Annotated in this window: 59 protein-coding genes and 2 pseudogenes (1 of these 61 only partly in view); 5 read left to right on the top strand and 56 right to left on the bottom strand. The window is 42.2% G+C overall.

Annotation, left to right across the window (positions count from 1 at the left end; translation table 11 throughout):
- Positions 1–445: 445 nt before the first annotated feature.
- The 6 genes from radA to purM form a co-directional block, all read right to left on the bottom strand.
- Complete coding sequence (radA, locus tag DXD11_RS10245; protein WP_022216879.1) at positions 446–1,807, bottom strand: DNA repair protein RadA; 1,362 nt, start codon at positions 1,805–1,807, stop codon at positions 446–448.
- 23 nt (positions 1,808–1,830) lie between these two features.
- Positions 1,831–2,247, bottom strand: a complete 417-nt coding sequence (locus tag DXD11_RS10240) for a hypothetical protein (RefSeq protein WP_022216880.1) — start codon at positions 2,245–2,247, stop codon at positions 1,831–1,833.
- Positions 2,248–2,482: 235 nt separating this feature from the next.
- Positions 2,483–4,966: an ATP-dependent Clp protease ATP-binding subunit gene (locus tag DXD11_RS10235; RefSeq protein WP_118758335.1), complete on the bottom strand. Its 2,484-nt coding sequence runs from the start codon at positions 4,964–4,966 to the stop codon at positions 2,483–2,485.
- Positions 4,967–5,154: 188 nt separating this feature from the next.
- Positions 5,155–6,426 (bottom strand): phosphoribosylamine--glycine ligase, encoded by a 1,272-nt coding sequence (gene purD, locus DXD11_RS10230; protein WP_022216882.1) that lies wholly within the window; start codon positions 6,424–6,426, stop codon positions 5,155–5,157.
- 11 nt (positions 6,427–6,437) lie between these two features.
- Positions 6,438–7,064, bottom strand: coding sequence for a phosphoribosylglycinamide formyltransferase (gene purN, locus DXD11_RS10225; protein ID WP_118758334.1), 627 nt, complete (start codon positions 7,062–7,064; stop codon positions 6,438–6,440).
- Positions 7,058–8,083 (bottom strand): phosphoribosylformylglycinamidine cyclo-ligase, encoded by a 1,026-nt coding sequence (gene purM, locus DXD11_RS10220; RefSeq protein WP_118758333.1) that lies wholly within the window; start codon positions 8,081–8,083, stop codon positions 7,058–7,060. Before purM ends, purN begins: the two co-directional genes overlap by 7 nt.
- A gap of 225 nt (positions 8,084–8,308) precedes the next feature.
- Between purM and DXD11_RS10215 the strand changes: the two genes are divergently transcribed.
- On the top strand, positions 8,309–10,618 hold the full coding sequence (locus DXD11_RS10215; RefSeq protein WP_118758332.1) for a diguanylate cyclase: 2,310 nt from the start codon (positions 8,309–8,311) through the stop codon (positions 10,616–10,618).
- 91 nt (positions 10,619–10,709) lie between these two features.
- Here DXD11_RS10215 and DXD11_RS10210 read toward each other — a convergent pair whose 3' ends face one another.
- The 14 genes from DXD11_RS10210 to DXD11_RS10145 form a co-directional block, all read right to left on the bottom strand.
- Positions 10,710–12,815, bottom strand: a complete 2,106-nt coding sequence (locus tag DXD11_RS10210; protein ID WP_055273409.1) for an aminopeptidase — start codon at positions 12,813–12,815, stop codon at positions 10,710–10,712.
- A gap of 12 nt (positions 12,816–12,827) precedes the next feature.
- Complete coding sequence (locus DXD11_RS10205) at positions 12,828–13,142, bottom strand: hypothetical protein (RefSeq protein WP_015535076.1); 315 nt, start codon at positions 13,140–13,142, stop codon at positions 12,828–12,830.
- Complete coding sequence (locus tag DXD11_RS10200; protein ID WP_118758331.1) at positions 13,129–13,593, bottom strand: VanZ family protein; 465 nt, start codon at positions 13,591–13,593, stop codon at positions 13,129–13,131. The genes DXD11_RS10205 and DXD11_RS10200 overlap by 14 nt, the downstream gene beginning before the upstream one ends.
- 13 nt (positions 13,594–13,606) lie before the next feature.
- On the bottom strand, positions 13,607–14,827 hold the full coding sequence (coaBC, locus tag DXD11_RS10195; protein ID WP_015535077.1) for a bifunctional phosphopantothenoylcysteine decarboxylase/phosphopantothenate--cysteine ligase CoaBC: 1,221 nt from the start codon (positions 14,825–14,827) through the stop codon (positions 13,607–13,609).
- 35 nt (positions 14,828–14,862) lie between these two features.
- Entirely contained in the window at positions 14,863–15,708 is an 846-nt protein-coding gene (panC, locus tag DXD11_RS10190) for a pantoate--beta-alanine ligase (protein WP_015535078.1), read from the bottom strand.
- A gap of 14 nt (positions 15,709–15,722) precedes the next feature.
- The gene (gene panB / locus DXD11_RS10185) at positions 15,723–16,550 is read right to left on the bottom strand and encodes a 3-methyl-2-oxobutanoate hydroxymethyltransferase (protein ID WP_015535079.1); all 828 of its coding nucleotides are present in this window, start codon (positions 16,548–16,550) and stop codon (positions 15,723–15,725) included.
- Positions 16,477–17,442: a Rossmann-like and DUF2520 domain-containing protein gene (locus DXD11_RS10180; RefSeq protein ID WP_118758330.1), complete on the bottom strand. Its 966-nt coding sequence runs from the start codon at positions 17,440–17,442 to the stop codon at positions 16,477–16,479. The genes panB and DXD11_RS10180 overlap by 74 nt, the downstream gene beginning before the upstream one ends.
- A 127-nt stretch (positions 17,443–17,569) precedes the next feature.
- Complete coding sequence (purE, locus tag DXD11_RS10175) at positions 17,570–18,061, bottom strand: 5-(carboxyamino)imidazole ribonucleotide mutase (RefSeq protein WP_015535082.1); 492 nt, start codon at positions 18,059–18,061, stop codon at positions 17,570–17,572.
- A gap of 72 nt (positions 18,062–18,133) precedes the next feature.
- The gene (locus DXD11_RS10170) at positions 18,134–22,444 is read right to left on the bottom strand and encodes a hybrid sensor histidine kinase/response regulator (protein ID WP_022216892.1); all 4,311 of its coding nucleotides are present in this window, start codon (positions 22,442–22,444) and stop codon (positions 18,134–18,136) included.
- A 26-nt stretch (positions 22,445–22,470) separates the two neighbouring features.
- The gene (locus DXD11_RS10165) at positions 22,471–23,850 is read right to left on the bottom strand and encodes an aminopeptidase (protein WP_022216893.1); all 1,380 of its coding nucleotides are present in this window, start codon (positions 23,848–23,850) and stop codon (positions 22,471–22,473) included.
- Positions 23,851–23,865: 15 nt separating this feature from the next.
- Positions 23,866–25,536, bottom strand: coding sequence for a hypothetical protein (locus DXD11_RS10160; RefSeq protein ID WP_118758329.1), 1,671 nt, complete (start codon positions 25,534–25,536; stop codon positions 23,866–23,868).
- Positions 25,523–26,248 (bottom strand): ABC transporter ATP-binding protein, encoded by a 726-nt coding sequence (locus tag DXD11_RS10155; protein ID WP_022216895.1) that lies wholly within the window; start codon positions 26,246–26,248, stop codon positions 25,523–25,525. Before DXD11_RS10155 ends, DXD11_RS10160 begins: the two co-directional genes overlap by 14 nt.
- A 68-nt stretch (positions 26,249–26,316) precedes the next feature.
- Positions 26,317–30,159 carry a helicase-exonuclease AddAB subunit AddA gene (gene addA / locus DXD11_RS10150; RefSeq protein ID WP_118758338.1) on the bottom strand — a complete coding sequence of 1,281 codons (3,843 nt, stop codon included), beginning with the start codon at positions 30,157–30,159 and terminating at the stop codon, positions 26,317–26,319.
- 4 nt (positions 30,160–30,163) lie between these two features.
- The gene (locus tag DXD11_RS10145) at positions 30,164–33,868 is read right to left on the bottom strand and encodes a PD-(D/E)XK nuclease family protein (RefSeq protein ID WP_118758328.1); all 3,705 of its coding nucleotides are present in this window, start codon (positions 33,866–33,868) and stop codon (positions 30,164–30,166) included.
- Between the two features lie 119 nt (positions 33,869–33,987).
- On the opposite strand from DXD11_RS10145, the gene DXD11_RS10140 reads away from it, so the two are divergent.
- Complete coding sequence (locus DXD11_RS10140) at positions 33,988–34,470, top strand: hypothetical protein (protein WP_055146811.1); 483 nt, start codon at positions 33,988–33,990, stop codon at positions 34,468–34,470.
- Between the two features lie 103 nt (positions 34,471–34,573).
- Here DXD11_RS10140 and DXD11_RS10135 read toward each other — a convergent pair whose 3' ends face one another.
- The 11 genes and pseudogenes from DXD11_RS10135 to DXD11_RS10090 all read right to left on the bottom strand — a co-directional run bounded on the left by DXD11_RS10135 (position 34,574) and on the right by DXD11_RS10090 (position 46,447).
- Positions 34,574–35,263 carry a hypothetical protein gene (locus DXD11_RS10135; RefSeq protein WP_015535088.1) on the bottom strand — a complete coding sequence of 230 codons (690 nt, stop codon included), beginning with the start codon at positions 35,261–35,263 and terminating at the stop codon, positions 34,574–34,576.
- A 73-nt stretch (positions 35,264–35,336) separates the two neighbouring features.
- Positions 35,337–37,385: a DNA topoisomerase gene (locus DXD11_RS10130; protein ID WP_118758327.1), complete on the bottom strand. Its 2,049-nt coding sequence runs from the start codon at positions 37,383–37,385 to the stop codon at positions 35,337–35,339.
- Between the two features lie 463 nt (positions 37,386–37,848).
- On the bottom strand, positions 37,849–39,957 hold the full coding sequence (locus DXD11_RS10125; RefSeq protein WP_117549155.1) for a glutamine synthetase III family protein: 2,109 nt from the start codon (positions 39,955–39,957) through the stop codon (positions 37,849–37,851).
- A 168-nt stretch (positions 39,958–40,125) separates the two neighbouring features.
- Positions 40,126–40,809: a metallophosphoesterase family protein gene (locus DXD11_RS10120; RefSeq protein WP_243105850.1), complete on the bottom strand. Its 684-nt coding sequence runs from the start codon at positions 40,807–40,809 to the stop codon at positions 40,126–40,128.
- Between the two features lie 62 nt (positions 40,810–40,871).
- The gene (locus DXD11_RS10115; protein ID WP_118758325.1) at positions 40,872–41,381 is read right to left on the bottom strand and encodes a CinA family protein; all 510 of its coding nucleotides are present in this window, start codon (positions 41,379–41,381) and stop codon (positions 40,872–40,874) included.
- Between the two features lie 249 nt (positions 41,382–41,630).
- Positions 41,631–42,581: a DUF3137 domain-containing protein gene (locus DXD11_RS10110; protein ID WP_055146829.1), complete on the bottom strand. Its 951-nt coding sequence runs from the start codon at positions 42,579–42,581 to the stop codon at positions 41,631–41,633.
- A 58-nt stretch (positions 42,582–42,639) separates the two neighbouring features.
- A complete protein-coding gene (locus DXD11_RS10105; RefSeq protein WP_118758324.1) occupies positions 42,640–43,761 on the bottom strand; it encodes a hypothetical protein in 1,122 nt (373 codons plus the stop codon).
- Between the two features lie 108 nt (positions 43,762–43,869).
- Positions 43,870–44,004: pseudogene (locus tag DXD11_RS14875) on the bottom strand (AAA family ATPase); the annotation flags it as partial.
- A 23-nt stretch (positions 44,005–44,027) separates the two neighbouring features.
- The gene (locus tag DXD11_RS10095; protein WP_199688734.1) at positions 44,028–44,555 is read right to left on the bottom strand and encodes a CinA family protein; all 528 of its coding nucleotides are present in this window, start codon (positions 44,553–44,555) and stop codon (positions 44,028–44,030) included.
- Positions 44,556–44,641: 86 nt separating this feature from the next.
- Positions 44,642–44,764 carry a hypothetical protein gene (locus DXD11_RS14720; protein ID WP_278321131.1) on the bottom strand — a complete coding sequence of 41 codons (123 nt, stop codon included), beginning with the start codon at positions 44,762–44,764 and terminating at the stop codon, positions 44,642–44,644.
- 39 nt (positions 44,765–44,803) lie between these two features.
- Positions 44,804–46,447: a hypothetical protein gene (locus tag DXD11_RS10090; RefSeq protein WP_118758323.1), complete on the bottom strand. Its 1,644-nt coding sequence runs from the start codon at positions 46,445–46,447 to the stop codon at positions 44,804–44,806.
- A 338-nt stretch (positions 46,448–46,785) separates the two neighbouring features.
- Here DXD11_RS10090 and DXD11_RS10085 point away from each other — a divergent pair, with 338 nt between their 5' ends.
- Entirely contained in the window at positions 46,786–47,472 is a 687-nt protein-coding gene (locus DXD11_RS10085) for a hypothetical protein (RefSeq protein ID WP_118758322.1), read from the top strand.
- Between the two features lie 117 nt (positions 47,473–47,589).
- Positions 47,590–48,808 (top strand): annotated as a pseudogene (locus DXD11_RS10080) (IS256 family transposase).
- A gap of 256 nt (positions 48,809–49,064) precedes the next feature.
- Here the strand turns inward: DXD11_RS10080 and DXD11_RS10075 are convergent.
- The 20 genes from DXD11_RS10075 to DXD11_RS09985 form a co-directional block, all read right to left on the bottom strand.
- Positions 49,065–49,859, bottom strand: a complete 795-nt coding sequence (locus tag DXD11_RS10075) for a hypothetical protein (RefSeq protein ID WP_118758321.1) — start codon at positions 49,857–49,859, stop codon at positions 49,065–49,067.
- A gap of 48 nt (positions 49,860–49,907) precedes the next feature.
- Entirely contained in the window at positions 49,908–50,039 is a 132-nt protein-coding gene (locus tag DXD11_RS14715; RefSeq protein WP_279220454.1) for a hypothetical protein, read from the bottom strand.
- 29 nt (positions 50,040–50,068) lie between these two features.
- Positions 50,069–50,986 carry a hypothetical protein gene (locus DXD11_RS10070; protein WP_118758320.1) on the bottom strand — a complete coding sequence of 306 codons (918 nt, stop codon included), beginning with the start codon at positions 50,984–50,986 and terminating at the stop codon, positions 50,069–50,071.
- 182 nt (positions 50,987–51,168) lie between these two features.
- A complete protein-coding gene (locus DXD11_RS10065) occupies positions 51,169–52,524 on the bottom strand; it encodes a hypothetical protein (RefSeq protein ID WP_055146842.1) in 1,356 nt (451 codons plus the stop codon).
- A 197-nt stretch (positions 52,525–52,721) separates the two neighbouring features.
- The gene (locus tag DXD11_RS10060) at positions 52,722–53,711 is read right to left on the bottom strand and encodes a hypothetical protein (RefSeq protein WP_147360978.1); all 990 of its coding nucleotides are present in this window, start codon (positions 53,709–53,711) and stop codon (positions 52,722–52,724) included.
- A 103-nt stretch (positions 53,712–53,814) separates the two neighbouring features.
- Positions 53,815–56,043, bottom strand: coding sequence for a leucine-rich repeat domain-containing protein (locus DXD11_RS10055; protein WP_158579437.1), 2,229 nt, complete (start codon positions 56,041–56,043; stop codon positions 53,815–53,817).
- Positions 56,044–56,091: 48 nt separating this feature from the next.
- Positions 56,092–58,866 carry a leucine-rich repeat domain-containing protein gene (locus DXD11_RS10050; protein WP_118758317.1) on the bottom strand — a complete coding sequence of 925 codons (2,775 nt, stop codon included), beginning with the start codon at positions 58,864–58,866 and terminating at the stop codon, positions 56,092–56,094.
- 109 nt (positions 58,867–58,975) lie between these two features.
- A complete protein-coding gene (locus DXD11_RS10045) occupies positions 58,976–59,917 on the bottom strand; it encodes an FHA domain-containing protein (RefSeq protein ID WP_118758316.1) in 942 nt (313 codons plus the stop codon).
- 26 nt (positions 59,918–59,943) lie between these two features.
- Positions 59,944–60,852 (bottom strand): FHA domain-containing protein, encoded by a 909-nt coding sequence (locus DXD11_RS10040; RefSeq protein WP_118758315.1) that lies wholly within the window; start codon positions 60,850–60,852, stop codon positions 59,944–59,946.
- A gap of 2 nt (positions 60,853–60,854) precedes the next feature.
- Complete coding sequence (locus tag DXD11_RS10035; RefSeq protein ID WP_118758314.1) at positions 60,855–61,508, bottom strand: FHA domain-containing protein; 654 nt, start codon at positions 61,506–61,508, stop codon at positions 60,855–60,857.
- 50 nt (positions 61,509–61,558) lie between these two features.
- Entirely contained in the window at positions 61,559–62,407 is an 849-nt protein-coding gene (locus DXD11_RS10030; protein ID WP_022216232.1) for a PP2C family protein-serine/threonine phosphatase, read from the bottom strand.
- Entirely contained in the window at positions 62,404–63,720 is a 1,317-nt protein-coding gene (locus tag DXD11_RS10025; RefSeq protein ID WP_055273376.1) for an FHA domain-containing serine/threonine-protein kinase, read from the bottom strand. Before DXD11_RS10025 ends, DXD11_RS10030 begins: the two co-directional genes overlap by 4 nt.
- A 5-nt stretch (positions 63,721–63,725) precedes the next feature.
- Positions 63,726–65,180, bottom strand: coding sequence for an FHA domain-containing protein (locus DXD11_RS10020; RefSeq protein WP_055273373.1), 1,455 nt, complete (start codon positions 65,178–65,180; stop codon positions 63,726–63,728).
- A 26-nt stretch (positions 65,181–65,206) separates the two neighbouring features.
- Positions 65,207–65,575 carry an FHA domain-containing protein gene (locus DXD11_RS10015; protein ID WP_055273371.1) on the bottom strand — a complete coding sequence of 123 codons (369 nt, stop codon included), beginning with the start codon at positions 65,573–65,575 and terminating at the stop codon, positions 65,207–65,209.
- A gap of 15 nt (positions 65,576–65,590) precedes the next feature.
- On the bottom strand, positions 65,591–67,927 hold the full coding sequence (locus DXD11_RS10010; RefSeq protein ID WP_118758313.1) for a PASTA domain-containing protein: 2,337 nt from the start codon (positions 67,925–67,927) through the stop codon (positions 65,591–65,593).
- A gap of 23 nt (positions 67,928–67,950) precedes the next feature.
- The gene (locus DXD11_RS10005; RefSeq protein WP_118758312.1) at positions 67,951–70,917 is read right to left on the bottom strand and encodes a PASTA domain-containing protein; all 2,967 of its coding nucleotides are present in this window, start codon (positions 70,915–70,917) and stop codon (positions 67,951–67,953) included.
- A 21-nt stretch (positions 70,918–70,938) separates the two neighbouring features.
- Positions 70,939–73,035, bottom strand: a complete 2,097-nt coding sequence (locus DXD11_RS10000; protein ID WP_055273366.1) for a serine/threonine-protein kinase — start codon at positions 73,033–73,035, stop codon at positions 70,939–70,941.
- A 26-nt stretch (positions 73,036–73,061) separates the two neighbouring features.
- Complete coding sequence (locus tag DXD11_RS09995; RefSeq protein ID WP_158565891.1) at positions 73,062–73,787, bottom strand: PP2C family protein-serine/threonine phosphatase; 726 nt, start codon at positions 73,785–73,787, stop codon at positions 73,062–73,064.
- 125 nt (positions 73,788–73,912) lie between these two features.
- Positions 73,913–74,881 carry a DUF5050 domain-containing protein gene (locus DXD11_RS09990; protein ID WP_055273363.1) on the bottom strand — a complete coding sequence of 323 codons (969 nt, stop codon included), beginning with the start codon at positions 74,879–74,881 and terminating at the stop codon, positions 73,913–73,915.
- On the bottom strand, positions 74,878–75,612 hold the full coding sequence (locus DXD11_RS09985) for a LytR/AlgR family response regulator transcription factor (RefSeq protein WP_158579436.1): 735 nt from the start codon (positions 75,610–75,612) through the stop codon (positions 74,878–74,880). Before DXD11_RS09985 ends, DXD11_RS09990 begins: the two co-directional genes overlap by 4 nt.
- Positions 75,613–75,955: 343 nt before the next feature.
- Between DXD11_RS09985 and DXD11_RS09980 the strand changes: the two genes are divergently transcribed.
- Positions 75,956–77,986 (top strand): hypothetical protein, encoded by a 2,031-nt coding sequence (locus DXD11_RS09980; RefSeq protein ID WP_118758309.1) that lies wholly within the window; start codon positions 75,956–75,958, stop codon positions 77,984–77,986.
- A gap of 4 nt (positions 77,987–77,990) precedes the next feature.
- On the opposite strand, the gene DXD11_RS09975 is transcribed toward DXD11_RS09980, so the two are convergent.
- From DXD11_RS09975 to DXD11_RS09955, 5 genes are all read right to left on the bottom strand, one after another.
- Complete coding sequence (locus DXD11_RS09975) at positions 77,991–79,313, bottom strand: MFS transporter (RefSeq protein ID WP_118758308.1); 1,323 nt, start codon at positions 79,311–79,313, stop codon at positions 77,991–77,993.
- Between the two features lie 107 nt (positions 79,314–79,420).
- Positions 79,421–80,641 carry a tyrosine--tRNA ligase gene (gene tyrS / locus DXD11_RS09970; RefSeq protein WP_022216244.1) on the bottom strand — a complete coding sequence of 407 codons (1,221 nt, stop codon included), beginning with the start codon at positions 80,639–80,641 and terminating at the stop codon, positions 79,421–79,423.
- Positions 80,642–80,787: 146 nt separating this feature from the next.
- Positions 80,788–82,581 carry an O-antigen ligase family protein gene (locus DXD11_RS09965; RefSeq protein ID WP_118758307.1) on the bottom strand — a complete coding sequence of 598 codons (1,794 nt, stop codon included), beginning with the start codon at positions 82,579–82,581 and terminating at the stop codon, positions 80,788–80,790.
- Between the two features lie 15 nt (positions 82,582–82,596).
- On the bottom strand, positions 82,597–84,129 hold the full coding sequence (cls, locus tag DXD11_RS09960; protein ID WP_118758306.1) for a cardiolipin synthase: 1,533 nt from the start codon (positions 84,127–84,129) through the stop codon (positions 82,597–82,599).
- A 13-nt stretch (positions 84,130–84,142) separates the two neighbouring features.
- Positions 84,143–85,630, bottom strand: partial view of a heavy metal translocating P-type ATPase gene (locus DXD11_RS09955; protein WP_118758305.1) — the 3' portion only. Its footprint extends 1,065 nt past the window's final position; 1,488 of the gene's 2,553 nt are visible here — the last part of the coding sequence; its start codon lies off the right edge, out of view — the gene reads right to left on this strand; the stop codon is at positions 84,143–84,145.

Genomic DNA, 85,630 nt, shown 5'->3' with positions numbered 1-85,630 from the left:
CTGTTATTGGTTTGTTAGATCTTTGATATCATCTCTGATCCGACGTTCTTGAAATTCTTTTTTGGAATTTCAGGGTTGTCATGTTGTTAATTTTTCAAGGTTCTTTATGTTCTCGCCTCTCAGCGACAACTTCTAAATACTATCACATTCATTTCTTAATGTCAACAACTTTTTTCATCTTTTTTCAAGTCATTTCGTCAGCTCTTATGAACTGATTTCGTATCATAATCGGGAGATTATATAACGAATAAATCTCAAAATCCGATGTTTTACAGATGTTTCTGACACCGTCTCACGCGACAGCTTTTATAAGATACCACCATCATTTGGCAAAGTCAAGCACTTTTATTGAATTTTACACGAAATAATTTTGGCCACAATACCAAATGATACTGTGGCCATGCTCACCGCTATTATCGTGCTTTATATGATTGAATATTTTCTTCTATATATACTCCAGTGCCTGCTGTATATTTGCGACACCTACCACCTTCATGTCTCCAAGGTCTTTCATCTTCTTCACATTGTCCAGATTGGATCTCGGTATGATACAGGTCTTAAATCCCATCTTTGCGGCCTCGCGTACTCTCTGCTCAGCACCTGACACTCCACGCACTTCGCCTGAAAGTCCCATCTCTCCGAACATGACCATATCAGAAGGTATGGCACGGTTCTTGAAGCTTGATACAAGAGCAAATACTATTCCCAGATCTGCCGACGGATCATCAAGGCGCATACCTCCGGCTATATTCACATATGCATCACAGCCCGCCATAACTATGCCGCCTCTCTTCTCGAGAACAGCAAGCAAGAGATTTACCCTGTTGTAGTCGAGTCCCACACTTGTTCTTCTTGGCAGATTGAAGCTTGACTGGCACACCAGAGCCTGGATCTCAAGCAATATCGGTCTTGTTCCTTCCATTGTACATACTACTACAGACCCGGATGTGTCATCAGGTCTTCCATCCAGCATAAGCTGTGACGGATTCTTCACCTCTGCAAGTCCGGTTCCCTTCATCTCAAATACACCGATCTCATTTGTCGAGCCAAATCTGTTCTTTACTGCACGAAGGACTCTAAACCCGGCATTACGCTCGCCCTCGAAATAGAGAACTGTATCTACCATATGTTCAAGGGTTCTTGGGCCTGCCACGGTTCCCTCTTTGGTAACATGTCCTACTATGAATATGGCGATCCCTGTCTGCTTCGCCATCCTCATGAGTCTGGCTGTAACTTCCTTTACCTGGGATACACTTCCCGGTGCAGACTCCACGTCATCCGTAACTATGGTCTGTATGGAATCTATAACAATGACCTTTGGAGTGTCCTTCTTGACATACTCCTCCACATCCTCGAGATTGTTGACACAGAGAAGCAGCATATCCTTTGTAAAATTTCCGATACGCTCTGCCCTCATCTTTATCTGTGAAAGAGACTCCTCACCTGACACATAAAGTATCTTCTGTCCCATCTCTGACATATTCCTGCACATCTGCAGCAATATGGTGGATTTACCTATACCCGGATCTCCTCCCACCAGCACAAGGGATCCGCTCACTATCCCGCCGCCTAATACTCTGTTTAATTCGCCTATTCCTGTGGTAAAACGCGTCTCGTCGGTGGTCTCCACCTCCAAAATGCTTGTAGGCGCCACGACAGCCCTTCTACCGGACTGGCTCTTGGCGCCTACTGTCACTTTCTCCTCGCAAAATGAATTCCACGCTTTACAGCCGGGACACTGCCCCATCCATTTTGTCGATTCGAATCCACATTCCTGGCAAAAAAACACCTGTTTTCCTTTTGCCATAAATATCTCCTGTGTATGCTATATTAGTCAAATGCTCTCTTAACATCAACCTTGACTGGTCTGCCCTCTTCAAGATCTACGCTTATGCTCATCTTGCCACCGAGGTTGGTCTTGTTCTTGCCGACATATACATCGTCTACGTGAACCTTGTACTCTGTCTCAGGCTCAAGCTCAAGTGTGATGGACGCATTCTCTGGTCCCTCAACTACAAATGTAACATCGTTCTCATCAGCCTTGAAACCATGTACTGCTGTTCCCGGTACTGACTCATATACGAACATTCCGTTCTTCTCAAGCTTTGTGATCTCGTTGAAAGTCTTTATCTTGTAGATATCTCCCTGGAACTCAAAACCGTCCTTCTTGGTCTTTGCTCCAAGCTCATAATTACCGAATTCCAATGACTCCCCCTGTGCATTTATCAATTCATTTACTACTGACATTGATCTTATCCTCCTGTTGTTTTTGTATGATCTGAACTCTATCGCAATAATATCCTGATATATATCAATAATCTCTGTATACTATCCGTTAGTGATTTTCATTATACAGTAATGCATCCTTTTTTTCTACAAAATTATGCATTTTCACCAATATTTCATATTAATTTCTACTGCTATTTTTCCGCACTTGGCACTACTGTATATCATGCTCACATCACAAATATCTAATCCGACATCATTCCTCTGTCTTTTGTTTCGCTGTAAGTGATATTTTCTCAGTGGTTTTTCCGTCGGCTTCCTTCTTTTTCTTCGTTGACACTGTGACTGTATCACCTTTTTTGACATCACCTCTAAGCATCGCCTCCGCAAGCACATCCTCCACATATGTCTGGATAGCCCTTTTGAGTGGTCTTGCTCCATACTTCTTGTCATAGCCTTTTCCAAAGATATATTTCTTTGCATGGTCGGTGAACTTAAGCTCAATATCCATCTGTGTCTGGACACGGTTCTTAAGTTCCTTTAACATAAGCCCGGTTATATCCTTTACATTTGCCTCGCTCAGGGCATGGAACACGATTATGTCGTCTATTCTGTTCAAAAACTCCGGCTTGAAGGTTCTCTTGAGCTCATCCATTACATTGCTCTTCATCTTCTCATGTTCCTTTGTCTCATCGCTTACCGTGACAAATCCAAGCTGCTTAGGGTCAACTATCCCCTGTGCCCCTGTATTGGAGGTCATGATTATGATGGTGTTCTTGAAATCTACCTTTCTTCCCTGGGAATCCGTTATATGTCCGTCATCAAGTACCTGAAGGAGAATGTTGAACACATCGCTGTGAGCCTTCTCTATCTCGTCAAACAGCACAACAGAATACGGATTGGTCCTGACCTTCTCACTGAGCTGTCCGCCCTCCTCAAATCCCACATAACCCGGAGGTGAACCTATCATCTTGGACACGCTGTGCTTCTCCATGTACTCCGACATGTCAACTCTTATCAGGGCATCCTCACTTCCAAATACTATATCTGCAAGAGCCTTGGAAAGCTCTGTCTTACCGACACCTGTAGGTCCGAGGAACAGAAATGATCCCATCGGTCTCTTCGGATCCTTAAGTCCGACTCTGCTTCTCTTGATAGCACGTGATACGGCTGTAACAGCCTCCTCCTGGCCAACTACCCTCTTGTGAAGTTCACTCTCAAGGCGTTCAAGCTTCTTTGACTCCTTCTCCGTGAGCTTGCTCACAGGGATCTTGGTCCACACGGACACAACATCCGCAATATCGTTCTCCTGAACTGTGATATTTCTCCGGCTGGAAGACTGCTTTCTTGCATTCTTCTTTGCAATCTCCTTCTGTCTCGCGCTCACCTCTGCCGCCGCCTCTATATTGCCAGCCATGAGTGCCTTCTCCAGATCGTCGTTGAGCGTTGTAAGCTCAGCCTCCACAGCCTTTTTCTTCTCATAATTATGTCTGTCCGATGAGAATCCGAGCCTTTTTCTGGAGCATGCCTCATCCATAAGATCTATGGCTTTGTCCGGCAGGAATCTGTCTGTTATATATCTGATGGACAGATCCACCGCAGCTTCAACCGCATCATCGCTTATATCGACATTGTGATGCTGCTCATAGCATGGTCTGAGTCCCTTGAGTATCTCCACTGCCTCATCCCTTGTAGGCTCATCCACGTACACCGGCTGGAATCTTCTCTCAAGGGCCGCATCCTTCTCTATATACTTCCGATATTCGTTCAGAGTCGTAGCACCTATCATCTGGATCTCCCCGCGTGACAGGGACGGCTTCAGTATATTGGACGCATCTATTGCACCCTCGGCACCGCCTGCCCCTATGAGTGTGTGAAGTTCATCCACAAACAATATGATATTGCCATCCGATATGACCTCTCCGATGACCTTCTTTATCCTGTCCTCAAACTCTCCTCTGTACTTGGAACCGGCAACCATGCTTGAAAGGTCAAGCGAAAGGAGCCTTTTACCCTTTACAGTATCCGGCACTTCATCGTGGGCTATGAGATATGCTATGCCCTCCACAACAGCAGTCTTTCCAACACCCGGCTCTCCGACCATACATGGATTGTTCTTCATTCGTCTGCTGAGTATCTGCATGACTCTCTCTATCTCTTTTGTACGTCCGATGACCGGATCCATATTGCCCATCCGTGCTTCCTGTGTCAGATCTCTGGAATACTGATCCAGTGTAGGTGTGGATGTCTTGCTCTTATTTCTCGACTTTTTCAGTGCTGCATATTCTCTCTTTGCCGTATTCGCATCGCTTCCACAGGCCAGAAGTATGTCTGTGTACACCTTCTGGATATTTACATTCTCTGATGCCATAAGCTTTACAGCTACACAGTCTGTCTCCTTTATAAGTGCCAGAAGGATATGCTCTGTTCCCACCTCCTGGGAATTGAGTCTTCTCGCCTCATACTGTGAGTCATCGAGAATCCTTCTTGCGCTCATCGTATATTTGTCTCTCTCCCCTGTGACTACTCCACCGGGTTCCAATGTATACTTCAACGCATCTATGATCTTAACTATATCCAGACCATTCTCGTTCAGAATACTGTACGCTGTTGTATCTGCTACGGATGCCAGTGCAACGATAAAATGCTCGCTTCCGACAAAATTCTGTCCAAGCTTCCTCGCCACCCTGTTTGCCTCTTTTATAACTATGTCAGATTCTTTGCTGTACGGTAATTTCATTCAGTCCACCTCAAATCTAAATAATCTAGGATTTTATGCGCTTCATTATAGCATATGTCGTCGTGCGTAAGCGCGATGACCTACGCACGCATCAGCGTGCTTCATTATAACATATATATTACAGGAATACAAAAGAGGTTTTGAGACAAATTCTCTCAAAACCTCTTCCGTAAATATATATCTATAGATTACTGCTCGTCTATAGCCTTACCTATATCATGTCTCATGTACTTGTTGTCAAATGTGATCCACTCTGTCGCAGCATATGCATTCGCACGAGCCTCGAAAAGATCCTTGCCCTTTGCTGTAACACCGAGTACACGGCCGCCATTTGTCACGATCTGATCACCGTCAAACTTTGTGCCGGCATGGAATACAAAGTAGTCATCCTTACCGTCAAACTTCTCAAGTCCATGTATAGGATAGCCCTTCTCATATGATACAGGGTATCCGTCTGATGCAAGAACTACGCACACTGCCGCATTGTCCTCAAACTGAAGATCAACTTTATCAAGTGTTCCGTCGATACATGCCTCCATGACATCGATAATATCATTCTTCATACGAGGAAGAACTACCTGAGCCTCAGGATCGCCAAATCTTGCATTGTACTCGAGAACCTTAACACCATTTGGTGTCATCATGAGTCCGCAGAACAGAACTCCCTTGAACTCTCTGCCCTCTGCCTTCATGGCAGCCATGGTTGGCTTGTAGATGTTCTCCATGCAATACTCGTCTATCTCTTTTGTATAGAAAGGACTTGGGGAGAATGTTCCCATTCCGCCTGTGTTGAGTCCCTGATCTCCATCCTTTGCTCTCTTGTGATCCTGTGCTGAAGTCATAGGCTTGATCGTTGTTCCATCACAGAAGCAAAGGACTGATACCTCACGTCCTGTCATGAACTCCTCTATTACCATGGTATTTCCGGCTGAACCAAAGTGCTTGTCAAGCATGATCTCCTTGACGCCTGCCTTTGCCTCCTCAAGGTCATTACATATGAGAACACCCTTGCCGAGTGCAAGTCCGTCAGCCTTTAAAACTATAGGGAATGTGGCTGTCTCAAGGTACTTGAGCGCTGAATCGGCATCTGTAAAGTTCTCATAAGCCGCTGTAGGTATGCCATACTTCTTCATGAGATCCTTGGAGAACGCCTTTGAGCCCTCTATGATCGCTGCATTTGCACGAGGTCCGAATGCTCTGATACCGGCTGCCTCAAATGCATCGACCGCACCTGCAACAAGCGGATCATCCGGCGCAACAACAACCAGATCGACTGCCTTATCCTTTGCAAATGCAACCAGCTTGTCAAAATCCATCACACCTATATCAACGCACTCTGCAAGTGCTGCGATACCTGCGTTGCCAGGTGCACAATATATCTTGGATACTTTATCACTCTTTGAAATACTTGTAACTATAGCATGCTCTCTTCCGCCGCTTCCTACTACCAATACTTTCATGGATATTCCTCCTAATCTTCTACAACTGCAATTCCATCTTCAACATGTACTTTGCCATGGGCGATCTTGTCTATAACCGCAGGCAGAAGCTTCCACTCAGCCTGTTCCATCACACGCTGCTGCAGAGCTTTCGGTGTATCACCATTCTGTACTGCAACTGCCTTCTGCATGATGATCGGACCTGTGTCAGTGCCTTTATCTACAAAATGGACCGTAGCTCCCACTACCTTGACACCTCTTGCAAGGGCTGCCTCATGAACTTTAAGTCCATAGTAGCCTGTTCCGCAGAATGCCGGTATGAGTGATGGGTGTATGTTGACTATCTTATTCGGATATGCATCTATCACTATCTCAGGTATGACCACAAGATATCCTGCGAGAACTATAAGATCCGCTCCGGTCTCCTGAAGCTTTGCGAGAAGTGCTTCGTTGAATCGAGCTCTGTCCGCGTAATCCTTAGGGCTTACGACCTCCGCTGCTATCCCCGCCTTCTTCGCCCTCTCAAGAGCAAATGCATTCTTATTGTTGCTTATGACCGCAACTATCTCCGTATCTGTTATGACTTTATTATCTATGGCATCTATGATGGCCTGGAGATTGGTTCCGCCGCCTGATACCAGAACTGCAACCTTTAGCATAAGTCTACTCCCTTTTCACCAGCTACAACTGTACCGAGAACAAATGCCTTGTCGCCGGCAGCTTCTATAGCTGCAATAGTCTTATCTGCGTCTGCAGGGTCTATAGCAAGACACATACCAACTCCCATGTTGTATGTGTTGTACATCATATGCTCATCTATATCGCCTTTCTTTGCGAGAAGCTTGAATATAGCCGGTACCTCATATGAATCCTTCTTAACCTGAGCACGAACTCCGTCTGGAAGCATTCTTGGGATATTCTCATAGAATCCACCACCTGTGATGTGACTGCATCCCTTGATCGTAATGCCTGCATCCTTCACTGACTTGAGAGCCTTTACATAGATTCTTGTAGGCTCAATAAGTGCCTCACCGAGTGTCTTGCCAAGCTCGTCGTAATATGTATCAAGAGATTCCTTTGTCATCTCGAAAACCTTTCTTACAAGTGAGAAACCGTTGCTGTGCACTCCACTTGAAGCGATACCTATAAGTGTATCTCCAGGCTTAATGCTCTCTCCTGTAATAAGCTCCTTCTTCTCAACAACACCTACTGCAAATCCTGCAAGGTCGTACTCATCCTCAGGCATAAGTCCCGGATGTTCTGCTGTCTCACCACCTACGAGGGCAGCTCCTGACTGGTTGCATCCCTCTGCAACGCCGCTTACTATAGTTGCAATCTTCTCAGGATAGTTCTTGCCACATGCTATATAGTCAAGGAAGAAAAGTGGCTCTCCACCAGAGCATGCGATATCATTCACACACATTGCCACTGCGTCGATTCCGATGGTGTCATGCTTATCCATAATATAAGCGAGCTGAACCTTTGTTCCGCATCCATCTGTTCCTGACAGAAGTATAGGCTCTTCCATATCCTTGATCTTAGCGAGACTGAAAGCTCCTGCGAATCCACCAATTCCGCCAAGTACCTCGGGTCTCATGGTTGTCTTGATGTGCTTCTTCATAAGCTCCACAGACTTGTATCCAGCTTCAATATCTACTCCGGCATTCTTGTAATCCAATTTCTTATCCTCCTGTTATCTGTTTTGTACAAGGCGCACCGGCACCTTTTCAAATATTCCAATAAATTATAGATTATATCGAATACTTTGTAAAGATTGAGATGATTACAAATTGATAATGTGGTGAACGTGTGGTATAATCACAATATATTGTGATTATAGCTATCCGCAATATATAACAGTCGATTATACTACAGCAAAAGCAGTTACTAAAGGAGCACCCGCATGACCAACAACAGATTGAACATCGGTATTTTTACATGTCATATTGATAACGATTACGCAACAGAGGTTTGCAAAGGAGCTGAATACGCAGCAAAGGAACTTGACTGCAATCTCATCGTATTTCCGGGCATGTTTCTGAATGCCTCCTTTTATGATCCTGCCAATCAACTGTATGATTACCAGTATAATTCGATTTTCTACTATGCACATCCTGAGTGTCTGGACGCACTTATCATCTCCGTCGGAGCTATATCATCTCTGTTATCGGAGAAGGACATGAATTCTTTCCTTTCCCATTTTGATGGAATACCTATCCTCACACTGGAGGAGAAGCTTCCGGGATATCCATGCATCAGAACAGACAATTCAAGAGGAATGAGGGATGCCATAGAACATCTCATAAAAGAACACAAGAGAAAGCATATATGCTTTGTTGCAGGCAAGGATGACAACACCGACAGCAATCTCAGACTCAAGATATACAGAGAGGTTCTCTCTGAGAACGGACTCAGCGTTGAGGACCGCATGATAATACACGGCGACTTCGCAGAATACTGTCAGGAGGAGACTGCACAGCTTCTGGATGTCAACCCGGATGCCGATGCCATCGTATTTGCAAATGATCGCATGGCAATAGGCGGTTACGCAGAGCTCAAAGCCAGAGGAATACGCATAGGAGAAACCATGTCAGTCATCGGTTTTGACGATTCACCATCTTCCGTCAACATGGATCCCCCCCTCACCACAGTCAATATCAATTCCTGTGAACTCGGTTTCCGTGCAGTGTATGCGGCGGTGAGACTTGCCCAGACCGGCAACATGAAATCCGAGACTCTGGATTCCAGACTTATAAACAGACTGTCCTGTTGCTGTCACCTGTGCACAGAGAGTGACCTGATAGATGCCGGCAGACATTTACTGGATCTTGACATACCGGACATCATCGATATTCTCGACGGACGACTCTTCGGAGAGATCGCAGATTCTTTCTTTGCCTCCAAGGTCATGTCCGCATACAACAGGATACTCATTGATATAGTATCCGTGATCAAGAGCGACATTGATACGGAGTATCCACAGAACAAGATCATCGATGAACTCAAATGTATTCTCGAATCTGACCTGACCGATTTTTATTCTGTCCAGAAAACAGCATACATGTTCCGTGAACTGGCTTCCATCTTCTCAAGCTGTAAATTGTCTGCAGCCAAGAGTCTCCAGTTCAACAGACTTAACACGACCATAACCAACACCATATCACTCTTCATCTCGAATCAGCTTTACAACACGATATACGAGAACAAGATGATGGGCTGGTCATCAATATACATAACCCGTGACACCCTGACATACGGCGAGGATCTTGGCAAGACATACACATCCATCCTCCACAAGCTTCAGGGGCTGAATTACGAAGGAGCTTACATCTACACATACGACGATCCTGTGCGCATCACAGACACGGGAAGCTGGATCGTTCCAAAGTCAGTCTTCCTTCAGGCTTTCTTCAACCCGAACAATTGTCAGGTGCTTTTCGGAGAGTCCAGAAGGGTTCCTTCTGTAGAAATTTTTGACAACGAATATACATACTATGACAAGCGTTTTACATCCGTCATAGTTCCTATATTTACAAACGAGGATCACCACGGAGTGTTCATATGCAACACAGATGTGGCTCACTTCAGTTCCATATATTCCACCAGCCTGCAGCTCGGTGCAGCACTGAAATATATGTCGTTGCTCCGTGAGCAGAACATCACGCAGGAACAGCTCAGGATGTCTCTGAACGAGATCCACGAGAAGAACGAGCTTCTGAACCACCTGTCGACATCAGATGAGCTGACGGGTATATATAACAGACGTGGATTTATGGAGCGGGTTGAATACTATATCAACATTCCGTCAAACTGTGGAATGAAGGCCATACTTCTCTTCGCTGATATGGATTCACTGAAAGTTGTAAATGACAAATTTGGACACAAGGACGGTGACTTCGCCCTCAAGAACATCGCGAACATCCTGTCCCAGAGCTTCGGTCCACATGATGTCATCGGTAGAATAGGCGGCGATGAGTTCGTATGCTTTGCATTTATAGACAACTCCGATTACGTCACCGAAGTGCAGCGCAAGATCAAGGATTTCTCAGCCGAGCTGAACGCAACCTGTGGCAAGCCATACTTCATAGAGATGAGCGTTGGTGTTACTGAATTTGTCTGTGATGGAGAACAGACCATCGAGGATCTACTCTCACAGGCAGACACGGCACTTTACTCAAACAAGAGATACAAGAGAATGTCCATACTGAAGTAATCTTCAGTACCAGAACAGAGATATATACATAAAGAGAGACAGATATTTATTTCGACTGAAATAGATATCTGTCTCTTTTTGTCCTATAGGTCTACTTTGCCTGATCCAGCGCTTCATTGAGCTTCTCTGTTCCCGGCAGGACAAATCTGCCCTTCTCGATGATCGGAACTTCAGTTCCATCCGGATGAACGGAATATATTCCTCCTATCTCATCGTAAGGTATTGTTATGTCTGTATGGCAGTTGAAATACGCCTTTGACACATCTGTTTTTCTCAGAATAGAACACTCATTGTCCTTTGCCACGATCTCCTTGCCATCAGGATTGTGGAGCACATTTTCCTCACTCCAGCTATAGCATGTATCTCCCACAGCAAAATGCGGTCCCATCTTCTCAACTATGAGGATAGGCAGTTTATACACTATGTCATATTTGTTTGCCATGACGTATGCTGTCGTATTTGTTCCTATTGCAAACTCTCCTATAGGAAGTGTATCCCTTCCGCCCAGAAGATTCTCCTTTATATACGCCTTATTCTTCTCCGTATCCGGATAGTTGTCACATGTATAGTCCGCTATTTTTCCATCCTCAAATGTAAGCTTGAGATTCACATATTTCAGGCCGTCCAGGAATACTTCACTTACGTTTAATATTCCGTGGGTTCCGGTGAGCTTCGGTGAAGTGAACACCTCTCCAACAGGTATATTCACATCGGCTACGCAGTTCTCAAAGTTGGTCTCCTTCGATGGATCTGTCATCTCGTGCATCATAACGGTCATATCAGTCACATTTGCTCCCTGACCGACAACCCTCACGTGTTCAGCCTTATCAAGCTCATCTATCATACTCTGATGGATCGCCCTGAACAGATCATTGTCCAGTGTGTTGATCCTGACAGTATCCCTGAATATATCTCTGTATCTATCTCCGATCTCCGGCACAGGGTATGCTATTATAGTGAAGCTGCACTGATCCTGGGCTATATATTCATTTACGATCTGTGAACTCATTGTGCGGTATGAGATCGCAGCCTCCTGCTGTTTCTTGTCGAGCACAGGATTCAGTTCACTGTTCTCCGGCTCAAATGGGTTCTCGCCGAACACCTCGACCACCGCAGGGCCCGCATATACTGAAGCCTCATAGGCCATATTCTTGTATGCCTGTCTAAGCACCTCCAGCTTTCTCTCCATGAGCTTCTTGTCCATGAAGAGTGCCTCATCCATCCTGTGATCGTACTCGAGCTGTCTGTTAGGAACGCTTGACGAATAACCTATCCTGTGTATAAGTCTCCTGTTGATCCTGTTTGCCGCATATCGGTAGCATATCGGCCTCAGACCCATCTGCTCAAACTGCAGTATCGCGGCTCTTATCATCCTCTCCTGTCCAAGGAAATATCGGATATTTACAGTTTTCTTCTTCGAGAGATCTATTCCGGCAGCCTCGAATCCCAGTCTGTAGCCCTCGGTGAATGTTTTTGCCATGGCCTCTATCTCTGAATCCGGCAGGGTACTCATGAAAATCGCCGTGTCGATCTCATTTTTTCCAACATACTCTCCATATCTGTACAGATACGTGACATCGCCCAAATCGCTGTTCATAATGATATCCGTCGCAAATGTGAGATCAGGGTCAAGCTGCTCTCTTATCCTGTACGTGATCCAGAACTCGGCATAATCGTTCTCAAAATAATACACAGCGGATTCCAGATCCTTCACGGAAAAATCATCCTGAAACATGAAATATATCTGGACAAACAGCTCCGCAAACAAAGTTATGTCAACCACTCTGCCCTCAAACGCGTACACTGTCATTCCTCTTATCTCGTTGTACACAAATCCCAGAAGCTGGGCGATACGCTTTATCTCCTCTTTGTCACGGGTGTAATCCTTTGAAAACTCACCCATGATATATCTGTAATTTGCATAGCTTCTATTGTAGTTGTCTCCCAGTATGTCATTGTACAGCCCATGGTTCATCGCCTGAAGCTGATCAAGGCTCCTGTCTGGCAGTGCGTCATTTTTTACCAGTTCCAGAACATCTCCTATTCTAGCTATAAATCCGGCAACATGACTGAAATAATCTCTGTACGGCTCCTTTACCAGTGATTCATGGATTATCTGTCTCACACGTTCCATGATAAGCTCATAGCGCTCTTCTATATCATCATATTCTTCTGTAAGATTCTTATAATAATTCATCGCATGCCCTTTCTATAATCCCATCAATAAAAATATAACAGACGCTCCAAGAACTATAACATTAAGTATGATCGCCATCTTCTTGTTTGTTATACCTCCGTTGTCCGCCCTGTAGCCTATGGCCGAGAATACCAGGCCTGTAAATGCCATCAGCATCGCGCTGACCATGAGGACTCCGTACACCCTCTGTACCTTTCCCTGGGTAAGTATGGATTTTATGATGGATATGACCACAAACACTCCGCCAAATCCGCCCAGAAAGTATCCAATTATGGTGTCCGTCGGCAGACCCGGTGTCGAAACTTTGAATTCCTTACTTCTTTGCATGATATCTCCTGATAAGTTTTGCTATAACGTAATATATACAATATCCTATGACTCCACCAAGCGTATTCATGATGATGTCATCGATATCGAACACACCCAGTTTGGTTATGTACTGCACCGTCTCTATGACAAGTGTAAATCCCAGAGAGTACAGCAGAGCCTGTACAAATGTCGTGTTCTTATTTCTCGCCCATCTGAGCAGCATACCAAACGGTATAAATGCGATTATATTGCCATAAAGATTCAGAAATACACTCATTGGCGACATCTGATCACCGTATGTGATAAATCGCTGTATTTCCTGCAGAGGGTGAAGATTGTATCTGCGTTCATCATATCCCCCTCTGCCAAACATATCGCTGAAAATAAGAAAGTAAACGATACAGATTATATAAAGCACAAACAACACAGAGCACACAGCCCTGAGTTTTTTTCTATCTATCTGCTTCAAAATATTACTCCTGTCAGGACAGGTCTGCAGCTTTACGCATCTCCATTATTCTGTCAAGAAGCATGTCTGCACACTCTTCCTTTGACATCATCGGAAGTTCACTGATACTGTCCCTTGTAATGAGAGTGAGAACATTGGTGTCAACACCAAATCCCGCCCCTGCGACCTTTAAATTATTTGCCGCAATAAGATCTATATGCTTTGAATCTATCTTCTTCCTTGAATTCTCTATGAGATCCCTCGTCTCCATGGAGAATCCGCAGATGATCTGATCCTGTATCCCCTTTTCAATTCTCTGATTTCCAAGTGCAAGCAGAATATCCTTCGTTCTCGAAAGCTTGATGCTCATGTCTCCGTCAGCCTTCTTGATCTTGTGTTCTGCCACCTCTGCAGGTCTGTAATCAGCCACCGCAGCTGCCTTGATGATCACGTCCTGCTCTGTACTTCTGTCCATGACAGCCTCGTACATATCCTGAGCCGATGTTATGTCAACCACATTGACAAATCTCGGCGGTTCTATCTCCACCTTGCCTGTGACCAGGGTGACGTCCGCCCCTCTGAGCATGGCCTGTCTGGCAATGGCATATCCCATCTTGCCTGTGGAGTGATTCGTTATATATCTGACCGGGTCTATGGCCTCACGGGTAGGGCCTGCCGTAACCAGAAGTCTCACCCCGGCCATATCCTTTTCTTTCGCTATGGCCTTAAGGATATAATCCTGAAGAACCTCCGCATCAGGGAGCTTGCCCTTGCCTGTGTCTCCACATGCAAGGTATCCAGTTGCGGATTCCACTATCTCATATCCATATGACTCAAGCTTCTTTATATTGTCCTGTACTATAGGATTCTCTATCATTCCGGTATTCATGGCCGGTGCTATGATCTTAGGACATTTTGCCGGCATGATCGTTGTGCTGAGCATATCGTCTGCTATTCCCCCCGCTATCTTGCCGATTATATTGGCCGACGCAGGTGCCACCATGAACACATCCGCCCTCTTTGCCAGTGCTACGTGCTCCACGTTGAACTGGAAATTCCTGTCAAATGTATCGACCAGGCATTTGTTGCCTGTGAGCGTCTCAAATGTGATCGGATTGATAAAGTTTGTTGCGTTCTCCGTCATGATGACATGCACATCCGCATGCTTTTTCACCAGCATACTTGCCAGATTGGCTATCTTATATGCCGCAATGCTTCCTGTGACTCCGAGAACTACTGTCTTTCCTTTTAACATACTGTGTATTTTATCCTTTCTTCAAAGGCTGTATTCTATAACTCAGCTATAAAGTTGTCAATCAGTCTCGCCTTGCCGAACTTGACTGCCATTGCACAGAGTACATGTCCTTCTGCCTTCTCTATGGACTGCATGGTATCCATGTTGACCATCTCTACATAGTCGATAGTTGCAAGCGGTTCAGCAGAGATGAGCTTCTTCATCTCACCAACGATCTTCGCTGCGTCTCTCTCTCCGTCAGCTATCATGTCCTGACCAAGCTTTACGGCCTTGCTGAGAACTACTGCAGCCTTTCTCTCCTCTGGTGTGAGGTAGATGTTTCTTGAGCTCTTTGCCAGTCCGTCCGCCTCTCTTATGATCGGACAGCCGACTATCTCTATATCAAAGTTCAGATCCTTGACCATTCTCATGATGATGGCAAGCTGCTGGGCATCCTTCTGTCCAAAGTATGCTCTGTCAGGTGTAACTATATTGAAGAGCTTTCCTACAACTGTACATACACCCTTGAAATGTATTGGACGTGTAAGTCCGCAGAGTGCATTTGGAAGTCCTGTCATGTTGATGAATGACACGAAGCCGTCTGCGTACATCTCCTCAGGCTCCGGATTGAATATGATGTCTGCACCTGTGCTCTCACAGAGCTTTGCATCAGCCTCAAGATCTCTTGGATAGCTCTCAAGATCCTCGTTTGGTCCAAACTGTATAGGATTTACAAATACGCTTACAACTGTTCTGTCGTTCTGCTCCACTGACTTCTTGATAAGACTCTGATGTCCCTCGTGAAGATAACCCATTGTAGGAACAAGACCAACTGTAAGTCCCTGCTTCTTCCACTCTTTAACCTGCGCTCTTACCTCATCTATCTTCTTTAAAATTACCATGATCGTTTTCTCCTTTAGTATAACTTCTCTATTACTTCATCGTCTATCTTGTATGTGTGCTCAGGGCCCGGGAATGTTCCGGCATTTATCTCATCGATATAAGCCTTAACCGCACCTCTCATAACATCGCCCACATTTGCAAACTGCTTTACGAACTTTGGAACAAAGTCTGAATACATGCCAAACATATCCTGATTTACAAGCACCTGTCCATCGCAGTAACGGCCTGCGCCTATTCCTATGGTAGGGATGCTTACTGTCTCTGTGACTATCTTCGCAAGCTTCTCCGGTACGCACTCCATTACGAGCATGAATGCGCCTGCCTCCTCAACAGCCTTTGCATCCTCTATGAGCTTCTTAGCTGCAGCCTCTGTCTTGCCCTGCACCTTGAATCCGCCAAATGCGTTGATGGACTGTGGTGTGAGTCCAAGATGTGCACATACAGGTATGCTCGCCTTGACTATGGCGCTTATCTGCGGACACATGTCCTGACCGCCCTCAAGCTTCACCGCTCCGGCACGTCCTTCCTTCATGATCCTTCCGGCATTGACAACCGCGTCATACACGCTTGTCTGATAGGACATAAATGGCATATCTGTGATAACAAGAGCATTCTTTGCGCCCCTTGCCACCGCTGCACTGTGATGTATCATATCATCAACAGTTACAGAGATCGTGTCCTCATATCCGAGGATAGTGTTGCCCAGGGAATCTCCAACAAGAATAGTGTTGACTCCTGACTCATCCACGATCTTCGCCATGGTGTAATCATACGCTGTGATCATGGATATCTTCTTGTCCGTTCCCTTCATCTGCCTGAGTGTTGCCGTCGTGTTCTTCATAATTAAATTCTCCTATTCCGTTCAGTAGACGTATCAAACCGCTATAATCTCTGTCCGGGTGCTTTCTCTCTGCCACCGGCACAAGGCATCTGGACACCGCAGCATATGCGCTCCGTTCATCTCCGCTCAATGCATTCAGATGCTTTCTCACAGTTTCTGTATCGCATCTCTCAACAGGCCCTGTCAGGCTGTCAACCGTTCCCCTGTCAGCCGCAGCTTTCGCATTGCCGAGGAACAAAGGCACTATAGCCCTCTGTGCCTCCTCCGCCGAGAAGCCGCACTGTGTCAGAAGCTCCTGTGAAACCGCCAGCAGCCCTGTTACCAGATTGCTTGCAAACACCGCAGCGCCGTGATACTTCACCTTGTCGGTACCATCAATGCGCACACAGCTATTGCCGAGGGCTCTTATGACAGAACATACCTTATCGACATATCTGTCATCTCCCTCAACTGTAAAAAATGAATTGTCCAGTTCTTTATAGGATTCGTACTTTGAACTTATTGCATACATAGGATGAATCGAATAACCAAAGGCTCCCGCCTCTGTTATACCTGAGAAAATATCTGATGTCATCGCCCCACTGGCGTGACAAATGATCCTGCCACGAATGTCAAGATCCTTTATACTCTTCCACACCTCTCCTATCTGTCCGTCAGGAACGGTGAGAAAAATAATTTCACTATACTCACACAGCTGCTCCAGGCTGTCGTACACACAGGTCTCGGTAAACTCTGCTGCAAGCTCCGCACTCTGTCTGCTGGCGCTAAAATATCCACCAACCTCCAGGCACAATGCTCCATCCGTTTTCTCTCTGACAAGCTCTCTCTTCTCTGCGATATACCTGCCAAATGTGAATCCGACTTTTCCAGCTCCAATAAATCCAATCCTCATACAATCACCTGCTTAAATCTGTTGTCAGTATCCGTGTATGCGCTTCCTGTGGAAGCATGATTCAGGTACAGCTTCTTTCGAATACCATCCATCCAACATACTAACATTCCACTTTTTAATTGTAAAGTTAGTACTTAAACTTTTCTATTACTTCTTCGTTAGCTTTCATGGCAGCCTTTTCCATGTCTCTACGCTCATCCTGAAGCTTTAATCTGACTGCCTCGTTGTTGACACCGATTATCTGAAGGGCAAGATATGCAGCATTCTTGCTTCCGTTTATCGCAACTGTTGCAACAGGGATTCCTGAAGGCATCTGAACGATAGAAAGAAGTGCATCCATTCCATCAAGAGTTGCGCCTGAGAGAGGTACTCCAATAACAGGGAGAACTGTCTGTGATGCCACAACTCCAGGGAGTGCTGCCGCCATTCCTGCAGCCGCGATTATGACCTCTGTTCCGTTATTGTTAGCTTCCTCGATGAATTCTGAAAGTCCTGCGTGTGCTCTGTGTGCTGAAAGGCATCTCACATCGACCTCCACACCGTAATTCTTAAGAATTGATACTGCCGGCTCAACCTTTGGCAGATCACTTGTTGATCCCATGATAATTGCTACTCTCATTTTTCATTTCCTCTTTTCTTGTTTATTTATATTGCAGCGCAGGCTTATTTTGCCTGCGCACTTTATATAATGTTAGATACTGTTGAGATACTGGTCTATCATCTCACTGGAGGTCTGGTAATCTCCGGTTCCCACATACTCCTTAAGTGCAGTGAAGAACTCTGTGTCTATATCTCCGTAGGAGTACCTGTCAATATCACGTATAAGGTCCTCCACAGGTTCGCGGTCCCCCGCTCTCAAGAATGCCCTGAGCTCCTTGAGCTTGCTCTTGTTTATTCCATCCCGGACTTCCTTCTCAGCAGGCTCCTCCACATGATTTATCTTTGACATGTACTTGTCTATCTGCTTGAAGAAGTCGTTCATCATAGCTATAAAATCGCGGGTATTATCGCGGGCATACTGCTGGTTTCCGATATTTATCGCAGACTCCAGGTTGGCCGCCTTGCGCTCGATTCCGTAAGCCCCGATATTTGCACTGCTGCTCTTGATGTCATGGATTATATTTTTGTACTTTCTCACATCGTCGTCTATATATTTTCTGAGCTGCTGTACCTCTTCCCGGTACTCATCCCTGTAATTTCTGACAAATGTGTTAAAGGTTCTGAAGCTTCCACCCATGGCTTTGACGGAATCTTCCACGGACACAAATCTTCCAAGCAGGACTGCATCCTCCATATAGTTGATGTCATCATCGGACTGGGAAAGCTCTGTGTCTCTCTCCTTTATCTTGTCCTCCGATATATAAGTCCTCAGCATGGATTCTGCCTGATCGAGCTCTATCGGCTTAACTATGACATCGTTGAAGCCCGATGTGAGTATCTCCTCTCTGGATGTCTCGACCGTATTGGCGGACAGCGCAATGATAGGCATCTTCTTGTACTCCTCACCGTCAAGATTTCTCATCTCCCTGACGGTATCCAGTCCATCCATGACAGGCATAACGGTGTCGATAAATACCATATCGTAATTCTCCACCATGACCTTATCAAGTGCATCAAATCCCGATGTGGCTGTGTCGCACGCCAGACCATATGTATCAAATATGGTCTTCTCCACCTGTAATGCAAGCTCTGAGTCGTCCACTATAAGTATGCGGGCATCCGGCAGCCACAGATGTGAATTGGCATTTCTTCTCGCCATCTCCTTGCGCTTTCTCTCATTGTAGTTGACATAACTATAATCAAACACTGACTGCTTGATGCTGAAGCGTATGGTCGTTCCTGCGCCATATATGCTCTCTGCGCTGATGCTTCCATCCAGCATACGCACAAGCTCCTTGGCTATGGCAAGGCCAAGACTGACTCTGAACATTCCTATATCTGATCTCTCATAGGAGTCATCCAGCTCAAACAATGTTCCAAGTCTCTCTTCCTTAACTCCAAGTCCTGTATCCGATATCTTGAAGTCCAGATATATCTCATCGTGATCCCTGTCAAATATTCGGGATATCTCAGTCTCCGGTTCCTCTATGAGCTCCGAGAATTCACTGACTGTGTAATCCTCGGCCTCCGCCTCATCTACATCCTCGTCAGCTCTTCTGGCTATACGCCAGTCAATGTCTATGCTTATATAGCCCTCTTTTGTAGTATTTGCGGACCATGCAAATATGTTCTCAAGAATCTCTCTCACCGCCGTCATATCTCCTATGAGTCCGTTCGGTATCTTGTCCTCAATGCTGACCTTGAGATCGATGAGATCACTGTTCACCATTGACTTGAATTCGTCGGAGAGCTCATCTATGAGATCCGAGGCAAAATACTGCTTGTACTCCGGCTCTATGATGTCGTCCTTGAGGTTTGAAAGCTTCGATATTCCATCGGACATATCGAGTATCTCTCTTCCCGCAGCATACATGGCACCGTACTGTGCATACTCATCACTCTGGGTATCCTGACAGTTTCTCATGGCAAGCTCTGAGATGGCGATTATGTTATTGAGTGGAGTCCTTATCTCATGATTAAGATAGTTTACATAATCATTCTTTGCCTGATTTGACTTCTCCGCCTCCTCACTCTTCTTGCTGAGCTCTTCCACCTGCTCGTTCTGTCTTCTGAGAAGCTTGAAGATACTTCTCGCAACAGCTATTCCCACTAAGATAAGAAGAACTATAAATATCACAAGGAGCATCTTTGCCAGATTCGTCTCGAAAAAACCAAGTTCCTTGTCTATGACAAATGTAAGCGGCTGTTCACACTCCACGCCGTCCGCATTTTTTGCAGTTAACATAAAACGGTAAGTACCTCCCTCAAGATTGGTGTACTCGACCTCCATCTTGTCAGTTCCCGTGAGTGTTCTCTTCTCGCTCTCAAAGCCCTCAAGGTAATACTCCACTGATATGTCAGCACGGTTTACATAACTAAGGACTGAGAACTTGATAGTTATTCTGTTGGTGTTCTTCGGCACATCTATCTGTCCGTCCAGATCTGAGAACTGATGCTCAGTTCCATCCACCTCTATGGAGGCAATACGAACCCTAGGAGCTACCTCGTTCACATACTCTGAATTGAGATTTATCCTGCACAGCCCTTCATCGCAGCACACATACACAACGCCTGTCTTTGACACATAGTTGGTTGATTTCTCTGTTATGTTGGATATTATTCCGTCGTTCTTCGTAAAGCTTATATATTCAGGTGAGGCATTGCTCAGTATATCCTTCTCATAATATCTGTATAAACCTCTGGAACCAAACATCCACAGGTATCCCTGATCGTCCATTATGAGATCGTATATACCGTTGGTGTTATCCACGGTGGTGACCTGTCTGACGGTTCCCTCCTGATAATACAGACCATTGTCCGTTCCTATCCACAAACCGCTGCTTCCGCGGACCATACTTGACACAACGCTCATCTTCTGGGTATCATCCAGCTTCATCTTGCCGACAGTATAATCCGTGTCAACTATAAACACGCCAGCGCCGTTGGAACCGGCATACAGCTCGCCGGTCTCGTCTGCGTACAGGCTGATTATGTCAGGGTTATCAAGTCCATCCAGTCTCGATATGCTCTTTACGACATCATCGCCCTCTATCACAGATATACCGTTCTCTGTTCCAACCGCCACCGTTCCCGGCTTTATCTCAGTTATACAGTTCACGGCATTGCTTATGAGTGATGACTCTCCACGGCTGTAGCTCTTGTACTGCCAGTTTCGGCTCACCTTTATTACACCATATATCTTATATGTAGCTATCCACAGATGATCGTCCGAATCCACATACAGATCTCGTATACTTATACCGCTGAGCTTTGATACGAGCTCATTGTCCGCACTCATCACAAGCTTGCCATTTGAATCTACGATATACAGACCTTCATCAGTTCCTATAAACGTGTTGCCATTGTAGCTCGTCACACAGTTCACGATGGAGCTGTCTATGCCGTACTTCATGGTGACATTCTGGAACTTGCTCCTCTCCAACTGAAGAATACCTTTTCTGTATGACGTAAACCAGTAATTGCCCTCAAAGTCTATGATCATATCGCTCATCGACTCGTTAAAGCTCAGTCCCCCGATGGCTGTCACATTACCCTTTGATGAGATATATCCAACACCGTCATCGGCAAGCGCCCAGATGTTGTCGCCATCCGAATATATCTTGTTGATTCCGTGAAGGTTGCCCGTGTTGATGATCTCATTCTTGCCGTCTGTTCCTATCTTAAGGATGCTGTATCCGGCGGATCCATAATACCTGTTGCCATTCTCGTCAACATACAGTGAGTTTATATCGTCGACCCTGTACTCTGACTTGTTGGTTATGGAGACATGTCTTTCAGGATCAACGGTTATCAAAATATCATTATTGGCTATTGCATACACATAGTCCCCATGTCCTGATATATTTCCCACGCTGAGTCCTGACACGACATCATCAGCCAGAGCTTCCGCACCGTCAGATGACAGACGAAATATTCCCGACGAGGCCGCTATCCACAGATTCTTGTTATCGTCCTCGTACATGGCGTTGATGGTCGACACACCCAGATTGTACATCTCGGAAACTCTCTGAAAGGTTCCGTTATCATACATGTAGAGTCCATAGTTGTCCGTTCCAACATACAGCTTCTCATCACTTGTGAGATAAATACAGTTGATCGAATATTTCGTGGCATCCTCGTCACCGTCCAGTGAGAACAGTGTAAATTCACTTCCGTCATACCTGTAAAGTCCGTTGTCCGTACCTATCCATATGTATCCACTCACAGACTGGCACACACAATTTGCCTCTCCACTGTCAAACCCATCGGTATCGGAGAATGTCCTCTGGTTATAATTTGATGTAAAATCCTCATCTGCAAACACACTAAGCCGTGGCCACATCACTGTCGCCACGGCAAGTATTATCACGTATATGATAAGTTTCTTTTGATGATCTCTCATTTTTTCCTCCGAAGATATGTCCGCTCCTACGCCTCTTTGAGGAATGCAACATATCCTTTCTTGGTCTCATATATATCTGCCTTGGATGTCACTTCCCATGGTGCATGCATGTTGAGTACAGCCACGCCACAGTCTATTACCTCCATACCATACAGTGAAAGTATATATGCGATGGTTCCGCCGCCACCGACATCTACCTTGCCGAGCTCGGCTGTCTGGTATGTGATCTCCGCATCATCCATGATCTTTCTTATAGCCGCCATGTATTCTGCATTTGCGTCATTTGATCCTGACTTTCCTCTTGATCCTGTGAACTTGTTAAATACCATTCCTTCACCGAAGATAGCCGCATTCTTCTTGTCAAATGCTGACTCAAATGTAGGATCAAAGCCCGCAGATACATCCGATGACAGCATCCTTGACGATGCAAGACATCTTCTGAGTGAGATCTCTGAGAAGCCACCCATGGCGTTCATGATCTCAGCTACAGTATTCTCAAAGAAGTGTGACTGCATTCCTGTTGCTCCAACACTTCCTATCTCCTCCTTGTCAGTGAGCAGACAGCAGGTCGTCTTCTCCGGATCGTCAGCCTCAAGCATGGCGACAAGGGATGTGTATGCACACACTCTGTCGTCCTGGCCATATGCCATGATCATACTCTCGTCTATACCGCAGTTCCTTGCCTTTCCTGCAGGAACGATCTCGAGCTCTGCTGAGAGGAAATCCTCCTCCTTCATATCGTACTTCTTCTCAAGGAGCGCAAGTACAGCTTCCTTTACAGCCTCCTTCTCCTTGCCCTCAAGCGGTCTGCTTGCAAACAGTATGTCAAGCTGCTCTCCCTCTATCACTGAATCCGCTCTCTTCTTGAGCTGCTCCTGAGAGAGATGTATGAGAAGATCTGTAACACAGAATACCGGATCATTCTTGTCCTCTCCTATGTTCACTGTCATAACGTCACCATTTGTCTTTGCAACAACACCGTGTATGGCAAGTGGGAGTGTTACCCACTGATACTTCTTGATTCCGCCGTAATAGTGAGTGTCGAGATATGCAAATCCGCCCTTCTCATAAAGCGGATTCTGCTTCACATCCATTCGAGGGGAATCAATGTGTGCACCGAGTATGTTCATGCCCTTCTCAAGCTTCTTCTTTCCTATATTGAACATGGCGACCGTCTTGTTCATCCACACGGCATACACTTTATCTCCAGCTGCAAGGCTCTCCTTGTTCTTAATGATCTTCTTCAGATCTCTGTAGCCGTGATCCTCTGCCTGTCTGACGATCTCTTTAACGCATTCTCTCTCTGTCTTGCCATTGTCAAGGAATTCCCTGTAGTCCTTACACAGGCTCTCCAGCTCCTTTATCTCATCCTTCTTGTATTTGTTCCACGCATTTTTCTGTGCCATTTTCATTGCCTCCTGTTAATAACTGTACACATCAGTGTCTATATTCCACGCACTCCTGCGCATAGTAATACTGCGCAGGATAACGAGTATAGCTCCCATTATTATAAAGAAAATAATATATACTGCATATGACGGGATCATTGTAAACTTGAAAACAAGATATCCTGCCACACACAAAACAATTGCTATAACAATTGCAATAGCCATATTAAAGAATGCATTCAGATTGCCTCTGAGCGCACCGTATTCATCCTCCCAGTCAAGCTTCGGATGTGTTGAATCGAGAAGCACACCTGTGTATGTGCAAATGCCCGAGCCGAGGATTCCCAGCACAACATAATACACACTGTCTATAACACTACACTCCATATATATGCAGAGGATAACCGTGGTAACCGCGATCGTAACTCCGCTGAACAGCATGCTAACCCAGACCTTTGCGCGGATCTGGAGATCATATGTCATCGGGATGTGCTTTATAAATGATATATGGCTTCCCTCTCTGGTGAACGCCGTGGATGCGATACTGTTCATCGCTGTTGCAAAGAATGCCAGGGCGATGACCGCAACCAGCATGACCATGTCAGCCAGGAAAAGCCCTCTTCCAAATGTGTCTCTGAATGCCCTGATCGAATCCGCAGTTGCAGGTATATTGAACAATGCCACAACGAGTATCGGCCATATCAGGTTGACCACAACGCAATACTTCCTGTATGCCGGAGTCCTCACCAGTGTCTTTATCTCCTTTGCCATATATGATCTGAACGGTGTCTTTATGGCAAAGTTCTGCAGCCCGACAACATCCTTCTGGCGGCGTCCCGACCTTCCGGTGGATGACACAAGGTATACGCCCCTGAGGTACAGCAGATTTCCAAGGAAAAACAGAAGTGCCACACAGGAAGCGTTCACAAGCACAAAGAGCAACATATACACGATGTTGTTACTGCCCAATGCCTTCAGGAACAGCGGAACCGTGAAAAATATATTGTTCATTACCTTTATGAATATATTGTCACCATTTTTAAGACTGTCTATGTAATTATTTATATTCACAGAGTCCATCTGTGCAAATGACCATATGAAAAGGCCTGCAAACACTACAACCGCAAGTCCCACCATGAAGTCCACATTTCTGAGCAGTTTGAGTCTGCTGAAAAACGCCATGACTATCAGTGCAAATATACCACAGTACACCAGCGGCAGAACCGGAAGTAAAAATACTCCAAGTAATGAGGTTATCACGGATACCGGCTTTATCTCTGCGGCTACAAAGTAACCGATAAATCCACAGAAGAGAACCATAAACTCCATGACGCTCTCGGCAAAATATGCGTGTGTAAACTTGGCGGCCACAAGCTCTGCCGGTTTCACAGGCAGCGGCAGTAAATGATCAAGATCAGATGAAAAATAAAGCAGATTGAATATGACCATTATACTGAATATAACGCCGAACACCGACATGAGCTGGATAACGAGGTTGAGTCCCTCTGTACAGCCTCCCGCCTCCATGAGTGCGGCAGTCATTATGTAAACTATAAATCCCACAACAATACAGCACGGGATCATGATACAGCACATGGCGATGATTCCCATGACCTTATATGCCTTTGCCTTGTCCCCGTGCTCCGGCATCTCCATATCATTATTCCTGCTTATCATACTGAGCAATATCCTAAAATTCTTCATGCGTCATCTCCACAAATATCTCTTCAAGAGATTTGTTCCTGTGCTGTGTCTCAAGCTCATCCAGAGTTCCCTGGTATATATCCTTTCCCTTTCTTATCATGATTATCTTGTCGCAGAGCTTCTCTGCAACCTCGAGAACATGTGTTGAAAAGAATACACAGTTTCCTGCGTCGGCATGTTCACGCATCATCTTCTTGAGCTCATATGCCGCATTCGGATCAAGTCCCGTCATAGGCTCGTCGAGTATCCATACAGGTGGATTGTGCACAAGCGCAGCTATGACCATCATCTTCTGGCGCATACCGTGGGAATAGCTGACCATCTGTCTGTTCAGGCTGTCCTCCATACCAAAGCGCTCAGCCATCTGCTCTATCCTCTGCTTTCTCTCGGTGGTCGATACTCCATATATATCAGCGATGAAATTGACATACTCAAGTCCCGTAAGTCTGAGAAATATATCAGGATTGTCGGCTATATAACCCATGGACTGCTTGGCCTCCATTGGCTTTTCTCTCATATCGAAACCATTTATCTTTACTCTGCCCTCCGTCGGCATAAGTATACCTGTCAGCATCTTGATGGTAGTTGTCTTACCCGCACCATTCTGTCCAACAAATCCTACTATCTCACCCTTGTGTATATGGAAACTGAGATCATCAACTGATACAATGTCTCCGCCATACACCTTCTTAAGATTCTCCGCTATTATCATGCGCATGTCCTTTCATCACTATATCGTTTTTGCATACCCGGTCTTATTATATCAATTCAGCGTACGGTTTACAAGTTTACCGTTGTATCAAGACAGAATGAATATATGACCTTCTCCTTAACCTTCATGCCGGTGAGCTGTTCAAGCACATCGGCGTATTTGTCGAGCTGGACATGGTATCTCTTAACCAGCTCCGACGCATCATTCACGCTGTCTGTCTTGTAATCCAGAAGAACTATGCCGCCATCCTCCTCGAAGTAGGCATCTATGATTCCCTGTACAACTATCGTCTCGTCTCCGCAGTCCTTAAGTGAGCTCATTATTTCTCCGGGCTCCATCATCATGTAGAACTGTCTCTCACGGTACAGTCTGTCCGACTTGCCCGCAGCCGCCATGCGCTGTCCTATCTCACTGTGTATCATCTTATATATCTTCTTTGGTCTTATCCGCTCTCTGTACAGCTCATCAAATAACCCAAGCTCAAACACTCTGTCGACATCCTTCTCCGCATCCGCAATAGTTTTCCCTGAGAAGTCTGCAAGCTCCATGATCTTGTGATAAATGTTTCCTATCTCATTTCCATGGACTATCCTCTCCTCACTCATGAATGCTGGGATTGGGACCTCACTTCTGGCACTGTACTCCCTGCTGGTTAGGATATCCGGTGTAATGGCATCCTCACCGTGCGCCTGAAGTCTTTTTATCTCGGTTATGGACATCTTACTCTTAAGCCCCGAATGTCTGTAGCCATACCTGAATTCCAGTCCGTTCTTCACATGGTCATACAGTTCTTTGTCGAGCTTCGCTTCAGAGGCTTCCACTGTCATATTTTCTGCTTCATCCTGATCAGTCTCAGAAGACATAAAGCTGTCGGCCTCCACCTCGATGCTCTTCACATGATCGCACTCTCCCACATACCTGAGCGCGGTATATATCCAGGCGGCATAGCCATTTGCTTTCATGATAGATGCATAATTCATCCTGTCTCCGATTATATACATATCACAGGCTGCCTTGAATTTATCTGCATCCTTCACGCACCCGGTCATGTACAACTTTTCCTTTGCCCTGGTTAACGCCACATACAGTACTCTCATCTCCTCGGCATAGGTCTCCGCAACGATATTCTTACTCATTATCCGCTTGAAAAATGTCATTCTTCTGGCTCTTGTTCTGAGGTCGACCTGGTCGCACGCCAGATAATGATCCTGGTGGACAAGCACATTTGATCTGGTGTCCATCAGATTAAACTCCTTGCCGAGCCCAGACACAAATACAACAGGGAACTCCAGTCCCTTGCTCTTGTGCATGGTCATGACTCGGACGACGTCCTCATTCTCACTGACCACATCAGCCTCTGCAAAATCCAGATCATTTGTCTTGAGCTCATCAACATATCGGATGAAGTTGAACACGCCCTTGCTGTTCTCCTCGAAATCATCCGCCTTCTTGATGAGCATGTCGATATTCGCCTGGCGTCTTCTTCCCATCGGTCTGGCACCGACAAACCAGTAAAATCCGGTGGTGTCCAGCACGTATCTTATTATGTCGCTTATGGACATATAATTTTTATTCTTCTTGAGATAGTCAAGCATGCGGAGGAATTCCCACAGTCTGTCCACAGCGTGTTTTTTCTCGCCCACATGGGTGTCCATATAATCTATGACCTTGTCATAAAGTCTGGCGTTCCAGTCCGTGCCGTTCTTCTCGTATCTGCTGCGGTATTCACCCACTATAACCGCAAGCTCCTCCTCATCAAGGCCCACCAGTGGCGACCTTAAGACAGCAGCCAGGTCGTAATCCACGTAGCTGTTATCAACTATGGAGAGCATGCTGACCAGTGTCCGTATCTCAGCAGCATCAAAGTAGCCACTCTCACTCTCAATATACAGAGGTATGCCCTTCTCCTGAAATACCCTGTCAAATATGGTGGATGCTGTGGACACACTTCTAAGCAGTATGACGATATCCTTATATCTGACAGGTCTCCTGTCAGCACCACTTCCAACATACAGAGGTTCACTTCCGTCAACAATATCACGTATCTTACCGGCGATATAATTCGCCTCAACCTCAGGATTGCCATACTCCTCAGATACATCCGCTTCTCTCATATTGTTGTCTATGAGTATGAACTCTGATACAGGGCCATGATCCACGTCATCCGGCTCCGTCATCCCTTCTCCGTCACTTATGGCAAATCTGGAATTGAGCTTTGCGCCCTCATCGTACTCTATGTCTCCTATCTCTCGCCTCATGAGCTGGGCAAATATTGAGTTCACCGTCTTTAACACATTTATCTCACTTCGAAAGTTTCTGGTCAGCAGTATGCTGTTGCCATCTATGTCCGGGTCCGCTATGTCAGCATCACCCAGCCTGCGGTAGCTGTCATACTTCTCTATGAACAGATCCGGTCTCGCCATTCTGAATCTGTATATGCTCTGCTTAACATCGCCGACCATGAATGTGTTGTGGATATCCTCACCGTGTCCCGACACACTTGCCAGAATATATTCCTGCAGAAAGTTACTGTCCTGATACTCATCTATAAGTATCTCCCTGTACCGCCTTGAGACTTCCTTTCCAATCTCTGAAGGGACAGCCCTGTCATCCTCTATTCCATCGCAAAGTATCCTGAACGCGAACTCCTCTATGTCGTGGAACTCGAACATATTCTTGTCCATCTTGACCTTCATCAGCTCATCCATATAAAGCTCAGTGAGCTTCAAAAGTGATGATATCACTGGCTCAGTCATGGCTGCCTGCCTCAGAATGTCATCCACATCCAGGACGACCGAAACTATGTCGTCTATGATCGACTTATACACATCCCGCCTTGATTTGACAAATTCCTTCTTCTCCGGGTCAGCTCCACCGCCCGGGTTCACAAATCTGTCAAATGCATAGCATATACTCCGGCCCTGGGCATCCTTCTCCATCTTGAGTCCCTCCGGTCTCAATGACGATCTGTATATATCTCTGAGTTCAAACAGGTCAACATGCAGGTCGTCTTCCCCGCCACAGCTTCTGAGCATGTGTGTTATCAGCTCAACATCCTTATCCACACGGAGTCCGTACGCCTCAAGGCCATACGCCTCCGTTGCATATTTCTGGCACTCCCTGACCATATCATCCGCAGTTCTGAGCATCATGTACACCCTGTCCGCAAATGTTCTGACCATCGGAAGCCCCATGACTTCTCTTCTCTTCTCCTCCTCAGTGGATGATGTATCCACGGCAAATTTCATGGCATCCGCCGCCTGCGCAAGCCATTTCTTCGGCTCCGGATAGCTGGATATAACCTTTATTATCCTCTCAACGATATCCGGCACGGCACTGTCACTCTCATTTCTCGCAAACGTCATTATCAGCCTGTCGAAACCGGGCACGACCGATTCATCCTCATAGCACATCTCCATGACCTGATCCATCACGTCGTGCTTTATGATCTTCATCTCCGTGTCGTCCGCTATGCCAAATGCACAGTCGAGCTCCACCCTCGCAAAGTATTCCTTCACTATCCTAAGGCAAAAGCTGTCTATGGTGCAGATGTCAGCATGGTTGATCAATGTCATCTGCTTTATAAGATGCTCGTCATATTCGCCCTTCGCCATCATCTCATCTATCTTTTTCTGCAGTGCCTGTCCTATCTTCTCCTTCATCTGGGCCGCTGCCGCATTTGTAAATGTAACGACAAGAAGCTCATCCACAGATACCGGCTCGCTTCCCTCTATTCTGTCACCACGCGAATTTCTTCCGGCCACCATCTCTATGATACGCTCCACGAGCACCGCCGTCTTACCTGACCCCGCCGCTGCAGATACAAGAAGATTGCCATGCCTTGTGTCGATGACATGCGCCTGCTGGTCTGTCCACTTTATTCCATTGTCAGTCTTCATATCTTTTCCCATGTCATCATTCCTCACTTATCTCTATATCGAACTCAGCAGCTCTCTTCACTATCTGTTCAGACAGTTCCCTCAGCTCCTCAAGATGCACCCTCTCCTCCGCAAGCTTCCTGCCGGTGCTCTCGAGAGTATCCCTCATCTTCTGTGTTGCCTTATCGCCGCGGTCATCTACCTTCTTCTTTGCATCCTCATACTTTTTCCGGGCGCTGTCACATGACTTAACGGCCTTCTCCATATCGCCCCTGACCTTCTTGTATTCAGTCTTGATATTCTTTATATCCTCAGCTTTGCGGTTGTAATTTTCCGCCTCGCCCCTATAGATCCTGGAGTATGAATTGCCTGAATACTTGCTGTCAAATGCACATATGCCCTTAAAATCACAGTATTTGCACGCATTTGCCTTGCCCTCATTGACCGGATTTATCTCGATGCTTCCCTCGGCTATACTGCCGGCAAGCCTCTCTATGTTCCTGCGGTTCGCCTCCATGAGATCTGTTATAAGAGTCTCCTCAAGGCTCTGTCCGTTCTTGAGTGTCGCTGAGCTGTTGTCCATGACCTTCAGCGCCCTGTTATCTCCATTGTACAGGCCTGAATATCTGGACTCCTCAAGTATCTTCTTCTCGAAGGTGTCCACAAGCACTCCCCCGAACACCTCGTCATCGGCCGCAAATCCCATGCCGTCATCGGTGTATCTGATCTTATCTCCCATTGCCGTCACGTCACATGCCGGATTGTCAAAGGTATAATACAGAAGTCCGCCCACATGTATACCACCAGGTCTTCCAAGCTGTGCCATCCTGCGCTTTTCAAGCTCGCAGGCTATGGCGCCGTATGTCACGAGCTGCATCTGGAGTCCTCCGAGCACCTTGTCTATATCCAGCTTCTTATCAGATGACTTGTAATCTATGATCTTGAAATAAGCATCCCTGTCATCCGTAAATTCATCTATTCTGTCTATAACTCCCTTGAGGCTCATCGTGAGTCCATTTGGAAGATTGAATATATATCTGTCTATGTTGTCTGCATTTTCCGATGTGTTGAACCGCCGCTCAAAATTCTCCGGGTCCATCTCCCCACATCTGATAAATGTGCGGAGCGTCCTGGCTGTCCTCGACGCAACATCCGCCAGAAGCTTTTTCATGTATGCCGCTCTTGAAGAATCCTCAAAGTACAGCCCGGCTTCATCCTCCGCAGATTCATTTGCAAATTCCACCGCCTTCTGTTCCAGCTCCGCCTCGTCCAGATGTACCCAGTCGTTGTCCCTGAACATCCTGACAAATGAGAATATCTTCTCCATGGTTCTGTGAAGTATATTACCAACATTTGCAGCGCCTATCCTGTATGTCTCCCTCTCTCTGAGCGAAAGTCCGTATGTCAGGAAATACTTGAACTGGCACTCAGCATACCGCTCAAGCTTGGACACACTCTCCACCAGATTCTCTCCATATATAAGGCGTACAGTATCTGGAGACAGATTTTTTGACGAGTTAACATAATTCTGCCCGAAATTGATCGATCTGAGCTGTCTGCCATATCCCATCTTCGAAAGCAGTTTTCTGACAGCGTCCAGCGTCTCCCCTGCTTCAACGTCATCAGAATGTCTGATGATGTATCTGAGCGCTCCCGCCGCAGTCTCCGGCATCTGACCGTCCACATCATACTCCTCCGTCCGTATATCCGGGAATATATTCTTTATCCTGTCTATCAGGTATGACGGCTTCATGGACTTGAGATCCTCTCCGATCTTTCGGCACAGCACATAGATCATATCCGACGCCTTGGTGAGCGTGGTGTATATATAGAACTGTTCTATATACGCATTTGTCTTATCTGATGGAGCCAGCTCTATACCGTAGTCCTCAAGACTCTGGCGGTCTGCACCGGAGAGTATCCTGCCCTTCTTGGCCGGTTTCGGAATTATGCCTTCGTTCACTCCCGCCATGAACAGCACCTTTATATGGTTGAGCCTTGATCTCGTCATATCGCCGACCACCACGCGGTCTATAGTCGGAGGCACTATACCGATCTCCATATCCGCTATGCCTGCATCCAGGATTCCCGCATATTCTTTTACGGTAAGCTTCTCATCGCCGATTATAGCCTCCATCTTCTCAAACAGGGCAACAACCTTGTCAAATATCCTTCCGTATGCATCTCCCTCATCCCATCTCTCCTGCTCATACAGCACTTTCTTATGAGCCTCAAGCTTACCGCACACATCAAGCTGCGCAAGGAAGCTGTAAAGAGATTCCGTATATGTTCTCACTGTGTTCTTAGAGCCAGGGCTTGCCGGCTTCCACACATCGATACATTTGTCCGGGAAAAGCTCCATGATCTGGGCTCTTATAGACTCCATGTCTGCCGCATAGTCAGGATTCCTGTCATCGGTTATCTCCTTCGTCCAGCTCCTGTAACCCCTGAGATTCCTGAGAAGCACATAGTTCTCCATCCTCTCAATGTCGTCCTGATCCACACCGGTCATTCCTGACTTTAACAGTCTGAACACGCTGTCAAATGAGAAGTTCTCCGTCATCACACCGAGGAAAGCCCTTATGGTGTCTGAGCACGGATCTCCCTTAAGAGATATATTTGCATCTATGAACACAGGGATTTCGTATTCCTCCATCGCCTGACGGTAATACCTTGCCACATCCTGCAGATCACCCGCAACCACGGCTATATCCTTATAACGGTATCCCTTGTCCCTGACAAGCTCTCGTATTCTTCCCGCTATATACTCAGCCTCGTCTGCCGCCCTGTCCACAGCGACCACATGTATGTCTCCGTCATCGCCTGTGACTCTGCCATGGGGGTATCTGAACAGATTGGCCTCAAGTCCGGCAAGCTCCTTGCTTTTCTCGAATCTGTACGGTCTGCGATCCTGACACATAACGACATTATCCAGTATGTCCACCTGCTCATCACCCGCCATTCTCACAAGCGCCTGCACAGTCTCCTTGGTGAGTCTGAACAGCTCGTACTCCTTCGGCTTTGTGAAGCCTATCTGCGACGCATCTATCGTAAATACAAATATCATGCTCTCAACGCGTGTCATGAGCTTCCTGATAAGATCCATCTGTACCGGTGTAAATCCTGTGAATCCGTCAAGATACAGATGGCTGTGTGCCAGCATATCCGACCTGTCCACGCATTCAGCCAGCAATTCAATGAGCTGCTCCGCAACTATATAGCTGCCATCCCTGTTGTACTCCTCAAATCTCTTATATATAAGCCTGATGTCATGCATTTTTCTGTATACCAGACTGTCCTTATCCAGCTTGTCCATGACTGCGTCGATCGAATCCCTGTCAACCGCATACTGGAACAGCTCAGACATCATGGATTTCATCTCATCTATAAAACCCATCTTGTTGATATAGCTTCCATAAACAAGGAGCTCGTCCTGTGACTCTATAAGTATCTTCTTGATGAGCATGCTCTTTCCAAAGTCCTCCAGAACCCTTCCCGGATTCACTGACAGCTCATCGAATACCCGGTACGCAAGCCTGTTGAAGCCTATGGCATCTATGTTCATTGTTCCATGCCTCGGATGCATGGTCACTATATCTCTCTGCGCCTCCATGGAGAACTGCTCTGGAACCACGTACAAATAATTCAGGTCTCCGTGAGCCATCGACTCCTCTATCAGCTTCTTTATCACATATTCTGTTTTTCCTGAACCGGCGGGTCCCAGTACAAACTGTATTGCCATCTGTATTCTCCTTACACCTCAATATACTGTTATCTATGCTGTTTTTTCATCTGCTAATAATTTTCTCATAAAATCGCTCTCTTGTGAATAAAATATATAAAAAACAGGGAGAGCAAATAATGTCATCAACTAAACTTATCGTATTAAAATCAAAAGAACTCATATACACCGCCATACTGCTGGCACTTGTGATCGTATTTGTCATTATACTTATCACCATGTTCCGCGGCAAAGATTCAGATGACACCAGTGGTTCAGCCAGGAGCATCGCAACCTCAGCCCAGACTGATCCGTCTCCTAAGCTCGACGAGATACATTACACACCGGGGACATACTCATCTTCCCTTGTTCTGGGAGAAAACACTCTGTCCGTCATGGTCACTGTGGATGAGGACTACATCACAGATGTGTCATTCAAACAGGTGGATGAGACTGTGACCACCATGTACCCACTTCTTGAAACGGCACTCGAGGATATCAATACTCAGCTTCACTACATATCTTCCGTGGACGATATAACACCTTCCGGAGACAGCACATACACTACCAGACTTATCATAGATTCCATACGAAATGCCCTGAAGGATGCCGTGATCAACTAGCTGTCACGGTGCTTTCTGCCAAAACAAAAGGACATATGACCGTATATATCTTGTATTATATACGGTCATATGTCCTTTATTTATCCCACCGTTTATACGGTCGTTACTGCTTTGCAACTATGTTATCCTTATCCTTGAAAATACTGCCTCCCGGCACATATCCCCTGACTCTTGATACAGGATAGATGTTGCTGAATCTTCCTATTACGGTTCCAGGATTGAGGACGCTGTTGCAGCCAACCTCAACATTATCTCCGAGCATTGCACCAAACTTCTTAAGTCCTGTTGCAATGTCAAAGCTCTGTCCGTCCACATTTCCCTTAACGTGAACCAGAGTCTTGTCAGACTTCACATTGGACGTGATGCTTCCGGCACCCATATGTGACTTGAAGCCGAGGACTGAATCTCCCACATAGTTGTAATGAGGAACCTGAACGTTGTTGAATATGATGACATTCTTGAGCTCTGTTGAATTACCTATCACACAATTCTCTCCGACCAGTACGCTTCCTCTGATGAACGCACCCGGGCGAACCTCTGTGCCTGCACCTATGATTGTCGGTCCAAGGATGGTTGCTGTTCCATACACCTTACAGCTCTTGTGGATCCACACATGCTCATCCACCTCATTGTACTCATCCTTGTCCAGGCTCTTTCCAAGCTCAAGCACAAAATCCTTGATAAGTGGAAGCGCCTCCCATGGATAGGTAAGCTTCTCAAGAAGAGGCTTTGCCATGGTCTGATCCAGGCTGTAGAGCTCCTTTATTGTTACAACTGACTGTATATCTTCCATAATAATAGTCTCCTTTTCTATCACATATAACTGATACATACTATGTTATACACCTTTGAATCAGTATGTGCAATCACTGTGTATCCGCATTCTTCTCCGCCTTTGCGCCTGTTCTGGCTGTGGCTCTTGTCTCCTTCTTCTGAGCACCTCCGCCCTTGGCGTAGAACACCTTCGTTTTGTCGAATACCCCTGTTATTCCATTCTGGTTCTGTATCTGCTTCACAAGGTTTGTGTATTTGGTGACAAATGTAGTCATCTTATCCGTGTATTCCTGCTTGGATATCTGACCTTCAGCGACACCCTCAAGCCCCTTTTCCCAGCTCGCCGTCAGGTCCGCTCTCAGCAGACCGTTGATGGAATAATATACTATATCGTATATTATCTCCCCAAGGAATGTCGGGTTCACTATCTGTGTCTTCTTGTTCAGCGATATATATTTGTTCTTCTCCAGCTTGGTGATGATCCCGTCTCTTGTGGCACTTGTTCCGATTCCAGCTCCCTTGATCTGCTCTCTGAGCGCCTCATCCTCTATGAACTGTCCGGCATTCTCCATGGTCAGGATCAGTGATCCTGAGTTGTATCTCTTAGGTGGGGATGTCTCACCCTCCTTTATGTCGATTCCCTGGACGCTCAGCTTGTCACCCTTCTTTATCTTCGCAAGCCTTGATATGAATTCAGGGCTGTACTTCACATCGTCCTTCTTCTTGGAAAAGCTGTTGGCCGCCACCTTAAGATAGCCATCGTTTATCAGATATTTGAAGTTGGCAAACAACTTCTCTCCGTTCTTGGAGAGTGTCATTGCAACCTTCTGGTATTCCGCAGCAGGGTAAAATATGCTGAGGAATCTCCTGCATATGATCTCATATACCTTGAGAGCTGTAGGTGCCAGACTTCTAAGTGCTCCAAAGCCCTGTCCGGTAGGTATGATGGCGTAGTGGTCGGTGATCTGCTTATCGTTCACATATTTCGTCTTTGCGATTCCCTTATATGTGCCGCTCTCCATGGCCCCCTGTGCAAATTCTGCCACAGGCTGGAAATTCTTAAGTCCCGATATGTTCCGTCCTATCTCCTTTGCCACGGCCGTTGACAGCACTCTGGCATCTGTTCTCGGATAGGTTACCAGCTTCTTCTCGTAGAGCTCCTGGACTATCTTAAGAGTATCAGACGGACTGATCTTGAAAAGTGATGAACAGTCATTCTGAAGCTCCGCCAGATTGTACAGCATCGGAGGCTGTTTCTTCTCTTTCTTGCGCTCCACAGCCTGGGCCACAGCCTCGGGCTCCCCTGCCTTCAGCTCCGCCAGAAGCTGCTCCGCTGCGGGTCTCTCTTTAAATCCATTCTCCTTATACAGAAGAGGCGACTCGAAATACTTTGTGCCCTTCACTGCCTTCCATTCTGCATCAAATGTCTGTCCTTCCTCGCCCACATTTGCAACGAGTCTGTAGAACGGAGTCTTTACAAACTCCCTGATCTCACGCTCTCTCTTCACTATTATACCGAGGACACAGGTCATGACACGGCCGACGGCTATGACACATCTGTCCATGCCGAGATACCTCTGGACTACATTTGAAAACTTCAGCGACAGCGCCCTTGAAAAGTTGATACCCATAAGGTAGTCCTCCTGGGCCCTAAGGTACGCTGCGTCGCTGAGACTGTCGTACTCTGAGAGCGGCTTCGCCTCACGGATTCCCCTGAGGATCTCCTCCTCGGTCTGTGAATCGATCCACACACGGCGTTTCTCCTTGCCGGTTACGTGAGCCATTGAATCCACAAGCCTGTATATGTATTCTCCCTCTCGTCCTGAATCCGTTGCCACATAGATACAGCCTATGTCATCGCGGGTAAGCAATCCCGCAACGATATTGAACTGTTTCTTTGTGTCAGGAAGAACTTCATATTTGTATTCAGTTGGAATAAATGGAATAGTTGAAAGGCTCCACTTCTTAAGATTCGGATCGTAGACCTCTGGGTAGCTCATGGTGACCAGATGTCCGACACACCATGTGACAACCGCTGTATCCGACTCCAGGTAACCATTTCCCGCATTGCCCTTCACCCCCAGCACGTCGGCAAACTGCCTCGCCACGCTTGGCTTCTCTGCTATATATAAATTCTTCAAATTATGCTCCTATTCTTTCAGCATCCGCCACACACATGATCCTGTTTATGCCGTGGCCGGTGCAAAAATACATCACAACACATCTGTATATAATAGCAGAATTTGTGGAGGGGGGCAAGTGGGGACGGAGGTGCCTGCTCCTCCGCTTCGCACTTCTCCACCGCATTGCGCGTTAATACAGAATTGCTTCGCACTTCTCTCGCGCTTTGCGCGTTATTCCAGAATTGCTTCGCACTTCGTGCTCCCGCAATTCTACGCGGCATTCACACTCCGGCCTATCGGCCTTCGTGTTCATGTCGCGTCATCCCGTCAAATGCGCTACATGCCGCGAGCAAGCTCTCGCATGTGCGCGCTTGACGGGATTATAACGCGCAAAAAGCACCCCGCCTGCGATACCGCAGACAGGATGCCTCTAAGCTATTTTATATAGAATTTAGTAGGATTAGCAAACTCAATCTATGTTTTACTGCTCGAATAACAGCTGCTCGTATGTTGGGAATGGCCAAGCTGTCTTTGGAAGTTCCTTCTCAAGCTCATCAGCTGGCTTTCTCACTGTGTCAAATGCTGCAAATACTGTGTTGTGGAAGTACTTAGCCCAAGCCTCTGTATCTCCCTCGTAATCTGCTGCCTTTGCAACCAGCTCCTCAAGGGCTACTGTAGCGCTCTTGAGCTCTGTGAGCTTCTCTGAGATGGTGTTCAAAAGTGATACCTGAACTGTAGGATCAATTCCAAGAGCCTTGATCTCAGCTGCACCCTTTGCAAGCTCTGCCTGATATTCCATAACTGCAGGAATGATCTCCTCATTAGACATCTCTATCATAGTGAGTGCCTCGATGTTGATCTTCTTTGCATAGTTCTCAAGCATTACATCAGCTCTCGCCTCAAGCTCTGCCTTATCCATAACTCCAAGGTTCTCGAAGATCTTAACGCTCTTATCTGCTGCAAGATAAGGAACAGCATCAACCATGCACTTAATATTTGGAAGACCACGCTTTGCTGCCTCCTCAACCCACTCATCTGAGTAACCATTGCCATTGAAGATTATTCTCTGATGTGCTGTGAGTTCTCTTCTGATGAGTGCCTTGCAGGCTGTCTCGAAATCGTCAGCGCCCTCAAGTTCATCTGTCATCTTCTTGATCTGATCTGCAACTATTGTATTAAGTACCATCATTGGGAATGCGATGGACTGTGTTGAACCAACCATTCTGAACTCGAACTTGTTACCTGTGAATGCAAATGGTGATGTTCTGTTTCTATCTGTGGCATCCATTGTAAATGTAGGAAGTGTTGATGCACCTGATACATATGTCTTGCCCTTTGGGGACTCTGTAGCCTCACCCTTCTCGATGATCTGCTCAACGATCGACTGGAGCTGCTCTCCAAGGAATGCTGAGATGATTGCTGGAGGTGCCTCGTTAGCTCCAAGTCTGTGATCATTTCCTGCTGATGATGCTGAAAGTCTTAGGAGCTCAGCGTTGTTGTCTACTGCTGCCAGAACTGCTGCCAGGAAGAACTGGAACTGGAGATTTGTCTCAGGATGCTTGCCTGGATCGATGAGGTTCTCGCCCTCGTCTGTTGAGATCGACCAGTTGTTGTGCTTACCTGAACCATTTACACCGGCAAATGGCTTCTCATGGAGTACGCACTCAAGGTCATGCTTTGCAGCGATCTTCTTCATGGTTGCCATAACCAGATGGTTCTGATCTGTGGCGATGTTGGTTGTTGAGAAGATTGGTGCAAGCTCATGCTGTGCAGGTGCAACCTCATTGTGCTGTGTCTTTGCAAGGATGCCGTATTTCCACAGCTCCTCGTTCAACTCTGTCATGTATGATGCGATCTTATCCTTGATCGCTGCGAAATACTGATCATCAAGCTCCTGTCCCTTTGGAGGCATTGCTCCGAAAAGTGTACGTCCGCAGAGCTTAAGATCTGTTCTCTTTGCAAATTTCTTCTTATCTATCAGGAAGTACTCCTGCTCAGGACCAACTGATGAAGTAACCTTCTTGGCTGTTGTATTGCCGAACATTGCAAGAGCCTTAAGGGCTTCCTTGCTGATGGCATCCATTGAACGGAGAAGAGGTGTCTTGTAGTCAAGTGACTCTCCTGTATATGATGTGAATGCTGCTGGGATACAGAGGATGCATGTTCCCTCATCTGTTGTCTTTACAAATGCAGGTGATGTACAATCCCATGCTGTATATCCTCTTGCTGCGCATGTCTCACGAAGACCGCCTGAAGGGAATGATGAAGCATCCGGCTCTGACTTGATGAGCTCCTTGCCTGTGAACTGGAGGATAACACCGCCATCACCGACTGTGCTTACGAATGAGTCGTGCTTCTCTGCTGTTGTCTCTGTAAGTGGCTGGAACCAATGTGTATAATGTGTTGCACCAAGCTCCATTGCCCATTCCTTCATGGCTGCTGCAACTGAATCTGCGATTGATGTATCGAGAGGCTCGCCCTTGTCAATAGTCGCCTTGAGTGACTTGTAAACTGCTTTTGGAAGTCTCTCTCTCATGACCTGATCTGAGAATACGTGTGAGCCAAATACGGCTGAAATTTTGTTCATCATAATTACTACTCCTTTTCCTGATTAAAATGAATCCTTAACGTATCCTCAAAAAAAGAGAAAGGTGTCCTCCTTCTTGAGAACACCTTTGTCCATTTCGTATCATCTAATTGTTGAATATAAAATACTCCATATTCTTTCAAAAATCAACCCCTAATTTTAAAAAATTTATCAAACATATATTGCACTGTTCTCATCCACACAGTAGCACGCCAGCTTTCCGCCCCTGTTTCTCTCTCCATTTCCGCAGTCGAGATCCATATAGTAAGGTGTCACGTAAACGTTGTAGGAATGATCTTCATTGAGTCTGTTCGTCGTCACATGTCCGCAGAACACATACCTGTCAAATGCTTTTTTATCTGAAAAAGGAACATTGTGGATATCAGGTGAGATGAGAAATCTGTATTCATCTCTTCTCACGGCATTCGTTATAGATTCAGCGATATTGATCGTTCTATCAGCATTTCTGATGTATGAGCCACAATGAATGCCCGGATGGGTGACAACACAAACTCCGTACTTTGGCGAATGTATCTCTGTGTAATGTGACAGATGTGCCAGAAACCCATGCATTTTCATCTGATCATCCACATTGAGCTTCTTGATATCTCTGACTGTTCCACCACCGCCGAATATGATCCACTGTCTCTCTGACATGCTTCCCTCTATGTACATCTGGGCAAACAGTTCATGATTACCCTTTATGAGCTGCATCGAACCACCCACAAGATAGTCCGACATAAACTCAAGAAGAGAAATTCCCTCATCGTTCCAGTCAAATATGTCTCCCATGACTATCATGTGGTCCACGGCTGGATCAAAGCTTATCTTTTTCAACATTTTTCTGAATGACATGACATCTCCGTGGATGTCGGATATGAGATATAGCATTTATTCTTCCTTTGATAATCGTTCTATCAGTCCAGCCTCTTAATAAGCTCCTCATATATCTCCTCCGCCACCGCCAGCTTATATGCAAGTCTTGTCGGCTGAGGTGGGAGCTCCACATAATACTCTTCCACATCACCATCTATATCTATGGCAAAGTATACCTGTCCCGGAATCGAAGCGTCTGGATTTGCCGGATCCACATTTCCCATGGTTCCAGTCACGCCGATCCCTATATTCGCATTATACGCCTTTCTACACACCTGCGCCATTGAACCTGCAGTTTCCTTTGAATAGACCGTATACTTGTCTATGATCTCTGCGGGAACCCCCTGCATGATCTTCGCCTCATTGCAGTAGGTGATAAATGCACCTTTCAGCACTGCAGAGGAACCTTCCGTGTCGGTGATAAGGGAAGCTATCTGCCCTGATGTGGCGGATTCCATGGTGGTGATGGTGAGGTGACGGGAGATAAGAAGTTGTGTGAGATTCCGGTAATTCATTCTGATCTTATTCTCTATATTGCATTCACTCTCCATAAAGCGTCTATTCTCCTTCTTTTCCTTTTCACTTTTAGAATAGTAACTTTCCTCAAATACGTCAAGCGGGATAATATACTATTACTGAAGCATATCCAACCCCAATCCGGTATTGCATTTTGTTTTCCCAATATGGACATATGTATTAAAAAATTGCTTCTCCTTCAACTCTCTCGGACTGTTTTCAAATATAAGTGTAACAGATTCTTTTACTAGTTTTCTATAATACATTAAATTCCGAATCATCCCTTAGCAACAATCAATCATTATATCAAGGATTGCTAAAATATCTGATAATTCTTTTCTAAACTTTTTCCTGTATAATTCGATATCGCTATTATCTTTAATTTCTCCAATTAATTCAAATGAATTTTTCTCGTTGTAGCAGGCAATCACGCCCATATTTCCAGAAAGTTGAACTCTTGTACGTTTTCCCATTTTCTTCAAGCCTGAAATAAACTGAGGGGTCAAAATAGAATACGCAAGGTCATCCCCCGATGCATTAACCTCAAACCGGTCATCAAATACGCGATCTCCCGTTTTCAAGTAGCTTGATATATTGTTTTTTTCATCTATGTATACGGCCTTTCTATTTTGCCTCATTTTCCCAGAATTACTCTTGCCCATTATCTGTACAAATCCATTCACGCTTTTACTCAACGCCATTGTCATAAACTGTCCTGAAAACTCTGTAATAGTAGTTTTCAGGTTGTTTTCATTTGCAGTATAATCCTGACTTTCTGTTTTCAATTCAAGATCACTGTATGTAAATTCTACATTTCTGTATATTCCATGAATATAATCTGAACCTGTTGCTCTATTATAAGTTGGAAGAATACTGCATTTTTTTAAAAAAGATTCATCCACATAACCACTTGGCGAATAATCAATAACCTGAATTCTCTCCTCGAGAACCCCGAGCACAATATTCTGTCCTATAAACACCCTGAGGTCTTTCATTTTTTTATTACACAGTATAGCAAGTAAGAAGCCAATAAATATGCATACTACAGGCACCACTCTAAAAACAGTATCAATAATTGGACCATATATATCAAATATTACCCCCACAAACGGAAGGAGTATTCCCACTAACGACAAATACATGGGGATTTGTATTATTTTGATATTTCTTTGTTTTGCTTTTATTATACTCTGCATTTCTTCATCATTTTTATAATTAACTATCTGCTTATTCATATATACTCCTTGTTCCGTAATAATCAATGATGCAACTGGTAAACTTTTTCATTGACATTTACACATTGAAGCTGGATTTTTCATTGTGGCTGCCATCTTCTACAAAAAACATTCTAAATCCCAATATCATAACCGGAACCACCTCGTTCATATGTAGCAAAAGCGTCACTGCCGGCTTGATAAATCCCAGTTCCGCCAATATAGCATATATGATCAGAAATGCTTCTATCATATATATTCCAAGCACAAACGTTCCGCGTCTGACAGATACTTTCATAAGCCTTGATGCAGACAGAATGACAGCGATCGACAAAATCACAAGCAATACGAACCACAATATACACAAACCAATTCCAGCCTGATGTTCAATTATCGTAATATTATATCTTGCTCCAAAAATTCTGTCTGGCATACTTCCAGCCTGATCCAGTTCATCCATGATCGAAGAACCTGAAATCTTATTCTTACTGGTAAATACATCATCACATCCGGCAAATATAAGTATAGCTCCACAAAGCAGTGATAACAGACAAGTCACAATATTCAACCTGTGCTGAACAGCCATGTATAGAATAAACATAATCGTTTCTGCGCATACGATAGCAAATGTGAGATCATCTTTGGCCGTCACAAGTTTTACACTCACAACATTTGCAAGTTCGATAAGAAACCAGAACAAAACACCACTCCAACTTTTCTTTACAAGGTCAACGCCCTTTACCATAACCACAAAAGCTAGTATCGTTATCACCACAGCATATATTTCGTCACTTCCCGAACCGAATAATCCCCAATGTCCTCCATCATCGAGTCCACTGTCGGTATGTATTGAAAACGTCACACTTGCCCAGCAGATAACGACATATAGAAACGTGAGCACAAACAATGCCGCCGCATCTCTAAATTTCTTTTTATCTGTAAAAAGCGATCCACAATAACACACTGCGCCGTATGTCTTATCACATATCTTCTCAAGCGGCAAAACAAAAAGTATCACCCCTACAAGAATACATATAAGAATGTTCCTTATCTGGCTGACTGCACCTCCGCCGCCTATGTATCCAGCCAAAAATGTATTCTCCGTTCTCCTCATTATTCCCCACATGGCCGCATAACATAAAGCTGATATCACAAATGCCGGTATTGCCGTTTTTAGAATCTTCTGATCGTATTTTTTCATCTTTCTCCGCCTCCATATATCAGTTTTTCTACTTGTAAATCATCATTTTTTTAAAGGTTTAAAAAGGCTTAATAAGGTTAAATAAGGTCACCGTATACACTGCGACATTATAAGTTCCTGCCTTATCTCCTCATTTGGCACAAATGCAGAATTACTCTTCCCCTGATAAGCCAGATATCCAAGATGGATCAGGCAAGTGAGAACATCATCCTTATTCGCAAAACTTACTATGTCATTCTGAAATAATACCTTCAAATAATTCAGTATTATGCCAATCTCTTCACAAGTTCCTCATAAATCTCCTCCGCCACAGCAAGCTTGCACGCAAGCCTTGTCGGCTGAACCGTAATCTCCACATAATAAGCTTCCACATCGCCATCTATGTCTATGGCAAAGTATACCTGTCCCGGAACTGAAGCGTTAGGATTCGCCGGATCAACATTGCCCATTGTTCCAGTCACACCGATCCCTATATTCGCATTATATGCCTTCCTGCACGCCTTCGCCATGGCACCTGCAGTTTCCTTTGAGTAGACTGTGTACTTGTCTATGATCTCCGCCGGAACTCCCTGCATGATCTTTGCCTCATTGCAGTAGGTGACAAATGCCCCCTTAAGCACAGCAGATGAACCTTCCGTGTCTGTGATGAGGGATGCAATCTGCCCCGAGGTGGCGGATTCCATGGTAGTTATGGTAAGTCCTTTGAAAATAAGTAACCTGGTAAGTTTTCTATAGTTCTCTCTTATATTGTTTTCTCTATACTGTTTGTAATCATTCACTTTATTATCAATCATAGATTAACGCCACCTTATTAGTTGAATATTTACAGTCTATCTAACATATCAGTGACAGTAATCTCCGCCACAAGTCTTTAGGCCTTTTATCCCGCCAAAATAAGCACTTTCTTGCCCTCAAATGCAAATCCGTAATGTACAATATGGTCTTTGTCTATCCCCTCATCCACAAGCTCTGTATCATATTCTTTCTCATTTATCTGAGTCAAAGCTGCAAGTGCTGTATCCTGAAGTGTATGTTCGTCTTCCTAGTTTTCATCCTCATCACTATCATCATCTGTATGGTCCAAATCATCAAAATCATCAAGATCCATACATTCATCATTATATTTCGCTTCCATAATCTTAAAGATCTGCTCACGTTCCTCGTTTCTGATCTTCATAAGTCTACTATATAGCTCACTATAGTTTACCGGTTCTCCATTTTTCTTTTTCTCATCCATAAGCTTATCAGCTTTTTCTACAAAATCAAGAAAGTCGTGAAGTTCCTCTTCACCCTCATCTTTATCGTCAGGAATCACCAGTGCTTTGTGTGCCATGTCTACTTTTATATCTGTCAGCCTTGTCATTTTCACTAGAGCATTAAGCTGTTCCTGAAGGCTGAGTATCTGAATCTCCAATACTTTTCTATCATACCCGCTATCGATTATCTCCTGATCAGTATTTATGAACCTGCACTTCAGATCCGGCTGTGGCTTAATGGGAATGATCAATAGTCTGACAGCTATAAACACTGCTATCATACTACCCATGTCAAATAATGAATTACTGCTGAAACTGTTGTCCACAATTCCTGCCTTTGCACATATTCCAAATATCAGAAGTCCCAAAACACTTACATCTATCCATATCAGCATCCACATTCTTTTATGTGAATAACGTTCAACTATCTTCGAAGCACATGCCAGCAGAACGATAATAAATGCCAGCAATGCAATCATCCATATAACAACTGGCGAATTCAACGGTTCGCCCACAAACGAATAATCACCTGATACATTTCTGCGCAATCCGTTCTCGAATCTAACCAATACAGGAAGTACAACATAGCCATAAGCTATCCCCAGCATCACACTAATGATTATATAAATCAGCCATTCTACTATCGAATCGCTATTATATAATGCATATATCATAAGCACTTCCACAGCTGCACTGAACAGCACCATTAGAACCCATATGGCATATCCAGTCATCTGCCAGGCAGAAGATAATGAAGTTTCAAATAACAAATCTGCTTTTGCACAAATCCGGTTTGCATATATGTATGTAATAACGACAAGATAAATTACCGATAAGATAAACCATACAATACCACTCTCAAAGAATTGCCTGCATATATAACATACTGCAAGACTCAACGCAATCACGCAAAATATGTACAAGCCTGCCCGACTAATCTTCGTATAAGGGATATAACAAAAAATGGCAATCAGCGAGGCAATCACAAGTATGGTAACTAAAAACACTCTTGATTGCCTAAGATTCGGATTTCTCTCTTTACAAATATAAAGATAAAATTTATACATGAGTTCCCACGGGATCAAAATAAATACCATGCCGGTGACTAGCATCTGCCATTGATCCCTAATCCACCACGGCAGGAACTGCGCAAGTCCGGTTGCTTCAGCGTTAAAACTGAATACTCTCTTGAATATAATAAAGTCTTTTACCACAAATGCAACCAAAAGCAGTACTATGATAACTGCTGCTTTTATCTTGTAACTTCTGGATGTTATTGGTTGCTTCTCCTTGTAAGCTTTTTCATCAAACTGGCAAACTCTGTCATCAGCATCTAACATCTCTTCTGATGTATCATTCGTTTTTTCAGTTGAAGTTCTGCTTGAAGTCTCATTTGAAATCTCTGTTGAATCTTCGTTGGTTTTTTCCACTTGCTCTCTCCTTTTCCTCGTTTTTTGTAGTTAGTTTTTGTCTTATTAAGACAAGAATTTCACTATCGCTGCACTATATGTCTCTCCTCTTTTGTATTGTGGCTTATAGAATCAAGCGCCACTTTTTAATATATTAAATTATACACAGAACTTAATTACTTAACAATGTAAGATTGAAATCTGCTGCTCTGGTGGCTTCTTCCCGACTTCAAGCTCGGAAATCTTCAAATGTAATGTAACTATAAGCATTAAACTCTGCAGATTAGTCAATTAAAAACGCATCGCTAAGATGGAGTGCTAAAATAAAAAAAATACTAATAATACAAAGGAGAATAGCCATGAAGATGAACAAAATCAAAAAAACATTAGGTATTTTACTTATGACTTGTGTATTGCTGTTTGCATCCATAACTCAAAGCGAGGCAGCTACCGCAACTATGACACAAGCTGAAAGGAAAGTATATACCAAGTGGTTGCTCAACGGAATCACCAAAACTCAATACGGAACATATTACAAAAGCAAAACCCAAGGAATAATGTATAATCCAGAATTCTATGTTTATGACATCAATGGAGACGGACACAAGGATATCATTGTAACAGGTCGATTAGGTCTCAGAACTATGACTTATTCAGAGGTTTATATGCATGTGAACGGTAAGTATAAAGCTATTCCTGTAAGAGGAAGCCTGTACGGTGTGTCAAATGCAGGCATCTATACAATTGAGGATGATTACAGTTTCGCTGGGGCTGTACGTTATCACACTTTATCCACATACAAATTCAGTAAGCATGGAAAAATCTCACAAAACTATACTTTTAGCAAAACCACCATGTATTATGACATCGACAGAAATATCAGATATAAAAACGGAAAAGTAATCGAGAACAAATGCACATCCTCAACTGGGAAGAAAATAAGCTTAACAACATTCAGAAAAACTAGAACCCAGGTCAACAAGAAGAATGTGTCTAAAAAAATGCACCCGGTAAGCAAGAGTGGTATTAAAAAATACTTAAAATAAAGCTTTTCGGGAGCATCCCAAAGTTTGTGTAAACCTTCAAACTGATGTAAGATAAAATTACTCAGTTTGGAGGTTATTTTTATGGCAAGAAGAAAAGACAGCCCACAAAAAGCAGCAATGAGAGAAATGATGCGTGACTATCTGAAAAATAATGATATCAGCATCAAAGACGGCACCGATGTAAACAGTATCATGCGCGACATGATGTCTGTCCTTTTGGAAGGTGCCTTGGATGAAGAACTGGATGAGGAGTTAGGATATTCCAAGTATGACTACCGAAACAAAGAAACGGACAATAGTAGAAATGGACATTCCCGTAAAACTATGCATACCAGTTATGGAGATATGGATGTAGCCATTCCAAGGAATCGTAATGGTGATTATGAACCACAGCTGATTAAGAAGTATCAAAATACAGTAACTCAGGACATGGAAGAAAAAAATACTTTCTATGTATGCCAAAGGAATGACAACCGGAGACATTGAATCCCACATGCGTGAATTATACGATATTGATATTTCTGACAGCACAATCAGCCGGATCACAGACAAAATCCTGCCGATTGTAAAAGAATGGCAGGAACGCCCTTTGGAAGAAGTGTATGCTGTAGTATTTATGAATGCAATCCACTATCACGTCCGCAGTGAAGGACGTATTGTAAAACGTGCGGTTTACATTGCCCTTGGTATCGATATGAATGGGAAAAAAGATGTTCTTGGAATGTATGTTGGAGAAAACGAAAGTGCGAAATTCTGGCTTTCTATCATGAATGGATAAAAAAACAGAGGCGTTGAGGATATCCTGATTGCATGCGTTGATGGTTTAAATGGATTTTCACAGGCAATCGAGGCTGTTTATCCAAAAACAGAGATTCAGCAGTGTATCATCCATCAGATCCGTAATTCAACGAAGTTTGTTTCATACAAAGACATCAAAAAACTGATGGCTGATCTGAAGCTTGTATATGCAGCTCCAACGGAAGAAACCGCTTTAAATGAACTGGAACTGTTCAAGGATAAATGGGATTCCAAGTACCCGAAAATCTATAAATCCTGGAATGATAACTGGGCAACCCTGTCCACTTATTTCAAATATCCGGAGGCAGTAAGACGGCTGATTTATACCACAAATGCCATTGAATGATTCAACCTCCAACTCCGGAAAGTGACCAAAAGCAAGACGGTTTTTCCGTCGGATGACAGCCTTTTGAAAATGCTGTATCTGGCAACCATGGATATCACGAAAAAATGGACCGGACACAGGCAGGACTGGGGACAGATCCATTCCCAGCTTGAAATTTATTTTGAAGAACGTCTGGCAGGACGGAACCTGTAAAGCAGTCAATTTTAGGCAGGTTTTATTGACATGCCTAAAAACTACTGTATAATGCAGATATGGGCAGAATCCGGAAAATCGGCTCTGCCCATTTGTAACTATTCACAAATCTTATATCAGTTTTTAACGTTTACACAAAACTTGAAACGGTCTCTCGTAATCCAAGTTGTTTCGATCGTGCCATTACTGCTCTTAGAATACACAATTATTTTATTTGCCGCAATACCAAACCTGACCAGCATTCTTGCGTTCAGTATTATTCCACAGGAAATTTGATAACATCTGTCGTCAATATATCATCCATAGTATCAGTGTCTTCCATCTCAAGTTTAAACTCAACATTCTTAATTTCCCTTATTTTGCTTTCTTCCAAATCATCTTTGTAAAGGGTAATCACGCCAATTCCCTTCCTACTATCAAATACAGTAAGCGTCACATATGCATTGAACATCAGACCATCTATTGACATATCCTCCAGATTTATATACACATTCTTGCCTGTATTGTTCTCCATGCAGAAATATAGATTAGTATTTCCATATTCATCAGTCTCATTTCCAAGTGCTGTTATTCGGATTCCATCTGCACTGTATATTTCCTGCTTATCCGTGTTTGCATCCACTTCTTCGCCAACCTGCGATGTCTCCAGCTTATAATATTCATCCTTGAAAATATCCTCGTAACTATCCTTGTCTTTCTCCTCTGCCCAGAAATAGAATTCAACTGTTCCTATGTTTGTGATCCCTGCAATTTTTGTTGTATCATCAGAAAGCGTTACACATGAATTGCATTTCTTTCCAGCAGCCACATCGACTCCCCAGAACACCCAGTCCATATAGCCATTTATAACTATCTTTTCGCTTCCGATTTTCAGGTCCTTATCTGTATTATTCTCCACTGTAACCTCTATTTGATCCTCGTCGTATTCGTTTACAGAATAACCAGTGGCTGTAACCTTTACACCATCCTTGTCAAGCAGCACCTGTTCTTTTATAGATGTATAAGAAGCACTCGCTTCCTCTTCTACAGTTGTATCTTCTGAAGTAACCATTTCTGTCTCTTCTGTAGTTTTTCCATCATCTGAGTCTTCATCTGAATCCTACAGATTCTTGTTGCCCAGTTCTGATTCAAGTATTTCTTTTTTACTTTCTATTACTGGTGAAGCACATCCTGTTATCATCAATGCACTCAGCCCCGTAAGCGCCATTGCCAACAAAATCTTCTTTCTCATATGTATTGTCCTCCTCATTCACAGATCTTTCATTGTTCTACCATAGTCTTCAAACCAGGATATACACATCCCCCAGACTCAGTTTCTTCCTTAATACCATTGTACTCTTCCTGTGTTATGAGATTATCATTATTTTTGTCCATAATGCTATTTGTAGTGTAGAAAAAAACACTCTCACCATTTTCTAACAAGTCTGTATAAAGATAATACTCTGTTTGCATTTCGTTTCCTTTAAACACCTTATAGGATACTATAAAATTAGCCGCTCCTCCTGATCCTTCTGTACAAAAATGGTTTCCACAGTAAGTTGTATTGCTTCTTTCCCAACTTGCCGCAACAAGCTTTGGAACGTCTCCATCCATTGTGTATATGTCGTATATCAATGGTGATGTCATATCTGCAATAATAAGTTCTTTTACCCCATCACCATCAATGTCATCAATTACATATCCCACATTGTCCAGTTCTTCCAATACTAACATTACATTATATCTAGCATACACATCATCCGCCGTCTCATATGGGAATTCAATATTGGTCAAATCCCCATACTCTAATTTCTGATGATTGAGTTCGATATATCTGCTTATTATCTCTTCATATTGTGTTAAATAAACAGCATCATCAATATTCTCTTCACTCGGAATATCATCCGCTACATCGGTCTCTGTTTTCTGTTCGGTCACAATTGATTTCTCTGTATTTTTCTCTTCTGATATCATTTCTTCCGCGATGCTCACCTCTCTTGTCGTTGTCTGAGATTGAATCACGTCCAACTTATCCTGTATACTTTGGCAACCTGAACCAACATATGTAATTCCTGTCAAAGCCAGCACCCCCCCCACTATCTGTACACTTTTGTTTCGCATCATGCATTCCACCTCATCTACACTGTCGTCTTCTGCCACTGCCAATATGGTATTATTGTACTTTTCTGATTTTACCAACTTATCTCCGCTAGCCTGGCTTTATATATTATTTCTGTTCATTGAACCATAGCTTTGCTTACAAAAAGTAGTAGAGCATAATCAATCTACGGCTCTTAGAATACACAATTCATTTATTTGCTGCAATACCAAGCATATGGACATCATTATATATGAAATCACCAAGTAATATATGCATCCCGTCAATTATACCTATAAATCCTCTTGGAACTACTACCAACTGCCTTATACGTCTTACGTCCAACTTTTTTGTATACAACAACCTTATACGAGTAATTTGACCATAGTCTATTAGCCTTGCTGTCACTATAATATGTAATACGATTGGATTTTATTGTCTTTACAAGCTTATATCCACCACCATTTATACTTCTATATACTAAATATCCTGTTGCATTTGCCGAGCTTGATTTCTTCCACGTGATCCTTATACCCGCACGCTTATTCTTTATAGATGTAATCTTTGTTTTCGCTGGAACAATTGTGAAATTTTTCTTTATTGTCCCCTTATATGCACCTTTAAACACAATTTTATATGTATATGTGCCAATACTCTTTCTTCCCAACGGAATATATATTGTGTAATCTCTTCCTTTTACAAGGCGATTCCCACTATTATCCTTAACGATCACCGACGGATTTCTTACTTTTCCATTATACATACACTTTTCTGTGGATAAACGTACATTCTTTGAAGTCATTGCTATACCACTGGAAATCGTAAACATATACGATCCAGACCAATCGGCTGCAGGCACCATAGGTGGAACGATAACTATATAGTGTACTCCCGCCGAAAGCATATATCTATATATTTTTTTGTTATCTTCTCTGCTTTGCCATTCATATGCCTCTCTGTCGCCTTCTTCATCATAGATACTAAGTCCACAAGTATCCGCATCTATAACTTTGAATATAATTTCAACTTCTGTCGACTTTTGCAAATAAAATTTGTATATATCTTTTTTGTCATTTAAAGCCAACATACCAGTTATTGTTGATGGTATTTTTACAAGGGTAGCTTCCTCAAAACTATTATTTGGTTCTCCCTCGCTTGTTCCCACACTTTTATACGAAGTTTCTATCTTATAATTTGCAGTTTCCCCATCATAAATATTTTTTCTTCCATAGACCACTATATAATATGTCCCTTTTGATAAATCCCAATGAAAATTTGTTTTTCCGAATTCCAAATCATAATTATATTCCATATTTTCAGATGCAATACAATCCCCATCATCGTCATATAGTCTGATTGTATATGGCATCTGATATGCTGTAAACTTAATTGAAACTCTTCCTGCATTTGTTATACTAAATTCATATTCATAACTTGACTGACTCGATGTCAAAATTCCATCTACACTTTTTCCAAGAGTAAGATATTCATCAGATAAAGCCAACTCTGCTCTACCTTCCGCTATATCTATATTATCAGACGCTATAACAGTAACTGCACCTCCCCCTATAAACACAACTAATATGCAAAGTACAACAACAATATTCTCTGTTATCCGCTTTAATTTCTCTATTATCATAAACTTAATCCTCCCTCATTTCTTATATTTAATATTCTAAATAATTATGGTCTCCGTATGCCAAAGCTGGCGATATAAAACAAATTAAATCTGTCTTGTTATATTTTACCATATTATCCCATGCATCTTTACTATCATGTCCATATTGTCTCTTTTTATGTCTATTTTTGTGTTTTACTATTTTTATCATCTTACAATTAGTTTAATTCCGCCGCAGCTTTTGTAATTCTATCTGTGAGATAATCATTGGCAGATTTCAGATCTGGGACAATACATTTATGTGAATTCCACTCATTTTGGTAATTATCAAAAGTATCCTCTGTGATTTGTCCAAGATCATTTTCATCATTTTTATAACTCATGTACCCATACATGATTGAATCATCCGGCCTCCCCGCATTGCCTTCCATTGAAACTTCTAATAACTCTGCTCTCTCTATGTCTCCATCCAGCGAATACATAATTATCTCCTGATTAGCTGCCCCATTTGAACCAGTTCTTAATATAAAATCTCCGCAATAATCAATCCTACAGCGTTCCCAACTGTCAAGCACCATTTTCGGAGTGTCACCTTCCAAGGTAAACACTTCATATATCATCGATGAGTTTATATCTGCCAGCAGAAGCTCATATATACCATCACCATCTATATCTGAAATTTTATAGCCAACATCTGAAAAACCTTTATCCATTATATATATACTGTACCGCCCATCGGTGTCTTCCCCATAAGGATATTTATCCATTGAAAAGTCTCCCAAGGTTCCATCATCCTCTCTGCATACATCCCTCTTACACGCATGCTCATAGATCAGATCACAGTATATTTCCTCGGCTTCCTCATAAGAGAGCGTCTGTCCACGCTTCTCATTAACTTCTTTTTCAGTTGCTGCTACTTCAGCTTCATCTATCTCTGTTTTCGTGATTTCACTTGCATTTTTATCTTCTTGCGTATAAGCTTCCATCGTCGGCTTATCAGATATACTGCTCTGCTTCTCCGATTCTGTATACTGAGCATCTTTATCCTCATACAAACCGGGTTCTGTACTGTTCGATTCACTTGTTGTAATTTGAGATTGTATAATATCAAATTTATCATGTATGCTCTGACAGCCTGATGCAACACACGCCGTACCTGTCAAAGATAGAATCAAACCCATTATGTGCCAATACCTATTTCTTCTCATACTTATCTACCATCCTTATCGTTGCCTCTGCCAGCTTCACCATCACATATCTGTTCGGATGAGTTCATTAATTATACGCTTTATCGTATAATCCTCCATAATTCTATTTTATAATTTTTGCTTTCTTTGAAACACCTCTTAATGTCAATATTTTTTTGTACTCCTTCAATTTCCTGACAGGTACTCTGATCACGATTTTACTATTTACGCCTTTTAATGCTCCTGCACGGACTGAATTTATCGTTAGCTTTGTTGTTGTTATTGTTAATCTTTTTAATTCACTACAACCAGCTAATGCTCTTTCGTTTATTACACACACGTTATTTCCAATTTTCACACTACTCAACATTCGACATCCATAAAATGCTCTTTTACCTATTGATTTCACATTAGAACCAATAGAAACGCTTTTTATATTTACATATTCTCTAAATGCATTATCTCCTATTGAAACAACTGAAAATCTAACACCACCTATTACTACATTGTTTGGTATAATTAGCTTAACTATCTTTTTTGAGTTTTTTCTCGATGCAGCCCCTGTCAGAGATACCATACCGCATCCATCTAATCTGGAATCTGTAACTCTATATTTTAAATTTCCTACATTATATACTTTTCCGGTTTGTATTCGTATTTTAACTCTCTTTGTAATGCTTCCAGAATAGTTCCCTTTTCCAGATATTATTACCTTTGCGATTCCAATATTTTTGTTATTATGATATCCAATAGTATAATCCTTTCCGACCTTCATAATTGTATTTCCACATTTCACTACAATTTCAGGATATACGCATGTTTTTCCTGTATATATATCAGAATCAGGAACTCCGCAAACCGAAATTTGATTATTTTTTAACGAAATATCTCTAGATTTTATCAAAAAATTTTTTTTAATAGTACCACTGTAATCACCCTTACCAGTAATAACTATAGAAGCATTTCCAACATTTATATTGTTATTATACGTCAATATGTAATCCGTTTTTTCATTTAAAACAGTTCCCTCAACTTTCACTTGTACATTTTGGAATGTTATTCTTCCACCTTCATAAATAACACTTTTTGGTATACCTATAATATCTACATCATATATTTTACCTATATCTACAATTGGTTTTATTATATAAAAATATCTATCTATTGTACCTGTGTAATTTTCTATACCAGATATAATTATTTTTGCTTTTCCAGGATTTTTATTATTTTCATATGTTAAAGTATAGTCTCTTCCCTCCTGAAGTTGAATCCCATTTAGAAAAATCGTAATACTCCTTTGTTTTTGAAAAGCCCCATCATACGTTTTATCTTCTATTCCTTGGATTATAGCATCTGATATATCAGTTTTAACCACTTCTAATACTTCATATTGTATTGAACAGTCTATTGCATATTTATATGCATTTGACCACCTGTAACATCTTATTATCAAATCATCACTATGTTCATCAAACACCATTGCGCCCATTCTTTCTACACTTGCAGGAATGTATATACTCTTTAAATTTCCGCAGAATGAAAAAACATAACTTCCGATTTCTTTGAGTCCATCTGGTAATTCAATACTTGTTATTCCCTCGCAACTGCCAAAAGCGCGTTCCCCAATTTTCTGTAGATTTTCTGACAATGATATATTATGTAAATTTATACAGCCATAGAAAGCTGATTCTCCTATGCTTGCCACACTTGACGGAACATTGATTTCATACAAGCCGGTAACATTTCTAAAAGCACACTGCCCAATTCTTTTTAGCCCATATTCAAGCCTTGTATTCATACACCCTACAATCAATTCGTCATTACTTGTATTTATTACTGCATTGCAATTATTCCTACTATCGAAAACTTTATTATTGACTGCAACCTGTATTTTTTTTATATTGGAACAACCAGAAAAGGCTTCCGTTGCAATGGTGTTAACATTTTCAGGTATATATATGTTTTCCAGACTTTCACAGTTATAAAATGCTGTAAATCCAATTTTCTCAAGACTGTCAGGAAATGAAACTTGTTTCAAATTACTACAGCATGAAAAAGCACTAGAACCTATACCTGTAACCCCTTCAGGTATAACTACGTCAACTATAGTATCGTTAAACTGAAATGCTTCTTCACTTATACTCACAACATTCATTCCATTTATCTTTTGAGGTATTTCCACTTCACTATCTTTTCCATTATATTTTATAATAGAAATTGTTTTATCACTCGTATTTTGGCTATATTCATAATCTCCATATACTAGATTCCCTGCTTTCACTCTCATCTGAGTTCCATCTAATACAGCCCCCAATATTAGAAGTACCCATATTACATTGATAATTTTCTTCACAATCATTCACCTCTATATATCATCGCAATTTATACAGTTCTCAAACCATTATCTACTTGTTATCTTTGCTTTTTTTGATATCCCCCTTAATACCATTAAACTCTTATACGATTTTAAGCATCTTGCTGGCACCTTTATTAAAGCCTTGGAGTATATACCTTTAAATGCGCATTTTCTAACAGACGTTTTTGTTAGATATGTCGAATATATGTCCATTTTTCTCAAATTTGAACATTTCGAAAAGCAGTTGTCACCTATTCTCCTTGTATTTTCACCAATCGCCACATTTGAAAGTGATTTACATCCATAAAAAGCATTTTTTCCTATCGACTTTACGTTTGATCCTACTATTAACTTTTTCAGATAAATATATCCTTTGAATGCATTATCCCCTATTGCGACCACATTCATTTTAGCATCACCAATATTCACATATTTTTTTACATTTAATACTGTGAATTTCTTATTAATTTTTTTATCCACACTTCCGATCAATGCTACATTTCCTTTTCCATCAGAACCAAAACTCATAACTTTGTACTTCAGTCCACCCGATACATACACCTTTCCAACAGGGATTTTTATAATAAATGTTTTTGTTATACTTCCCGTATAATTTCCCTTCCCTAACACTACAACTTTGGCAATTCCCACATTTCTATTATTATAATATCTTACATCATAGTCTTTCCCCAAAGATAACATCGCATTGTTATATCTAACAACAATTTTAGAATATGTATGCGCTTTGCCTGTATATACCTCAGTTTTTGGAATTCCAGCTACAGTTACTGAAGATGATTTTTCTGAGATTTCTCGCTGTTTGATGCTTACTTTTCTCGTAATACTTCCTGTATAATCACCTATTCCGGTGATAATAATATTCATGTTTCCAACATTTATATTTCCAGTATAAGTAACAATATAATCTTTTTTCTCCTCCAAAACAGTGTCAGATATTGTAACCTTCAAATTAGGGAATGTTATTTGTGATCCACTGTATGTTACACTGCTCGGAATATTTGAAATGCTGATATTTGAATTTGTCCCGATATTTACAATCTGCTTTATAATTAAAAATGTTTTCTCTATAGAACCACAATACTTTTCAATTCCAGATATTATTACTTTTGCTTCTCCTGGATATATATTATTTTCATAAGATAATATATAATCCGTTCCCTCCAGAAGCTGAACATCATTCAATTTAACACTTATACTATCCTGTTTTTGTGAAATTCCATCATAATTCTTATTTTTTATACCCGAAATCTCTGCCTGTGATATATCAAGTAGTGGAGCCTCTATAATTGTGTATTTAATTGAATTATTAACGGCATATTTGTATGCAACCGAACCATCATAACATTTAATTTCAAACATATTATTGTGCTGACTGAATACATCAGGTTCTATTATAATGGCACTATTCGGAATTAATATACTTGATAAGTTCTTGCATTCTGCAAATGCTTTTTCTCCTATATATTTAATTCCATCCGGAAGTTGAACATCCATCAGACTTATACAACCATTGAACATCCCTTCTGATATTTCTGAGCATCCCTCTAATATTTCTATTTTTTTTAAATCTACACAATTACTAAAAATATCACTCTGAAGAATTTCTATCCCCGATGGTATTACTACACTAGTCAACGCTGAATAAGCAAATGCTGACATTCCTAATTTTTTTACATGCTCTGGAATTGTAATGTTTTTTAAATTTGTGCATGCGGCAAACGCACAACTATCAATTGTTTCAATATTATTCGGAAGTTTAACAAAGCTCAAAGAGGAACACCCCTCAAAGGCCCCATCTCCTATATATTTAACACTTTGTGGTATATAGATGTTTTTTAACCCCGTACATTCTCTAAATGTTCTTGTTCCTATAGAAATAAGCCCAGATGGCAATTCTATATACTCTAAGCTTGTACACAAAAAAAATAATTCTTTAGGTAATTCTTTTATATTCTTTGATAATTCTACACTAGTTAATGCTTCACAATGAGAAAAAACACCAGCCCCCATTTCTACTACGTTTTCCGGAATAACAACTTTTTTCAGATCTGGGCAATTGTAAAAAGCTTCGCTGTCTATTTTCACGATATTTGATGGAATTTCTACGCTGCTTAAATTATTGCAATGATCAAATGCGCATACCCCTATACACGTTACACTTTTAGGTATTACCGTATTTATACAGCCACGCAGGATAGAATTGCTACTCGTTTCAATTAACGCATTACACTCTTCCCTGCTATCAAAATAAGTATTTGCTTCATCCACCACAATAGAATTTATATTACCACATCCACAGAATGCATAAGAGCCTATTTCCTTAACACCAGAAGATATATATATTTCATTTAAACTTTCACAATGATAAAATGCTTCGCTTCTTATCTCCTCTACTCCCGATGGGATATATATTTTTTTCAAATAAACACATTGTTCGAATGCATTATCCTCTATAATTTTCAAGCTGTCTGGTAATTGTATGTCTTCCATACTGCAACTGCGAAATGCACTAGAAGATATTTTTTCAACAGTATCTGGTACACTCACTTTTGTAATTAATTTACCAAAAAAAGCTCCCTCACCGATTATTGTCACTTTATAATTATCAATATATGCTGGAATTTCTACAATTTCATTTTCAGCCATATATTGCGTTATCGTTGCTGTATTACCGTCTGGATTTATCTCATATTTATAATCACCACTTTCATATTCATCAGCCATAGCACATACTGACATTGAAAAAAATACAATAATAGTAGTAATAATAGCACCTAATACATCTCGTAAAATTCTCATAATAAATCCCCTTTTTAATAAATTCGGTGATGGCGACTATTTGTAAACCTCTATCAGTCAAATTAATTCCACTTATGTCACCATCACCTCATATCTTCAAGTTTTATTTTTACTGAAACAGCTCGTTCAGCATATCATCCAAGGATTCTCCAGCCTGTCCAATGCCATACTCAATAAGTTCGCTCTTCGGACACGATGCAGCAGACATATAAATATAGCTGAACAACAACATTGCAACTACAGCCAACACAATAGCAACCGTTCCTATATTTTTTATTTTGGCATCCTTTGTAACATTTTTTGATAATTGAACTATTCCAAGTATTAAACCGACAAAGGCAAATACTGCAATGAATTCAAATGAGCCACCCCAATTATTTATATAAACTACACATGCTGGTGCAAAATGTTGTGCATCTGTAGCCAAGATATAAATAAGTGATATAAGACATACCAAAAATGCTGCACCCGCAAAAATTAAACCAATTGTTCCCAATGTACACGACACTTTCTGTACAAACTGACCATTATATTGATTATTATTGACCTGATTTTGAACAGATGCTTCGCTATTTCCAGCGTTATAGCTATCTTCAGAACCGCCTCTCACTGTTAATTGCGGCTGAGCGGCCGCCTGAGATGCCGACATCTTCTGAGTTGCTCTGTCATCGTCATCATCATCATAAATATCCTGATCACTTGCCCCTCGTTCATTTTCAAATCTCTGAGGTGCGATAAGCTGGATTATCTCATCAGTACGACCTAACTTAATAGTGTCTCCTCCATTCAGATACTCCACGCTCCCCTGCTGCATTCTCCTCACATTATTTATGTATGTGCCTGATGAAGAATAGTCACTCACAGCAAATCTTCTATCATTTGGATTATATTGTATCGAGCAATGCTTTCTACTTATATTTTCATTACTGAACACAAAATTTGATACTGCGGGATTTCTTCCCAACACTATTGCTGTAAACGGTGTCAATTCGATTTCTGATCCGGCATACTGCCCGGATAAAAATTTTATCTTTGCATTATTATTCGCCATATATACTCTCCTCTTACACCCATTGCCTACATATCGCTATATTTAAATTCTTTCCTCTTCAAAGCGCATATTGCTCTCTGAAATTCTGCTACTTCATACAACGAAATATTTTTAATTGAGAATGTATATTTTCCTCCTGGGAAATGAACAACAAACCAATTTCCCCACAGTTTTAAGTATGTATACGCCTGTATAAGTGTCAGCGCAAGGAATGGCAAAAATGTAGCAGCAACACCTGTAATCGACATTGAAATAATACCTACAACAAGCCAAACTCCCGCCATAACCAGACTCCATATAGGATTTCTCTTCACTATCGATGTGCCTGTAACCTCATCAAGCTCTACTACATCTCTTGAATATGCATATGATATAATTCCTTTATGCTCATTTATGTATAATCTTCTATTTGTAAGCACTGCCTTATTCTTAAGCAAACCTTTTCCAGTAAAGAAATTGAGTACACGATCATTAGACAATGTAAGCACTTCTTTTTCATCATCTTCTACCAGATAATCTTCAAATATAGATGCACCATTATCTGGTCGAGGTGTGTACTTTTTAGACAATCTTTTGATAACTCCCGTCCTCTTAGGTGTACTGACATTCGTATTTACAAGCTGTGCAGAAAACGTAAACACATTGTCTGAATGACCAAGCTTAACTTTTGCTCCATTATCTATATTTACGGTCTGCTGTGGTCCCAACTCATTACCATTTACTGTTGTTCCCGATGTTGAATAATTTAGTAAACTCAGCCGTCCTGTATTTTCGTCAAATGTTATTGCACAATGAACCCTGCTTACTCTGTCAGACTGGAAGAAAATATTACAATTCGCTCCATTTCGTCCCAGAACCTGCTGCTTACCAGGCTGAAGATCTATACTACTTCCCTGTAATTCTCCCTGAATAAATGTAATTTTACCAGTATACATATTTACTCCTCCTCACTCTGTAATCCATCATCCCAGCTAAACTTCTTTCCACAGAAAGGTATAAACGCCAGCTTTGTCTCGCCCACAAGTATTACATCATATGCATTGAGTTCTTTTGATCCCAAAACGACCTCATCATTTAAGTAGAACAGGCCCCTGGAATCTCCAGGCTGAACAATAAACTTTCTCTGTCTTGGCTCATATACGATTATCGCATGCTTATCTCTTGATACTGTTCTATCCTTTGCAAGAACTATATCCTGATTTGCATTTCTACCTATAAAGTTTCTTCCTGTCTTTAATGGGAATCCAGTTCCTTTATCACTTCCCTCAATGCATACAACCCATCCTACAACTTCTGATTTTCCTGAACTTCCACTGAAACCTATTGTCACTGAATCATCATCATCTTTTTCCGGCTTGTTTTTTGCATCATTTATCATGTCTGTGAATGATGTATCGGCATCTGTATAATTTACAGTATCATCAGTCGCATTACTGGAAAGTGATGTTCCACCTGAAAATGCAGAATCATTTACCGGCTGAGTATATCTCATTGTCTGTCCCATACCTTCATTTGCACTTGCACAATGTGGACACATTGAAAACTTGTCCATATCATAGTAATGACCTTTCGCACATCTTGTTAAATTCATAAATTTGTCCTCCTCTTGATTGTATATTTATGACGGCATCTTTCTGCCCTTTATCTGCCATATCTAAGCAGAATTACCGACGTATTATCTTGATTTCTCTGTGTAAGCTGCATAACAACCTTATTTAATCGTTCAGCTATCACCTGCATACTATTCTGATTATCCAAAACAATATCTAATATCTGTTCGTTGCTAAGTCTCTTATAAAGACCATCGCTGCACAATAGTATCAGATCATTTTCTTCCAGATAAAATGGCTCAGTGTTACTATCCGTCAACGAGATATTGCCCATTCCTAAATAACTTATAAGTGCTTCGGCCTGATTCTCCTGCATCTCGTACTCTTTCTCGGTTATCTGTCCATTTCTCAGCATTGTATCCAACTGCAGTCTGAAATTATGATCTCTGTTTATTGCTTGTATATCATTGTCTCTCACTATATAAATTCTGCTGTCACCTGCTGATATGAAATACATACCATTCCCTTTTGTAACAACGCACACTAAAGTACAACCGCCTCCCAATGCATTTCCATACTCATCCTCGAGATCTGCTACACACTCATCGAGACGTACAACTTCCCTCTCTAAGAATATTGGAACCTCACTAAAATCATTCACTGACTTAAAATCATTCACTAACATTTTCACCGCTGTATTGCTTGCCAATTCACCACCGTTCAAACCACCCATACCATCGCAAATTACAGCTAAAGTCATTCCATTTTCATACTTTGCTACAAATAAAGCATCCTGTTGATAACTTCTTGTTCCTATTATTGATGACTGTCCGATTTCGATATGCAATGCATTTTCTTTACGATCTATACTTTCCCAGTTTATTTCTTCAGTAAGTCTGACTGTTGTAACTTCATTTTGTCTTGCTGCTTCTTCTCTCATAAATATGTCACTCCTACCTTAAAAGAACATTTCTGATTTGCCAGTGTTACCACACTTCCTTTATCTACAGAATATACTTGGTTTGGGTTAAGCTTGTACCCATTAACCCATGTTCCATTCGTAGATAAATCCGTAATGTATATCAAATCTTCTAGGCTGTCGTAGTATACCTCACAGTGCTTTTTACTTATAAATTCATCCTGTTTGAATATAATCTGGGCATAATTCTTGGTTCGGCCAACAATTACTCCTCTGTCCAGAGGTATATCAATGGTAGTACCTTCATTGTCTCCAGAAATAATAACTATGTATGGATGCGGAATTCGTCCATGTGTTGCAGAAATAAGGTTATCCGTAACCGCATGTATTCCGTTGGCCTTATTCTCATTATTCTTTTTTAAGATATCCGCATTTTGGTTATCATCATGAGAATATACGGTCTCATTTATCAGCCTCATATCTGATAAAAATTCATAAATAGTCTGTGTTCGTTCTTTATAATTTACTCTCAACGCTTTATATAAAGCATCAGTTACATACTCTGGAATGTCCTCATCATTCAGAACTATATCTTCACTGGATAGCAGTCTTTCATTAGGGTTTAATAACATCTTTCCCGTAAGAAGATAGTATACGGTCGCTGCAAGTGAATACACATCAGTAAATGTACCCTGCTCAGACTTTGATGAATACTGCTCAAAAGGAGCAAATCCAGGAGTAAGCATCACTGACAATTGTTCATTACCAGATTGTCTTTTTATATTTTTGGCATTTCCAAAATCAATGAGCTTTATTACACCGGTGCTATCCACCATAATATTGTCTGGCTTTATATCTCTATGGAATATATTCAATGCGTGAACCTGAATAAGCGCAGTTCCGACATCAAATAAAATTTTGTTTACATATTTAAACTTTAATTTACCATTTTCCCTAACAAGTTTTTTTAATGTAACTCCGTCAACATATTCCATCACATAGTATCCGGTGCCATTTTCTTTAAACCTGTCATACACTGATACAACAGATTCAACGCCTTGGAGCTTCCATAGAACATCTGCCTCTTCCATGAATCTCGTAAGGCCATGATTAAAAATTTCTATTTTCTCATCCGATACTGTTTTTACTTCTTTTCCATTTGATAATCTTACGGCGCTATCCCTCGGGAAATATTCCTTCACAGCGCACTTTTTGCCTTCTGCTTCGTCATATGCCACATAAGTTATTCCAAATCCACCTTGACCAATAATTTCATCTATACGATAGCGATTTGATAAATATGTTCCTTTACCCAATGCATATGTAATATTCATTCATATCACCACCTTACTATAATTCCTACTGCACCGATCATCAGTCTATCTCCCGAAAACAACTGATGTCTGTCAGTTATCTGCTTACCATTTAATTTTGTACTGTTTGTCGCAGTCATCAACGGCTGAACGAATAACTCTCCATTTTTACATTCCAATACAATATGCTGTCTTGAAACTGTAACTTCATTGATAAAAACGTCACAGGTGTTTGCCCTGCCTATAAATGCACTTCCATTTATATGAACATTTTTCACATCAGGCTTTCTTCCTATAACCTCTATCTGTACATCCATCGAATTATTGTAGTTATGTCCATTATCCATGCCTACATCATTATTATTTGTTATTTGTGCATTTTTTCTGTGTCGATCTATTTTGCGTTTTTTCTTCTGCCTATGATTAACAGTCAAAATAATCACTAAAGTAATAACAACAACCACAACTAAAGCTGAAAATATAATTATCAGCTTTCCAACTATTCCATTCGTCCACCATGACTTAAGCTTATTGATAAATCCATCGTTATTACTTCCATCGCCGCCATCTGTAGGGGTTGCAACACCATATAATTCTACTGATGTTACCTCAACGACTTCTGTTGTTGCATATCCCGTCCAATTGCCAGATGTTGTACTATTTTCTGTTATTGATTCCTCGTTATTAATTGAATAACCAATATTTAATCTTCCTGCTACATCTGTCTCTATATTTAGGAGCACATCATCAGCAGCTTCATCCAATGGTGCCGCATCAATACAATCCTCTTTAAAGAAGTTGTCTATCCCCTTCATCGAATCATATCTTTTACGTGTAGTGTCCGGAGTAGCCTTATATCTGGATATATCGACCCAATACACTAAACTATTACTTTCATTTAAAAGCTCCTTACTTTTCTTTTGTAACTTTTCCTGACCATCGGTTAGCAATATATACACATTTGTATTGTCAGTATTTTCTTTATTCTCCAATACAGCATACAATTCGTTATTAAATTCATCAGGATCCCTATTTTCAGAATCCACAAAATCATTAGTATTACGAGACTGGCTGATGACATCCGACAGATTTACCACTCCTGTATTGTTCTTTATGGTCGTAAAATCTCCGGTTTTCTTTTCAGCTTCAGAAGATGTTATATAATACACCTCTATATTTCTTGTCAGATCTCCGCTTCTCTCTGCAAAATCACTAATTAGAGTTCCAACATATTCCAGGTTTTTTCCTGAGTCATTTCTTGCATCATACTCGTCCAGATATATTGATCTTTTAAAATCCCAAAAAATGTAATAATTTACGCCACCATCGTCCGTTATATCTTCATTGCTTTCACTAACCACAGTGTTTTCAGCGTACGCAGTTATGACCGAACCTATTAGACCATTCATAACAAAGGCCATCGTTATCAGCACGCTCAGGCCTATTTTTTTTAAATATCTGAATAGACAGCTTTCACTCATCTCATCCACTCTCCATTTCTCAAATTTTATCGTAATAAAAGTTCTTCACTATATGTTCCGATACATATATGTGTTCCACCAGCAACTGAAACAACCTGTCCTTTTTTTGTTATTTGACCATCCGGAAGGATTATTCCATTTGTTGATCGGTCTTCTATTGTGTACAAACCAGTACCATTGTTGTAGCTTAATCTGCAATGTGTACGACTGATGAAATCTCCCTCCATGATCAGATTACATGTTCCCGGATCCCTGCCTATAGTTATGATATTTCCATAATTCACAGCAATAATAACCCCTGCCAGATACCCTCTGACACCGATAATCGCACCTCCATCCTGTGGAACATGATTTAGAACCTGCTGTCTTGAATTGATTTTCTTAACATTCTCCATTTTTATCCTCTACTGTTAGTATTCTGGGCAAATATAATTTCCGCTCTCATCTTTTTCATTATTACAAATTATCAGTGAAACCGATGTTCCATAATCGACCTCGGAATATGCAGAAACACCTTGACTTAAAACAGCACCATCATATGAATTAGGATCAGACCTGTACTCTATGCTTCCAACTGAAAGCCCCGCATCATACAACATCGATATAGCAGAATCTTCACTACATCCAGATAAATCTGGGACGATTGCTTTTGTCGGTTCATCATCTGGTTCTGGTTCTTCTGTCGTTTCTTCTTCAGTAGTAGTCTCCTGGGCTGTCGTAGGTGTATCCTCTGTAGTAATTTCTGTTGTTTCTTCTGTATCACTAGTTGCTTCTGAATTATCTTCAAAATCTTTGCCTTTACTCACCACAAGTTTTATAATTGTTTTTTCCTCAACCTCCGTATCTGGTTTTATACTTTGCGATATTACATGATCCTTCTCAACCTTATCACTCTGTTCATATTCGACCTCTATCTGAAGATTACTCTCATCCATAAGTTTCCGGGCATCTTCAAGGCTCTTATAAACTACATCAGGAACATGAGTCATTTTTACACCAAGAGAAACTTTTACCCCCAACACAAACCCCTGTTTTTCTTTTTCTCCAGACTTATGATTCTGCTTTATCACGTTTCCCTGAGCAACCTTGCTGTCATTAAGCGTTTCTTCCTTATATATGTATATCTTTTTCTCTCTTGCACACTTTCTTGCATTCTCCCATGTTTCACCAACAACATCTGGAATTGTAGTTTCTACGCTCTCATCATAACCGCTATTGCCAATAGATACTTTCAATAATATCTCTGAGCCTTTATCTACTTTTTCTCCTTCTTTATATTGTTGGTCACATATATAATCCCGAGCTATTTCACTTTCTTGTGTTTCAATCTTCGCATGCAGCCCCATCTTTTCAACTTGTTCTACTGCTTCAGCCTGTCCTATTCCAGTGAAATCAGGCATATACACCTGTCCTTTTCCACTCGATACAACTATTTCTACTGTCATACCATTCTGTACCTGACTTCCACCGCTTATATTTTGTGATAATACTGAGTCTTTAGGTATATCTTCCGACTCCTGCTTATCAACAATTTTCATATCTATATTTTCAGAGGCTAATATTTTCTCAGCATCATCAACTGTAAGATTTATAACATTTGGCACTCTTGCATCTGATCTATCATCCGAAGGAATCAATGAATCCCAATTTATTACACCAGTTACCAGTAAGGTTCCAACTGCCAGTACAGCTAATATTGATGCTGATATCACTGCTTTCAACCATGTTGGCCATCTTCCAAGATCTCTAGATTTTGATGTTACACGATTTTTGTGTACAACATCCGTTGTCGTAAGTTCATATTCCAGTCTTTCCATATCCGGAGTTCTGTCATCGATTTCTATGTTTAAAGCATTCAATATAGCATTCTCAACATTCTCTGATATGTCCCCTGCATACTTTGATGGTAATTCCAGTGTATCTTTAGAACATCTCTCCATTGAATCGTCCGGAGTTACGCCAGTTATCATTTTGTACAAAGTTGCACCACAACCATATACATCTGTCCACGGTCCCTGTTCTCCACGGCTTCTATACTGTTCTGGAGGCGCATATCCCGGTTTAACTATAACCGACAGGCTTTTGCTGTGATTTGTTGATGTCGCCTGTCTTGCAGCGCCAAAATCAATAAGCTTTACCTCTCCATTTGAAGTTATGAAAATATTATCTGGAGCTATATCTCTGTGTAATATCCCTTTTTCATGAACCTTCTTCAAAGTCCTTATTATAGGTATCATCATATCAACAGCTTTTTGATAATCTATTTTACCGTTATCTAGGAGGAATTCTTTTAACGTTTGTCCCTCCAGATATTCCATAGCAATATATGCTGTATTATTTTCACGGAACACATCATACACATCTGTTATTCCTGTTGTTCCCTTAAATTTTGCAAGCCTCTTTGCCTCATCAATAAACTTTTCTATTCCTCCGTTAAACTGGTCAGTCCTATCTCCACTAAAGATAGATATCGTTGATGAGCCAACAGCCCTTGTTGCAAATTCAGATGGCAGATATTCCTTAATAGCTATTTTCTTCTCAAGACTATAATCATATGCCAGATATGTAACCGAAAATCCACCATATCCTATGGTTTTCCCTACAATATACTTCCCGCCAAGTATTACTCCCGGAGCTAAATGATATGGCTCTGCGGGCGGAGTATCCACCCTATATCCACAATATGGACATACGCTATCATTTTCATCAAACTTATTCATACATCCCATACATAATTGTTCCGCCATACCATACTGCCTCCTGTTACTTCCTAGTATTGTTCATATACATAATCTTGTTTTGTCTCAACCTGTCTTGTTGAGGATTCACTAACTCTAGATGTGCTCCACTCAGACCACGAACCATAAATTGGTTTTCTGTACCAGTATGTATATACCTTATTCACAGACCGGGTCTGATATCTGTAGACCGTACCCGTCCACGACCAATCTCCAGTACCTGAAACATTTCTGTAATTAATTTCTCCATTACTGTTAAATACCCATCTTTCCGTCGAACTGCCTGCCCACTGAAACGGATTTGCACGTGATACTTCATCCCACGGAAGGTAATAATCCCTCCTTATAGATCCTGAATTCTGCCATTTATCATCAGTTCTTTCATAAGAACCATCGGCCCTGTATGTATCATATCGTCCAAACACAGCGCCATCTTTCGCTTCTACATTACATGTATCACTGGATTGTGCGTAGTTTGAACTCCATTCGGTCCATCCTCCCCAGTTCCCATAAGACTGACTTTCTTCAGTTTTGTAATATGTATAACCACTTGGTGTGCTGTTACTGTTAGTCTTTTTTATATCATAATCCTGCACATCTCTATATCTATACATTGTCACAGTATCATTCGAACAAACTATCAATGATATCTGAGTTCCTTTTTTTACCTTCTGATTTGAACCAATACCCTGATCCAAAACTATTCCTGTACTAGATGATGAGGAAGATCTATATTCCACACTTCCAACACTTAATTCATTACTTTCCAGCATTGCTTCAGCCTGTTGCAAAGACATTCCAACCAGACTAGGCACATCTACCATAGAATCATCTTTTGATGGTTTTACATTCTCAGTTGTTCTTTCTGTCTTATTCTCTGTGCGCTGTTCTTCTGTAGCATGTTCTGTTTTTTTGTCCTCAGTGTTCTTATCTTCCTTCTTACTCTCTGATTTTTTCTCCGTTGTCTTCTCTGTTGTTTTTGTTTGCTCTGATGTTGTATTCTTCTTATCAGTATCTTCATATCTAGGTGCAGCATCAATCTTATCACTGCCCTCACTTATACACAGCGATACTGTAGACCATACTTTCACCTCTGTTCCCGCCTCAACGCTCTGGAATATTACATGATCTTTAGCTACCACATCACTCTTCTGGTATGTAACCTCTATTTTTATCTTACTGTCATTCATAAGTTTTGAAGCTTCATCAAAGCTCTTATATACAACCTCTGGAACATGCGTTGTATTTATTCCGAGGCTCACATCAACGCCTAAGTCAGAACCTTCTTCCACCTTTGACTTAGCTTTCAAAGACTGTTTCATAACTATATCTTTCTCAACAGTATCACTGTTCTTTATATCTGATTTATATATGTATATTCTTTTATCAGATGCCATTTTTCTTGCATCATCCCATTTTTCACCTACAACATTCGGCACTTCTGTTTTCTTCGAATTGTCATACTCTTTTTTACCCAATGACACCGTAAGGTTAACCTCTGAACCTTTATCTACAGCCTCGCCATACTTGTACTGCTGTGCGCAAATATATTCCTTCTTTATTTCGCTCTCAGCCGTATCTGTTTTTACAAACAAACCCAGATCCTTCAATTCCTGTTCAGCTTTTTCTTTAGATAAACCAACAACATCAGGCATATACACCTGTCCTACGCCTCCAGATATTGTAACCTCTAACACCATTCCCCCTTTGACTTCCGTACCATAAGGAATGTTTTGTGACAAAACCGCACCTTTAGGAATCGTATCAGATTCAACCTGATCAACTATCTGAATCAGCATATCCTTTTCTTGAATCATTATCTCTGCATCATTGAGCGTTTGATTTACAACATTAGGCACCCTGACTTTAGATGTCGCCCCCGGTATAAACATCTTCCAATTTATCACGCCTGTGACCAATAAAGTTCCCAGCGTCAATAGTAAAACAGCCGCTGCAGGCACCGATATCTTTAACCATAATGGCCAACGTCCAAAATCCATTTTCTTCTTTTTAGCCTTTATTCTTGCAACTTCTTCATCCGTAGTAAGCTCATATTCCAATCTCTCCATATCTGGTGTTCTATCCTCTATCTCCAGATTCAGAGCATTCATAATTGCATTTTCCTGATTAGTCGTAATATCTATATTAAATTTTGATATATCTTTCAGTGAATCCTTCGCATCTCGATCCATCGAATCTTCAGGGGTAACTCCAGTTATCATCTTATATAACACGGCACCGCATCCATATACATCTGTCCAGGAACCCTGATCTCCCCTACTTCTATATTGCTCTGGTGGTGCATATCCCGGCTTCACTATTACAGATAAACTCTTGCTATGATTTGTAGATGTAGCCTGTCTTGCAGCGCCAAAATCAATGAGTTTTACTTCACCATTATTGGTCATAAAAATGTTATCTGGTGCAATATCTCTATGTAAGATTCCCTGAGCATTTACCGTCTTTAACGTTCTTATTATAGGAAGCATCATTTCTATCGCTTCATCAGGTGAAATCTTTCCGTTTTTTTCCAGATACTCTTTGAGTGTCTCTCCCTCAAGGAATTCCATCACTATATATGCAGTATTATTCTCTACCAACACGTCATAAACATCTGTTACTCCCGGAGTTCCACGAAATTTTGCCAATCGTTTTGCTTCATCAACAAATTTTTCTATTCCTCCACGGAATTGTTCTTCTCTATCACCTGTGAAAATTACAACCTGTGAAGATCCTGGAGATCTTGTTGCAAACTCAGAAGGCATATACTCTTTTATCGCTACCTTTTTATCAATACTGTAATCATAGCCTATATATGTTACAGAAAATCCTCCATACCCTATTGCTTTACCAACAATATATTTTCCTCCAATAACAGTTCCTGGAGTTAAATGATATGGCTCCTGAGCTGAAGATTCGGAATTATAACCGCAATACGGACATATACTGTATTTGTCATTGTATTTTTCCATACATCCCATACATATTCTTTCAGGCATCTGTATATTCTCCTTCCCACTTTACTGCTGTTTTATCTTCATGTTATCTGTGTAAGAATCTATAATCTGTAATTCAGTATTAGTATCCGTATATGACTTCAACGCAGATTTATTAACTGGTAATCCTTCAATTTTCTGCAATTTATCCACACCATTATCGCTATAAGATGTTCCTAAGAACAACGCTTCCTGAGCTCCCTGTTTTAACATATAGCTTATTAACAAAGAAGCCGCTCTGCTCTCATCATCACTGGTTGTTCCACTTATCGACAATTCATTAGTTGGTTCTACATAAACTGAATCACTTTCTATCTTCACGATCTTATATCTTCCAGCCCAACTGTCATTTACAAATTTATAGTCCTCCGTTGAACCGAAATAATATAATAATTTATCGTCAGATAAAAACTGCTTATATATTTCACTTCCACCTAATTTTTTCCATTCTTTTTTTCTTTTATCATCAATATTCTGACTATTCTCATCACTATTCAGCGAACTCAGAAGCATATCTTCCGCAGATTCTGATATATAGAAACTATCATCACTCATGCTTTCTATCTGCTTGTAGTCGCTTATAGTCAGATTATCTATATTCTTAACTTCTGAGCTTCTTTTTACATATACTATAGGTGCCTCAAAGCTTAATGGAATTTTTTTGCTTTCTTCAATAGAATTTTTATAATTTTCTAACAGATAGCAATCGTCAGATCCCGACTTTTCCATATATTCATAAACTTTATCTACGCTGGCCGCATCCTCCATAATCTCTTTTGTTGCATATTGAGCCTGGAATATTGTAGGCATCTCTCCATTCTCGTATGCTTTTAATAATTCACTGCCATATTGATCTTCTGGTATAAATTTATAATTAACATTTACCTTCTCTTGACTACTTGTGAATGCTTCTATTCCACTATCCATCATTGCCTTTGCGCCATCTTCATTCATTTGATCATCCACTGCAATCCAGATCGATATATCAGCAGAATTCATAACCACATCAGCTTTTTTATTTTTATACATGTTGTACACATAAAGTGACATTGACACGACGATAAGAAGTGCAATTCCTACTGTTATCGTTCGCTTCATTCTGCGTACACGAAGTTCTTTCTTTGGCTCCATAACTTTCTTTTCTCCATCAAGAGCCTTTTTTAATTCGTCTACATTTGAAAATCGTATTTCAGGATATATTGACATTCCCTTCATAACAGTATTACTTATTCTTTCAGGAATATCACTGTATATCTGAATTGGAGATTGTACTGTATCCTCTATAACTCTATTAACAGATTCGTCCGGTAATACTCCTGTTATTGCGCGATATACAGTTGCACATAACGCATATATATCTGTCCATGGTCCCTGCTTACTTTTTGCCTGATACTGCTCTGGTGGAGCAAATCCAGGTTTCAAAATAATAGATCTGGTTCTTTCCTGATCAGCATCTGAAAATCTTGCAGCGCCAAAATCTAGGAGCTTAATCCGCCCATCGTTGCACAACATTATGTTGTCAGGACTGATATCTCTGTGTATTATTCCGCCAGCATGTATCTCCTTGAGAGCTGTTATTACCGCATCAGCTATAGGTATAACCTCTTCACAGCCTATACGACCTCCCTTTGACTTTAAATAACTCTTCAAAGTCATTCCTGGCAAATATTCCATAACAAGATACGCAGTATTATTTTCCTCAAAAAAAGCATCAACATGAACAATATTTGGATTATCGACAAATTTCGCCATATTTTTTGCTTCATCCAAGAATCTTTCCAATCCCTGCATATACTCTTCTTTACTTTCACCAGTATAAATAATTACCTGTGGCTTTCCTGGAACCCTTTGCACAAGACCAGTTGGATAATACTCTTTCACAGCCACAACCGTCTCAAGTACATTATCCCAAGCCTTATATGTAATACCAAATCCGCCAAATCCTATACATGTACCTATCACATACCTGTTATTGTATAAACCAACTCCCGGATATAAATGATATAATTCTTTAGGTGGTGTTCCCTCGCAATATCCACAGTATGGACAGACCTCTCTCTCTTCCTTATCGCTATATACTATGTCAAATAAATTAAAACAATTTAGACATCTTCTCTGCATTCAATATATCCTCCAACAATATTTACCTACTTAACCCAAACGGCAATCGCCGAATTGTTATCCATATCCGTACACTTACCGTTTTGCCTTACTATCTCAACCATTGCATCCAACCACTCATCAACACTGTTTGATTTCTTCAAAGTCTTAGTCATTGCTTTTTCATCTATCAATTCCCAAAACCCATCTGAACACAAAAGAAATGCCTGAAATCCATTTTTATTTATAATCTCAGAACAATCATACTTTTTAGTCTCCCATGGACTACCTATAACCCTCAGCAATTTATTCCGGTCTTCATGCCCTCTGATTTTTTTCTCCTTTAGCTTGTGCGCCAGAACCAACATCTGAGGAACGCTATGATCCAAAGTTCTTTCAACCAACTTACAATTTTGAAAATAATATAGACGTGAATCGCCTATATGGGCCCATTTGATCTGATCGCAACATATATCTAACGCAACAAGAGTCGTTTTCATGCCATTTGCGAATGTACCCTCTTGAATATTCATTACTCGTTTTTGAGCTTCTTCAAATATATCTGACAAAAGGTCAGCGTTACTGTCTCCAACTAATTGTGTAAGATCTCTGGCTGTTTCTATCGCCTTTGAAGAAGCAACTTCACCACGTCCATGACCGCCGAGTCCATCAGCCAATACAAATATATCTCTCTGATTTACATGGAAATTTCCAACGGAATCCTCGTTTTTCTCCCTGTTTCCTATGTCGGAATATACCTTATATGTTATCATTCTAATCCCCTCCATCTCTTGTGAAATTATATCATATACTATATATCTCCACGTTTTTGCATGTCTGTATGTCGTTTTGCCATGTCTGTATTTTGTTTTTTTCGGCAAACTCCGTAATAACAACATCAATATCCAATCAAAGCTGCTGCAACATTTTTTACGCCCGCTCCACTCTTACTAACAACGAACGCATATGTGTAACCCGAAACAACAAACAGATAATCTCCACAATCTATTACATAATTTATTCCACCATTTCTAACATACTGTGCAGGGACTTTAAATATGGTTCTACGACTTGTTCCTTTACACCTGACAAGTGCGGCTCCCTGTATCTTATATATGTAACCATATTTATTATTTGATATCGGAAGTTTATTAATTGTTGAACTTGTAAGCCATGTAAATGTACTAATTCTGTTTTTTGAAGTTGAAATACTCGCGCGAGTCATCTTTCCGTTTGTTCCTATTGCATATGTGACAGAATTACTTCCAGTAAATATGACCCGATTTTTTCCAGCAATGAGCTTATCTGTTGAAACCTTCCCACTGAATCGATAAATGCACTTCTTGTTTCTTCCGTTGGAATCCATTCTATATATGCCCGTAGAGCCATATTCAACCTTAACGTTTGCATTCCACGGAGCAGAGCCTTTCTTAACACCTATATAATAAATATACTTTCCGACAACAACAGGGCTATAGCCTTCCGCAAGGACTTTCGTCTTCTTACCATCCTTTGACATTCTATATACATACCTGTTACGGGCATCGGAACCAATATATTTATTTACAGTGCAATATATATTTTTTTTTGTAATTGTCAGATCCGTACAGCGCAAATCAGATATTTTTTTCTGACGTTTTGTAGATGTATTGTACATATACAACCGCCCTCCTTGAGCCCCTGATCCCACTGCGTAATACAGCATCTTCCCACTCATTGCCGCATATGACGGCACATATAGCTGCTCGTACCTACTTGTTTTTGTACTGGCATATACATTATCACCACTAAACAACTGAACCTCTGAAACCAGCAGTATTATGCCCATAATCATCACAATAAACTTTCTTATTTCTCTTTTTTTCATTGAACTACTTTCTCCTTTCTATTTGCATTAACATCTCCATACCGTCTTCCAATCTTTATCTCCTCCCCATCAACCATCGTAACGGTCTGATGATTATAATTACTGATATAGTCCCTGTTTACCACCGCAGCGGCTGAGCATCTCACGAAATTATCTGGGAGTTCTTTCATAATCTCGCTGAGAGGTCTGTATTCGTAATATTTGCCATCACGCTGGTCATTTTTTCTATTTGTGTAATATATCGTGACTCTGTTCTCTATTTTGATGTACATTATGTCGCGGCAATCAAGGATATTGACGTTCCTGTCATATCGGATTTTGATGAATTGCTTCTTGTCATCATTGTTCATCTTCTCCACAAGATCATTCATGAATGTCACAAGTCTTGCATCATGCCTGCCTTTAAGCATACAATTCACATGATTCGCCTCGTATATGTCCAGTTCTTCAGGGATTTTGTTTGCATAAAAAAGAATCTTGCAAGATGGGGCTACGGCATTGATCATTTTTGCCAGGTTCACACCATTCTTGCCATTTGGATACAGAAGCTCCGTTATAAAGATGTCACAGTCGAACTTCTGATAGTCGATATCCAGCATTACTGAATCAAGGTTATATGAAACAAATCTCACATTTTCGTTATCAATAATGTTGTTTTTAATTTGAGAGCGCAGGAAATATACTGTTCTCTGCGTCTCGTCTGGATTTACATCGCATACGCCTATTGTCATATTGAATTCTCTCCCCCTCATTTATCTATGCGGTTCTCCGCCTCATTGCATATCAATTTAAAGAAATAAATGATCTTTATCAATTATTACCTGATATTATAGAGTCTGAAGTAATATGAATTTTGAACATCAAAAATCACCACCCAGTCAACACATTGTCTATTACGTTTATTTTGTTGTCTAGATTACATTCAACTGTAAATGGATTTATTTATATCTCTATTTGATATATTTTTTTGTATTTTAATGTTGAAATACGGAATTTTTTATTATATATTCATTTAGGCTAGTAAATATATTTACTAAACCAACCTATTTCATTTCCATGAGGGGGAAACAAAAGATGAAATATCGTACCAGACCGGCGGAACACATATGCTCTCTGGAGGAGCTTTTCACAGAGCATCTGGGGCTTAACATTCCCATTGTTCCACAGACGTCTTCATACTCCAACAAACATACTTTCAGCCAATTATTCTTTTCACAGAATCCCAATCAATATGACGATATTGACAAAATAATGTCATTTTCCGTCTTCAAAGATGCGGATATAGAACGACTTAAGAAGGATGCCGATTCAGCACAGAAACCTCTGTACTATCTCATCTATCCTGACGAGAGCTATCCTACAGGCACCAAGCTGAGTGTATTCTTTTCCAACCTGGCAAATAAGAACTTTTCCGGAAACGAGCAGCCTCTTCCTATAAGAGCTCTGCTGAATGCGATAGATTACGACAAGCTGTGCGCTCATCTTGACAATCTTATAGAAACGAGAGGCGCACTGGACTCTGATTTTATAGTTTCATTGCAGTCATATCTGAGCAACGTCCTGTCAACAGACAACCAGCTTACACATTATTGCTCTTTGTTCAAATGCACATCACCATCAGAATACCTTGCTACGATCCTTTTGTATGCGCTTTTTGATGATGTGAATTTTCCTGCATATGCATCGGAGGTTGCAATTACAAGAAATATCAAAGAGCCTAAGGTCGCACATCCCGCGATTGACTTGAACAACCCACATTTTCAGAAGCTAATGAATGATGCCAGAAGGGTTGACAAGCTACAGGCATTTGCAACATATACACTGATAGTCCTTTACTCTGTGCAGATGCTTGCAACCATCTTCTCTTCTACCTGGATCAGTTCCTATGAGGCGACAAGCACGAAGGGGACGCTGTTCAGTATTGTCATGCTGTGTGCATCCATCATTTTGACAGCTTTGAGATTTATTCCATTCTCATTGCACAAGAAGTATTCGGAGCTAAGCCTGATACTTGAACATTCCGTGCTTGATGAGAACAGTAACACCTATAGCATTACATATAATCATTTTCAGAACTGTTCGAGATCTTTTAATGATATACAACAGGGGAGACGAGTCATCATCACCTTGTTCTGTATGGTGAGTATTCTGTATATTGTTGTGTCATTTGTATTTAACAGCTTTCCTCTGCTGGTGGCTCTCGTCAGTTTATCATTTGGTGGAGTTATGCTTATCGACAGCATGGTTCATGACCATATTACCTACAAAAGGTATGATGCTTTCTTCTCCTCGGATCTGCCAGGTCATGTTCCTGCGTCCAGATTCGGAGTGGCGCGCATGTGCTCATGGGATTACGATTCCAGACTGAACTCTTTCAGACACACCAGCTACAACAAGCTCACAAACTACAGTGAGGATTGCATCCGGCATATATATGATCAGGTAGCGGATTCGTCCAAATACAGTTGGGCTACTCTCACCGCTTTCATTGTCACTCTTTCATCCATAGGTGTGATCGCCGAGATTCTTCAGCTTGTGAATCCTGACCTGGAGTATTTCAGAATGCCAAATGCTTCCATGCTCTATTCCGTCACAATGATCCTTATTTTGCTGAACGGTGTTCTTAACATACTTATACTTCTCCGTGCGAGATCCCATTATCAGAAAATGGCCGAATTCTCATTCTACGCCGGCAATCCTGACTCTGATAATTACGAGGTAGCAACGCTGTTCCGACACAACCTGTACGCCGGCAGCATATCTGAGCTTGCAATTGCCAGAGGAATATATAACTATAATTTGTGTCAATTTGAACAGGGCCTGTCCACATCGGACATCCAGCCACCTGACGACCGTTATCATCCTATGTATATCGTGAATCAGAAGCTGCATCTCATCACAGATGTTGCGCTGTGTATATTTGTCGCATACCTGAGCACGGCAGTATGGCACGCAAATAATCTCCGAAATCTGATAGGCCTGCCCATTCTTGTCGCAGTATATGCCCTGTGGACATTTGCAATGTATCCACTATTCAAATACAGAAAAATCAAAGCCAGCATCCGCAAGCTGAATGCGGAACATAAAAATAAGGAAACACGCTGAACAACTAAGCGTGTTTCCTTCTCTTTTCTATTTCTTTTCTTCTCAGAACCACCATCGCTATGACAAGAGGCGACACGAGAAATACCAATTTTGCCCATCTCATGCCAAGTGCTCCCACAACCAGACTTATTGCAAATATCCCCAGCTGATCTCCTATTCCATATGACAGTGTGGACATGGCTGACGCCCTTCCTCTGACCGATATATCTACACTTTCCATGACCATAAGATTTATCAGTTCTTCCGCAGAAAAGTAAAATCCATTCATGCAGCCCCAGAGTATTCCCAGCAACACCGATGAAACTCCATGCCCTACTCCCAGTGTAAATGCCATACCTGATATGAGGCTAAGCGCCATTCCCATCTGCACCACATATCTCCGTTCCATTTTGTCTGCAAGTATTCCTGTCAGAACATTTATAGCCAATGATGCTATGGGCTGTATGAGCAACACTGTATTCACATTGCCCTCTCCCATACCTGAGAAGGCACACAAAGGTTCATTGTAATATGTTATGCCTGCTGTCGCCATCCCCACCACGCTTATGCATATGAGAAGATTTCTGGTTGCATGATCTCTGCATATATCTTTGAATGTTTTTATAAAATGTATATGTCCATCATCTGTGCTACATTCTGTACTGTCCACAGATTTTCCCTCACTCCTGTTTGCCGATCCGCCAACACTCGGTGCAGCTTTAGAACCAGTTATATTCGGGAATCTGTACAACATAACCAGTACCATACCTATTACTCCGCCAACAATTCCAACAGCGTAAAGGATCTGCCAATTATGTCCGCCGCCATCCACGTACAATGACCTGAGCAGAGGTATACACATGGCTGCTGCCATGGACACTCCACCACAGATTCCTCTGACAGTTCCTCGATGTTTTCTATCTACCGCATCGACTATGTATATCAGATGTATGTCCAGCGAATATCCCAGTATGAGAATTCCATTGCCAAGCAGGTATATCCACAGATTGTTTGCCAGCAGGCATACTGCACTTCCAACAGCCAGAAGCGCCACATTTATGATCATCATCTTCTTCCTGCCTATGATATCCGTATATGACCTGATAAATGGCGTGAGCGCTCCGATAAGATAAAATGGCAGCATGTCTCTGCTCATATATGCAACCGCCGCTTCAGAACTCATCCCACGCGGATCCATGAGAAATGTCCTAACAGAAAGTGACTGCGTCTTACCGAACATCTCAGTGCAATAGGAATCCGCAAATTGTACAAGTATTATGAGTGCCACAGCCGAGATGGCTGCGACTGCCAAACGTCTTTTATTTGAATCTGCCGTTTTGTCATTCATCAAGTTCTAATCCCCTTCTTTAGTACATAAAAAGGGAAGCTCATCGCTTCCCTTTTTGAATAACCACTGACCATTCGCCTTGATATCACTCAAAGCGTCAACGTCTCTTACTTACTAACCTTCCTGAAGTTCTTCTTACCACGTCTCACAACAACGCCCTCGCCATCGAACTTCTCCTCTGGAATTGTAATCTGGACATCTGCGATCTTCTCGCCGTCCACAGCAACACCGCCCTGCTCTACGGCACGTCTGCCCTCGTTACGTGATGTAACAAGACCTGACTTAACGAGAACTGACACGATATCGATGGCGCCGTCCTTGAAGTCATCTGCTGTGAGTGTTACTGATGGCATGTCTGCTGCAACACCCTTGGAGAACAGTGCTCTTGCACTCTCCTGAGCCTTCACAGCCTCCTCCTCGCCGTGTACAAGCTTTGTAAGCTCGTATGCAAGGATCTCCTTTGCCTGGTTGAGCTGGCTGCCCTCCCAGCTATCCATCTTATCTATCTCCTCAAGTGGAAGGAATGTGAGCATACGGATGCACTTCAGAACATCTGCATCTGCCACATTTCTCCAGTACTGGTAGAACTCAAATGGTGATGTCTTGTTAGGATCAAGCCATACAGCACCCTTCTGTGTCTTACCCATCTTCTTGCCCTCTGAGTTGAGGAGAAGTGTGATGGTCATGGCGTATGCATCCTTGCCAAGCTTTCTTCTGATGAGCTCTGTACCACCAAGCATATTGCTCCACTGGTCATCGCCGCCGAACTGCATGTTGCAGCCGTACTTCTGGTACAGTGCGTAAAAGTCGTAACTCTGCATGATCATGTAGTTGAACTCAAGGAAACTGAGTCCCTTCTCCATACGCTGCTTGTAGCACTCTGCGCGGAGCATGTTGTTTACTGAGAAGCAGGCTCCCACATCACGGAGAACATCGACATAGTTAAGATCGAGAAGCCAATCTGCATTGTTGACAAGGAGTGCCTTGTCCTCTGAGAAGTCGATGAACTTGCTCATCTGCTTCTTGAAGCAGTCTACATTGTGCTGGATAGTCTCCTTTGTCATCATCTGTCTCATATCTGTACGGCCTGATGGATCACCGATCATGGCTGTACCTCCACCTATCAGCGCGATAGGCTTGTTGCCTGCCATCTGAAGTCTCTTCATCAGACAGAGCGCCATGAAGTGGCCTACATGCAGGCTGTCAGCAGTCGGATCAAAGCCAATATAGAATACTGCCTTACCATTATTTACTAAATCTCTAATTTCATCTTCATCTGTTGTCTGCGCTATAAGCCCTCTGGCTACAAGCTCGTCATAAATCTGCATGTCCCTCTAGACCTCCTGTATTTATTTATTCAATGTGCGGTTCACTAGCACCACACAGGCAAATATTATAACATTTTGCTATGTACTGTGGCAAGTATATACACACAATTCCCTGTATTATTTTCTTATAAATCATATTTTACACATCATTTTCTGCCGCCGATTCCTGAGCGACACCTGTATCTGCGGCACAGACCTCCTGCCATTGCTATGAGCAGGAATATGTATGGCGTTGTAAGTGACTGATTCAGATTGACAAATGCCTGAACGGCATACCCGGTTATCCCGAACAGCACAGCTATCATACCGCCCTCATCCGCAACGTACCCAAGCAGGCACTCCAAGCCAGTCCTTGAATCTCTTGCAGCCCTTGAATCTCTTGCAGCCCTTGAATCTCTCGAGGTCTTCTTCTCCTTTGATCTTCTTTCTGCGTATCGACTGCTCGTGCTTTCACTCTCATTCATCACAGCTCCTGATACCGCAGCTCTCACAAGAGCACCACCTGTAGTAACCAACAGCCCCACGTAACTCACTGCACCGAATATTCCGGTGGTTATCAGATACTGCAGATACTCATTGTGAGCATTATCATATATAACACCCACCGTATTCATCATATCGTCATAGTATCTGTCGGTCATGACCGCCTTCACCGATTCATTTCCATAGCCAAAGAGCTTCTGGGAAACACTGAAATCACCGTACGCCTCCATGAGTCTTCTCCACACGAACCCCCTGTAATTCCCCCAGGAATCCTCAAATGAAAATATACCCATGTGGTTGTGCACCGCATATATCACTGCAGCCACGATGCCTGCAAGCGATGCGCCAACCGATACAGCAAGAGCTGCCTTTCCGCGGAACTTCATAGTCCACTTTGAAGCCAGCCTTATGGCCGCCCATACAACGAGAATGACCACGGACACTATCCACACCATCCGGCTGTCCCTCACAAAGCAGCTCAGTCCGTCAAGCTCCGAATATCCACTGTCCGTCTGTCCCAGCATAATACTGATCGCCAGGACTCCGCACGCCATGACCAGGCATACATCCGCAAATTCTTTTATCTTTCCTCGGTATGACGCCCATATCCACGCAGCTATCATGGCACCGCCCACACCTGCGTATGCAAGGTTTGCATTGGATATGATCACCGCACCTGTTCCTGTGAGCACAGCGATGACTGCTGTTATCCGTATCACTATGCTCTCTTTTCCCTCCGAGCTGATATACGCCCCGGCTGCCACCGGAACCAGCACGCACAGGAAGCTTGCAAATATGTCGATATTGCCAAATGTGGATATGTATACATTTCTTATGCTCTGCATCAGTCCTTCCCTGAGTCCAAGGAAGTCATATCCCATGAACTGGCATATACCGACCACTCCCACAAACGAGCCCGAAAGCATGAATATTACCGCCACATACCGCCTTATCCTGCAATATCTCGCCATACACACATACAGGAAAAAGGCCAGCAGCACGAACTGAAGTCCGCACCTTCTGCCCTCCTCGCCTGTATATGCTGCTGCCTTATTCCCTGACATAAAGAATGCCAGAACATTTGCCAGAACAAAGCCTGTCATGAATATATCCATGGCCATTATTTTATGCAGATCAATAAAACGTCTCAGGCGTCCGATAAATCCGTTACCGTGTGCCGCCCCTTCAGAGACATCCACGTTGCCACCGGAGCTCCGCTGTCCATGCCCTGTGCTGACATTCCGTCCCAGCACATCCACCAGCACCGCCAGCACCATGAGCACCGCATATATGCACAGCGCAATATAGAACGCCCTGTACTTGGTTACTGTTATATCAAAATATTTGTCATGCATTATCAGGGGATATGCAGCCCCCATATATATAAGAAATAATGTGGTTATTCCGTTCTGAAGTTCCCGCCTGCCGTCTCCTGCAATGTTGTCTTTTCTGCCCATACGGCTATACTCCTTTTATAAAAGCGGTGACAATAATCTGAGTATCGCACCAAGTATATTCACCCTGCTTATGTTCTTTCTGCACCACGGAATATCTATCTCCTCCGACTCGGCAAATGTATCCATCATATCCTTCTTCACATCTTCTATGGCCTTGCAGTCATACAGGAGAGTTCCACACTCAAAGTGGTGATAGAAGCTCCTGTTATCCAGATTGATGGATCCCACAGATGCAAGCTTGCCATCCATGAGCAAAGTCTTTGAATGTATAAATCCAGGCGTGTACTGATATATCTTCACACCCACCAGAAGCAGCTCCTTGTAGCTGAACTGGGTCATCTTGTATATATATTTCTTGTCCGGGATGGCCGGCGTAACAATACGCACATCCACGCCCCTCTTGGCTGCCAGCTTCAGCGCCATCATGAGCTCGTTACACACGATAAGATATGGGGTAAATATATAAATGTACTCCTGTGCATCATTTATCATCTGCATGTACAGATTCTCACCCACATTCTCTCCGCTCAGAGGACTGGACTTGTACGGCTGAACATATCCGTCACTTACGCCACTATAGTCGATTTCCGCCGGTCTATAGTTGTTGTAGCTTCCCTCTGAATATCTGAAGCTGTTCCACATCTGAAGGAACATAACAGTGAAGCTCCAGGCGCCCTCGCCCTCAAGTCTCACTCCACTGTCCTTCCATTTGCCGTACTTCTCTATCTTGTTGATATACTCGTCAGCCATGTTGTAACCGCCGGTGTGAGCTATCTTGCCATCAATAACAGTGATCTTCCTGTGATCCCTGTTATTGAAGATAGTGGCAAAGAATGGAACCACCTGATTGAACGCCATACATTTGATACCGTAGGATTCAAGTTCCTTCCAGTAATACTTCGGCACATTGAACACAGATCCGATGTCATCATACATGAACCTGACATCAAGTCCCTCCGCAGCCTTGCGCTTCAATATCTCAAGTATGGTATCCCACATATAACCCTTGTCCACGATGAAATATTCCATGAATATATACTTCTCCGCACTCTCCAGGTCTCTGATGAGATCATCCATCACATCATCGCCTATGGCATAATACTTTACACTGGTATGCTTGTACAGAGGCGCCTCAGCCACATTCTCCATATAATTACATATCCTGTATGTAGGCTCCGACTTTAAATTCTCCGCTGGGACCCAGTTGTCCCCCTTGACGTTCTCATATACCTCCTGCTGGAGAACCCGCAGAAAATTCTTTCTGAGTTTTTTAGGTATCAGCACATGTCCATAGAGCACATACATGAGACCTCCCAGCACCGGGAATATGAGTATCGGCACCATCCATGCCATCTTTACCATAGGGTTAGTATCCTTTGTTATAAGATACATTACAACTATTACGCTGAGCAGCTTGAGAGCACCCGATATATAGATATATCTGTCCTGAAGAAAAACAACCCCCAGTATCATGATCGCCAACTGGACGACCACAAGAAAGCACGTTATTACCATTCTGCTTAGCAATCTGTTCAGTATCTTCTTCATATATTTCCTGCCTTTACTGAATTGATGTCACCTTATAATCCTGATCCTCTACTGTCTTCTTGAGCACGCTGTCATCAACGTCTGCCTTGAGAGTGACAACCGCTGTTCCTGTCTCATGGCTGACTACAGCCTCCTGCACCTGGTCAAGGGCCTCAAGACTCTTCTTGACTCTGGCTTCACAATGTCCACACATCATACCTTCGATCTTCATTGTCTTTGTCATAACTTTGTCCTCCTTGATTCTATATCTTTTATTTTTATCATAAATGTCTGTCAAATTCAACCTCAGCGCATTTGTAACAACACAAAAACTTGACAGGCTCATGGCAAACGCTCCGAACATAGGATTGAGCGTCCAGCCAAATATCGGGATCCACACGCCGGCGGCAAGTGGTATTCCAATTATATTATATATAAATGCCCAGAAAAGATTCTCTTTTATGTTCTTAACTGTTGCCCTGCTGAGTCTTATGGCCGCCGGAACATCTGTGAGCTCACTCTTCATGAGAACAACATCCGCAGCATCTATGGCTATATCCGTGCCTGCACCTATGGCTATTCCTATATTTGCCCTTGTGAGTGCAGGGGCATCATTTATTCCATCACCAACCATGATCACATGCCCCTTCTGCATGAGATCGCGCACAACGCTCTCCTTGCCGTCCGGACGCACGCCCGCTATTACTCTGTCCACGCCGACCTGCTCTCCTATGGCTTTTGCGGTTCTCTCATTATCACCGGTTAACATAACTACTGAAAGTCCCATTGACTGAAGCTGGCTTATGGCCTCAGCGCTGTCCTCCTTCACAGTATCCGCCACGGCTATTATTCCGAGGACTCTGTAATCTCCGTCAGCCTCCTCGGCAAAGAACATAGGTGTCTTTCCCTGCTGTGATACCTTCTCCGCACTGTCCTTCATCGTCTCAGGTACATCTGCATATCCCTTTATATAATCCATATTTCCTCCGATGATCTTTCTGCCGTTCAGACTTCCCATCAGACCGTTGCCCGCAACAGCCTTGAAATCGGATACCTCATAATTTTTATCCTTCTGTGCATCACCTGTCTGGTAATTCTCACTGTAATATCCAACCACAGCCCTTGCCAGAGGATGCTCTGACAGCTTCTCCAGAGCCGCAGCCTTCTGCATCAGCTCGTCATCACTTACTCCATCTGCCGCCAGTATATCCGTCACTACCGTCTCTCCCTTTGTGATCGTTCCGGTCTTGTCCATGACCACTATGCTGCTCTTTCCTGTCTCCTCAAGGGCGGTCGCCGTCTTGAACAATATTCCATGCTTGGCACCTATTCCATTTCCCACCATGATCGCAACAGGTGTGGCAAGCCCAAGGGCACATGGGCAGCTTATAACAAGCACTGATATTCCTCTCGCCAGCACATAACCGGCATCCTTACCCACTATTATCCACACTATCATCGTGATAAATGCTATCAGTATGACAACAGGTACAAACACTCCCGAAACCTTATCAGCAAGCTT

Origin of the sequence: Coprococcus sp. TF11-13, assembly GCF_003481085.1 — a bacterium.
Taxonomy (GTDB): Bacteria; Bacillota; Clostridia; order Lachnospirales; family Lachnospiraceae; genus Coprococcus; species Coprococcus aceti.
Note: the sequence above shows the minus strand (reverse complement) of the source record. Positions and strands in the feature narration are given on the sequence as shown.

Coding starts and splice junctions, on each gene's coding strand:
- radA (WP_022216879.1), bottom strand. CDS start 1,807: ATGGCAAAAGGAAAACAGGTGTTTTTTTGCCAGGAATGTGGATTCGAA.
- DXD11_RS10240 (WP_022216880.1), bottom strand. CDS start 2,247: ATGTCAGTAGTAAATGAATTGATAAATGCACAGGGGGAGTCATTGGAA.
- DXD11_RS10235 (WP_118758335.1), bottom strand. CDS start 4,966: ATGAAATTACCGTACAGCAAAGAATCTGACATAGTTATAAAAGAGGCA.
- purD (WP_022216882.1), bottom strand. CDS start 6,426: ATGAAAGTATTGGTAGTAGGAAGCGGCGGAAGAGAGCATGCTATAGTT.
- purN (WP_118758334.1), bottom strand. CDS start 7,064: ATGCTAAAGGTTGCAGTTCTGGTATCAGGCGGCGGAACCAATCTCCAG.
- DXD11_RS10215 (WP_118758332.1), top strand. CDS start 8,309: ATGACCAACAACAGATTGAACATCGGTATTTTTACATGTCATATTGAT.
- DXD11_RS10210 (WP_055273409.1), bottom strand. CDS start 12,815: ATGAATTATTATAAGAATCTTACAGAAGAATATGATGATATAGAAGAG.
- DXD11_RS10205 (WP_015535076.1), bottom strand. CDS start 13,142: ATGCAAAGAAGTAAGGAATTCAAAGTTTCGACACCGGGTCTGCCGACG.
- coaBC (WP_015535077.1), bottom strand. CDS start 14,827: ATGTTAAAAGGAAAGACAGTAGTTCTCGGAGTCACAGGAAGCATTGCG.
- panC (WP_015535078.1), bottom strand. CDS start 15,708: ATGGTAATTTTAAAGAAGATAGATGAGGTAAGAGCGCAGGTTAAAGAG.
- panB (WP_015535079.1), bottom strand. CDS start 16,550: ATGAAGAACACGACGGCAACACTCAGGCAGATGAAGGGAACGGACAAG.
- DXD11_RS10180 (WP_118758330.1), bottom strand. CDS start 17,442: ATGAGGATTGGATTTATTGGAGCTGGAAAAGTCGGATTCACATTTGGC.
- purE (WP_015535082.1), bottom strand. CDS start 18,061: ATGAGAGTAGCAATTATCATGGGATCAACAAGTGATCTGCCAAAGGTT.
- DXD11_RS10170 (WP_022216892.1), bottom strand. CDS start 22,444: ATGAGAGATCATCAAAAGAAACTTATCATATACGTGATAATACTTGCC.
- DXD11_RS10165 (WP_022216893.1), bottom strand. CDS start 23,850: ATGGCACAGAAAAATGCGTGGAACAAATACAAGAAGGATGAGATAAAG.
- DXD11_RS10160 (WP_118758329.1), bottom strand. CDS start 25,536: ATGAAGAATTTTAGGATATTGCTCAGTATGATAAGCAGGAATAATGAT.
- DXD11_RS10155 (WP_022216895.1), bottom strand. CDS start 26,248: ATGATAATAGCGGAGAATCTTAAGAAGGTGTATGGCGGAGACATTGTA.
- addA (WP_118758338.1), bottom strand. CDS start 30,159: ATGGGAAAAGATATGAAGACTGACAATGGAATAAAGTGGACAGACCAG.
- DXD11_RS10145 (WP_118758328.1), bottom strand. CDS start 33,868: ATGGCAATACAGTTTGTACTGGGACCCGCCGGTTCAGGAAAAACAGAA.
- DXD11_RS10140 (WP_055146811.1), top strand. CDS start 33,988: ATGTCATCAACTAAACTTATCGTATTAAAATCAAAAGAACTCATATAC.
- DXD11_RS10135 (WP_015535088.1), bottom strand. CDS start 35,263: ATGGAAGATATACAGTCAGTTGTAACAATAAAGGAGCTCTACAGCCTG.
- DXD11_RS10125 (WP_117549155.1), bottom strand. CDS start 39,957: ATGATGAACAAAATTTCAGCCGTATTTGGCTCACACGTATTCTCAGAT.
- DXD11_RS10120 (WP_243105850.1), bottom strand. CDS start 40,809: ATGTCATTCAGAAAAATGTTGAAAAAGATAAGCTTTGATCCAGCCGTG.
- DXD11_RS10115 (WP_118758325.1), bottom strand. CDS start 41,381: ATGGAGAGTGAATGCAATATAGAGAATAAGATCAGAATGAATTACCGG.
- DXD11_RS10110 (WP_055146829.1), bottom strand. CDS start 42,581: ATGAATAAGCAGATAGTTAATTATAAAAATGATGAAGAAATGCAGAGT.
- DXD11_RS10105 (WP_118758324.1), bottom strand. CDS start 43,761: ATGAAAAAATACGATCAGAAGATTCTAAAAACGGCAATACCGGCATTT.
- DXD11_RS10095 (WP_199688734.1), bottom strand. CDS start 44,555: ATGATTGATAATAAAGTGAATGATTACAAACAGTATAGAGAAAACAAT.
- DXD11_RS10085 (WP_118758322.1), top strand. CDS start 46,786: ATGAAGATGAACAAAATCAAAAAAACATTAGGTATTTTACTTATGACT.
- DXD11_RS10075 (WP_118758321.1), bottom strand. CDS start 49,859: ATGGTTACTTCAGAAGATACAACTGTAGAAGAGGAAGCGAGTGCTTCT.
- DXD11_RS14715 (WP_279220454.1), bottom strand. CDS start 50,039: ATGAGAAAGAAGATTTTGTTGGCAATGGCGCTTACGGGGCTGAGTGCA.
- DXD11_RS10065 (WP_055146842.1), bottom strand. CDS start 52,524: ATGATAATAGAGAAATTAAAGCGGATAACAGAGAATATTGTTGTTGTA.
- DXD11_RS10060 (WP_147360978.1), bottom strand. CDS start 53,711: ATGAGAAGAAATAGGTATTGGCACATAATGGGTTTGATTCTATCTTTG.
- DXD11_RS10050 (WP_118758317.1), bottom strand. CDS start 58,866: ATGAGAATTTTACGAGATGTATTAGGTGCTATTATTACTACTATTATT.
- DXD11_RS10045 (WP_118758316.1), bottom strand. CDS start 59,917: ATGGCGAATAATAATGCAAAGATAAAATTTTTATCCGGGCAGTATGCC.
- DXD11_RS10040 (WP_118758315.1), bottom strand. CDS start 60,852: ATGTATACTGGTAAAATTACATTTATTCAGGGAGAATTACAGGGAAGT.
- DXD11_RS10035 (WP_118758314.1), bottom strand. CDS start 61,508: ATGAATTTAACAAGATGTGCGAAAGGTCATTACTATGATATGGACAAG.
- DXD11_RS10030 (WP_022216232.1), bottom strand. CDS start 62,407: ATGAGAGAAGAAGCAGCAAGACAAAATGAAGTTACAACAGTCAGACTT.
- DXD11_RS10025 (WP_055273376.1), bottom strand. CDS start 63,720: ATGAATATTACATATGCATTGGGTAAAGGAACATATTTATCAAATCGC.
- DXD11_RS10020 (WP_055273373.1), bottom strand. CDS start 65,180: ATGAGTGAAAGCTGTCTATTCAGATATTTAAAAAAAATAGGCCTGAGC.
- DXD11_RS10015 (WP_055273371.1), bottom strand. CDS start 65,575: ATGGAGAATGTTAAGAAAATCAATTCAAGACAGCAGGTTCTAAATCAT.
- DXD11_RS10010 (WP_118758313.1), bottom strand. CDS start 67,927: ATGGCGGAACAATTATGTATGGGATGTATGAATAAGTTTGATGAAAAT.
- DXD11_RS10005 (WP_118758312.1), bottom strand. CDS start 70,917: ATGCCTGAAAGAATATGTATGGGATGTATGGAAAAATACAATGACAAA.
- DXD11_RS10000 (WP_055273366.1), bottom strand. CDS start 73,035: ATGCAGAGAAGATGTCTAAATTGTTTTAATTTATTTGACATAGTATAT.
- DXD11_RS09995 (WP_158565891.1), bottom strand. CDS start 73,787: ATGATAACATATAAGGTATATTCCGACATAGGAAACAGGGAGAAAAAC.
- DXD11_RS09990 (WP_055273363.1), bottom strand. CDS start 74,881: ATGAAAAAAAGAGAAATAAGAAAGTTTATTGTGATGATTATGGGCATA.
- DXD11_RS09985 (WP_158579436.1), bottom strand. CDS start 75,612: ATGACAATAGGCGTATGCGATGTAAATCCAGACGAGACGCAGAGAACA.
- DXD11_RS09980 (WP_118758309.1), top strand. CDS start 75,956: ATGAAATATCGTACCAGACCGGCGGAACACATATGCTCTCTGGAGGAG.
- DXD11_RS09975 (WP_118758308.1), bottom strand. CDS start 79,313: ATGAATGACAAAACGGCAGATTCAAATAAAAGACGTTTGGCAGTCGCA.
- tyrS (WP_022216244.1), bottom strand. CDS start 80,641: ATGCAGATTTATGACGAGCTTGTAGCCAGAGGGCTTATAGCGCAGACA.
- DXD11_RS09965 (WP_118758307.1), bottom strand. CDS start 82,581: ATGGGCAGAAAAGACAACATTGCAGGAGACGGCAGGCGGGAACTTCAG.
- cls (WP_118758306.1), bottom strand. CDS start 84,129: ATGAAGAAGATACTGAACAGATTGCTAAGCAGAATGGTAATAACGTGC.